Annotated in this window: 103 protein-coding genes (1 of these 103 running past the window's edge); 42 read left to right on the top strand and 61 right to left on the bottom strand. The window is 71.9% G+C overall.

Annotated elements, in window-relative coordinates:
* From SOM35_RS11945 to SOM35_RS11930, 4 genes are all read left to right on the top strand, one after another.
* Nucleotides 1–540 carry the 3' portion of a TetR/AcrR family transcriptional regulator gene (locus SOM35_RS11945; RefSeq protein WP_320515547.1) on the top strand. The gene continues 102 nt to the left of window position 1, outside the view, so 540 of the gene's 642 nt are visible here — the last part of the coding sequence; the start codon falls outside the window, past its left edge; it ends in the stop codon at nt 538–540.
* Nucleotides 537–1247 carry a hypothetical protein gene (locus tag SOM35_RS11940; RefSeq protein ID WP_320515546.1) on the top strand — a complete coding sequence of 237 codons (711 nt, stop codon included), beginning with the start codon at nt 537–539 and terminating at the stop codon, nt 1245–1247. The genes SOM35_RS11945 and SOM35_RS11940 overlap by 4 nt, the downstream gene beginning before the upstream one ends.
* On the top strand, nt 1244–3325 hold the full coding sequence (locus tag SOM35_RS11935) for a YhgE/Pip domain-containing protein (RefSeq protein ID WP_320515545.1): 2082 nt from the start codon (nt 1244–1246) through the stop codon (nt 3323–3325). The genes SOM35_RS11940 and SOM35_RS11935 overlap by 4 nt, the downstream gene beginning before the upstream one ends.
* Nucleotides 3326–3555: 230 nt before the next feature.
* Nucleotides 3556–4572: a LacI family DNA-binding transcriptional regulator gene (locus tag SOM35_RS11930; protein ID WP_320515544.1), complete on the top strand. Its 1017-nt coding sequence runs from the start codon at nt 3556–3558 to the stop codon at nt 4570–4572.
* Nucleotides 4573–4803: 231 nt separating this feature from the next.
* Here the strand turns inward: SOM35_RS11930 and SOM35_RS11925 are convergent, their stop codons facing one another.
* Together SOM35_RS11925 and SOM35_RS11920 are read right to left on the bottom strand one after the other, a co-directional pair.
* Nucleotides 4804–5478: a TrmH family RNA methyltransferase gene (locus SOM35_RS11925; RefSeq protein WP_414648570.1), complete on the bottom strand. Its 675-nt coding sequence runs from the start codon at nt 5476–5478 to the stop codon at nt 4804–4806.
* Between the two features lie 117 nt (nt 5479–5595).
* Complete coding sequence (locus SOM35_RS11920) at nt 5596–6267, bottom strand: TetR/AcrR family transcriptional regulator (RefSeq protein WP_320515543.1); 672 nt, start codon at nt 6265–6267, stop codon at nt 5596–5598.
* A gap of 98 nt (nt 6268–6365) precedes the next feature.
* Between SOM35_RS11920 and SOM35_RS11915 the strand changes: the two genes are divergently transcribed.
* Nucleotides 6366–7163 carry an HAD-IIA family hydrolase gene (locus tag SOM35_RS11915; RefSeq protein WP_111076463.1) on the top strand — a complete coding sequence of 266 codons (798 nt, stop codon included), beginning with the start codon at nt 6366–6368 and terminating at the stop codon, nt 7161–7163.
* A 6-nt stretch (nt 7164–7169) separates the two neighbouring features.
* On the opposite strand, the gene SOM35_RS11910 is transcribed toward SOM35_RS11915, so the two are convergent.
* On the bottom strand, nt 7170–8366 hold the full coding sequence (locus SOM35_RS11910) for a glycosyltransferase (protein WP_320515542.1): 1197 nt from the start codon (nt 8364–8366) through the stop codon (nt 7170–7172).
* Between the two features lie 63 nt (nt 8367–8429).
* Between SOM35_RS11910 and SOM35_RS11905 the strand changes: the two genes are divergently transcribed.
* The 5 genes from SOM35_RS11905 to SOM35_RS11885 all read left to right on the top strand — a co-directional run bounded on the left by SOM35_RS11905 (nt 8430) and on the right by SOM35_RS11885 (nt 15614).
* Nucleotides 8430–9326, top strand: a complete 897-nt coding sequence (locus tag SOM35_RS11905) for a UbiA family prenyltransferase (protein WP_320515541.1) — start codon at nt 8430–8432, stop codon at nt 9324–9326.
* The gene (locus SOM35_RS11900; RefSeq protein WP_320515540.1) at nt 9323–10756 is read left to right on the top strand and encodes a phytoene desaturase family protein; all 1434 of its coding nucleotides are present in this window, start codon (nt 9323–9325) and stop codon (nt 10754–10756) included. The genes SOM35_RS11905 and SOM35_RS11900 overlap by 4 nt, the downstream gene beginning before the upstream one ends.
* A 181-nt stretch (nt 10757–10937) precedes the next feature.
* Nucleotides 10938–12131, top strand: coding sequence for an EfeM/EfeO family lipoprotein (locus tag SOM35_RS11895; protein ID WP_320515539.1), 1194 nt, complete (start codon nt 10938–10940; stop codon nt 12129–12131).
* Nucleotides 12128–13573, top strand: a complete 1446-nt coding sequence (efeB, locus tag SOM35_RS11890) for an iron uptake transporter deferrochelatase/peroxidase subunit (RefSeq protein WP_320515538.1) — start codon at nt 12128–12130, stop codon at nt 13571–13573. Before SOM35_RS11895 ends, efeB begins: the two co-directional genes overlap by 4 nt.
* Before the next feature lie 61 nt (nt 13574–13634).
* Nucleotides 13635–15614, top strand: a complete 1980-nt coding sequence (locus tag SOM35_RS11885; RefSeq protein WP_320515537.1) for a phospholipase C — start codon at nt 13635–13637, stop codon at nt 15612–15614.
* Between the two features lie 161 nt (nt 15615–15775).
* Here SOM35_RS11885 and SOM35_RS11880 read toward each other — a convergent pair whose 3' ends face one another.
* A complete protein-coding gene (locus SOM35_RS11880) occupies nt 15776–16675 on the bottom strand; it encodes a CPBP family intramembrane glutamic endopeptidase (RefSeq protein WP_320515536.1) in 900 nt (299 codons plus the stop codon).
* Nucleotides 16676–16752: 77 nt separating this feature from the next.
* Here SOM35_RS11880 and SOM35_RS11875 point away from each other — a divergent pair, with 77 nt between their 5' ends.
* Entirely contained in the window at nt 16753–17448 is a 696-nt protein-coding gene (locus tag SOM35_RS11875) for a metal-dependent transcriptional regulator (protein WP_221850075.1), read from the top strand.
* Between the two features lie 13 nt (nt 17449–17461).
* Here SOM35_RS11875 and SOM35_RS11870 read toward each other — a convergent pair whose 3' ends face one another.
* Nucleotides 17462–18106, bottom strand: coding sequence for a HEAT repeat domain-containing protein (locus tag SOM35_RS11870; protein WP_320515535.1), 645 nt, complete (start codon nt 18104–18106; stop codon nt 17462–17464).
* Nucleotides 18107–18196: 90 nt separating this feature from the next.
* Here SOM35_RS11870 and SOM35_RS11865 point away from each other — a divergent pair, with 90 nt between their 5' ends.
* The gene (locus tag SOM35_RS11865) at nt 18197–19150 is read left to right on the top strand and encodes an aldo/keto reductase (RefSeq protein ID WP_290156341.1); all 954 of its coding nucleotides are present in this window, start codon (nt 18197–18199) and stop codon (nt 19148–19150) included.
* Between the two features lie 98 nt (nt 19151–19248).
* On the opposite strand, the gene SOM35_RS11860 is transcribed toward SOM35_RS11865, so the two are convergent.
* Both SOM35_RS11860 and pyrE read right to left on the bottom strand, forming a co-directional pair.
* Nucleotides 19249–21255 carry a hypothetical protein gene (locus tag SOM35_RS11860; protein ID WP_320515534.1) on the bottom strand — a complete coding sequence of 669 codons (2007 nt, stop codon included), beginning with the start codon at nt 21253–21255 and terminating at the stop codon, nt 19249–19251.
* Nucleotides 21252–21803: an orotate phosphoribosyltransferase gene (gene pyrE, locus SOM35_RS11855; RefSeq protein ID WP_320515533.1), complete on the bottom strand. Its 552-nt coding sequence runs from the start codon at nt 21801–21803 to the stop codon at nt 21252–21254. Before pyrE ends, SOM35_RS11860 begins: the two co-directional genes overlap by 4 nt.
* 111 nt (nt 21804–21914) lie before the next feature.
* Here pyrE and SOM35_RS11850 point away from each other — a divergent pair, with 111 nt between their 5' ends.
* Complete coding sequence (locus SOM35_RS11850; protein ID WP_320515532.1) at nt 21915–23600, top strand: hypothetical protein; 1686 nt, start codon at nt 21915–21917, stop codon at nt 23598–23600.
* A 126-nt stretch (nt 23601–23726) separates the two neighbouring features.
* Nucleotides 23727–25094, top strand: coding sequence for a peptidoglycan DD-metalloendopeptidase family protein (locus SOM35_RS11845; protein WP_320515531.1), 1368 nt, complete (start codon nt 23727–23729; stop codon nt 25092–25094).
* A gap of 112 nt (nt 25095–25206) precedes the next feature.
* On the opposite strand, the gene SOM35_RS11840 is transcribed toward SOM35_RS11845, so the two are convergent.
* From SOM35_RS11840 to SOM35_RS11815, 6 genes are read right to left on the bottom strand one after another with little or no spacing between them, the layout of a single operon-like run.
* Entirely contained in the window at nt 25207–25971 is a 765-nt protein-coding gene (locus SOM35_RS11840) for an aminoglycoside 3'-phosphotransferase (RefSeq protein ID WP_320515530.1), read from the bottom strand.
* A 54-nt stretch (nt 25972–26025) separates the two neighbouring features.
* Nucleotides 26026–26607 (bottom strand): hypothetical protein, encoded by a 582-nt coding sequence (locus tag SOM35_RS11835; protein WP_320515529.1) that lies wholly within the window; start codon nt 26605–26607, stop codon nt 26026–26028.
* Nucleotides 26604–27287: a hypothetical protein gene (locus SOM35_RS11830; RefSeq protein ID WP_320515528.1), complete on the bottom strand. Its 684-nt coding sequence runs from the start codon at nt 27285–27287 to the stop codon at nt 26604–26606. Before SOM35_RS11830 ends, SOM35_RS11835 begins: the two co-directional genes overlap by 4 nt.
* The gene (locus SOM35_RS11825; RefSeq protein WP_320515527.1) at nt 27284–27625 is read right to left on the bottom strand and encodes a hypothetical protein; all 342 of its coding nucleotides are present in this window, start codon (nt 27623–27625) and stop codon (nt 27284–27286) included. Before SOM35_RS11825 ends, SOM35_RS11830 begins: the two co-directional genes overlap by 4 nt.
* Nucleotides 27622–27813 carry a DUF2273 domain-containing protein gene (locus SOM35_RS11820; RefSeq protein WP_111075900.1) on the bottom strand — a complete coding sequence of 64 codons (192 nt, stop codon included), beginning with the start codon at nt 27811–27813 and terminating at the stop codon, nt 27622–27624. The genes SOM35_RS11825 and SOM35_RS11820 overlap by 4 nt, the downstream gene beginning before the upstream one ends.
* Nucleotides 27810–28259, bottom strand: coding sequence for an Asp23/Gls24 family envelope stress response protein (locus SOM35_RS11815; protein ID WP_320515526.1), 450 nt, complete (start codon nt 28257–28259; stop codon nt 27810–27812). The genes SOM35_RS11820 and SOM35_RS11815 overlap by 4 nt, the downstream gene beginning before the upstream one ends.
* A 146-nt stretch (nt 28260–28405) precedes the next feature.
* Here SOM35_RS11815 and SOM35_RS11810 point away from each other — a divergent pair, with 146 nt between their 5' ends.
* The 3 genes from SOM35_RS11810 to SOM35_RS11800 all read left to right on the top strand — a co-directional run bounded on the left by SOM35_RS11810 (nt 28406) and on the right by SOM35_RS11800 (nt 32982).
* Nucleotides 28406–29242, top strand: a complete 837-nt coding sequence (locus tag SOM35_RS11810) for an exodeoxyribonuclease III (protein WP_320515525.1) — start codon at nt 28406–28408, stop codon at nt 29240–29242.
* Nucleotides 29243–29339: 97 nt separating this feature from the next.
* Entirely contained in the window at nt 29340–31181 is a 1842-nt protein-coding gene (locus SOM35_RS11805; RefSeq protein ID WP_320515524.1) for a hypothetical protein, read from the top strand.
* Between the two features lie 40 nt (nt 31182–31221).
* On the top strand, nt 31222–32982 hold the full coding sequence (locus SOM35_RS11800) for a hypothetical protein (protein WP_320515523.1): 1761 nt from the start codon (nt 31222–31224) through the stop codon (nt 32980–32982).
* A 287-nt stretch (nt 32983–33269) separates the two neighbouring features.
* On the opposite strand, the gene SOM35_RS11795 is transcribed toward SOM35_RS11800, so the two are convergent.
* Nucleotides 33270–34193 carry an AEC family transporter gene (locus tag SOM35_RS11795; protein ID WP_320515522.1) on the bottom strand — a complete coding sequence of 308 codons (924 nt, stop codon included), beginning with the start codon at nt 34191–34193 and terminating at the stop codon, nt 33270–33272.
* Nucleotides 34194–34254: 61 nt separating this feature from the next.
* Here SOM35_RS11795 and SOM35_RS11790 point away from each other — a divergent pair, with 61 nt between their 5' ends.
* The gene (locus SOM35_RS11790) at nt 34255–34845 is read left to right on the top strand and encodes a nitroreductase family protein (protein ID WP_111075894.1); all 591 of its coding nucleotides are present in this window, start codon (nt 34255–34257) and stop codon (nt 34843–34845) included.
* A gap of 21 nt (nt 34846–34866) precedes the next feature.
* Nucleotides 34867–35628, top strand: a complete 762-nt coding sequence (locus tag SOM35_RS11785; protein WP_320515521.1) for an HAD-IIB family hydrolase — start codon at nt 34867–34869, stop codon at nt 35626–35628.
* A gap of 73 nt (nt 35629–35701) precedes the next feature.
* Here SOM35_RS11785 and SOM35_RS11780 read toward each other — a convergent pair whose 3' ends face one another.
* Both SOM35_RS11780 and SOM35_RS11775 read right to left on the bottom strand, forming a co-directional pair.
* Nucleotides 35702–36325 (bottom strand): phosphoribosylanthranilate isomerase, encoded by a 624-nt coding sequence (locus SOM35_RS11780; protein WP_320515520.1) that lies wholly within the window; start codon nt 36323–36325, stop codon nt 35702–35704.
* A 91-nt stretch (nt 36326–36416) separates the two neighbouring features.
* The gene (locus tag SOM35_RS11775) at nt 36417–37472 is read right to left on the bottom strand and encodes a serine/threonine-protein kinase (RefSeq protein WP_320515519.1); all 1056 of its coding nucleotides are present in this window, start codon (nt 37470–37472) and stop codon (nt 36417–36419) included.
* A 222-nt stretch (nt 37473–37694) separates the two neighbouring features.
* On the opposite strand from SOM35_RS11775, the gene SOM35_RS11770 reads away from it, so the two are divergent.
* The gene (locus tag SOM35_RS11770; protein WP_221850060.1) at nt 37695–37892 is read left to right on the top strand and encodes a hypervirulence associated TUDOR domain-containing protein; all 198 of its coding nucleotides are present in this window, start codon (nt 37695–37697) and stop codon (nt 37890–37892) included.
* Between the two features lie 27 nt (nt 37893–37919).
* Here the strand turns inward: SOM35_RS11770 and SOM35_RS11765 are convergent, their stop codons facing one another.
* The gene (locus SOM35_RS11765) at nt 37920–38645 is read right to left on the bottom strand and encodes a DedA family protein (RefSeq protein ID WP_320515518.1); all 726 of its coding nucleotides are present in this window, start codon (nt 38643–38645) and stop codon (nt 37920–37922) included.
* Between the two features lie 81 nt (nt 38646–38726).
* Nucleotides 38727–39887, bottom strand: a complete 1161-nt coding sequence (locus SOM35_RS11760) for an ROK family protein (RefSeq protein ID WP_320515517.1) — start codon at nt 39885–39887, stop codon at nt 38727–38729.
* A 62-nt stretch (nt 39888–39949) separates the two neighbouring features.
* Here SOM35_RS11760 and SOM35_RS11755 point away from each other — a divergent pair, with 62 nt between their 5' ends.
* Nucleotides 39950–41635, top strand: a complete 1686-nt coding sequence (locus SOM35_RS11755; RefSeq protein WP_320515516.1) for a beta-N-acetylhexosaminidase — start codon at nt 39950–39952, stop codon at nt 41633–41635.
* 216 nt (nt 41636–41851) lie between these two features.
* Here SOM35_RS11755 and SOM35_RS11750 read toward each other — a convergent pair whose 3' ends face one another.
* The 16 genes from SOM35_RS11750 to SOM35_RS11675 form a co-directional block, all read right to left on the bottom strand.
* Complete coding sequence (locus SOM35_RS11750) at nt 41852–44011, bottom strand: PTS fructose transporter subunit IIABC (protein ID WP_320515515.1); 2160 nt, start codon at nt 44009–44011, stop codon at nt 41852–41854.
* Nucleotides 44012–44125: 114 nt separating this feature from the next.
* Entirely contained in the window at nt 44126–45226 is a 1101-nt protein-coding gene (locus SOM35_RS11745; RefSeq protein WP_320515514.1) for a 1-phosphofructokinase family hexose kinase, read from the bottom strand.
* Complete coding sequence (locus SOM35_RS11740; protein ID WP_111075885.1) at nt 45223–46011, bottom strand: DeoR/GlpR family DNA-binding transcription regulator; 789 nt, start codon at nt 46009–46011, stop codon at nt 45223–45225. Before SOM35_RS11740 ends, SOM35_RS11745 begins: the two co-directional genes overlap by 4 nt.
* 175 nt (nt 46012–46186) lie before the next feature.
* The gene (locus SOM35_RS11735; protein ID WP_320515513.1) at nt 46187–47374 is read right to left on the bottom strand and encodes an ABC transporter permease; all 1188 of its coding nucleotides are present in this window, start codon (nt 47372–47374) and stop codon (nt 46187–46189) included.
* Entirely contained in the window at nt 47371–48096 is a 726-nt protein-coding gene (locus SOM35_RS11730) for an ABC transporter ATP-binding protein (RefSeq protein WP_414648572.1), read from the bottom strand. Before SOM35_RS11730 ends, SOM35_RS11735 begins: the two co-directional genes overlap by 4 nt.
* Nucleotides 48097–48155: 59 nt before the next feature.
* Nucleotides 48156–49241, bottom strand: a complete 1086-nt coding sequence (locus tag SOM35_RS11725) for an efflux RND transporter periplasmic adaptor subunit (RefSeq protein WP_320515511.1) — start codon at nt 49239–49241, stop codon at nt 48156–48158.
* Nucleotides 49238–49744: a hypothetical protein gene (locus SOM35_RS11720; protein ID WP_320515510.1), complete on the bottom strand. Its 507-nt coding sequence runs from the start codon at nt 49742–49744 to the stop codon at nt 49238–49240. The genes SOM35_RS11725 and SOM35_RS11720 overlap by 4 nt, the downstream gene beginning before the upstream one ends.
* Before the next feature lie 41 nt (nt 49745–49785).
* The gene (locus SOM35_RS11715; protein WP_320515509.1) at nt 49786–50316 is read right to left on the bottom strand and encodes a hypothetical protein; all 531 of its coding nucleotides are present in this window, start codon (nt 50314–50316) and stop codon (nt 49786–49788) included.
* Between the two features lie 47 nt (nt 50317–50363).
* On the bottom strand, nt 50364–51509 hold the full coding sequence (locus tag SOM35_RS11710; RefSeq protein WP_320515508.1) for a sensor histidine kinase: 1146 nt from the start codon (nt 51507–51509) through the stop codon (nt 50364–50366).
* Nucleotides 51506–52159, bottom strand: coding sequence for a response regulator transcription factor (locus tag SOM35_RS11705; RefSeq protein WP_320515507.1), 654 nt, complete (start codon nt 52157–52159; stop codon nt 51506–51508). The genes SOM35_RS11710 and SOM35_RS11705 overlap by 4 nt, the downstream gene beginning before the upstream one ends.
* A gap of 56 nt (nt 52160–52215) precedes the next feature.
* The gene (locus SOM35_RS11700) at nt 52216–52770 is read right to left on the bottom strand and encodes a DUF2231 domain-containing protein (RefSeq protein ID WP_320515506.1); all 555 of its coding nucleotides are present in this window, start codon (nt 52768–52770) and stop codon (nt 52216–52218) included.
* Nucleotides 52771–52849: 79 nt separating this feature from the next.
* The gene (locus tag SOM35_RS11695; RefSeq protein WP_320515505.1) at nt 52850–55024 is read right to left on the bottom strand and encodes an ATP-dependent Clp protease ATP-binding subunit; all 2175 of its coding nucleotides are present in this window, start codon (nt 55022–55024) and stop codon (nt 52850–52852) included.
* Nucleotides 55025–55099: 75 nt separating this feature from the next.
* Nucleotides 55100–56533 (bottom strand): MFS transporter, encoded by a 1434-nt coding sequence (locus SOM35_RS11690; RefSeq protein WP_320515504.1) that lies wholly within the window; start codon nt 56531–56533, stop codon nt 55100–55102.
* A gap of 143 nt (nt 56534–56676) precedes the next feature.
* Nucleotides 56677–56973, bottom strand: a complete 297-nt coding sequence (tatA, locus tag SOM35_RS11685; protein ID WP_320515503.1) for a twin-arginine translocase TatA/TatE family subunit — start codon at nt 56971–56973, stop codon at nt 56677–56679.
* 178 nt (nt 56974–57151) lie between these two features.
* Complete coding sequence (locus tag SOM35_RS11680) at nt 57152–58630, bottom strand: sugar transferase (RefSeq protein WP_320515502.1); 1479 nt, start codon at nt 58628–58630, stop codon at nt 57152–57154.
* A 109-nt stretch (nt 58631–58739) separates the two neighbouring features.
* Nucleotides 58740–61382, bottom strand: a complete 2643-nt coding sequence (locus tag SOM35_RS11675; RefSeq protein WP_320515501.1) for a glycoside hydrolase family 2 protein — start codon at nt 61380–61382, stop codon at nt 58740–58742.
* Between the two features lie 296 nt (nt 61383–61678).
* Between SOM35_RS11675 and SOM35_RS11670 the strand changes: the two genes are divergently transcribed.
* The 5 genes from SOM35_RS11670 to SOM35_RS11650 all read left to right on the top strand — a co-directional run bounded on the left by SOM35_RS11670 (nt 61679) and on the right by SOM35_RS11650 (nt 66350).
* Nucleotides 61679–62101, top strand: a complete 423-nt coding sequence (locus SOM35_RS11670) for a pilus assembly protein CpaE (RefSeq protein WP_301223572.1) — start codon at nt 61679–61681, stop codon at nt 62099–62101.
* A gap of 150 nt (nt 62102–62251) precedes the next feature.
* Nucleotides 62252–64117, top strand: a complete 1866-nt coding sequence (gene dnaK, locus SOM35_RS11665; RefSeq protein WP_221849914.1) for a molecular chaperone DnaK — start codon at nt 62252–62254, stop codon at nt 64115–64117.
* A gap of 3 nt (nt 64118–64120) precedes the next feature.
* The gene (locus SOM35_RS11660) at nt 64121–64777 is read left to right on the top strand and encodes a nucleotide exchange factor GrpE (RefSeq protein ID WP_111075872.1); all 657 of its coding nucleotides are present in this window, start codon (nt 64121–64123) and stop codon (nt 64775–64777) included.
* 30 nt (nt 64778–64807) lie between these two features.
* Nucleotides 64808–65812, top strand: coding sequence for a DnaJ C-terminal domain-containing protein (locus tag SOM35_RS11655; RefSeq protein WP_111075871.1), 1005 nt, complete (start codon nt 64808–64810; stop codon nt 65810–65812).
* Between the two features lie 118 nt (nt 65813–65930).
* The gene (locus SOM35_RS11650) at nt 65931–66350 is read left to right on the top strand and encodes a heat shock protein transcriptional repressor HspR (protein ID WP_320515500.1); all 420 of its coding nucleotides are present in this window, start codon (nt 65931–65933) and stop codon (nt 66348–66350) included.
* 28 nt (nt 66351–66378) lie between these two features.
* Here SOM35_RS11650 and SOM35_RS11645 read toward each other — a convergent pair whose 3' ends face one another.
* A complete protein-coding gene (locus tag SOM35_RS11645; RefSeq protein WP_320515499.1) occupies nt 66379–67062 on the bottom strand; it encodes a GntR family transcriptional regulator in 684 nt (227 codons plus the stop codon).
* A 142-nt stretch (nt 67063–67204) separates the two neighbouring features.
* Here SOM35_RS11645 and SOM35_RS11640 point away from each other — a divergent pair, with 142 nt between their 5' ends.
* The gene (locus SOM35_RS11640; RefSeq protein ID WP_320515498.1) at nt 67205–68356 is read left to right on the top strand and encodes a class I SAM-dependent methyltransferase; all 1152 of its coding nucleotides are present in this window, start codon (nt 67205–67207) and stop codon (nt 68354–68356) included.
* Between the two features lie 64 nt (nt 68357–68420).
* Here SOM35_RS11640 and SOM35_RS11635 read toward each other — a convergent pair whose 3' ends face one another.
* Entirely contained in the window at nt 68421–69254 is an 834-nt protein-coding gene (locus SOM35_RS11635) for an aldo/keto reductase (protein WP_290156389.1), read from the bottom strand.
* A gap of 109 nt (nt 69255–69363) precedes the next feature.
* Complete coding sequence (locus SOM35_RS11630; RefSeq protein ID WP_320515497.1) at nt 69364–71298, bottom strand: Ig-like domain-containing protein; 1935 nt, start codon at nt 71296–71298, stop codon at nt 69364–69366.
* 167 nt (nt 71299–71465) lie between these two features.
* On the opposite strand from SOM35_RS11630, the gene SOM35_RS11625 reads away from it, so the two are divergent.
* The 3 genes from SOM35_RS11625 to SOM35_RS11615 all read left to right on the top strand — a co-directional run bounded on the left by SOM35_RS11625 (nt 71466) and on the right by SOM35_RS11615 (nt 76566).
* Nucleotides 71466–74510, top strand: coding sequence for a hypothetical protein (locus SOM35_RS11625; RefSeq protein WP_320515496.1), 3045 nt, complete (start codon nt 71466–71468; stop codon nt 74508–74510).
* A gap of 90 nt (nt 74511–74600) precedes the next feature.
* Complete coding sequence (locus SOM35_RS11620) at nt 74601–75059, top strand: DUF3060 domain-containing protein (RefSeq protein WP_320515495.1); 459 nt, start codon at nt 74601–74603, stop codon at nt 75057–75059.
* Between the two features lie 25 nt (nt 75060–75084).
* Nucleotides 75085–76566 carry an oligosaccharide flippase family protein gene (locus tag SOM35_RS11615; RefSeq protein WP_320515494.1) on the top strand — a complete coding sequence of 494 codons (1482 nt, stop codon included), beginning with the start codon at nt 75085–75087 and terminating at the stop codon, nt 76564–76566.
* Nucleotides 76567–76700: 134 nt separating this feature from the next.
* On the opposite strand, the gene SOM35_RS11610 is transcribed toward SOM35_RS11615, so the two are convergent.
* From SOM35_RS11610 to SOM35_RS11595, 4 genes are read right to left on the bottom strand one after another with little or no spacing between them, the layout of a single operon-like run.
* On the bottom strand, nt 76701–77867 hold the full coding sequence (locus SOM35_RS11610; protein WP_320515493.1) for a glycosyltransferase: 1167 nt from the start codon (nt 77865–77867) through the stop codon (nt 76701–76703).
* Complete coding sequence (locus SOM35_RS11605; protein ID WP_320515492.1) at nt 77864–78952, bottom strand: glycosyltransferase; 1089 nt, start codon at nt 78950–78952, stop codon at nt 77864–77866. Before SOM35_RS11605 ends, SOM35_RS11610 begins: the two co-directional genes overlap by 4 nt.
* A 17-nt stretch (nt 78953–78969) precedes the next feature.
* Nucleotides 78970–79569: an arsenate reductase/protein-tyrosine-phosphatase family protein gene (locus tag SOM35_RS11600; RefSeq protein WP_320515491.1), complete on the bottom strand. Its 600-nt coding sequence runs from the start codon at nt 79567–79569 to the stop codon at nt 78970–78972.
* Nucleotides 79566–80981 (bottom strand): tyrosine-protein kinase domain-containing protein, encoded by a 1416-nt coding sequence (locus SOM35_RS11595; RefSeq protein WP_320515490.1) that lies wholly within the window; start codon nt 80979–80981, stop codon nt 79566–79568. The genes SOM35_RS11600 and SOM35_RS11595 overlap by 4 nt, the downstream gene beginning before the upstream one ends.
* A gap of 65 nt (nt 80982–81046) precedes the next feature.
* Here SOM35_RS11595 and SOM35_RS11590 point away from each other — a divergent pair, with 65 nt between their 5' ends.
* A complete protein-coding gene (locus SOM35_RS11590; RefSeq protein ID WP_320515489.1) occupies nt 81047–82429 on the top strand; it encodes a hypothetical protein in 1383 nt (460 codons plus the stop codon).
* Here SOM35_RS11590 and SOM35_RS11585 read toward each other — a convergent pair.
* The gene (locus SOM35_RS11585; RefSeq protein ID WP_320515488.1) at nt 82417–83439 is read right to left on the bottom strand and encodes a glycosyltransferase family 2 protein; all 1023 of its coding nucleotides are present in this window, start codon (nt 83437–83439) and stop codon (nt 82417–82419) included. The two genes, SOM35_RS11590 and SOM35_RS11585, sit on opposite strands and share 13 nt — an antisense overlap.
* 55 nt (nt 83440–83494) lie before the next feature.
* Here SOM35_RS11585 and SOM35_RS11580 point away from each other — a divergent pair, with 55 nt between their 5' ends.
* Entirely contained in the window at nt 83495–84469 is a 975-nt protein-coding gene (locus SOM35_RS11580; protein WP_320515487.1) for an ankyrin repeat domain-containing protein, read from the top strand.
* Nucleotides 84470–84518: 49 nt separating this feature from the next.
* On the opposite strand, the gene SOM35_RS11575 is transcribed toward SOM35_RS11580, so the two are convergent.
* From SOM35_RS11575 to SOM35_RS11545, 7 genes are all read right to left on the bottom strand, one after another.
* Nucleotides 84519–85688, bottom strand: coding sequence for a glycoside hydrolase family 1 protein (locus SOM35_RS11575; protein ID WP_320515682.1), 1170 nt, complete (start codon nt 85686–85688; stop codon nt 84519–84521).
* 36 nt (nt 85689–85724) lie between these two features.
* The gene (locus SOM35_RS11570) at nt 85725–86597 is read right to left on the bottom strand and encodes an alpha/beta fold hydrolase (RefSeq protein ID WP_320515486.1); all 873 of its coding nucleotides are present in this window, start codon (nt 86595–86597) and stop codon (nt 85725–85727) included.
* Nucleotides 86594–88450, bottom strand: coding sequence for an ABC transporter ATP-binding protein (locus tag SOM35_RS11565; RefSeq protein ID WP_320515485.1), 1857 nt, complete (start codon nt 88448–88450; stop codon nt 86594–86596). Before SOM35_RS11565 ends, SOM35_RS11570 begins: the two co-directional genes overlap by 4 nt.
* Nucleotides 88447–89379 (bottom strand): ABC transporter permease, encoded by a 933-nt coding sequence (locus SOM35_RS11560; protein WP_111075856.1) that lies wholly within the window; start codon nt 89377–89379, stop codon nt 88447–88449. Before SOM35_RS11560 ends, SOM35_RS11565 begins: the two co-directional genes overlap by 4 nt.
* A complete protein-coding gene (locus tag SOM35_RS11555; protein ID WP_320515484.1) occupies nt 89376–90356 on the bottom strand; it encodes an ABC transporter permease in 981 nt (326 codons plus the stop codon). The genes SOM35_RS11560 and SOM35_RS11555 overlap by 4 nt, the downstream gene beginning before the upstream one ends.
* Nucleotides 90353–92101 carry an ABC transporter substrate-binding protein gene (locus SOM35_RS11550; protein WP_320515483.1) on the bottom strand — a complete coding sequence of 583 codons (1749 nt, stop codon included), beginning with the start codon at nt 92099–92101 and terminating at the stop codon, nt 90353–90355. The genes SOM35_RS11555 and SOM35_RS11550 overlap by 4 nt, the downstream gene beginning before the upstream one ends.
* Before the next feature lie 92 nt (nt 92102–92193).
* The gene (locus SOM35_RS11545; RefSeq protein WP_320515482.1) at nt 92194–93294 is read right to left on the bottom strand and encodes a LacI family DNA-binding transcriptional regulator; all 1101 of its coding nucleotides are present in this window, start codon (nt 93292–93294) and stop codon (nt 92194–92196) included.
* Between the two features lie 226 nt (nt 93295–93520).
* Here SOM35_RS11545 and SOM35_RS11540 point away from each other — a divergent pair, with 226 nt between their 5' ends.
* Entirely contained in the window at nt 93521–93679 is a 159-nt protein-coding gene (locus SOM35_RS11540) for a hypothetical protein (RefSeq protein ID WP_181439329.1), read from the top strand.
* Nucleotides 93680–93744: 65 nt separating this feature from the next.
* Here SOM35_RS11540 and SOM35_RS11535 read toward each other — a convergent pair whose 3' ends face one another.
* Nucleotides 93745–94461, bottom strand: coding sequence for a GntR family transcriptional regulator (locus SOM35_RS11535; protein ID WP_258376765.1), 717 nt, complete (start codon nt 94459–94461; stop codon nt 93745–93747).
* A gap of 77 nt (nt 94462–94538) precedes the next feature.
* Between SOM35_RS11535 and SOM35_RS11530 the strand changes: the two genes are divergently transcribed.
* Nucleotides 94539–95753, top strand: coding sequence for an MFS transporter (locus SOM35_RS11530; protein ID WP_320515481.1), 1215 nt, complete (start codon nt 94539–94541; stop codon nt 95751–95753).
* Nucleotides 95754–95770: 17 nt separating this feature from the next.
* Nucleotides 95771–96853, top strand: coding sequence for an acyltransferase family protein (locus SOM35_RS11525; protein ID WP_320515480.1), 1083 nt, complete (start codon nt 95771–95773; stop codon nt 96851–96853).
* 28 nt (nt 96854–96881) lie between these two features.
* Here the strand turns inward: SOM35_RS11525 and SOM35_RS11520 are convergent, their stop codons facing one another.
* Together SOM35_RS11520 and SOM35_RS11515 are read right to left on the bottom strand one after the other, a co-directional pair.
* Nucleotides 96882–98054: a baeRF2 domain-containing protein gene (locus tag SOM35_RS11520; protein WP_320515479.1), complete on the bottom strand. Its 1173-nt coding sequence runs from the start codon at nt 98052–98054 to the stop codon at nt 96882–96884.
* The gene (locus SOM35_RS11515; protein ID WP_320515478.1) at nt 98035–98472 is read right to left on the bottom strand and encodes a hypothetical protein; all 438 of its coding nucleotides are present in this window, start codon (nt 98470–98472) and stop codon (nt 98035–98037) included. The genes SOM35_RS11520 and SOM35_RS11515 overlap by 20 nt, the downstream gene beginning before the upstream one ends.
* 170 nt (nt 98473–98642) lie before the next feature.
* Between SOM35_RS11515 and SOM35_RS11510 the strand changes: the two genes are divergently transcribed.
* Genes SOM35_RS11510 through SOM35_RS11495 form a run of 4 tightly spaced genes read left to right on the top strand, consistent with a single transcriptional unit; the run spans nt 98643 to nt 105083 of the window.
* Entirely contained in the window at nt 98643–100001 is a 1359-nt protein-coding gene (locus tag SOM35_RS11510; RefSeq protein WP_320515477.1) for an extracellular solute-binding protein, read from the top strand.
* Nucleotides 99998–101080, top strand: a complete 1083-nt coding sequence (locus tag SOM35_RS11505) for a carbohydrate ABC transporter permease (protein WP_320515476.1) — start codon at nt 99998–100000, stop codon at nt 101078–101080. Before SOM35_RS11510 ends, SOM35_RS11505 begins: the two co-directional genes overlap by 4 nt.
* Entirely contained in the window at nt 101077–102012 is a 936-nt protein-coding gene (locus SOM35_RS11500; RefSeq protein WP_260497416.1) for a carbohydrate ABC transporter permease, read from the top strand. Before SOM35_RS11505 ends, SOM35_RS11500 begins: the two co-directional genes overlap by 4 nt.
* Nucleotides 102009–105083 carry a glycoside hydrolase family 2 TIM barrel-domain containing protein gene (locus SOM35_RS11495; RefSeq protein WP_320515475.1) on the top strand — a complete coding sequence of 1025 codons (3075 nt, stop codon included), beginning with the start codon at nt 102009–102011 and terminating at the stop codon, nt 105081–105083. The genes SOM35_RS11500 and SOM35_RS11495 overlap by 4 nt, the downstream gene beginning before the upstream one ends.
* 178 nt (nt 105084–105261) lie before the next feature.
* Here SOM35_RS11495 and SOM35_RS11490 read toward each other — a convergent pair whose 3' ends face one another.
* The 4 genes from SOM35_RS11490 to SOM35_RS11475 form a co-directional block, all read right to left on the bottom strand.
* Nucleotides 105262–105684 carry a DUF3151 domain-containing protein gene (locus SOM35_RS11490; protein WP_290156412.1) on the bottom strand — a complete coding sequence of 141 codons (423 nt, stop codon included), beginning with the start codon at nt 105682–105684 and terminating at the stop codon, nt 105262–105264.
* Between the two features lie 27 nt (nt 105685–105711).
* Nucleotides 105712–106044, bottom strand: a complete 333-nt coding sequence (locus SOM35_RS11485; protein ID WP_290156414.1) for a DUF3140 domain-containing protein — start codon at nt 106042–106044, stop codon at nt 105712–105714.
* A gap of 100 nt (nt 106045–106144) precedes the next feature.
* Complete coding sequence (locus SOM35_RS11480; protein ID WP_320515474.1) at nt 106145–107098, bottom strand: GDP-mannose 4,6-dehydratase; 954 nt, start codon at nt 107096–107098, stop codon at nt 106145–106147.
* A complete protein-coding gene (locus SOM35_RS11475; protein WP_320515473.1) occupies nt 107095–108078 on the bottom strand; it encodes a GDP-mannose 4,6-dehydratase in 984 nt (327 codons plus the stop codon). Before SOM35_RS11475 ends, SOM35_RS11480 begins: the two co-directional genes overlap by 4 nt.
* Before the next feature lie 328 nt (nt 108079–108406).
* Between SOM35_RS11475 and SOM35_RS11470 the strand changes: the two genes are divergently transcribed.
* The gene (locus SOM35_RS11470) at nt 108407–110053 is read left to right on the top strand and encodes an ABC-F family ATP-binding cassette domain-containing protein (protein ID WP_320515472.1); all 1647 of its coding nucleotides are present in this window, start codon (nt 108407–108409) and stop codon (nt 110051–110053) included.
* Between the two features lie 90 nt (nt 110054–110143).
* Here the strand turns inward: SOM35_RS11470 and SOM35_RS11465 are convergent, their stop codons facing one another.
* The 5 genes from SOM35_RS11465 to SOM35_RS11445 form a co-directional block, all read right to left on the bottom strand.
* The gene (locus tag SOM35_RS11465; RefSeq protein ID WP_221849943.1) at nt 110144–110863 is read right to left on the bottom strand and encodes an SDR family oxidoreductase; all 720 of its coding nucleotides are present in this window, start codon (nt 110861–110863) and stop codon (nt 110144–110146) included.
* A 75-nt stretch (nt 110864–110938) separates the two neighbouring features.
* On the bottom strand, nt 110939–111982 hold the full coding sequence (locus SOM35_RS11460; RefSeq protein WP_320515471.1) for a YihY/virulence factor BrkB family protein: 1044 nt from the start codon (nt 111980–111982) through the stop codon (nt 110939–110941).
* Nucleotides 111983–111984: 2 nt separating this feature from the next.
* A complete protein-coding gene (locus SOM35_RS11455) occupies nt 111985–112446 on the bottom strand; it encodes a hypothetical protein (protein ID WP_320515470.1) in 462 nt (153 codons plus the stop codon).
* Between the two features lie 215 nt (nt 112447–112661).
* Complete coding sequence (locus tag SOM35_RS11450; RefSeq protein WP_320515469.1) at nt 112662–113426, bottom strand: alpha/beta fold hydrolase; 765 nt, start codon at nt 113424–113426, stop codon at nt 112662–112664.
* 1 nt (nt 113427) lies between these two features.
* Nucleotides 113428–113955, bottom strand: coding sequence for a phenolic acid decarboxylase (locus SOM35_RS11445; protein WP_111075842.1), 528 nt, complete (start codon nt 113953–113955; stop codon nt 113428–113430).
* A gap of 63 nt (nt 113956–114018) precedes the next feature.
* On the opposite strand from SOM35_RS11445, the gene SOM35_RS11440 reads away from it, so the two are divergent.
* The gene (locus tag SOM35_RS11440) at nt 114019–114522 is read left to right on the top strand and encodes a MarR family winged helix-turn-helix transcriptional regulator (RefSeq protein ID WP_301223766.1); all 504 of its coding nucleotides are present in this window, start codon (nt 114019–114021) and stop codon (nt 114520–114522) included.
* A gap of 57 nt (nt 114523–114579) precedes the next feature.
* Nucleotides 114580–115320 carry an MBL fold metallo-hydrolase gene (locus SOM35_RS11435; RefSeq protein WP_320515468.1) on the top strand — a complete coding sequence of 247 codons (741 nt, stop codon included), beginning with the start codon at nt 114580–114582 and terminating at the stop codon, nt 115318–115320.
* The last annotated feature ends 23 nt before the right edge of the window (nt 115321–115343 follow it).

Below are 115343 nucleotides of genomic sequence, written 5' to 3'. Positions count from 1 at the left end.
GACGCCTCGCTCGAGTCGATCGCCGCACACGCCGGGCTGTCCCGACGTGCGATTTACGGACACTTCCCCTCCCGCGACGACCTCATGCGCGAGGTCGTGGCCGGCGGAGCCGAACGCATCCTGGCCGCGATGCCCAGCCGAGCCGCCCTCGCCGGGCTGGCCCCGGCCTCCCGACTGGCCGCGATCGCCGTGACCCTCTGGACCGAGGTGTCGCACGTCCGCTCGATGGCGGTCATCGCCGTCCGCGGCCCGCTCGTCGAGACCGTCGCCACCGTGTTCGCGCCGCTGCGCGAACAGGTCCGCGACGCCTGCGCCCTCGGCATCGCCGACGGCACCATGCGCAACGACGTCGACGCCGCGACGCTCGGCCGCCTGGTCGAGGGTGCCTGCCTGGCCGTCCTCGACGAAGCCACACGCTCCGCCACCCCGGGCGACGCCGGCCGTCGGATGGTCGTCCTGTCCGCCCTCGGCATGGCGGGCGTCGACTGGCGCACCGCCCTGCTCGCTCTCCCCGCCACCCTCCCGAAGGACCCCGCATGACGCTCGAACTCGCCGCCGTCGGCATCGGCACCGAACCCGGCGCCGCGCTCCCCGCCGTCAGCGCCGTCGCGGCCCCCGGCCACCCGGGCATCGTCGCCGTCGAGACCGAACAGGCACCGGTGCTGGCGTCGCTCGTCGCCGGTGGACGCATGAAGCCCGACACCGGGCGGGTCCTGCTCGACGGCCACGACGACCCCGCGGGCATCCGACGGGCCTTCGCGCTCGTCGACACCCCGGGCGTAGCCGAGCCGTTCCCGGTGATGAGCCTGAAGCGCATCGTGCACGAAGAGCTCGCGTTCGCCGGGCGTCGCCCCTCCCGCAGTGACGTCGCGACCGTGCTCGACGAACTCGGCATGACGAGTTGGGCCGACACCCACGTGCAGCGCGTGTCGACCGACGTCCGCGTGCGGCTGCTCGCCGAGCTGGCACTCCTGCGGCCGGACGTCACCGGGCTCGTGATCACCGCTCCCGAGCGGCACGGCGGAGTGGTCGCCGAGTGGTTCGCCGTCGTCCGCGACATCGCCCGCCGCGGGGTGACCGTCGTGCTCGTGACCTCGAAGGCCGCGGCGGAGACGGCCTCGGCACTGCTCGACACCACCATCATCACCACCGAGGGTCCCGAGGACGCGACCCGGACCGGCGGGCCCGACACGGCCCTCCCGACCGACACCACCGACGCAACCGCTCCCCTGGAGACCCGCTCGTGACCATCCCCTCGCTCGTCCGCGCCGAACTCGCGCGCCTGACCGCCACCCCCCTCGCCCGTCTCGCGTTCATCGCGCTGATGTGCGTGCCGCTGCTCTACGGGGGCGCGTACCTCTGGGCCAACCGCGACCCGTACGCCAAGCTCGACCAGATCCCGGCGGCCATCGTCGACCAGGACGCCGGCGCCACCCTCGACGGCGAACACGTCGACTACGGCAAGGACGTCGCGAAGCAGGCCATCGACGGCGGCGCCTTCGACTGGAAGCGCACCACCGCCGCCGACGCCCGCTCCGGTGTCCGCAACGGCACCTACGACTTCGTCGTGACGATCCCGCACGACTTCTCGGAGTCCCTGGCCTCGGCGCAGTCCGACGACCCGAAGCGTGCCGAACTCGTGATGACCACGGCGGACACGAACTCGTACCTCGCCTCGACCATCGCGGAGCAGGCCGGCAAGACCATGCGGACCGCCGTCGCCGAACGCGTCGGCAAGGAAGCCGCGAGCACGCTGCTCGTCGGACTCGCCGACGTCCGCGACAGCCTGGGCGACGCCGTCGACGGGGCGGGCAAGCTCGCCTCCGGAGCGACGACCGCCGCGAACGGGGCAGACTCGCTCGAGGCCGGCACCGCGAAGCTCTCCTCGGGTGCCTCCACCCTGGCGTCGAGCACGGCCGCGCTGCCGTCGCAGACCGCGACGCTGAACTCCGGCGCGCAGCAGGTCGCGACCGGTGCGGCGTCGCTGGCCACGGGCCTCCGGTCCGCGCAGCAGCAGACGGCCGCGCTGCCGGAGCAGACGCAGCAGCTCGCGCAGGGGGCGGCGAAGGTCGCTGCCGGCAACGCCGAACTCGCACGGCGGGTGGACGCGGCGAACACGACGGTGCAGGCGATCCAGCCGCTCGACACGAAGACCGTGATCGCCGACATCACGGCGAACCTGCCGGAGGGCGTCACCCTGACGCCCGAGCAGCAGCAGGCACTCACCGCCACGGTGGACTCGGCCGTGCAGCGGGCGAACAGCTCCGGTGCGGACGCGAAGCAGCAGCTCGGTGCCACCACGGCGAAGATCGACCAGCTGAGCAGCGGCGCGCAGCAGGTGTCGGACGGCGCCACGACGCTCGCGAACGCGGCACCGCAGCTGTCCTCCGGCATCGCGACCGCGGCCTCCGGGGCGTCGACGCTGTCCGACGGCGCCGCGCAGGTCGCCGGTGGGACGCAGAAGCTCGCCGCCGCAGCGCCGCAACTGTCCTCCGGAGCGTCGCAGCTCGCGACCGGTGCGGCCTCGGCCGACCAGGGCGCGACGTCCCTGGCCAAGGGACTGCACTCGCTCGAGTCCGGCTCCTCGGAACTGGCGTCCCAGCTCGACAAGGGGCGGACGAAGATCCCGGCCTCGGACGCGTCACAGCGCGCCCAGCAGGCGAAGGTGATCTCGGACCCGGTGAAGGTCGGGGACGACAACGTCGCCGCGGCGGCGAACTACGGCGCCGGCCTGGCACCGTTCTTCATCTCGCTCGCCGCCTGGATCGGCATGTACGCCCTGTTCCTCATCCTCAAGCCGATCTCCAAGCGGGCGATCACCGCGGTCCGACGCCCGTTGCGCGTCGTGTTCGGCGGTTGGCTGACCCCGGCGCTCCTCGGCGTCGTGCAGATGGCGGCGCTGTTCCTCATCGTCCGGTACGCCCTGGACCTCGACGTGGTGCACGCCGGCGGAACGGTCGGCATCATGATCCTGGCGTCGGCGACCTTCGCGGCGATCATCATGACGCTGAACGTGCTGCTCGGCTCGGTCGGACAGTTCCTCGGCCTGGTGCTGATGCTCATCCAGCTCGTCACCGCGGGCGGCACCTTCCCGTGGCAGACACTGCCGGGGCCGCTCGCCGCGCTGCACTTCGCCCTGCCGATGACGTACTCCGTCGACGCGATCCGGCAGACGATGTACGGCGGCTCGCTCGCCACGGCCTGGAGCGACGCGGGCGTCCTGCTCTGCTGGCTGCTCGGGGCGCTGCTCGTGTCGTACCTCGTCACGGTGCGGCAGACCCGGACGCGGACGCTGCGCGACCTGCGGCCGAGCCTGATCGGCTGAGCCGGGCGGCGGCCCGGCCGGGCGGCCGACGGCTCGGAGTGCTTGCGCTCAACAGGAACCCGTCCGAACCGCCGCATCCCGCGGTTCGGACGGGTTCTCGTTGTGCGCCGCCGAACGACACCGCTCGGCGCTGGGCCCGGGCGCTGCCCCCGGCCCGGGCGTGGAGCGCGACAGCGGTACGATCGTCGGGACGCACCCAGCGGGTGCGCAGCCGGAGGTCGAGGATGACGATGGGGAACACCAAGCCCGCGACGATCTACGACGTCGCCGCTCGCGCGGGGGTGTCGAAGTCGCTCGTGTCCCTCGTGCTGCAGCGATCTCCCCGGGTCAGCGAGCAGCGTCGGGCAGCAGTCCTCGCGGCGATCCAGGAGCTCGACTACCGCCCCTCGACCGCGGCGGTGTCGCTCGCCGGCACCCGCTCCCGGACCATCGGCGTCGTGCTCGACGACTTCCGGAACCAGTGGTTCGTCGACCTGCTCACCGGTCTGCGCGAATCGCTGCAGGACCAGGGGCACCGACTCGTCGTCGCGGACCGCTTCCTCAACACCGGGTTGGACGTCTCCCCCGTCGAGGGGTTCCTGTCCATGCGCGTCGAGGGTCTGGTGATCGCGGGCGAACCCGACCCGGACCTCGTCGTCCCCTCAAGCACCCCGGTCGTCGTCGCCGGCGGTCGGGCAGCGCTGCCGCGCGCCGACACCGTGGCGAACGACGACCTGGCCGGCGGCCGGATGGCAGCCGAGCACCTCATCGAGCTCGGGCACGTGCGGCTCGGGTTCGTCGGCGGACAGTCGGCAGCCAGTGACGCCCGGCTCGAGGGCTGGCGCGCCGGCATCGACGTCGCCGGTGGAGCAGGCACGGACGGCTCGTCGGTCACCGGGGTCGCGGTCGTCCTGCCCGCCGACGTCACCGAGGAGACCGGCGTCACCGGCACCCACCGCCTGCTCGACGAGCACCCCGACGTGACCGCGGTGTTCGCCGCGAACGACGTGACCGCGCTCGGTGCGATGTCCGCGATCGCCGAGCGAGGACTCCGCGTCCCCGAGGACATCTCGGTGATCGGGTACGACGACACCCCGATCGCGGCCTCTCGGTACGTCGGTCTCACGAGCATCGACGACCGGAGCATCGACATCGGCCGCGGCGCGGGCGCCCGGTTGCTCGAGCGGATCGCGGACCCGGCGCTGCCCACGACAGAGGTGCTCGTCGAGCCGAGGCTCGTCGCCCGCCGGACGACCGCTCAGCGCTAGTCCGGCCCGTCCCGGTCCCCCTTCGGTCCGCCCGGTCCGTCGAGGTCGCACGACCTGCCGTCCCCGGTCCGGCAAGGTCGCACGATCGGCCGCCCCGGGGCTCCCCGACCAGCAGAACGTGCGACCTCGGCGGGAGGCCGACGGCGCGTCGTGCGACCTCGGCGCACGCGACCGCCCACCAGCACCGGCCAGCACCGGCCGGCACCAGCCAGCACCGGCCAGCGCCTCCCGTCAGGCGGGGAGCTCCGCGTGCCGGACGACCCAGCTGTGCATCACGATCGCCGCCGCAGCCGAGGCGTTGATGCTCCGCGTCGACCCGAACTGCGTGATCTCCAGGTGCCCGTCCGCGCCCGAGACCGCCTCGTCCGTCAGCCCCGGCCCCTCCTGCCCGAACAGGAACACGCAGCGCTCCGGCACCTCCGCCGTCTCGATCCGCGAGGCCCCGGGCGTGTTGTCGATCGCGATGACCGGCCGCCCCTCGGTACGCATGACCTGGAGGAACGCGGCGACGTCCTCGTGGTGCCGCACGTGCTGGTACCGGTCGGTGACCATCGCCCCGCGACGGTTCCAGCGCCGCCGTCCGATGATGTGCACCGTCCCGGCGAGGAACGCGTTCGCCGTGCGGACGATGGACCCGATGTTCAGGTCGTGCTGCCAGTTCTCGATGGCGACGTCGAAGCCGTGTCGGCGGGTGTCCAGGTCGGCGACGATCGCCGCCATGCTCCAGTACCGGAAGCGGTCGACGACGTTGCGGGTGTCGCCGTGCTCGAGCAGTTCCGGGTCGTACTGCGGGCCCTCGGGCCACGGCCGCGGGTGCGGTCCGACGCCGTGCGTCGTCGCCTCGTGGGTGGGTGGGAGCGCCGGCGTCGGCTCCGGCAGGTCGCCGGACGGGAGGCCCTGGGTCACGTGACCAGCGTACGGTGCGTCCGCCGCGCCTCCCGTCCGGACGCCGCGCAGCCGGCCACGCCGGCCCAGCCCGACCCAGCCCGGCCCGGCCCAGCCCAGCCCAGCCCGCCCGACCACTCAGCGTGCCGCGCGCGCCGCGATCCCGTCGAGGAGCACGTCGAGCCCCATCGTGAAGCGCGCCTCGTACGAGTGCTGGCCGAGGATCTCGCTGACCAGCCGGTGTCGCTCGGGCCGGCCGGCCTCGGAGTCCCCACGCCCGACCTGCACGGCGGTGTGCCCGACGACGAAGTCGTAGACGACGAAGAAGGCGTACATCGCCTCGGTCTCCGACAGGCCCGCGGAGCGCAGCGCCCGGACGACGGTGGCGGCGACGGCGTCCGACTCGGTCGAGGCCAGCGGCGCCCGGCTGCTGTGCGACTCGAGGACCAGCGGGTGCCGGACGAGCAGGTCGCGGAAGGTGGTGGCGAAGACCCGGACGACGTCACGCCAGTCCTCGGGCCAGACGAAGGTGTCGGTGAACTCGTCGACGGTGCGGCGGACGAGTTCGGCGTGCAGGTCGTCGAGGCCGCCGATGGTGCGGTGCACGGTCATCGGGGCGACGCCGAGGGCCTGGCCGAGCGCGCGGAAGCTCAGCCGGTCGAGGCCGTCCTCGTTCGCGATCACCGTGGCCGCGTCGACGATCTGGTCGCGGGTCAGGGCGCGGGGCCGTCCGCGGCGACGTGGCTCGGGCCCGGCAGCAGCGGGCTCGGCGTCAGCAGGCTCGGCGACAGCAGGCTCGGCATCGGGCACGGCGTCCTCCTCGGGTTTCCGGTACGCGTACGGGAACGCGTTCCCAGCAGCCTACGGCACGACCGCTCCCGCGCAGCCAGGAGCACTACGCTGACCGCATGGCATCCCGCGACGAGGTCGAGTGCTGGCTGACGGACATGGACGGCGTGCTCGTCCACGAGAACCAGGCGCTCCCCGGTGCCCCGGAGCTGATCCGGCAGTGGCAGGACCAGGGCACCGAGTTCCTCGTGCTGACGAACAACTCGATCTTCACGCCGCGTGACCTCAGTGCACGGCTGCGCTGGTCGGGTCTCGAGGTGCCCGAGGAGCGCATCTGGACGAGCGCCCTGGCGACGGCGGACTTCTGCAAGTCGCAGATGCCCGGCGGCTCGGCGTTCGTGATCGGCGAGGCCGGCATGACGACCGCCCTGCACGAGGCCGGCTTCATCATGACCGAGACCGCCCCGGACTACGTCGTCGTCGGCGAGACCCGCAACTACTCGTTCGAGGCGATCACGAAGGCGGTCCGGCTGATCCGCGACGGTTCGCGGTTCATCGTCACGAACCCGGACGCGACCGGCCCGAGTGCCGAGGGCGTCCTGCCGGCGACGGGCGCGATCGCCGCGATGATCGAGAAGGCCACCGGCAAGCAGCCCTACGTGGTCGGCAAGCCGAACCCGATGATGTTCCGCTCGGCGATGAACCGGATCGGCGCGCACTCCGAGAACACCGGCATGATCGGCGACCGGATGGACACCGACGTGCAGGCCGGCATCGAGGCGGGGCTGCACACCGTCCTGGTCATGACCGGCATCAGCGACCAGGCCGAGATCGACCGGTACCCGTTCCGTCCGAGCGAGGTCATCGCCGGCGTGCACGAGCTCCTGCACACCGAGCCGTACGAGGTCGAGATCTAGGCCGGCTCAGAGCGACTCGAGCACGTCGAGCGCCCGCCGCACCCCGTGCTCCTGCCGCATGAGCCCGCCCACCTCCGTGGCACGCTCCTGCCGTGACCGGGCGTCCGCCATCGCGGGCACCAGGGCGTCGACCGACAGACGGCGCAGCGGGACCGGGGCGGCAGCCACACCCTGTCGGTGCAGCTGCGCCGCCCAGAACGGCTGGTCGGCGGTGACGGGCACGACGACGGCGGGGACACCGGCCCGGGCGACGGCGTGCGACGTGCCGGCCCCACCGTGGTGCACGGCGAGCGCCGCTCGCGGCAGCACCGCGTCGAACGGCACCGAGCGCACGGCCAGCACGTCCGCGCCACCGCACTCCGCGGGCAGCGCGAGCCCGCCCCACCCGGTGACCAGCAGCACCCGCAGACCGTGGGCACGGGCGGCCGCGACGATCGCGCTCCCCCGGGCCGACGCGTCCCCCGTCGCCATCGAGCCGAACGATGCCACGACGAACGGGCCGGCGCGCAGGAAGTCCGCGACGGCGCGGTCGAGGGATGCCGCCGACGCGTCCTCGTACCAGGCGCCGGTCTGGTGCACCCGCTCCGGCCAGTCGTCGGGTCGGGGCAGCAGCGAGGGGCTCACGGCCATCAGCGTCGCGCGCGACGGCGAGCGCCCGTCGGGACGACGCCCGCTCGGCAGTTCGGCAGCGGCGCGCGCGACGTCGGCGTCGAAGAGGCGTGCGGCGGTGCGCGGCACGGCGTAGGTCGACCGGTTGTACGAGCCCAGGTCGCGGGTGGCCGTGGGACCACCGGCCGCGGGGAAGCGCTCGCTGGGGGTGGCGACCGGCGCGAACTCCGCCAGGACGCGGGGCACGCCGAGGGCGTCTGCGACCATCGGCGCGCTGAGGACCAGCGGGTGGTGCACGACCACGTCGGGGTCGAAGGCGATCGTCTCCCGCACCGCGGCGGCGAACATCCGGCGCATCGCGGGCCGCACCTCGGCGCGGACGTGACGGACGAGCCTCCAGGGTGTGCGGCCGGCCGGGGCGAGCACCCGCCGCACGTCGAGACCGAGGGGCACCGTGTCGACCCCGTCGGGCGCGGGGGCGTCGTCGGGCAGCGCAAGCCGGACGTCGTGACCGCGCGATGCGGCGTGCCGTGCCAGGGCGGCGAAGGGTTCGACGTCGCCACGGGTGCCGGCGGTGAGCAGCATCAGGCGCATGCCCCACAGTCTGGCCTGGAAGCCGCGGCCCGACGTGGAGGTGGGCCGGGTACGCTCGGACCCGTGACTGACGGCAGTGAGCGGATGTCGCGCACCACGCCGTCGGGGATCGGTGTGGCCGTGCGCCGCCTCGTGCACATCTCACGCCCGGTGCTGTGGATCAACACCATCGGTTCCGGCCTCGTCGCCGTCTGGCTCACCGGGGCGCTGTTCGACCTGCGGGCACTGCCGGTCCTCCTGTGGCTCACCCTGCCGTTCAACCTGCTCATCTACGGCGTCAACGACATCTACGACCAGGACACCGACGCGGCGAACCCCCGCAAGGGCTCCATCGAGGGCGCGCGGATCCGGCAGTCCGAAGTCCGGCTCATCGCCTGGGCCGTCGCCATCGTCAACGTCCCGTTCCTGGTCTTCTTCCTCGTCACGCTGCCGCCGCTCGCGAACGCCGCGATCCTGCTCTACGTGGGCGTCTTCGTCTTCTACTCGGCACCGCCGCTGCGCTTCAAGGCGCGGCCGTTCCTCGACTCGCTGAGCAACGCGGCCTACGCCCTGCCGCTCGTCATCGTGCCGCTGGCCCTCGGGGTGACGCCGGTGTGGGCCGCCGCGATCGGGCTGATGGCGTGGAGCGTCGCCAAGCACGCCTTCGACGCGGTCCAGGACATCGTGGAGGACCGTGATGCGGGCATCGAGACCACCGCGGTCCGGCTCGGCGCGCGCGGGACGGCCCTGTGGAGCGGCGCCTGGTGGATCGTCTCGACCGTGCTGTTCGCGGTGGTGAGCCTGCCCGTGGCCGCGGTCAACCTCCTGATCGCCGCCATCCTCGTGGTGAGCCTGCTGCGGCACCCGACGCCGGAGACCGGTCATCGGCTCTACCGGCTGTCGGTCGCGTTCCCGTACATCGCCGGGTCGTTCGCCGGGGTGCTGCTCATGGTCTCGATCGTGCTCGGAGGCGCCTCATGAGCCGCGTCGTCGTGGTCGGCGGCGGGATCGGTGGGCTGACCGCCGCCGCGCTGCTCGCGCACGCCGGACACCGGGTGACCCTGCTCGAGGCATCCACCGAGCTCGGCGGCAAGAGCCGTCGCATCCACCTCGGCGACGACCGCATCGACACCGGCCCGTCGCTGGTGACGTTCCCCGCGGTGTGGGACGAACTGCTGCGGCGACTCGGCGACGGCGGACGCGCGTCCGACCGCACCGACGACGACGGCCACCTCGACCTGGTGCGGATGCCGGAAGTGGGCCGGTACTACCACGACGGCGAGGAGACCGCCCTGCCGGTGGCACCGGACCACCCCTGGTACCCCGCCTGGCGACGCTTCTCCGACCTGCACGCGCCGCTCGCCGACGACGTGACCGAGCTGCTGCTCGCCGATCCCCTCGACCGGGCTGCGCTGCCGGCGCTCCGCCGCCTGCTGGCCGTCTACGGCTCGCGCCTCACCACCCGCGCGTACCTCGACAGCCTGCCGTGGCTGCCGGACGGGCTGCGCGAGATCATCGCGATCCACACGCTGAACGCGGGCGTCTCGCCGTCCCGCACCCCCGCCCTGTACGCGAGCATGCCGGCGATCATGGCGGAGACCGGGGCCTGGGTGCCGCGCGGGGGCGTGTACGAGATCGTGCTCGCGCTGGGCCGGCTGGCCGAGGCGGCCGGGGTCGAGATCCGCACCGGCGAGGCCGTCAGCCGCATCGAGCGCGGGTCGGTCACCACCGACGTCGGGCACCACCCGGCCGACCTCGTCGTCAGTGCCCTGGACGCCGACCGACTCGCTGCCCTGATGGCTCCGTCGCGGGTCCCGGCGCTCCCCCGTCGTCGCCCGCGCACCCTCTCCTGCTCGGCCATCGCCGTGTACGGCGTGCTGCAGCAGGAACTGCCGCCCCGGATCGCGACGCACAGCGTGGTGCTGCCGACGAAGCCGGCCGCACTGCACCGCAGCCTCGAGGCGGGCGACGAGCCGGCGGACACGATGGTGTTCGTCAACCAGTACCGCGCGGGCGAGGTCTACCCGAACGCGCGCAGCACCGTCGGCATCCTGCTCACCGCCCCGGCCGACGGCGGGCACTACACGGTCGAGCACCCCTTCGTGCGGCGCGAGGTCGACCGCGTCTCGGCAGCGATGGGCCTCGACGGGCCGCTCACCGACCTCCTGGACGAGCAGATGGTGCTCGATCCTCAGTACTACGGCGGTGGCGGCGAACCGCACGGGGCGCTCTACGGGGCGGCACGTCCTCCGTGGCTGAGCGGCCCGTTCCACCGGCCCTCCTACAACGACCCCTGGCGCCCCTGGCTGTGGCGTGTCGGCGCGTCCGTGCACCCCGGCGGCGGCATCCCCGCGGTGGTGGGCGGCGCGATGATCGCAGTGACGCGGCTGCTCAAGAACAACCCGTCGTGACACCCCCGCCCTGACGCGACCCCGTCGAGGGCGCTGATGACCATCCGGTGAACAGAACCGGCCTGCGGTGAACGGCAGGCGAACTGGCCCCCGAGCGACTCTATGGTTGCCCGTGATCGAGGCGAACCAGCCTCTGATCAGGGATTTCTGTGAGACTGCTCAGTTGGGACAAGCCGTGTCGATGTCTGTTCGCGCCACGACGGCCGCGGTCGTCGGCGTGCTCGGGGTCGTCGTCGCCGCTGCCCTCGTCGCCACCCACCTGACCCCGGCGAGCGCCCCGACGCCGACCCGGTACACGGTCCGCGTCGGGACCGACACGTGCGGGTTCGGTTGGCCCGGTGACGGCCGCGGGGCCCGGTCCGGCACCCAGACCCTCCGGATCGAGAACACGTCCGTGGCGGGCATCGAGGTCCAGCTCGTCGACCCGGCCGACGGTGCGGTCTTCCTCGACGCCGAGGGTCTCGGCTCCGGCGCAGCCCAGACCTACCGCGTCCGCCTGGCTCGTGGCGACTACCGCTTCCGCTGCCTGCCCGCCGACGGCGAGCCCGAGACCGGCCCGGTGGTCCACGTGCACGGTGCCACGCACGTGGCCGGTGCCGCTCCCGGGATCGTCCCGGTCACCCGTGCCGACCTGATCCCCGCCGCGAAGTCGTACGGCGACTGGATCGAGGGACGCCTGCCGGTCCTGCTCGCCGACGTGCGCGCGCTCGACGCGGACGTGCACGCCGGGGACGTCGCCGCGGCCGAGCGCGACTGGCTCACCGGACACCGCGAGTACGAACAGCTCGGTGCCGCCTACGGCGCGTTCGGCGACGACGACACCGCGATCGACGGCCTGCCGGCCTCCGGACGGACGGCACTCGACGACCCGCACCTGACCGGGTTCCACCGCCTGGAGGCCCTCCTCTGGTCCGGCGCACCGGTCACCCGGGCACTCGCCCCGGCCGACGCGCTGGTCGCGGCGGTCACGCACCTGCAGCGCGTGTTCCCGGACTCCCGCGTCGACCCGCTCGACGTCGGCCTGCGCTCGCACGAGATCCTCGAGAACGCGCTGCAGTTCGAGGTCACCGGGCGGTCGGACGCGGGCAGCCACACCACGCTGGCGACGATCGACGCGAACATCGCCGGGACCGAGCACGCGCTCGACCCCCTGCACGGGATCCTCCGGACGCGGTACCCGGAGCTCGCCGAGACCGAGCGTGCCCTGCAGTCCCTCCGCACCGAGGTCGAGTCGCACCGGCGGTCCGACGGCAGCTGGGCGGCGCTCGACGACCTGGACGGCTCGGCGCGCGAACACCTGGACGCCGCGCTCGACCGTGCCCTCGAGCTGCTCGCCCCCGTCGCCGCCATCTGTCAACCGAGGAGGACCTCGTGACCACCCCCGGACACGGCATGGACGCTGCGACCCACCGCCGGATGGTCGAGGCGCACGCACGAGCCGGACTCAGCGCGGACGGCACCGTCTGCCCGGCCGGCGGCCCGACCGCGCACACCGAACCGGCACCCGCTGACCCGGCACCGGCACCGGCACCGGCACCGGCACCAAGACCGACACAGCGCCGCCCGCTCGGCCGCCGGGCGTTCCTGACGGGCGCGGTGGGCGCCGGAGCGGGAGCCGCTGCGGCGGTGGGCCTGACCGTCGGAGGGGTGCCGGGCCTCCAGACCGAGGCAGCAGCCGCGACCCGCACGGACGACGCGAGCGCCCGGACGTCGTACGCGTTCCACGGTGCCCACCAGGCCGGGATCACCACACCGGCGCAGCGACAGTCGGCGTTCCTGGCGTTCGACACGACCGTCGGCAGCCGCGCGGAACTCGCCGACCTGCTCCGCACGATCACCGAGCGTGCCCGGGCCCTGACCCGTGGTGGGACACCGGCGGACGTCGGGATCACCGCACCGCCAGCCGACTCCGGGGTCCTCGGCCCGGACGTCCCCGCCGACGGCCTGACCGTCACCGCCAGCGTCGGTGCGTCGCTCTTCGACCACCGGTACGGCCTGGCGGGACAGCGGCCGGCCCGACTCCGCACCATGGAGGACTTCCCGAACGACGACCTGGACCGGGCGATCTGCGACGGCGACCTGCTCCTGCAGGTGTGCGCCCACAACACGGACACGGTCCTGCACGCCGTCCGTGACATCGCCCGCACGACCCGCGGCGGCATGCAGGTGCGGTGGCGACAGGACGGCTTCGGCTCCCCGCCCCGGCCGTCCGGCACGCCCCGAAACCTGCTCGGCTTCAAGGACGGCACCGGGAACCCGTCGACCACCGACCGCGACCGGATGGACGAGCTCGTCTGGACCCGCGGCGACCGGGACGGCGAACCCGCCTGGGTGACCGGCGGCAGCTACCACGTCGTGCGCACCATCCGGATGTTCGTCGAGTTCTGGGACCGCGTCTCGATGCAGGAGCAGGAGGAGATGATCGGCCGCCACCGCGACTCCGGGGCTCCCCTGACCCGCAGCGACGAGTTCGACGACCCGCGGTACCAGGACGACCCCACCGGCGACGTCATCCAGATGGACGCGCACATCCGGCTCGCGAACCCGCGCACGGCCGAGGCCCAGAAGCAGCAGATGCTCCGTCGTCCGTACAACTACGACAACGGCACCGACGCGAACGGCAACCTCGACATGGGCCTGCTGTTCGCGTGTTTCCAGGCGGACCTCGACCGGCAGTTCGTGGCCGTGCAGAAGCGCCTGGTCGACGAGCCGCTCGTCGACTACGTCTCGCCGGTCGGCGGCGGCTACTACTTCGCCCTCCCCGGCGTCCGACACGCGGACGACTGGCTGGGGCGCGGGCTCCTCGCCCGGACCTGAGACCCGCTCCACTGGCCCGTCACCCACGACACCGAACGCCCCACCCAGAAAGAGGACCCACGTGTTCCGACCCTCCGAGCGACGTCTCCAACAGGGAGCGCTCGCCGTGATGGCCCTCGCGGCCGTCGCCGCGACGGCCCTCGCCGTCCCGCAGTCGGCGTCCGCCGCCGACAACTCCCTGAACACCACCACGCCGATCAAGCACGTCGTCGTGCTGTACGACGAGAACGTGTCGTTCGACCACTACTTCGGCACCTACCCGAAGGCCGCGAACACGGACGGGACGCCGTTCACCGCCGCCGCCGGGACCCCCGCCGCGAACACGCTCGTGTCCTCCGGGACGCTGACGAAGAACCCGAACGCCTACGCCCCGTCGCGGTTGACGCCCGCGCAGGCCCTCACCTGCGACCAGAACCACAACTACCTGCCCGAGCAGAAGGCCGTCGACGGCGGTGCCATGGACAAGTTCGTCGAGAGCACCTCGGTCGACACCTGCACCGGCCTGTACGGCTCGCCCGGTCTCACGATGGACCACTACGACGGCAACACGACCACCGGGCTCTGGAACTACGCCCAGAACTACGCGATGAGCGACAACGCCTGGGACACCGGCTTCGGACCGTCCACCCCCGGTGCGCTCAACCTGATCAGCGGCAACACCCACGGTGGCACCGGCGTCGACTCGGTCACCGGAGCGCCCGTCGTCACCTCGACCGCGGTCGTCGGGAAGGACGCCGCCGGCCAGGGCACCGTCATCGCCGACCCGGACCCCGCCTTCGACGACTGCTCCGACAAGGACCACACGTCGACGTCGAACCTGGTGAAGATGTCGGGGAAGAACATCGGCGACCTGCTCAACACGGAGGGCGTCACCTGGGGCTGGTTCCAGGGCGGCTTCGCACCGACCACGGCCGCCGCGGGAGCCGGGTCGTTCGCCAAGTGCGACGCCTCTCGGACCAACGTCGGCGGCACCGTCGTCACCGACTACTCGCCGCACCACAACCCCTTCGCCTACTACGCCTCGACGTCGAACCCGCACCACCTCGCGCCGACGAGCGACAGCATGATCGGGTACACCGACCAGGCGAACCACCAGTACGACCTGACCGCGTTCGACACCGCGCTCGCCGAGCACCGGATGCCGGCGGTCTCCTTCCTCAAGGCCCCCGAGGCCCAGGACGGCCACGCCGCGTACTCCGACCCGTTGGACGAGCAGGAGTTCCTGACGTCGAAGATCAACGAGATCGAACAGTCCCCCGAGTGGGCGAGCACCGCGATCGTCATCAACTACGACGACTCGGACGGCTGGTACGACCACGTCGCCCCGACCGTCCTGAACGGGTCGACCGACTCGTCGAACGACACCACGGTCTGCACGACGGCCGCCACGAAGGTCGGCGTCGCCGGTGGCTACCTGGACCGCTGCGGCCCCTCGCAGCGCCTGCCGTACCTGGTCATCTCGCCCTTCGCCAAGCAGAACGCCGTCGACCACACCGCGATCGAGCAGACCTCGACCACGAAGTTCATCGAGGACAACTGGTCGACCGGCCGCATCGGTGACCAGTCGTTCGACGCACGCGCCGGATCGATCCGGGGCATGCTCGACTTCGCCCACCCGCAGCAGCGCGAGGTGCTGCTCGACACCAGGACCGGCGCGGTCAGCCGGATCGTGTCGACGGCAGCGACCCCGACTCCGACGCCCACCCCGACGCGGACGCCGACCGGCACGCCCGGTTCCGGCAGCGGTAGCGGCACCGGCACGGGCAGCGGCACCGGCACCGGCACGGGCACGCCCGGCACGGGCACGCCCGGCACGGGATCCGGGACGGGTACCAGCCCGACCGCGGGCACCGGGGCCGGAACCGGCACCGGGACCGGCGGACGGACGGTCGCCGACCCGCCCCAGACCGGCGCGCACGCGAACCGGCTCGCCTACACGGGCGCGCAGCTCACCGGCGTCTCGATCGCCACGATCGTGTTCCTGATGGCGGGCATCGGCCTGATCGTGCTGCGTCGTCGCCAGCTCCGCCGTCGCGCCTGACGGGTCCGCACCGGCGGTGTCCCGGAGCGTCCTGCGCTCCGGGGCACCGCCTCCCCGTCTCCGTCAGCGCGCGCGTCCCCGCCAGCACGGGTCTCCGCCAGCGCGCGAGCGAGCCCGCGTCCCAGCGGGTCAGCGCGCCAGCGGGTCAGCGCGCGCCGCCGTCAGCGCGCGAGCGGCACCGGTCCCACCCCGGCCGGGAGGCCCGCCCCACCCCCGTCGACACCCGTGCGGTCCATCGCGGGCACGGTCCGCCACCGGCGCCCCAGCCGCCAGGCCCGGTCGTCCCGCCAGGCGACCAGCGCGCCGGCGACGACGCCGAGCAGCAGCACCGCGAACGACGCCAGGCCGAGCAGCCCGACGAGGAAGAAGTCGAGCCCGGCACCCCGCGAGGCACTGACCGCGATCGCACCGAAGTCCCAGAACGCGTGCAGCAGCACCGGGGCGAGCAGGTTGCCGGTCAGCCGCCGCGCCAGGTAGAGCGTCGACCCGAACGAGGCGGCGAACACCACCTGCACCACCGTCTGGGACACCGGCGCCCCGGCCAGGATGTTCACGAAGTGCAGCAGCCCGAACAGCACGCACGACGCGATCCACACCCCGAACTCGGGCAGGCGCCGCCGCAGTCCGACGAGCAGGACACCGCGGGTCAGCAGCTCCTCGAAGACCCCGACGAGCAGCACCCCGACCGTGAGGAGCAGGAAGTAGTCCACCGACTTCCCGGCCCAGTCGACCAGCGGCAGCCGTCCGATGCACACCGCCAGGATCAGGACCGGCGCGAGCACCGTCCACCGTGGGCGCCCGCGGGTCGGGTCGACGGTCGCGATCCGCCACCAGCCGAGCGCGGTGACCAGCACGACCATCACCCCGGCGACGATCGACTCCGGCAGCACCAGGTCGTGCAGGACACTGTCGGTCGTCAGGCCGAGCGAGTCGTAGTCGTCGCTCGGGCGCGAGCGGACGATGCTGTACGTCGCGAAGAGCACCAGCGGAGCGATGCCGACGAGCAACGACGGCGGGACCGGCCACCACCGTCGGCGGCGACGGACGGCGGGAGGCTGCACGGGGGTCACCCTGACGGTTGTACCAGTGTCGACCGTCCCGGTGTCGACCGGAGCGGTGTCGGTCGTACGATTGCCCCATGCGTCTGCCCTCGCTCAGCACCATGGCGGAGGACTACGTCAAGCTCGTCTGGAAGGCCTCCGAGCGCGGTGGCGACGGCGGTCTCGCCACGCGGGACATCGCCGCAGCCCTGCACGTGTCCGCCTCGACCGTGTCCGGCAACCTCCGGAAACTCGACCGCGACGGGCTGATCGAGCACACGCTGTACCGCGGCGTGGTCCTCACCCCGCTCGGGCAGCAGGCCGCCGTCGCCATGGTCCGCCGACACCGCCTGATCGAGACGTTCCTGGTCGAGCGGCTCGGCTACTCGTGGGACGAGGTGCACACCGAGGCCGAGGCGCTCGAGCACGCGGTGTCGGAGACCTTCCTCGACCGGGTCGACGCCGACCTGGGCCACCCGACGCACGACCCGCACGGCGACCCGATCCCGAGCGCGGACGGCGTCGTGCCGGACTCCCCCGGCTCGCTCCTCGGCACGGTCGACCCCGGCGTCTGCGGGACCGTCGAGCGGGTGTCCGACGACGACCCGGCGCTGCTGCGGTACTTCGACGAGCTCGGTGTCGGACTGGGGACGCACCTGCGGGTCGAGCAGGTGCGGGACTACGCGGGGGTGGTGGCGGTCTCGCGGCGTGACGCCGGCGGGGCGGAGGCGCTGGTGGACCTCCCGGCCGCCGCCGCGACCGCCATCTGGCTGACGCCCGACGCCCCGCACTGACCGGCAGGCCGCGTCAGCCCTTCGCCGAGCGCGTCCGGCCGAGGGCGACCTCTCGCCGCGCCCGGGCGAGCGCCAGCGCCGACCCGGCGTCCGGGTCCTCGAGCAACCGCGCCGTCTCGGCCGCGTGCTCGCGGACGGCCGCGCTCCGGTGCGACGCCGCCGCGTCGAGGACCGGCGAGGCGATCTCCGCCCCGAGCCCGGCGAGCGCGCGGCTCAGCGCCAGCCGGGTCTCCTCGTCCCCGTGGCCGAGCTGCACCGCGAGGGTCCGTGCCAGCGCGGGCTTCGCGTCCTCCGGGGCGAGCAGCGCCGCAGCACGCCAGGCCGTCCGTGCGACCCCGGGGTCGATGTCACCGAGCAGCCGCGCCACCTGCGGGTACACCGACCCGTCGCGGATCTTCGACAGCGTGTGCAGCGCCTGACTCCGCGCCTGCGCCTCCGGCCGGTCCAGTTCGTCGAGCAGGCGCGGGACGACCACGTCGGCCGGCAGGCGCACCAACGCCCACGTGAGCATCTCCCGCACCTGCAGGTCCGGCTCCACGGCGCACTGCGCCACGAGGAGGTCCAGCTCGTCCACCGAGGGGGTGGCCCCGGCGGCCATCACCGCCCGCAGACGGACGGCGGGGCGGGGGTCGGTGAGGTACGAGGAGAGCGTCGGCATGGCTCCTCCACCTCACCCCGCGCACCTGAGTGGCAGCCCGGCGAGGGGCATAGCGTGGAGGAGTCCGTACCGACTTGAAAGGACTGCAGCATGCCCCGCATCGGCTCCAGTGACCTCACCGTCTTCCCCCTCGCCCTCGGCGGCAACGTCTTCGGCTGGACCGCGGACGAGGCCACCTCGCACCGGGTCCTCGACGCCTACACGGGTGCCGGCGGCGACTTCATCGACACCGCGGACGTGTACTCGGCGTGGGGTGACGGCAACTCCGGCGGCGAGTCCGAGACCGTGATCGGCTCGTGGTTCGCCGCGTCCGGCAAGCGTGACGACGTGACGATCGCCACGAAGGTGTCGCAGCACCCCGAGTTCCCCGGTCTGTCGGCGGACAACGTCGCGAAGGCCGCACGCGCCAGCCTGCAGCGCCTCGGCACCGACCGGATCGACCTCTACTACGCCCACTTCGACGACCAGGACACCCCGCTGGAGGAGACCGTCCGCGCCTTCGACCAGCTCGTCCGCGAGGGCCTGGTCCGCTACACCGCGATCTCGAACTACTCGGACGAGCGCGCCGCGGAGTGGATCCGCCTGGCGAAGGAGCACGACCTGGCCGTGCCGGTCGCGATCCAGCCGCACTACAACCTCGTCACCCGCGAGCCCTACGAGTCGGACATCGCACCGCTCGCGGCTCGGGAGCACCTGGGCGTCGTGCCGTACTTCGCGCTGGCCGCCGGCTTCCTGACGGGCAAGTACCGGACGAAGCAGGACTTCGCGGGCAAGGACCGCGAGGGCCAGGTCTCCGGCTACTTCTCCGACCAGGGTCTGGCAGTCGTGGACGCCCTGTCCGAGATCGCGTCCGCGCACTCGGCCGAGATCGCCTCGGTCGCGCTCGCCTGGCTGCAGGCACAGCCGGACGTCGTCGCCCCGATCGCCTCGGCGCGCAACACCGAGCAGCTGCCGGCGCTCCTCGCCTCGGCGGAGCTCGACCTCAGCGCGGAGGAGCTGCAGACGCTCACCGACGTGTCGGCGGCGGTCCCCGCGTCCTCCTGACCAGGGCACGGTCGCGGATCGCGACCGACTGACGGACGGGAGGCTCCCCACCAGCTGGTGGGGAGCCTCCCGTCCGTCACATGGTGCGTCGGCGTCCGTCAGCCGCCGCTGCCGGGCGGCTGCACCGAGAGCGCTGCGGCCGGGCTGCTCGACGGGGACGCCGGGTGGTCGTCGATGGTGTTGCCGCGGATCCACGTGGTGATGAGCAGCACGAGGACCAGCAGCACCACGATGATCGCGATCGAGCCGTAGACCAGGAGCTGTTTGCCGCGACGCCCCTCGTTCTGCAGGCGGGCGAAGCCCTCGTTGATGAAGTTGTCGCGATCGGCCGCGTTCGCTCCGGAGCCTGCTGCTGCGGGCTGCTCGGGTCGGGCGACGGCGGGCATCATCCGGGTGCTGGTGTCCTCCCGCGGGCCGGCGTCGCGGAGTTGCTGGATCGCCTCGGTGCCGAACAGGTCCTTGATGACGCCGGTGTCGCTCGTCTCGCGGCCCTGCCACTCGGACTGGTCGATGTCCTCGGGCGCGAGGCCGCGCGGGCTCGGCGTGCCGTCGTCGTCGCCGGCGGGGCCCGCTGCCGTCGGCGTCTGCCAGTCCGGCATCGGCCACGCGGCGGCGTGGTCCTGCGGTGCGGGGCTCTGGCGTGCGGGGTCCTGGCGCGTGAGGTCCTGGCGTGCCGGGTCCTGGCGTGCGGGCTCCTGCCGTGCGGGCTCCACGAGTGGTGGGACGGCCGATCGTCGGTCGGTGCCGTCGTCGTCGGCTTCCCACCACGGCACCGCGGGGGTCGGCAGTGCCGAGGGCGACGGGACTGCGGGCGGCGGGACCGCGGCGGCGGACCGCGGCGAGAACGCAGCCGTCGGGGCGGAACCGCGGTCGTCGGCCAGGTCGTCGTCGGCGTCGGCGGCGGCGTCGGCGTCGGCGGCGCGGGTGTCGGCGTCCGGCGCGTCGACCGTCGTGTCACGAGGGACCATGACGTCCACGTCGCCGGGGAAGACCTCGCCGGTACGGGCCGCGTCGTCGCTGAGGGACCAGCTCGACCCCGAGGGGGTGGTCCGCTCGTCGGCACGGTCGGAGTCCGGCACGGTGCCGCTCGCCGGCACCACCGCCGGGGTGGCGGCGGCCGGCGGAACGGGGGCGGCCGGCGCCGCGGCAGCGGGCACGGCGGGTGCAGCGGGCGCACTCGCCGACTCCTCGACGGGTTCGGCGCCCAGGCCGGTGCCAGTCGCCCAGGACTCCGCCGCGACCAGGTTCGTGTCGAAGGCGTCGCGGGTCAGGGTCGTCGGGACCTCGCCGGTCTGGTCGTCCAGCAGGGACCAGTCGAAGGGACGGTCAGCCTGGGGAGCGGCGTCGACGTCGTCGCCCAGGCGGAGGAGCTCCGTGAAGGTCGGCGGCTCGGACGTCGGCGGCAGCGCGTCCTGCACCCCGAGCGGCTGCGCGTCCGGACCGCCGCGGAACGGCGGGGGCACCGGCGCGGACTGCACGGACTCGGGCGGCAGCGGTGTCGCGGACGGACGGGCCCGGCCGAGCCAGTCGACGTCGTCACGCCCGACGCCGTCCGGGTCGGTGCGGCGGCGCTCGTCCTCGATCGCCCGGGCCTCGGCGGCACGGAGGTCGCGGTCCGAGCGCGCGGTCGGCAGCGTGATGGCACGGGGGTCCGGCGCGTTCGACACCGGCGGCACGGCGGCGGGCGGCGGTACCCGGCCGGCGACGCCACCGGGCAGCGCGAGTTGCTCGGGCATCGAGATCGCCTGGGTCGCCGCAGGGTCGACCTCGGTAGCGGGTTCATCGCGCTCGTCGGCGTGCGGCTCGTGGTCCGCCTGCTCGTGGTCGGCCTGCGGGGCTGACGCGGGCACGGAGGCCGGGGCGGTGAACGGCTCGGGTTCGGGCTGCCCCGCCTGCCGGGCGGCCCGTTCGGCCTCCCGACGCTCGCGGCGGGACGGCCACTCCTCTTCCGTGATCGGCGCACCGAAGATGTCGGCCGCACTGCGGAGACCGTGGAACGGAGCGTCCGGATCGGGACCGCGCCGAGCCTCCTGTCCGTCGCCCCCGTCTTCGGGCGCGACCGACCGGTCGGACTCGTCGCGCCCCTCCGGACGCTCCTCGGTCACGCGGACAGCCCCAGGTCGGCCAGCCCGATCGCCGCGAGGTAGGGGTAGCCGGCTGCCTCGATCTTCTCCTTGGCGCCGGTGTCCCGGTCGACGACGACGGCGACGGCGACGATGACGGCGCCCTCACGCTCGAGTGCTTCGGCGGCCTTGAGGGGCGAGCCGCCGGTGGTCGAGGTGTCCTCGAGCACGATGACGCGCTTGCCGCGGACGTCCGGGCCCTCGACCTGGCGGCCGCGGCCGTGGTCCTTGGGCTCCTTGCGGACGACGAAGGCGTCGTACGAACCACCGCGCGCTGCCGACTGGTGCAGCACGGCGCTCGCGATCGGGTCGGCGCCCATCGTCAGACCACCGACGGCGTCGACGTCCGGGATGCTCGCGATGAGGTCGGTCATCACCTGGCCGATCAGCGGCGCGACGCGGTGGTCGAGGCTCACCTTGCGGAGGTCGATGTAGTACGACGCCTGCTTCCCGCTGGTCAGCGTGAAGTCGCCGTGGAAGACCGCATCGGCCTTGATGTGCTCGATCAACTGCTCGCGCGCGTGGGTCACGAGGGTCAAGGGTAGCGGCGACCGCCGTTCCGCGCCCACCCGGCCGTGCTGTGCACTCCCCCAGGGCGCACTGTCCGGCTGCTCCGATGCCGACGCCGGTACGCTCCGGTCATGCCCCTCGCCCGTCCGCGGGACGGCGTCCGACCGATCGAGGCCGGCGACCGCCGCCCGCGATCCGCCCTCGCCCGGGCGGTCGCGCACGAGGCCGTCGGAGCGGTGCTCGCCCTGGTGCTCGCGGTGGTGGCGCTGCGGCACGTGCTCGCCACGGCGCGGGTCACGCTGCTCTGGTACGACGGCGACTCGGTGCTCCTGCCGCTGGTCGCACGCTCGATCGCACTCGGGCAGCCGTTCGAGTGGGCGATGTCCCCGGCGCTGTTCTTCTTCCCCGAGCTGCCGGTGTACCTGGCGACCGCGGCGGTGACCACGACACCGCAGCAGGCGCTGGCGCTGAACGGGGTGCTCGTGCTGCTCGCCGTGTACGCGCTCGTGCGGGCGGCTGCGAACGAACTCATGCCGTCGGCCGCGCGACCAGCACGCGTCGCCGTGTCGGTGATCGCCGTGGTCCTGCTCACCATGCTCGTGCTGACGGAGTCGTCGGCGACCGCGACCTCGCTCGAGCTGGCCTCGCTCCTCCTCACCACGACCTACTACTACGGCGCGGTGCTCGCGATGCTCGGGACCGCCGTCCTGGTGCTCCGGGCGGTCCGCACCGGGCGAGCCTCGGTCCCCGTCCTCGTGACGCTCGGCCTCGTGGCGGCGCTGAGCACGGCCTCCAACCCGCTCTACGTGCCGTGGTCGGCGGCACCGGTCGTCGTCACGCTGGCGCTGCTCGCACTCGCCCGCCGCGTGCCCTGGCGACCGGCAGTCTGGGTGGCGGCGACGCTGACGCTCGGTGCGGTCGTCGGGTACCTCCTGCGGATCCCGCTGCGGCCCTTCGTCTCGCTCGACCCCTCGACCTACGTCCACCCGGAGCAGGCCGGGGCGACCGCGGCCTTCTTCGCATCGCTCACCGACGACCGGGCGGCCTCGGCGGCCGGGGACGCCGGACTGCTCCTGATGCTGCTCGGGGTGCTGCTCAGCGCGGGCGGCACGGTCTGGGCCTGGCGTGCACGGACCTCCCGGACGGTGCTCGTGGCGACCGCGCTGCCCCTCGTGACGATCGTGGCGGTGTCCGTCGGGGTGGTCGTCGCCGGGTCGGAGACGCCGCGCTACCTCGAGCCGGTCGTCGCGATGCCGCTGCTCGCCGTCGTCGCGGTGTGCGAGCTCACCCGCACCGCGGTCCGCCGGACCCGGGTGCACCGACCGGTGCGCGGCCTGCGGACCGCGCTGGCGGTCGCGGCGGCAGCGGTGCTCGTCCTCGGCGTCGCCGTGACACCGGGCACCGTCCGGACCGTCGCCGTGGCGCGGTACGCCCCGGTGACCTGCCTGGACCGCTGGGTCGACGCGCAGCGGAGCGACGGGCGGGACCCGGTCGGCGTCGGCCAGTTCTGGACCGTGCGTCCGCTCGCCGCCTACGCCGAGCAGGACGTCCGGCTGCTGCAGGTCCGCGACTCGTTCGACACCTACCCGTGGCTCGTCGACCTCGGCGCGTACCGGGACGCGCGACCGGACTACGTCGTGATCGGGTCCGGGGACGTCTGGACCACGCCGGTCGAGGACTCGCTCGGTCGCCCGGCGACGATCACGCACTGCACCGGGTACGACGTCTACGACTACGCGGGCACCCGGGGCGCGGAAGTGCTGCGGCAGCGGGTCGTCGGGTCGGCGGAGCAGATCCTGCGCGACCGGGGGTTCTGAGCCCGGCCGCCCGCGGGCTCTGCAGCGGGGTACTCGTCCTCCACAGGCCGATCTGCGTGCCCGAGTCCTCCACAGCGGAGCGTCGCCGCAGGGTTCCACCTGTGTGGATGTATAGGCTCCGTTCCGATGTCTCGCTCCGTGGTCCCCGCTCCCCGTCCCCGCTCCGCCTCGGCGGGCCGTCGACGCCTGCTCGCCACCGCGCTCGCGATCGCCGGCCTGGTCGGCTCGCTCGTGCTCGACGCGCCGGTCGCCCAGGCGGCCTCGTACCCGTCGTGGGACGACGTGGTCGCGGCCCGCGGCAAGGAGTCCGCGAAGCAGTCGCAGATCGTCGAGATCCGCGGCATCATCGCGGACTTGGCAGCAGAGGCCGACGCCGCCAGGGCCGAGGCCGAACGGCTGGGCGAGGCGTTCCAGGAGGCCCAGCGCGCCGCCCTCCGCGCCGCCGAGAAGGAGCAGGCGCTCCGCGACGACGCCGAGGAGCACGCCGAGGTCGCCGAGGCCAGCGCTGCGCAGGCCGGCCGGTTCGCCGCGCAGATGGCCCGCTCCGGCGGCGCCGACGTCACCACCAGCGTGATCACCGGCGGCGAGGACTCCCGTGACCTGCTCTACGACCTCGGGGCTCTGAGCAAGCTGTCGGAGCAGGCCGAACGCGTCGAGACCGCAGCCACCACCGACGCCTCCGTCGCCCGATCCCTCACCGCCCAGGCCGACCGGGCCGCACTCAAGCTCGCGGACCTGGCCCAGGCCGCGCAGGACCGGATGGGCGAGGCGCAGGCCGCCTCCGACCGGGCGCAGGCCGCCACCGACGAGCAAGAGGGCAACAAGTCCCGGCTCGAAGCGCAGCTCACCTCGCTGACCTCGGGTCGCGCCACGACCGAGGCGCAGTACGAGAAGGGCGAGCGGATCCGCAAGGCGGAGGAAGAGCGCAAGCGCAAGGCGCTCGAGGCCGAGATCGCCCGTCAGCTCCGTGCCCAGCAGGCTGCGGCCGCGGCGGCCGCCGCGAACCAGGGCGGCGGCGGGGGCGCCGGCGGCGGCGGTTCGTCCGCCGGTGGTGGCGGTGGCGCCCCCGTCGGCTCGGGCTCCGGGTCGGGCTGGGTCCGTCCCGCCGGCGGCTGGATCACCAGCGGCTACGGGGTCCGTGTGAACCCCTACACCGGCGCGGTCGCCATGCACGACGGCCTCGACCTGGGCAGCGGTTGCTCCACGCCGATCGTCGCCGCGTCCGCCGGCACGGTCGAGTACGTCGGCCGCTACGGCGGGTACGGCAACTACGTCCGCATCGACCACGGCGGCGGCGTCAAGACCGCGTACGGCCACATCGTCGACGGCGGGTTCCGGGTCTCCCCCGGGCAGCAGGTCGGGGCGGGGGCGCTCGTCGCACTCGTCGGGTCGACCGGCAACTCGACCGGGTGCCACCTGCACTTCGAGACGCACGTCGGCGGCGGCACGGTGAACCCGGTCGGGTTCATGGCCGCGCGCGGGGTCGGCTTCTAGACCGCGTCGGCTGTGCGGCCCGGTCCGTCGTCGCGGCCCGGTCCGTCGTCGCGGCCCGGCCCGTCGTCGCGGCCCGGCGTCGCGGCCCGGCCCGGCCCAGCCCGTCGTCCGGTCAGGGCCGGGAGGCTCCTGCCGCACCTCGCGGGTCGTCCACGTCGTCGACGTCCAGCTCCCACAGCATCCGGTACCAGGCGGTCCGGTCACGGTCCTGCGGCACCCCGTACGCCTCGTGGAACAGGTCGTCCCAGCCGGGTCCGTGGTTCCAGCCGAGACTCATCGACGCCACCGCCAGGTCCGCCCACCGGTCCGCGACCCCGAGGTCGCCCAGGTCCACGTGCCCGACCCACCGGCCGTCGTCGCCGACCAGCGTGTTCGGCGTGCAGGCGTCCCCGTGGCAGACGACCAGCTGGTCGGTCTCCGGCGTCGACCCCATCGCGTCGACGTCCCGCCCCGCTGCCCGTGCACGGTCGACCCGTTCGTCGGTCGACCAGACGAACGGACAGGCGGCCACGGGCAGGGTCTCGTGCAGCGCCCGCAGCCCCTCGCCGACCGCGATGACCGCCGTGCGCGGGTCGTCGTGCCACCGCGGGTCGACCGCGCTCCAGCCGACGACGGGCCGGGTGACCATCCAGGCGCCGGACCCGTCCGCTCCGTGCTCGACGACCTCCGGCACGGTCAGCCAGCGGCCGGCCCACTGCAGGCGCGCGACCTCCGCGGCGACCCACGGCGCGTAGTGCGGCGGGACCCACTTCACGTACAAGTCGGCTCGGTCGGGGGCCGGTCCGATCCGGAAGGTCTTCCCACCCGCGGTGTTCACCCACACCGGCACGAGGGTCCGGCCCTCGGCGAGCTCGGCGACGGCGTCCGGCACGGTCACCGGCGCATCCGGTTGCCCGCCGCGGCCGGCGAGGTCGTCGGTCGGCGCCACGGCTCAGCGCACCCGGTCGGGCCGCGACGATCCGCCGCGGACGATCCGGAGCAGCACCGGTAGTCGCTGCCCGAGCAGTGCGTCGAGGTCGCGGACGACGTCCTCGACCCGGTCGACGACCTCCCGGGGTGGTGCCCCGCGGCGGGTGCGGACAACGATCCGGACGGCGGTGCGGCGGCGGACGCGGCGGACGTCGACCGCCAGGGACGCGACCTGCGGCAGCGGCGTGATCGCCGCCGAGAGGGCGTGCTCGACGGCTGCCGCCTCGATCCGGACCTGCCCGGGCAGCCCGCCGTCGGGCCCGTCGTCCTCGAGCACGGTGCCGGTCCGGCCACCCCCGATCGAGCCGAGGACGAGGAGCGCGAGGATGCCCAGGACGACGGCCCCGCCGAGCGCCCACCACCACGCCGAGGTGTCGGCCGCGCCGGTGCGGAGGCCGCCGAGCGTCCGGTCCGCTGCCGTGCGCCAGACGTCCGCCGCGGCGGGCAGCGTCTGCACCAGCACGGCGGCGGCGCCGAGCGCCAGGAACACCAGCCCGACCAGCACCAGGACGACGCGGCCGAGCGTGCGGTTCGTGCCGTTCATCCGTCGATCCGACCGGTCGAGCGGACGCGCACCCGGGCAGTGAGCGGCGGGACGGCGTCGACGGCAACCAGTTCGCGCTCGACGGCCTCGGTGGCGGCGACCACGGCGACGTCCACGCCGGAGGCCGGCAGCAGGACGACGTCGAGGGTCCGTCGGCCGACCGAGCCGACGGCCGCGTCCGGTGCCAGGCGGGTGGCCGAGCGTGCGGCGCGGGCCGCGGCGGAGGCCAGGACCTCGTCGTCGACGACCACGCCGAGTCGCGCGGAGCGGATCGCGTGCCGGGGTCGACGCGCGGGCAGGACGCCGTGCAGCAGGAACCAGAGGCCGAGCAGGGCGACCACGGCCCCGATGGCGACGACCACCGCGTCGAGCAGACCGTCCGGGACACGGACTGCGGCGTCCACGACGGCACGGGGGTCGACGCCGGCGATGCGCTCGTCCAGCAGCGCCACGACCGCGGCGGTCCCCACGGCCGCGGCGACCACCAGGAGCAGGACCATCGCGACGACGACGGTGGGGGTCCGGGGCGCCGAGGTCTCGCGACGGACGATGCGGCGCAGGAAGCGATCGGCGTCTGCCGGTGGGGCCTTCGTGACCGGCTCCGACCCGGGCGCGGCACTGCTCCCGTCACTCGTGCTCGCCGGAAGTGAGTCCGCCGGACGCGTGACTGCCGGGCTCACCGGACCCTCCGCGGCACGTCCAGCACGGCGGACGAGAACGTCACCGAGACACGCTCGACCTTCCGTCCGGTGATCGTCCGGAACCGCTCGGCGATCGCGGCACGGGCTCGGTGCGCCGTCGCGAGGACGGGCTCGTCGGGGACCGCGTGCGAGCCGAGCGCGGGCAGGGTCAGCGGGCTGGTGACCTCGACCGCCAGTGCACCGCGACCGTCGTCGACGACCCGGGCACGGACCTCCCGGAGGGGTGCCCGGAGCGCCTCGGCGGCGACGGCCTGCGCGGTGTGGACGAGGGCGGGGGCCGCGATCCGGTCGGTGCCGGGCAGCGCGGGTGCGCTCACGAGGAACTCCGACGCCCGCGGAGGACGTCGAGGAGACGGCGGACGTCGACGTCACCGCTGACGATCCGCCCGATCAGCCCACCGAGTGCGATCGCGACCGCCACCACGACGAACGCCCAGAACCCGAGCGTCAGGGCGACGACCGCCAGGACCGCCCCGACGGCCATGCCGACGACGGTGGTGTTCACCGGACGCGCGTCTCGGGCGCGGCGGCGGGAGCGTCGAGTGCGGGGATGTCGACGTCGATGATCGCGATGTTGACCTCGGTCACCTGCAGCCCGACGAGGTCGGTGACGGCGTCGGTCACGGCCTGCCGGACGGCGGAGGCGACCTCCTGCATCGGCATCGGGTAGGCGACGACGAGCGTCAGGTCGACCGCGGCCTGGGTCTCGCCGACCTCGACGCGGACGCCCTGCCCGAGGTCGCTCGAGCCGATGGCGTCGCGGATCGCGCCGAAGGCCCGCGCGGTGTTGCCGCCGAGGGCCACCACGCCGGGGACGTCGCGGGCGGCGATGCCGGCGACCTTGGCGACGACCGCGTCGTCGATGACCGTGCGGCCCTTCGCGGTCACCTGGGTCGTGGTGCTGCCGGTGGTGGTGCCGTCCACGCGGTCGGAGTTCGCCGTCGTTGCCATGAGTGCCTCCTGTGGTGCTGGTCGGATGTGCGTCCAGGGAACACCCTGCCACCGGAGCGCGCCCGCGGACAGGGGGCGGGCCTCCCGGGTGGGTACCCCGCTGCTGTCGGGGCGGGCGGTCGGCCGCTCCCGGTAGGTTCGATCCCATGCGCGTCGCGACCTGGAACGTCAACTCCGTCCGCACCCGAGTCGGCCGGGTCGTCGACTGGTTGGTGCGTGAGGACGTCGACGTCCTCGGCATGCAGGAGATCAAGTGCAAGCCCGAGCAGTTCCCGGTCGAGGCGTTCGAGGCCGCCGGCTACACCGTGGAGGCGCACGGCCTGAACCAGTGGAACGGCGTCGCGTTCGCCAGCCGCCTGCCGATGGCGGACGTCACCCGGGACTTCCCCGGCCAGCCCGGCTTCCTCAAGGGGCAGGAAGGTCCGGACCTGCCGGTCGAGGCCCGAGCCATCGGCGTCACGGTCGAGGGCGTCCGGCTGTGGAGCCTCTACGTCCCGAACGGCCGCGAGCTCGGTGACCCGCACTACACGTACAAGCTCGACTGGCTGGCGCAGTTGGCCGACCGGACGACGGAGTGGTTGCAGGCCGAGCCCGACCTGCCCCTCGCACTGATGGGCGACTGGAACGTGGCTCCCTTCGACGACGACGTCTGGGACGTCCGGGTCTTCGAGGGCTCCACGCACGTCAGCGAGCCCGAGCGCGCGGCGTTCCGGGCGTTCGAGGAGCGCGGGCTGCAGGACGTCGTCCGCTCCCTCGTGCCGACCGGGTACACGTACTGGGACTACAAGCAGCTGCGCTTCCCCCGCAACGAGGGCATGCGCATCGACTTCGTGATGGGTTCGCAGGCGTTCGCAGACGTCACCGTGGGGGCCACGATCCACCGTGACGAGCGCAAGGGCGACGCCCCGAGCGACCACGTGCCGGTGTCGGTCGACCTGGACCTCGAGACGGCGCTCGACGACGACCGCCCGATGATCTTCTGATCGGCGTCGATTCCCTCTCCGTCGATGTATTTTACATTTGACATGAGAGAGTAGTGATCCTGACGACCAGCACCCCAGCTGTTCGGGAAGGACCACAGTGCACAACCGACCCACCCTCGCGGGCGCCACCGCCCTCGTCGCGACCATCGCCTCCGGACTCGTGCTGGCCGGCACCGCCGACGCCGCCCCCGCCGACGCCACCGCGACGAAGGCGACGACGACCACCGCGGCGCACGACTCCCGAGCGCAGCGCGAGATCATCCCCGAGTACCCGGACCTCCCCGGCTCCTCGACCCTGCTCCTCACCGTCAACGGCGAGTGGGAGACCGAGTACGGGCAGGACCTGCCGCTCTGGGTCGTCCCGGACGACGACGACGACATCGACAACGACGTCCCGATCGACCTCTCGCTGCGTTCCAGCCACGACGGCACCCTGACGGTCGTCGAACACGGTGACCCGTACGACCCGACCGACGACGCCGTCGTCCTCGAGACCCCGGTCGAGGCCGGCACGAGCGACGTCTCGTTCGCGGTGCCGGACAGCAACTGGGACTACTCGATGTACGTCGTCACGGCGGACGGGCAGCGCACCCGACCCGAGCAGTTCACGCTCGCCGTCGGGGGTCAGGACGTCCAGGACCTCGCCGGGACGTACTCGGACGTGGCGGGCAGCTCGGACCAGCGGATCACGGTCACCGGCTCGACCTACGCGAACGAGCGCGTCGAGATCGTGACCGACGACGGCGAGCGGTACTCCACGCGCTCGCGGGAGGACGGTCGTTTCGGCATCAGCTACTTCGGGTCGACCGCGCGCACCGAGGTCGTCGTCGAGCACAACCAGCTCACCAACGGCGCCCAGGTCGTCCCGTTCGAACAGGTCGAGCCGGGCGAGGGTGACCCGTCCCTGGTCTGGCCGATCGTGGACCTCGGGGACCTCCGCTCCCTGTTCGGTCTCTTCGTCGGCGGCGAGGAAGGGCGTGAGAGCGCGTACCTCACCACTGCGTCCAGCGCGGGGCTGCAGTGGCGTCTCGGCCCGGAGGACATCGCGGGCAACAACGCCGTGGGGTGGTCGATCCCGAACGTCGACGTGTCCGGACCGATCATCCTCGAAGGCAACACCTGCGTCACCGCCGGAGACGACGGTTCGCTCCGTTCCGCGGCCTGCATCCGTGACGAGGACGGCGACCCGAGCCAGACCTTCACCGCGGTCCTGCGCGACGGCGACACGCTGCTGCGCCTGGCATCGGACGAGTCCCGCTACCTGACCCTCGGCGCCGACGGCATGATCGTCCTCGGTGACGAGGCCGACGCGGCGGTGCTCGCCTACGTCGACCAGTACGAGTCCTCGTGGTCGGTCGACGAGCCCGCACCGTCCGTCGCGGACCGCTCCGTCCGGCTGTCCGGCACCGCGATCCCCGGTGCCGTCGTCACGGTCGACGGCACCCCCGTCGAGAACGGCACCGGCGCCCGGTCGGCGAAGGACGCGCGTGCGATCGCCGCGGGCGGTTCCTGGAGCACGACGCTGCACGACCTGCCGATCGGCCAGGCCCGCACGTTCGAGGTCCAGCAGCTCATCGACGGCGTCGTCGTCGCCCAGAGCGAGCAGACCGTCCGCATCGACGCCGGAGACCTCTCGGGCGTGACCAGCGCGTTCCGCGACGACGTCACCCTCCCGGCCCAGATCACCGGCGACGCCGAACCCGGGGCGACGATCCAGCTGCTCGACGGCGGGGTCCCGGTCGAGGGTGCCACGACGACAGCCGCGGCCGACGGTGACGCCGCCGGGTCCTTCGTGCTCGACGTGCCGGCTCCGAACGCAGCCGGTCCGCACGAGTTCGCAGTCGTGCAGGTCCTCGACGGCGCCGCGGTCGGGACGCCGACCACGGTGACGATCGACTACGGCGCCGGTGTCACCGTCGACGCTCCCACCGCGTCCTGAGCCCACGGCCGACAGCCCCCCTCACCTCGAAAGGCCTTCCGTGAAGTACCGCCCGTTCCTCCTCGGCACCGCCGTGCTGACCGCCGCCCTGTGCGCCGGGACCGCCACGGCGCCGGAGACCGCCACCGCGAACACCACCGGCGCGCAGACCAGCGCCACCATCCCCCAGCTCCCGGTCATCCCGGGCAGCACCACCACCATCACCGCCGTCGACGGTGCAGCGCCCGAGAGCACCTCCGGCGACCGGCCCCGCTTCGACGTCGACCGCAACGACGTGACCGCCACGGTCGAGTCCAGCGCCGCCGGCACCCTCACCGTCGTCGACCGCAACGACCCGTGGAAGGCGGACGACGACGAGGTGGTCGCCACGACCGCCGTCACGGCCGGCACCACGGACGTGGAGTTCACCGTCGAGGACGGGCGGTGGGACATCGACGCCTTCGTGGTGACGGACGACGACCGCCAGACCAGCCCCGCGCACGCCACGGTCCGCAAGGCACTCGCCGAACCGGAGGACCTGAAGATCTGGCAGAAGGGCAGCGCGGGCAACCGCCGCCAGACCGTGATCGGAACCACCTACCCGGGTGCACAGATCCGCGTCGTCGACGTGTACGACAAGGAGTACCGCACGACGGCACGTCCGGACGGCCTCTTCGGGGTCTCGTTCGCCGGCGAGTTCTCCATCGCCACGGTGACCATCGCGGTCGGCAACGACGAGATCGTCGTGACGCCGCAGCAGGCGGGCGCGGCCCCGGTCGGGCCGACCGACCCCACGCTGGCCTGGCCGATCATCGAGGACAAGGACCTCCGCGGTGGCCGCGCCCTGTTCGCGAGCGCCACGGCCGGCGAAGCGGTCGCGCTCGAGCCGGTCCGCTCCGGCGAGGGCCTCCTGCAGGAGATCACGTGGGACTCGAAGCCGACTGACGAGGCCACCGCCAAGACGCTCTCGTGGGCGGTCCCGAAGACCGGCACGACCGCGCAGGTCGTCGTGAACGGCAACCGCTGCGTCCAGCCGGCCAGCAGCGCGGCGTCGGACGGACGGGTCATCCTCTCGACCTGCCGCACCAGCGACCGGGTCCAGCAGTTCACCGCCGTCGAGCGGACCGGCGGAACCGTCCTGCAGTCGCGGTCGAACCGCGACTGGTACCTCGCACTCGGCGACGACGGTCGAGTCGTGGTGGGTTCGTCGGACGACGCGGCCCAGCTCGCCGCCGAGGACGACTACTCCGACTCGTGGTCCGTCGAGGACCCCGTGGCGGACGTCGCCGACCGGAGCATCACCCTGTCCGGCACGAAGATCCCCGGAGCGACCGTGACGATCAACGGCGCACCGATCGAGTCCGTCGCCACCCGTGCCGCGGGTGACGACTCGACGTGGACGACCACGCTGCGCAACCTGCCGGTCGGTGTGGAGCAGACGCTCGTCATCGAACAGCTCGTCGGCAGCTCGATCGTCGGCCAGGAGGAGCGCACCGTCCAGCTCGACGCGACGGACCTCGCCGAGGTGGCCGGCCGCTTCGACGAGGACGTGACCCGGCCCGCGCAGGTCACCGGCACGGCCGTCCCCGGCGCCACCGTCCAGCTCCTCCGTGACGGTGCCCCGGTCGGGACCCCGGTCATCGCGGGCGACGAGGCAGCGGGCGGCGCGTTCACGGTCGACGTGCCGGCCCCGAACGCCGGGGGCGTGCACACCGTGACCGTCGAACAGCTCCTCGACGGCATCGCAGTCGGCCCGGACCGGTCCGTGGACCTCGACTACGGCGCCGCCGTCAGCATCGAGGGTGCCGAGCGCGGCCGCTGACCGCGACGCGACCGCGGTGCGCCGGCCTGCACCGACGAGCGACGGGAGGCGCGCACCAGCCGGGTGCGCGCCTCCCGTCGCGTCGACCGGCCGTCTCGACTCCGCCCGGTCGACTCCGACCGGTCGGCGCCGCTTCCGGCGCCCCGACACCCCGCTCACCTCCGCCGAGCGGTCACGATCTGTCGCTCCGGCCGGCCGGGACCGACACTTCGAGACCACTCGGCGGCGACCCGACGGCGCGTCAGGCGGACGGGAGGCGCGCCCCGGCCCCGCCACGCGCCTCCCGCCTACGGGTGCAGCAGCGCCGCGATCCCGACCAGGACCGGCACCGACCCGACGGTCGTGAGCAGCACCACGTCCCGAGCGACCGGCACCGCGGCGCCGTACCGCTGGGCGTAGTTGAAGACGTTCTGCGCCGCCGGCAGCCCACCCAGGACGGTCAGGACGAACACGTGCTCGGCGTCCAACCCGAACGCGTACCGGGCGAGCAGGAACGCGACGGTCGGCATCACCAGGAGCTTCACCCCGCTCGCCAGCAGCACGTCGACCCGGGTGGCCGCGTCCCGCAGCGGTGCGGCGCCGTGCAGGTTCATCCCGAACGAGAGCAGCACGACGGGGACCGCGGCGCCGCCCACCAGGGCGAAGGGTTCGAGGACCGGGTCGGGCAGCTGCACCCCGGTGACCGAGCAGAGCAGGCCGAGCAGCGACGCGATGATGAGCGGGTTCGACACCGGCCCGAGCACGCGGCGTCGCCACCCGCCACCGGAGGCCGTGGCCACGTCGAGGACGGTCAGGGCGATCGGCGCCATCACGACGAGCTGCAGCATGATCACCGGCACCACCGCGGTCGCCTGCCCGAGCACGTAGACGGCGACGGGCAGTCCGATGTTGTTCGCGTTCGAGTACGAGGCGGCGAGCGCTCCGACGGTCGTGGTGGTGAGCGGACGCCGGAGCACGAGTCCGAACACCAGGGCGGTGCCGGCGGCGACGGACAGTGCGGTGATCGCGGAGACGGCGAGCATCGGGGAGAACAGCGTCCGGACGTCGGCCGTGGCGATCGTGTGGAACAGCAGGCACGGCATGAGGACGAAGAACGCCAGCCGGCTCAGCACGAACTGCGCGTGGGGTCCGAGGAGTCCGGCGCGACCGACGCCGTAGCCCGTGACGATGACGGCGCCGATGATCGCGAAGCCGATCAGGACGCCACTCATCCTGCCCATCTTCGCAGGCCCGGGGGGAAATAGCCGCGCGCAGGCGGTTGTTCCGGCAACCATGACCACGCAGACGACGCTCTCCCGCTCCACGGACTCCAGCCAGCCCCTCGTGCCCCTGCTCGAGGAACGGTGGAGCCCGCGCTCCTACGACGAGACCGCGACGATGACGGACGCGCAGCTCGACGCCGTCCTCGAGGCCGCCCGCTGGGCGCCGTCCGCGATGAACCTGCAGCCCCGCCGCTTCGTCGCCGCCCGCCGTGGCACGGACGCGTTCCGTAAGGTCACCGAGAACCTGCTCGGCTTCAACGCCGCGTGGGCGTTCCGCGCCAGCGCGCTGGTCGTCGGGATCCTCGAGACCACGAACGAGGACGGCGAGCCGCTGCGCTTCGCCGAGTACGACCTGGGCCAGTCGCTCGCTGCGCTGACCGTCCAGGCGCACGCTGAGGGCCTGCACGTGCACCAGATGGCCGGCATCGACGCCGCGGGCCTGTCCGCCGCGTTCGACCTGCCCGAGCGCTTCGTGCCGTTCACCGTCACCGCGGTGGGCACCGTCGCCGACCCGTCGGTCCTCGACGAGAAGGCTGCCGAGCGTGAGGTCGCCCCGCGTACCCGCATCCCCCTCGACGAGGTCGTGCTCGTCAAGGAGTAGCCGCCTGGCATGATCGAGGGCATGCCTGCACCTCGCCTCGTCGCCTTCGATCTCGACGACACGCTCGCCCCCTCGAAGTCCCCGCTCGATCCGCAGATGCTCGAGACCTTCGCGGCCCTGCTCGAGGTCATACCCGTCGCCGTCATCAGCGGCGGGAACTTCCAGCAGTTCGAGCAGCAGCTCGTCACGCCGCTCCGGAAGCGTCCGGGGCTGCGCCTCGACGACCTGCACCTCATGCCGACGTGCGGCACCCGGTACTACGCGTGGGAACTGGACTGGACCCTGCAGTACGCCGAGGACCTCACCGAGGACGAGAAGGCCCGCGCCCTCGCCGCGGTCGAGGCGCAGGCGAAGGCCGCCGGCTACTGGGAGTCCGAGACCTGGGGCGCGATCCTCGAGGACCGCGGTTCGCAGATCACGTTCTCGGCCCTCGGCCAGTCGGCTCCGGTGGACGTCAAGAAGCGCTGGGACCCGACCGGTGCGAAGAAGGACGACCTGCGTCGCCTGGTGCAGGCCGAGCTGCCCGACCTCGAGGTCCGCTCCGGCGGCTCCACGAGCATCGACATCACGCGCAAGGGCATCGACAAGGCGTACGGCATGCAGCGCCTCGCCGAGCTGACCGGCATCGCCCTGTCGGACATGCTGTTCGTCGGCGACCGCCTGGACCCGGAGGGCAACGACTACCCGGTCAAGGCCCTGGGCGTGCCCACGCACGCGGTCGAGGGCTGGGAGGACACCGACGCGTTCCTCCGTGAGCTCATCCCGACGCTCCGCAAGGCCTGACGAGCGCTCCGCACGGCCTGACGAGTACGGACACGGCCAGGAGGCCCGACCCGCGTCTCAGAGACCGCCCGCCTCAGGGGATGCTGCGGACCGCCTCGACGAACGCCCGGATCGCGCGGACGTCCTTGACGCCGCGTTCCGACTCGACGCCGCTCGAGACGTCGACGCCGTCCGGGTCGAGGCGCTGCACGAGCCCGGCGACGTTCTCCGGGGTGAGGCCGCCGGCCAGGATCCAGGCCTCGTCGACGGTGCCGGTCAGGGTCGCCGGGTCGACGAGGTGTCCGCTGCCGGGGACGGCCGCGTCGAGCAGCAGCAGGTCGTGGTCGAACGCGGCGCGCCGGTTCGCGGTCTCGGCCAGGTAGTCGGCGGCGGCCAGGGCGCGGATCGTGAAGAAGCCGGCGTCGCGGGCACGGGCGAAGTCGGCGGCGGACTCGCGGCCGTGCAGCTGGACGGTGGTGAGCCCGACGGCGGAGGCGATGCCCACGACCTCGTCGATCGGCTGGTCCCGGAACACCCCGACGGCGTCGATGCCCTCCGGCAGGCGCTCGACGAGCTCCTTCGCGGTGTCGGCCGTGACGGTGCGGGGGCTGCCGGCGGCGAAGACGAACCCGACGGCGTCTGCACCGGCCTCGACGGCGGCGTCGACCGTCTCCGGGGTGGAGAGGCCGCAGATCTTGATCCATCGCTGGTCGCTCATGCACCCATCCTGCCTGATCGATCGCAGCCGACGAGCCCGACCATGCTCGGTCCGGTCCGGTCCGGTCCGGACCGGTCCGGTCCGGTCTGGGTCAGTGCAGCGCGCCGACGACGTAGCAGCCGACGCATGCCGCGGCGACGGCGAGCGCCGTGGCCGACGCGGCCAGGACGTTCCGTCGGCGCCAACGCCGCACCACGTCGAACGTCCCGCGCCGGGCGTGCCGGTGAGCGGCCCGGTGCATGCGGTGTTCCCTGCGGCGGACCTCCCGTTCGGGCCCCAGCGGCACCGGTCCGGTGACCTGCGTCGATCCGCCACGGAGTGCCCGTGCGACGGCGACGGCCGTGGGCCGGCGTTCCGGGTCGCGGGACGTCATCAGGGTGAGCAGCTCCCGCCACTCGGACGCCACGGAGTCGGGGACCTGCGGGTCGCGGCGGAGCCGGGCGAGGGCCGCCTCGATGACGGTGCCGGAGTACTCCTGGTCGCCGGTCAACGCCTCGAGCAGCACCAGGCCGAGCGAGTAGACGTCGGTGGCGTAGCTGATCGGTTCGCCGGCGACCTGCTCCGGGGACAGGTAGGCGGCGGTGCCGATGATCGTGCCGTCGTTGGTGAGCCGGGAGCCGTCGACGAAGTGCGCGACCCCGAAGTCGGTGAGCTTGACGGTCCGGACGAACCCGGAGGCGCCCTCGTCGCTCAGCAGGATGTTCGCGGGCTTGACGTCGCGGTGCACGATCCCGCGGGAGTGCACGTAGGCCAGGGCGTCGGCGAGCTGTGCGCCGAGGTCGGCGACCTCGTAGTTGTGCAGCGGCCCCTCGGCGAGGCGACGCAGCAGGGTCGCGTCGGCGATGAGCTCCATCACGATGTAGCGGTGCGGGCCGTCCTCGAAGTCGTGCGTGCCGGCGTCGTAGAGCGGGATGAGACCGGGGTGCGAGAGCATGCTGAGCAGGCGGATCTCGCGCTCCTGGCGGACCCGGTCGGCAGTGGTCATCCGCTCGGGGGTCGCGAACATCTTCACGGCGACCGCGCGGTAGGTGTGCTCGTCGCGAGCCTCGTACACGGAGCCCATGCCGCCCGTGCCGATCAGCTTGACGAGGCGGTAGCGTCCTGCCAGGACGGTGTCCGCTCGTGCGCTGCCGATGGCCATGCTCATGGTGTCGTTCGATCCTCTGGGAGTTCGGGGACCGCGTCGGTGATCGCGGTCTGACTCCTCTGCCACGGTACGCGCGGGCCTGCCGATCCGAGGCGGGGTTACGCGAATGTGACCCGTCTTCGCGTCACAACTGCGCATCAGGGATGGTGTCGGCGACTGCTGGGGGCGCCCGGGTACCGTCCGGGCTCCGGACAGCCGGTCCGGACGAGGCAGGAGGCCGAGATGCGCAAGGGCGACGAAGTCCACTGGAACACGTCCCAGGGGAAGACGACGGGCAAGCTCGTCGAGAAGAAGACTGCGGACTTCGAGTTCGACGGGCAGCACTTCACGCCGACCGACGACGACCCGTACTGGATCATCGAGTCGGAGAAGTCCGGCAAGCAGGCGGCCCACAAGGAGTCGGCGCTCACGAAGGCGTAACGCCCAGGAGCCGGTCCGGCCGCGGCGCTACTCCGACGCGGTCGACCGGGCTGCGGCCCGGCCGCGTCGGACCCGGCGGACGACGAACGCCACGACGATGACGACGACCGCCGCGTAGACCGCGCGGTCGATCCACTCCGTGTAGGCCTCGATGCGTTCGTACTGGGTGCCGAGGGCCGCACCGCCGAGCACCAGGACCGAGTTCCACAGCCCGCTGCCGAGCACCGTGAAGAGCGTGAACGTGCCGAGGTGCATCCGGTCGGCGCCGGCGGGCAGCGAGATCAGGCTGCGGACCACGGGCACCAGGCGGCCGAAGAACACCGCGCTCTTACCGTGCCGGTGGAACCAGGACGCGGCCTTCCGGAAGTCGTCCTCGTCGACCAGCGGCAGCTTGCCGAACCAGCGGACGGTCCGGTCGAAGCCGATCACCGCGCCGAGCCAGTAGAGCACCAGCGCCCCGAGGTACGAACCGGCGGTCGCCAGCACCAGCACCAGCGTCAGGTCCATCCGGCCGGCACCTCCGAGGAACCCGGCGAGGGGCAGGATCACCTCGGACGGGATCGGCGGGAACACCGTCTCGATGAAGAGCATCAGGGCGACGCCCCACTCCCCCATCGCGTCGATGACCTGCAGCACCAGGCCGGTCAGCCCACCGATGTCGGGGTCCGGTCCGCCCCCGGAGCCAGAGCCGGAGCCGGAGGATGCGGTCAGGGCGCCGGTGTGGGCGACGGTCGAGGGCACGGCAGTCGTCATCCGCCCACCCTGCCTGAGCGGGCTGACAGACTCCGGTGTGCGAGCGCGCTGCGGGACGCGCCCCACGCCCGCCCGCAACCGTCAGACGACGCCGGTGCGCAGCTCCGCCCCGAGCCCGAGCCGCTCCGCCCGAGCCGTCGCCAGGGACCGCGCCACCGCTCCGCGCGACACCGCGTCCCGCCCCAGGCCCGACGGCACGACCGACACCCCGGCGGCGCCCGGCAGCCCCAGACCCGGCGTCCGCTCGAGTTCACGGGCCAGGGCGGTGCAGAACTCCTCGCCGTCGGGCAGCACCTCGCCGCCGACGACCACGACCTCGGGGTCCACCGCGGCGACGAGTTGCGCGACCCCGGGGGCGACGTCCGCGGCGAGCGCCCGCACGGCGGCACGGCCGTCACCGGCGGCGGACGGGAGGTCCGCGCCGGAGCCGGTCCGGGCCTCCAGGGCGCGTGCCGCAGCCGGCCACCCGGTCGCGGCGATCCCACCGACCTCACCGGCGGCGCCGTGGGCGCCCTGCGCGACCGTGCCGCCGACCACCAGGGCCGCGCCGATCTGTCGCCCCATCACCAGGAGCAGGCCGTCGCGGACGCCGTGCAGGCGCCCCCAGGCGGCCTCGGCGCGGGCGGCCGCCTTCGCGTCGTTCTCGAAGACGGTGACCGCATCGGGGACCAGCGCGGCGATGCGGTCGGTGATGCCGCCGCTCTGCCACTCGGGCGCGGCGACGGAGTGCACGATGCGGCCGGCGCGGTCGATGATCGCGGGGACGCAGACGGTGACGGCGAGCAGTCGTCCGGGCGGCAGGGTGCCGACCAGGCGGTCAACGACCTCGCGGACGGCGTCAACGGCCTGCTCGACCGGGGCCAGGGTGGGGGCGAACTGCTCGGTGCGGGCGACCGGGTCACCGTGCAGGTCGGCGAGGACGCCGACCACGGCGTGCAGGCCGAGGTCGATGCCGAGCACCAGTCCGGATCGCGCGTCGATGCGGAACCGGCGGGCGCGGCGTCCGGCGCGGTTCGGGGTGGCGACGGCCTTGAGTTCCTCGACCCAGCCCTCCGCGACCAGGTCGGTCAGCGCGGCCTCGACCGTGGGGCGCGTCAGCCCGACGGCGGCGACGAGTTCGGTGACCGTCCGGGAGGCCCGCCCCGGGTCCCCGACGTCGGGTCCGGCCCGGAACAGCTCGGCCAGGACCGCGCGGGAGTTCATCCTGCGGAGCAGGGCCGGGGAGCTGCCGATCGTTGACATGCTCGAGTGCGTCGCCATAATCTCCACATTACGAAAGACCGTTGAGGAATGGTGGAACCGACATGCTGATCCCCCGACCGCGATCCCGGAACGACTCGTCCGGCACCTTCACCATCGACGAGCGCACACGCGTCCGCGCCGAGCCCGCCACCGAGTCGACCGCACAGTACCTGCAGCAGGTGCTCCGAGCCTCCACGCGGTTGCCGCTGTTCGGCGCGGACGACGCCGACGCCCCCGTGATCGCGCTGACGATCGCCACGATGCCGGAGGACCTGCCCGCCGGGCCGGGTGACAGCCGCGAGGAGTCCTTCCGCCTGACCGTCACGCCGGACGGGGTCTCCGTCGAGGGCGGCGGCCCGGCCGGGGTGTTCTACGGCGTCCAGGCCCTGCTGCAGCTGCTGCCCGCCGACGTGTACCGCCGCGGGCAGGTGCGCACGGCGGCGTGGACGCTGCCGACGACGGTCGTCGAGGACGCCCCCGCGTTCGCCTGGCGCGGGGTGATGCTCGACGTCGCCCGGCACTTCCGCACCAAGGCCGAGGTCCTGCGGGTCGTCGACCAACTGGCCGCGCACCGGATCAACCGCCTGCACTTCCACCTCACCGAGGACCAGGGCTGGCGCATCGAGATCACGAAGTACCCCCGCCTGACCGAGGTCGGCGCCTGGCGCCGCGAGTCCCAGGTCGGCGCCCACGTCCCCGACGCCGACGGGGTGCTGCAGGTCGCCGGGTACGACGGCCGCCCGCACGGTGGCTTCTACACGCAGGACGACATCCGCGAGATCGTCGCCTACGCCCAGGACCGCTTCGTGACCGTCGTGCCGGAGATCGAGACGCCCGGACACGTCCGCGCCGCCCTCGCCGCCTACCCGGAGCTCGGCGTGCACCCGGAGCGTCGGGTCGAGGTCTGGACGGAGTGGGGTGTGGCGCACGACGTCCTCAACGCCGACGACAGCACGGTGCAGTTCTTCAAGGACGTGCTCGACGAGGTCATCGCGCTGTTCCCCTCGGCGTACATCGGTCTCGGCGGCGACGAGTGCCCGAAGGACCAGTGGGAGGACGACCCGCGCACGCAGGAGCGGATCCGGCAGCTCGGGCTCGAGGACGAGGAGCAGCTGCAGGCCTGGATCGTCGGCCAGCTCGCCGCCCACATCGAGTCGCACGGACGCCGGGCGTTCGGGTGGGACGAGATCCTGGAGGGCGGCACCCTCTCACCGTCCGCGACCGTGGTGTCCTGGCGTGGCATGCGCGGTGCGGTCACCGCGGCCCGTCGGGGACACGACGTCATCTCGACCCCGGACGACCAGGTGTACCTGGACTACCGGCAGAGCGACTTGCCGAACGAGCCGATCCCGGTGTCGATCGTGCTCACCGTCGACGACGTCTACGCGTTCGACCCGGTGCCCGAGTCCCTGACCGAGTCCGAGCGGGCGCACGTGGTCGGCGGGCAGGCGAACATGTGGACCGAGCACGTGGACACCGTCCGACGGCTCGACTACCAGCTGTTCCCGCGCGTGGTCGCCCTGTCCGAGGCGCTCTGGTCGGCGGACGTCGCCGGCCCGCGCGACGTCGCGGACTTCCGGGACCGCCTGACCGAGCACCTGGCGCGCCTCGACGCGCTCGGCATCGAGTACCGCCACGAGTCCGGGCCGCTGCCGTGGGAGGAGCGGCCGGGTGTTCCGGGTCGCCCGAGTTCCCGCGAGGAGCGCGCCGCCTACATCGACGCGGTGACGGCCAACATCGCCGGGTAGTCGCGCCGGGTCCCGCCCCGACCGGTCACGACACCCCGCTCACCTCCGCCGAGGGCACACGAACTGTCGGTCCGGAGCCTCCAGAACGACACTTCGTGACCCCTCGGCGCCAGCCCCCGGGCGTGTCCCGACGCCCGTCCCGCCGCACCCGACCCACGACGGACGGGAGGCCCGGTGCCAGCTGGCACCGGGCCTCCCGTCCGTCACGTGGTGCGGCTACACCGCGACCGGCGCGCGCTGCCCGACCGTCTCGCCGGCCGAGGCCGCCTGCGCGGCGCCCGCGTCCGTCGCGGCCGGAGCCCGACGCACCCACTTCTTCAGCGCCACGAGGACCAGGGCGGAGACGATCGTCCCGACGACGATCGCCAGGATGAACATCCCGATGCCGCCGATCGCGAAGAAGACGAAGATCCCACCGTGCGGTGCCCGCGAGGTGACCCCGGCGGCCATCGAGATCGCTCCCGTCACCGCGGCGCCGACCATCGACGCCGGGATGACCCGCAGCGGGTCGGCGGCGGCGAACGGGATCGCACCCTCCGAGATGAACGAGGCGCCGAGCAGCCACGCGGCCTTGCCGTTCTCGCGCTCGGGCTTCGTGAAGCCGTTGCGGTACAGGACGGTCGAGGCGAGGGCCAGGGCGAGCGGCGGGACCATGCCGGCGGCCATCACCGCGGCCATGATCTCGAACGGCACGACGTTGGTGGCGCTGCCGGCACCCAGGCCGGCGACGGCGAACGCGTACGCCACCTTGTTGACCGGACCACCGAGGTCGAACGCCATCATCAGGCCGAGGATGATGCCGAGCAGGACGGCCGAGGCGCCGGACAGCGAGTTGAGCCAGGCGGTGAGCTCGGTCATGACCCAGGCGATCGGGCCACCGAGGACGAGCAGCATCAGGCCGGAGGCGATGATCGACGCGAACAGCGGGATGATCACGACCGGCATCAGACCGCGCAGCCAGCGCCAGGTCGGGATGCGTCCGATCCAGTAGGCGGCGGCACCGGCGATGAGGCCGCCGACCAGGCCACCGAGGAACCCGGCGTTCATGAACACGGCGATCGACCCGGCGACGAAGCCCGGCGCGATGCCCGGACGGTCGGCGATCGCGTAGGCGATGTACCCGGCGAGGGCGGCGACGAGGAACCCGAGCGACACGGAGCCGATCTGGAACGCGGCGGCGCCCAGGTAGTAGCCGAGTCCCTGCGGCGGCAGGTCGACCAGGGTGTAGTGCTGCAGCGCCCAGACGGCGTTGTTGACGCCGTCGCTGCCGTGCGTGAGCGCGATGCCGTAGCCCGACAGCAGGAAGCCGAGCGCGATGAGCAGCCCGCCGCCCGCGACGAACGGGATCATGTAGGAGACGCCGGTCAGCAGCCAGCGCTTGAGGGACTGCCCGAAGTGCTCGTCCTTGGCGGTGCTGGTGCCGGCCTCGGCGGCGGAGCCGGAGACCCGCGCGGCCTTCGGGTCGTCGGCGGCGCGGAGGGCCTCGGCGATCATCGCGTCGGGCTCGTCCACGCCACGCTTGACGGGTCCGGAGACGAGGGGCTTGCCGGCGAAGCGGCTGCGGTCGCGGACGTCCACGTCGACCGCGAACACGACGGCGTCGGCGCGGGCGATGAGTGCCGGGTCGAGGGGCTCCACCTGGGAGGACCCCTGCGTCTCGACGTGCATCTCGGCACCGGCGCGCTGGGCGGCGGCGACGAGGGCGTCGGCTGCCATGTAGGTGTGCGCGATGCCGGTCGGGCAGGCCGTGACGCCGACGATGACCTTGCGGCGGCCGCCGGCGGCAGAGGTGTCGCTGTCCACGACGTGGGTGTCGGAACCGGCAGCGGCCGTGGTCGACGGGCTGGAGGCTCGTCCCCCGGTCCCGACGCCGGCTGCGGCGACCTCGCCGCTGACCTCGCGGTCGACCAGGTCGACGATCTCCTGCGGGCTCGCCGCGGCGCGGAGGGCTGCGGTGAAGTCGTCGCGGATCAGCGCACGGGCGAGGGTGGAGAGGACGGTGAGGTGGTCCTTGTCGGCCCCGTCCGGCACCGCGATCATGAACACGACGTCGGCGTCGCCGTCCGGGGCGCCGAACGGCACCTTCCGGGCCAGGCGTGTGAACGCGAGCGTCGGCGTGGTGACCGACGTGGACCGTGCGTGCGGGATGGCGATGCCGCCCGGGACGCCGGTGCCGACGCTCGCCTCGCGCTTGATCGCGTCGGCGGCGAGGGTGTCACCGGAGGCGGCTCGTCCGGTCGCGGCGATGCGGTCGGCAAGGACGCGGATGACGTCGGCCGAGGTGGCACCGAGGTCCTCGTCGAGGCCGACGAGGTCGACGCCGATCAGGTCGGCGCCGTTGCCGGCGCTGGTGCCGGTGCTGTGCGCTGCGGACATGGGTTGCTCCTTCGCAATTGGCGCGGGGCGCCGGGGGCTGTGCTGGTGGGGACGGAACGGTCGGACCGGGACGGGTGGCACCGGGACGATCGGGAGGGACGACGGACCGGGTGGTCAGGCGCCGTGCGGGACGGGGACGGTCTCGCCGACCGGCGTCGGTGCGGATGCACCGGGCGGTGTCGGCGGTGGCCCGACCGGGCTGGCCGGTGGACCGAGGCGGTGGACGACGATCGCGTCCGGGTCGGTGGCGTCGAGGGCCGGGACGTCGCTGCCGGGCAGTCCGGCGGCGGCGGCTCCGGTGGCGACGGCCTGGGCCAGTCGGCGCTCGGGGGTGGCGCCGGCGACCTCGGCGAGCAGGTACCCGGCGAGTGAGGAGTCCCCCGCGCCGACGGTCGAGCGGGCCGTGATCCGCGGTGCGGCTGCGGTCCACGACCCGGTACCGTCGACCAGGACGGCCCCGGCGCTGCCCAGGGTCAGGAGGACCGTGTCGACGCCACGCTCCCGCAGCCGTGCGGCTGCGGCGGCGGCGCGCTCCGGGTCCTGCTCGTACTGCTCGGGGTCGCCGCCGACGACCTCGGCGAGCTCCTCGGCGTTCGGCTTGACCAGATCGATCCGTTCGCCGGACTGCAGCAGCGCGGTGAAGGGGACGCCGGACGAGTCGACGGCGATCCGGACGTCGTCGCCGTGGCGCTGTCGGACGGCCCGGACCAGGACCGCCAGGGCGTCGTCCGGCAGACCCGGCGGCAGGGACCCCGCGAGGACGACCCACCGGGCGGCGGGATCGGTCGCGGTCGGCCCGGCGGTCGTGGCGACCAGGTCGGCGAGGTCGTCGAGGCGCCCGGCGAGCGAGGGGCCCGGCTCGTTGAGCTTCGTGGTGGTACCGGTCGGCTCGGTCACGGTGACGTTCGAGCGGAGCGCCGCACCGATCGGCAGCGCGGCGGTCGGGATGCCCCGGGTCGCGAGGCCGACGAGGACGGGGTCGAGCTCGTCGCCGGGCAGGACCGCGACGGTGTCCCCGCCGCTGGCGACGACGACCCGGGAGACGTTGACGCCCTTGCCGCCGGGCTCGGCCGTGGACCGCGTGGCGCGCTGGACCGCGCCGCGCTGCAGCTCGCCGGCGAGCTCGATCGTGCGGTCGAGCGACGGGTTCGGGGTGACGGTGACGATGCGGCCGCCGATCGGGCGCCCGGGCTGCGGGGTGGTCGGGGTGCTCATGCGACGATCACCTCGACGTCGGCGTCGGCGAGTGCTCCGCCGAGGTCGGCCGGCGGCACCTGGTCGGTCACGAGGGTGTCGATCTCGTCGAGGCGGGCGAAGCGCATCAGTGCCTCGACCCCGTGCTTCGCGGCGTCGGCGAGGACCACGCTGCGACGCGCGGCCAGGACGTACGCGGCCTTGACGGCGGCTTCGTACTCGTCCGGGGTGCTCAGCCCGAAGCCGGCGGACAGGCCGTTCGTGCCGATGAAGGCGACGTCGGGGCGGAGGGCGCCGATCTGGTCGACGGTCGCGGTGCCGACGGCGGCGCTCGTGACCCCGCGGACCCGGCCGCCGAGCAGGTGCAGTTCGACGTGCTCGCTGTGCTGCAGGGTGGCCGCGATCGGCACCGAGTTCGTGATGACGGTGATCGTGGCACCCGCGGTGGCCGGCTCCCAGCGGGCGAGCTCGGTGGCGACCGCGCCGCTGGTGGTGCCGGCGTCGATGGCGATCGAGCCGGTGAAGGTCGGCGGCACCAGGCGCATGGCGGCCCGGGCGATCGCGGTCTTCTCGGAGCCGTGCTGGCCCTCGCGCTCGGCGACGGTGAGCTCGACCAGGCTGGAGCGCTCGGCGGGGACCGCTCCGCCGTGCACCCGGCGCAGCAGGCCGGCGGTCTCGAGGGCGCCGAGGTCGCGACGGATGGTCTCGGTCGTGACGTCGAAGTGGTCGGCCAGGTCGGCGACGGAGACGCGCCCGGCGGACTGCAGGGCGGCGGCGATGGCCTCGTGCCGCTCGGTTGCGTACATGCCCGAACTCCTTCGTTCGCGTGGGTTTCGAGAACTGTACGTCCGAACCCAACATGAACGCAACTGTTCCGCACTTGAACCAACACGAGCGCAGGTGCGCGCTGGCGCGCACCGGACGGACGGGAGGCCCGCCACCGGTCCGCCGGACCGGCTGCGGGCCTCCCGTCCGCGGGTCTCACACCGCGGCCAGCGCGCTGGTCGGGGGGATCTTCGCCGCCCGGCTGGCCGGGTAGAGGCCGGAGACCCCACCGATCACGACGGTCGCGCCGAGGCCACCCGCGACCGCCCAGAGCGGAGTCGCCACCGGCCAGCCCTGGCTGAGCGCGAACGCGACGGTCACACCGAGGCCGATCACGACCCCGGCGACCCCACCCAGGAAGGACAGCAGCAGCGACTCGACCAGGAACTGGTTGCGGACGTCAGCCCGGCGCGCGCCGAGCGCCCGTCGGACACCGACCTCGGCCCGGCGTTCCAGCACCGTGATGACCATCGTGTTCGCGACGCCGATGCCGCCGACGAGCAGGGCGACCCCGCCGATCCCGACGAGCAGACCGGTGAACGAGTCGTCCGTGGCGTTCTTGGCGGCCAGGGCGTCCGACGGACGCGTGACGCCGACGTCCTGGGGTGTGCCGGGGCTGATCGCGGCGGCCAGGACCTCGCGGGCGTGTGCCACGTCGTCCGGGTCGACCCGGGTGTAGACGGCGGTCGGGTGCCCGTCGAAGCCGAGCGCTGCCGCGAGCCCACGAGGGACGAACACCTGGTTGTCCAGGTCGGCGGCCAGGCCGAACGGCTCGAGCACCCCGACCACCTGCACCCACCGGTCCCCCGTCCACACCCGGGTGCTCGCGTCGACCCGGTCGATGCCGAGGTTCCGGGCCGCCGCGGACCCGAGCACGACCTGGGCAGGTGCATCGGCAGTCAGGTCGAGCCAGCGGCCGGAGGCGACCGACCCGCCGAGCACCTCGGGCACGTCTCCCCAGGCGGCGAGCATGCCGATGCCCTTCGACTCCGCGGCGGGGATGAACGGGTTGCGGTAGACCCGGCCGTCGGTGACCGCGCCGACCCCGGCCGCGTCGAGCACCGGGTCCTGCCGGAGGACCGAGGCGACCGCCGTCTCCGGCAGGGGTGGGACCTCGGTGAAGCCCTGCGCCTGGGTCGCCGTCAGGACGTTGGTGCCCAGGGTGTCGAGCACGCGGTCCAGGGCGGCCTTGCTCGAGGACGAGATGCCGACGACCGCGATCATCGCAGCGATGCCGATCGCGATGCCGAGGGCCGACAGGACCACACGGGTCGGCCGGGTGCGGAGGCCGAAGACGCCGAGCCGGAGCAGGTCACCCGGGCCGAGGGTGCGCCGGGCGCTCACCGGCCGACTCCGGTCGGTGCGCCGCCGCCGCCGCCGCGGACGCTGGCACGGTCCGCGCTGTCGCTCTCGAGCTGCCCGTCGCGCATCCGGACCCGCCGCGGCAGGGAGGCGGCGAGGTCCAGGTCGTGCGTGATGACGAGCACGGTCGTCCCGGTGGCGTTGAGTTCGCGGAGCAGGGCGACGATCGCCGCACCGGACGCGGTGTCGAGCGCGCCGGTCGGCTCGTCGGCCAGCAGCACGGTCGGCTCACCGACCAGGGCACGGGCGATGGCGACGCGCTGCTTCTCACCGCCGGAGAGCTGCCCGGGGCGGTGGTCGACCCGGTGCCCCAGCCCGACCCGGCTCAGGGCGGTGACGGCTCGGTCGTGCCGTTCCCGACGCGGGGCACCCGAGTAGAGCAGGCCGTCCGCGACGTTCTCCCACGCGGTGGCTCCCGCCTGCAGGTGGAAGTGCTGGAACACGAAACCGATGTGCTCGGCGCGCAGGGCGGAGAGGTCGTCGTCGCGCATCGTGCCGACGTCCCGCCCGGTGATCGCGATCGTGCCGGAACTCGGACGGTCGAGGGTGCCGACGATGTTCAGCATCGTGGACTTCCCCGAGCCGGAGGGCCCGACGACGGCGACGAGTTCTCCGCGACGGACCTCGAGCGAGACCCCGCGGAGCGCCTGGACGTCCCCGTAGCTCCGGGACACGTCGTGGAGGGACAGCACCACGTCGTCCACCGACTGCACCCGGGCGTCCGGGGCGTCCGGGGCGTCCGGGGTGAGGACGGCTGCGACGCTCACGAGGGCACCACGACCTCGTCGCCCGCGTGGACGTCGCCGGTGACCTGGGCGCGGCCGTCGGCGACCAGGCCGACCTCGACGCGCACCCGGTGGGGCTCGCCGGAGGGCCGGAGCACGTCGACCGCGTACTGCGGGGCGGACCCGGTGTCGCCCCCGTCGACCACGAGCGCGGACACCGGCACCGAGAGCACGTCGTGCGCGGTCTCGCTCCGAGCGGTCACCTGGGCCGAGGCCGCGGACGGCAGCTTCCGGTCCCCGGCGTCGAACGCCACCGTGACGGCCACGTCCTGGGCGCCGTCGTCGGACTCGGTCGGCACGGCGTCGACGACCTCGCCCGGCATCGGGCCCCCGGCGCCGTTCACGACGACCTGGACCGCGGTGCCGACGGCGACCTGTTCGGCGTCGCGCTGCGGCACGGTGGCGGTGACGACGCGCTTCGTGCTCGTCGTCTGCAGCACCTCGGTCTCCCCCTCGGCCGGCTGCCCGAGCTGCCCGGTGACCGCGGCCACCCGGACGTCCCCGTCGACGAAGGCGATCTGGTCCGCCGTGATCCGACCGGTGACGGGGAGCCCTCGGTCCCGCTGCCACTGCCGGACGGCGGCCAGCGTCCGGCGCCCGAAGACGCCGTCCTGCGCCACGTCGTAGCCGAGCGCGGCCAGGTTCTCGTTGAGCTGCTGGACGTCGGCGCCCGTCGTCCCCACGGCGAGTGGGCGCCAGAGCGGAGTGCTGCCGTGCATCGCCCGGACCGGTCGCTCGTCGACGGCGTACAGCGGGTCGTCACGGTGGATGACCTGCCCGGGTTTCGGCAACCAGGTGAGGGTGCCGGAGGCCGCGCCGGGCAGGGCGACCGGGGCCCCGTACCCGAGCGTGCCGGCGATGGTCTTCGACGCCACGAGGTCGCCCTTCGTGACCGTACCGGTCGACGTTCCCGCGTCCGTGCTCGTGTCCGTCTCGGCCGCCTGGCTCGAGGTCGGCGGGTCGAGGAGCGCCCAGGTCGCGGCTCCGGCGCCGAGGACGGCGACCAGGCACGCGGCCGTGACCGTGATCCGGGTGGTGCGGCGACGTGCTTCCGGCCCGTTCACCGCGGACCCGCCTTCTGGGGCTCCGACTGGTCGCCGTAGGCCGTCGTGACGCACGTGGTCTCGACCTGGGAGAAGGCGGACTCGTCACGCGGGTGGTAGTCACGCCGCGCCGCTGCGCCGTCCGGGTAGTCGTCGAAGCCGCTGTCCCGGATGCACTTCGCGAACGCCAGGTCCTCGGGCCCCGGCGGCACGTCGCCGACGTCGACACCGCCGGTGTCCGGGTTGCCGCTGCACGTACCGAGGTCCTGGGCGTACTGCTGGGGATCGACACCCTCCGGGGCAGCGAGCGTGAAGTCGCCGCCGGTCAGCGCAGAGTCGTCGAAGTCGTACCCCTTGTCCCGCATGCACGAGCCGACCTCGCCGGCACGCTCGCTGACCGGGGTCGGCGCTGCGCCGGTCGTCGTGGAGTCGTCGGAGCCGGACCCGGACGAGCAAGCGGTCAGCAGCCCCGGCAGGAGCAGCACCGCCGCGGTGACGGCGATCAGGGTGGGTCGTCTGGTCATGATGTGTTCCTCGTGGTCGTGATGGTCGTGGCGGGCGTCGGTCAGCCGACCGGCTGGGACTTCGTGTCGGGCGAGAACTCCGCCAGGCACGCATCGGCGCGCTCCTGGAACCCGTCCTCCAGCGCCCGCGGGTAGTCCTCCGGGTTGAACGACAGACCGCCGGGCTGTTGCTCCGGGTAGTCGGGGTACTCGTCGCGGATGCAGGACGCGACGCGGGCGTACTCCCGTGTCCACCTGTCCTTCTCGGCGGAGTCCACCTGCTCGACGCCGAGGTCGGCGGAGCACGTCGACGCCGCCGTCGCGAAGGCCTCGCGGTCACCGGACTGTGGGGCCAGGGCGGTGCCCGACCGGACCTGGTCGTCGCTGGGGTCCTGCACGTCGAAGCCCGCGGCGCGCATGCAGGAGCCCCACTGCGCGCCGATGCCCGGACCGTCCGCTGCGGTTGCCCCGTCACCCTTCGGCGGCGTCCCGCCCGAGCAGGCGGTCAGTCCGGCCAGGAGCACGGCTCCGGAGACGGTCGCGAGGAGCAGCCGGGTCCTCGCGCTGGTTCGTGTGCGTGTCGTGGTGTGCATGCATCCAGGACACCGGACACCGTGTTTCGCCGGGCGTACCGCCCAGGTCACATCGGCGAAACGTCCACCTCGGCGACGAGTCCGCCGCCCGGTCGAGCCGCCAAGGACACCCGCCAGCCGTGGGCCTGCGCGACGGCCTCGACGATGGACAGGCCGAGCCCGCTGTGCCGCCGTCCACCGGCAGCAGCGCTCGCGCGTCGGAACGGCTCGGTCAGGGTCGGGACGAGCGCGACGTCGAGCTCCGGCCCGGTGTTGCGGATCCGGAGCACCGTGCGGTCGACCTCGACGTCGACGTGACCGCCCGGGACGTTGTACTCGATCGCGTTGTCCACCAGATTGTGGACGAGTTGCCGAGTGAGCACGGGCTCGCACCGGACCGCACCGACACCGAGGACCGTGCAGCACAGCCGGACGCCCGCCTCGCGCGCCGCCGCCTGGGCCTCGTCGACGACCGCACCGGCCAGGACGCCGAGGTCGACGTCCGCCGTCCGTCCGTCGAGCCCGCGCTCCGCCTCGGCCAGGACGAGCAACGACTCGACCAGGTGCTCGGTCCGCCGGTTCTGCTCGAGCAGTTCCGCCCGCGCCCGGGCCACGTCCACCGCGTCGGCGTCGTCGTGCAGCCCGATCTGGATCGCCGCACGCTGGACGGCGATCGGGGTGCGCAGTTCGTGCGACGCCTGCGCCACGAAGCGTCGTTGGCTGGCGAAGGCCGTCTCGAGCCGGTCGAGCAGTCCGTCGATGGTCCGCGACAGCCGACGGAGCTCGTCGTCCGGACCGCGCAGGTCGATCCGTTCGTGCAGTGTCGACGCCGAGATCCGTTCGGCCGTTCCCGCGATCCGGTCGAGCGGTGCGAGCATCCGACGGCTGAGCAGCCACCCGGTGAGCCCGGCGACGACCCCGGCGCCGGCGATGCCCAGTGCCGACCACTGCCACTGCAGTGCGGCGACGCGGGAGACGATCGCGATCCCACCGGGTGCGGCGGCACCGTCGGGTGCTGGCCCGGTCGCCCGACGGGGGCCACCCGAGGCATCCGGTGAGATCGCGACGCCGCCGCTCGCATCCGCCACCACGACCTCCGCGATCGCGTGTTGCGACCCCAGCGTCACGAAGACGATCGCCGCCGCCGTCAACGCCATCGACGTCACCGCGAAGGCCAGGGCCGTCCGGGTCCGGAGGCTCCAGACACGACTCACAGGGCGTACCCCTGCCCGGGCACCGTCCGGATCGGGTCGGGTGCGCCGAGCTTCCGACGGAGCTTGGACATCGTCACCCGGACCGCGGTCGTGAACGGGTCGACGTTCATGTCCCAGACCTTCTCGAGCAGCTCCTCGGCGGAGACCACCCGGCCGTCCGCGCGGAGCAGCACCTCGAGGACCCCGAGTTCCTTCGCGGTCAGGTCGAGCGGCTTGCCGTCCCGGGTCGCCATCCGCCGGTTCGTGTCCACGACCAGACCGTCATGCCCGAGGACCGGAGCGACCGCGGCGACCGCCCGCCGGCCGAGTGCCCGCACCCGGGCGACCAGCTCGGGGTACTCGAAGGGCTTCGTCAGGTAGTCGTCCGCGCCGAGTTCGAGTCCGTTCACCCGGTCGGTCAACGAGGTCGCCGCGGTCAGCAGCAGGATGCGGGTCAGGGACCCCCGGGCCGCGATCCGCCGGGCGACCTCGTCCCCGTGCAGTCCGGGCAGGTCCCGGTCGAGCACCACGACGTCGTAGTCGTTGACGCTCAGCAGTTCGTCGGCCGAGTCGCCCCGGTACGCGACGTCGACGGCCATCTCCTGCCGCTGGAGCCCCCGGACCACGAGGTCGGCGAGGGCGGGTTCATCGTCCACCACGAGTACACGCATGCTCCCATTGCATGTGATGTACCGGTGGATCGGCTGAGAGGGTCAGGCGCGGGCGATCACTTGTCGAACGGCACCTCGCCGGCATCGCTGACCCCGGCGCGCTGCCGGTAGGCCAGGTGCCCGCCGAGGTAGCCGCCGACGCTCACGACGCCGAGTCCGGCGAAGGCCAGGAGCTTCCCCGACGCGTGGTCGCCGCGCTTCCGCTGCAGCCAGGACAGTCCGTACAGGCTGATGCCGACCCAGTTCACGGCCTGGTGCACCCACCCGGTCCGGAGCTGTTCGCGGTCCAGCTCCGACCAGTCGACGTACCCGGCGACGCTCGCACTGCCGGCCGAGGCGACACCGACGCCGATCAGGGTCGTGGCGGCCTTCCGGTTGCCCTTCCCGCCGATCAGGTCCAGGACGGCGGCCGAGATCCAGGCACCGAGCGGCACCTGCACCATCAGCGGGTGGATCGGGTGCCCGAACGGCACCCCGTGCAGGAGCTGCCGCACGGCCCGCGGGCGGGCGAACGCGGTGACGACCTTCCGGTCGAAGTCGACGGCTGCATCGAGCACGCTCGCGTGCTCGATGGCTTCGGTCACGCGGCGCAGGGCCTTGATCTCGGGCATGTCGCCGACGCTAGCCGGGAGGCCCGTGGCCGGCCCCCAGGAACCGGCCACGGGCCTCCCGTCCGACGCCCGACCGCGCCTACTCCTCGACGAGCTCGCCTTCGGCCAGCGCGAACGGCTCGACCGTCAGCGCCTGCCCGTCACCCGCGACGTCGACGCGCACCGTGTCGCCGTCCCGCACGTCCCCGGCCAGGATGGCCCGGGCGAGCTGGTCGTCGATCTGCCGCTGCATGAGCCGGCGGAGCGGCCTGGCCCCGTACGCCGGGTCGTACCCGCGCTCGGCGAGCCAGGCACGGGCGTCGGGCGTGACCGCGAGGTCGAGCCGGCGCCCGGACAGCCGCCGCGCCAGACGGTCGACGTACAGGGACACGATCTGGCCGAGGTCCTCCGGGCTGAGCGCCTGGAACACGACCATGTCGTCGAGTCGGTTGAGGAACTCCGGCCGGAACGCCTGCTGGACGAGCTCGCGGACACCGCTCTCGCGCTGCTCGGGCGTCAGGGCCGGGTCGGTGAGGAACTGGGAGCCGAGGTTCGAGGTGAGGACCAGGATCGTGTTCCGGAAGTCGACCGTCCGACCCTGACCGTCCGTCAGCCGCCCGTCGTCCAGGACCTGCAGCAGGACGTCGAACACCTCCGGGTGGGCCTTCTCGATCTCGTCGAGCAGGATCACCGAGTACGGCCGACGGCGGACGGACTCGGTCAGCTGCCCGCCGGCCTCGTACCCGACGTAGCCCGGCGGGGCGCCGATCAACCGCGCGACGGAGTGCTTCTCGCCGTACTCGCTCATGTCGATGCGGACGAGGGCCTTCTCGTCGTCGAACAGGAACTCGGCGAGCGCCTTCGCCAACTCGGTCTTGCCGACGCCGGTGGGTCCGAGGAACAGGAACGAGCCGGTCGGCCGGTCCGGGTCGGAGATGCCGGCGCGGGTGCGTCGGACGGCTTCCGAGACGGCGGCGACGGCGGTGCGCTGCCCGATGATCCGGCGGCCGAGTTCGCTCTCGAGGTGCAGGAGCTTCTCGGTCTCGCCCTGCAGCAGCCGGCCGACGGGGATGCCGGTCCACTGCGCGATCACGGCGGCGATGTCCTCGTCGGTGACGCTGTCGTTCACCATGCGGTCGGCCGACCCGGCCTGCTCGGCGGCGGCGAGTTCGGCCTCGATGCGGGGCTTCTCGCCGTACTCCAGGCGGGACACGGTCTCGTAGTCGGCTTCACGCTGGGCACGCTGCGAGCGCATGTTGAGCTCGTCCAGCTGCTGCTTGAGCTCACCGATCCGGTTCAGGGACGCGCGCTCGGCCTGCCAGCGGGTCTCGAGTTCGCGGAGCCGCTCCTCGCGGGTCTGCAGTTCGGCGCGGAGGGTCGACAGCCGGGCCTTCGACGCGTCGTCCTTCTCCTGCTTCAGCGCGAACTCCTCGACGCGCAGCCGGTCGACGCTGCGCTTCAGCTCGTCGATCTCGACCGGGCTGGAGTCGATCTCCATGCGCAGGCGGCTGGCGGCCTCGTCGATGAGGTCGATCGCCTTGTCGGGCAGCTGGCGGCCGGAGATGTAGCGGTCGGACAGGGCCGACGCCGCGACCAGGGCGGAGTCGTTGATCGTCACCTTGTGGTGCGCCTCGTAGCGTTCCTTGAGTCCGCGGAGGATCGCGATGGTGTCCTCGACGCTCGGCTCCCCGACGTAGACCTGCTGGAACCGTCGTTCGAGGGCGGCGTCCTTCTCGATGTACTCGCGGTACTCGTCGAGCGTGGTCGCCCCGATCAGCCGGAGTTCACCGCGGGCGAGCATCGGCTTGAGCATGTTCGACGCGGCGACGGACCCTTCGCCACCGCCGGCGCCCATCAGGGTGTGCAGCTCGTCGATGAAGGTGATGACCTGGCCGTCGGAGTCGTCGATCTCCTTGAGGACGGCCTTGAGCCGCTCCTCGAACTCGCCGCGGTACTTCGCACCGGCGATGAGGGCGGACATGTCGAGCGAGACGAGCCGCTTGTCCTTGAGGGAGTCCGCCACGTCGCCGGCGACGATGCGCTGCGCGAGCCCCTCGACGACGGCGGTCTTGCCGACACCGGGCTCGCCGATGAGCACGGGGTTGTTCTTGGTGCGACGGGTGAGCACCTGTGACACCCGTCGGATCTCGGCGTCGCGACCGATCACCGGGTCGAGCTTGCCGCTGCGGGCGACCGCGGTGAGGTCGACGCCGTACTGCTCGAGGGCGGTCTTCTGCTTCTCCTGCGAGTCAGGGGCGCCCTGGAGGTTCGCCATGCGTTGTCCTTTCCGTTGCGTCGGTCGTGTGGTCACGAAGTCGCCGGACTCGCCTTGAGTCCATCTGGCTCAACTTTACAACGGGCTGGTTTCTTCCGCTTCCGGTGATCGTACGTTCACGATGCCGATGGCACTCACCACGGCACCGGCCAGGAGCAGGACCGCCATCACGACCATCGCCCGGTGGATGCCGCCGACACTCACCTCGCCGCCGAGGACGACCCCCGCGAGCGCCACGGTCACCAGGCCGGCGATCCGGGCGACCGCGTTGTTCACGGCGGACCCGACCCCGGCCTCCTGCTGCGGCACCGAGCCGAGCACGGCACTCGTCAGCGGGGAGACCATGAGGGTGATCCCGAGTCCGACGAGCACCAGCCCGGGCAGCACACCCGTCCAGTAGCCGCTCGGGTCCTCGCCGACCGTGAGCATGAGGAGCGCGCCGGCCGCAGCCACCGCGGGGCCCGCCGCCATGAACCACCGCGGACCGAACCGCCCGGCCAGTCCCCCGACGGTCGTCGAGAGCAGCAGGAGCACCACGGTCGGCGGCAGGGTCGCGAGCCCGGCCACCCACGCCGGGAACGCCCAGACCTCCTGCAGGAACAGCGTGACGACGAAGAAGACCATGCCGAGGGCGCCGTAGATCGACAGCGTGGCGAGGTTGCCGACCGCGAAGTTCCGGGCACGGAAGAGCGCGAGCGGCACGAGCGGCGACCCGGCGGTCCGCGTCACCCGGAGCTCCCACGGCACGAAGGCGACCAGGGCCAGCGCGCCGACGACCAGCGCGGCGACCACGACCGGCGCGCCCCACCCCAGGCGTTCCTGTTCGATGAGCCCGAGCACCACCCCGCCGACCCCGACCACCGCGAGGACCGCACCCACCACGTCCACCCGGGGACGGTCCCCCGCGACGACGTCACCCGAGATCCGCCGGACCAGCGGGATCGTCACCGCGATCGGCACCGCCGTGACGACGAAGATCCACCGCCAGCCGATGCCGTCCACGATGACCCCACCCACGACCGGGCCGAGGATCGACGCCGCGCTCGACCAGGCCGTCCACGTCCCGATCGCCTTCGCCTGCACGGCCCCGCGGAACGCCGCGACGATGAGGGCCAGCGCACTCGGGGTGACGAGCGCCCCGCCCACGCCCTGGAACGCCCGGGCGACGATGAGCACCTCGCCGGTCGGGGCGACCGCACACACCACCGAGGCGATGCCGAACACGACGAGCCCGGCCGTGATGATCCGGACGCGGCCGAACAGGTCCGACAGCGAGCCGGCGACGAGGATCAGCGACCCGAGCGTGACGAGGTACGCGTCGACCGTCCACTGCTGCACGACCAGCCCGCCGCCGAGCTCCGTGCGGATCGCGGGCAGGGCGACGTTGACGACGCTCGAGTCCAGGCCGACCACGAACGAAGACAGGATCGCGACCACCAGCACGAGTCGACGGTCGTCGTGGAGGGGTGCCGTGCCTCCCGGCCGGTCGGCGGCGGGGGCAGACGTCATGGTGCCATCATGCGCCGCCCGGCCAGCCCGTGGTAGCGGCGGGCAGGACGACGACAGCCCCCGTGCGGTCTGCGACGAAGCAGGAGCACGGGGGCTGTCGGTCCCGGGGCCGGGATGCCGATGGGATCGGCGGTCTGGAGGCGCTACTGGGCTCGGGAGTCGTTGTTGGGCTGCACCGTGTTCGTCTGCACCGAGGGGCCGGGGTTCACGACCGGCTGCTGGACCGGAGCGGCCTGCTGCGCGGTCGCACCGTAGGACGTCGCGTCGGTGACGTCCGGCGTCGCCGGCTTCTTGCGGTCGTCGGTGTCCATCTCCTTCTTGAAGATGTTGATCGACTGGCCGAGGCCCTTCGCGAGTGCCGGCAGCTTGGTCGCACCGAACAACAGCAGCACGATGCCCAGGATGATCACCAGGTGGAGTCCGGTGAGGCCTTGGAACATGATGTCTCCTTCGGTACTGGGACTGATCGCGTGGTCCGGTCATCGTCGACCGGTGCGGCGGTGTCCCGCGGTCCCCCCATGCTAACCGCCGGGGCCGGAGAATCACAGGCGGGCGGCGCAACGGACACCGTTCGTTCAGGGTGCACCCGCCTGCGCAAGGCTGCCCCCGCGCACTCCCTCAGTAGGCGCCACGCGACCGGAGGACCGACGGCACCGTCCGGGCCAGGATGACGAGGTCGTGCAGGAAGGACCAGTTCTCGACGTAGTGCAGGTCGAGCCGGACCCCCTCGGCCCAGTCCAGGTCCGACCGTCCGCTCACCTGCCAGAGCCCGGTGATCCCCGGGGTCACGAGCAGACGGCGCTCGGCGTGGTCCGCGTAGGCGGCGACCTCGTCCGGGAGCGCCGGTCGCGGGCCCACCAGGCTCATCGACCCGGTCAGGACGTTCCAGAGCTGCGGGAGCTCGTCGAGCGACGTCCGACGGAGGAACGACCCCACGCGCGTCACCCGGGGATCGACCTGCAGCTTGAAGAGCGGCCCGGCGCCCTCGTTGGCCGCGAGCAGCTGCGCCTTCCGGTCCTCGGCGTCGACGGACATGGTCCGGAACTTGAGGATGGAGAACTCCGAGCCACCGCGCCCGACGCGCTGCTGGCGGAAGAACACCGGCCCGCCGTCGTCCAGACGGATCGCGACCGCCACCACGACCGCCACCGGGGCCAGCAGCACCAGCCCGCACAGCGCGCCGACGACGTCGAAGACCCGTTTGCTCGGGCGTCGTGTGTAGTCCGGCGTCTCGACGTGCATCAGCGGGAGACCGTCGACGGCTCGGTGGTGCACCCGCGCGGCCGCGACGTCGACGAGCGGCGAGGACACGACGAGCTCGACGCCGTCGCGCTCCAGTTCCCAGCCCAGCCGCCGCAGACGCTCGTGTCCGCCGGCGACCGCGCCGGCGAAGACGACCGCCCCGACGCCGGACCGCCGCGCGACGTCGAGGACGTCGTCGACACCGCCGAGCACCGGCACCCGGTTCGTCCCGTTGAGGGCCAAGCGCCCGCCCGGACACCCGTCTGCGAGCACACCCCGCACGCGGTACCCGGCCGCGGGCGTCGACTCGATGCGGTCCCCGACGTACTCGACGTCGCCCAGGTCGCCCACGAGCAGGACGTCGACCAGGTGGCGCCCCTCGGCTCGACGGCGGACGAGCGCGGTCCGCCAGGCCTTCCTGCTGACGGCGAGCAGCAGGGACGCGAGCAGGAACGCGACGGCCACGTACCCGCGGCTGATCTGCAGGTCGAGCAGGAACGCGGTCACGGCCAGCGTGCCGCCGGCCGTCAGCGACGCGAAGAGCAGCCGCCGGTACTCGTCCCCGCCGACCCCGACGACACGAGGGTCGCGCGTCCGCATCGTCACGAGCAGGACCGCCCAGAACACGATGGTCGCCAGCCCGGCGAGCCAGTCGACACCGACGGGGGCACGCACCAGCGAGCCATCCGGGAACCGCACGACGTGCGCGGCGGCGAAGGCGACCACGAGTGCCACCAGGTCCGTCAGGGCCATGACCCAGCGGACCGAGACGAGACGCTCCGGTGCGGGCGCTGGTGCGGGTGCGGCGGCGGCGACCGCACGGGACCGCGTCGACCGGGGAAGGGTCTGGGACATCGGGCCTCCTGATCTGGGGCGACCCGTCATCCAGCCGCCGCGAACGACGGACGACCGACGCTCGAGGAGCCAGCATACCTCTTTCAGATATCACATGCCAGAGGCAACGTCAGTCGGCGAGGACCCGGTCGAGCGTCCAGAGCACCGGCGCTGCGGTGAGTGCCGCCGCGTCCGCCTCGGTCACACCGGCGACGCGGTACTCGACCCGTTCACCGGGCAACAGCGTCATGAAGCCACGGTCGACCGTGCCGGTCGGCGAGACCCGGTCCGGCTGCAGGAGCAGGTCGCGCACGAGCGACTCCGCCTCGACGACCATCCGGACGCCGGAGCGGTCCGGCTCGTCCGACACCGTCACGCGGTAGTGCGCCGGCTGCCAGCGCATGTCCTGGTCGGGAGCCGGCGTCCACACCGCACGGCGCCAGTCCATGTCCGCCACGATCAGCTCACCCCGCGGGTCCGCGACGACACCGACGGAGGCCGGCAGCCGGACCACGGCGACCCCGGGGCCGTCGAGCACCACGGGCAGGTACTCCTCGGCCAGGATCTGCCCGGCGAGGTCGATCCGTCGGACCCGGACCACCGAGTCGATGCCGTTCCGGGCCGACCGGACGGCGACCTCGACCGGGGAGGCAGGGGTGTCGAGGTCCGACGACTGCGGGACCGGCAGCTGCGCGGTCGGCGGGTGCGCGCCTCCCGTCGGGTCCTCGCGCTCCGCGCCCGGGGCGAGCGGCGTGACCGTGGTGACCACGGTCGAGACCGGCCGGATCGCCACCAGGACGTCGTCGTACAGGCGACGGAGCTCGTGCGCGAGCGGCTTCCGACGACCGGCCGAGTCGATCGCCGACCACGACGACACCGGCCACAGGTCGTTGAGCTGCCACACGACGACGCCGGTGGTGCGCGGCCAGTGCGTCCGCCAGTGCTCGATCCCGGTCGCGATGGCGCGCGCCTGCTGCAGCTGCGTGAGCCAGTGCCACCGGTCGAGGTCGCCGTCCCAGCCCTCGCCGAACCGGGGCTCGAGACCACGGGCGAGCTTGCCCATGCCGTCGTCGGCCTTCTGGTGGTGCACGACCCCGGGCGAGGTCGGCGTCATCGGGTCGTCCGTGACGGCCTCGCGGAGCGTCCGCCACGCGGGCGGCGCCTGCCAGCCGAACTCGGAGACGAAGCGCGGCACCGAGTCGCGGTAGTGCTCGTCCGACACCCGGTTCCAGACGTCCCACGAGTGGTGCGTCTCGTGGTCCACGTCGTTCGCGGCGAGCGCCTCCGACCCCGACCACGGCGACGCCACGGTGTAGAAGCGGGACGGGTCGACCGCGTCCACGATCGTCGGCAGCAGGTCGAGGTAGTAGTCGAGGCCCCAACCGCGGTCCCCGAGCTCATCGCCCCACCCGTCGGCGTCGTGCAGCCAGATGTTCTCGTTGTTGCCGTTCCAGACCACGAGGGAGGGGTGTCGGGCCAGTCGGCCGACGTTGTCCCGCGCCTCGGCGATGACCTCGCTGCGGATCGGCTCGATCTCCGGGTACGCAGCGCAGGCGAACAGGAAGTCCTGCCACACCAGCAGCCCGAGTTCGTCGCAGCGCTGGTAGAAGTCGTGCGACTCGTAGACGCCGCCGCCCCAAACCCGCACCAGGTTCGTGTTGAGCGCCACGGCCGCGTCGAGCCGCTCGGCGTACCGCTCCTTCGTCACGCGCGAGACGATGACGTCGTCCGGGATCCAGTTCACCCCGCGGACGTCGATCAGGGTGCTGTTCACCCGGATCGCGAACGGCCGACCGACCGAGTCCTCGGCCGTGTCCACGTGCACCGAGCGGAAGCCGGTGCGGAAGGACGTGCGGTCGAGGACGTCGCCGTCGACCGTCTGCAGGTGCACCTCGACGTCGTACAGCGGCTGCGGGCCGTACCCGCGCGGCCACCACAGTTCGGCCTCGGGGATCCGGACCGTCACGACGGCCTCGTCCTCCTTCGGCGTCACGTTCACCCGGGAACGCTGCTTCGTACCGTGACCCGAGACCGTGACGACGAGCACCAGGTCGTCGTCCTCGCCGTCCTGGTCCAGGTCGTTCATGCCGGAGCGCTCGAACGCGATGTGGGCGTCGAGCACACCCTCCCCCGCCTCGACGTCGACCAACGGCCGGACGTCCCGCAGCCGAGCCGTCGACCACCGCTCGATCGCGACCGGACGCCACGGCCCGCTCGTGACCGCCGTCAGGCCCCAGTCCCAGCCGAAGTTCGAGGCCTGCTTCCGCACGTACGGGAACGGCTCGTCGTACGGGCCGGGCATCGTGCCGGCGCGGGCGGCGACCCGTTCGGCCTCGCGGTACGGCGACTCGAACAGGACCTCGAGCTCGCGGTCGGTGTTCGCGTTCGTCCCGTCGGTCATGTCGAGCAGGTCGAAGCGGTAGCGACGGTGCATGTTCTTGGTGGTCCCGACCTGCACGCCGTCGAGCGTCAGGGTGGCGACGGTGTCGAGGCCGTCGCAGACCAGGTCGACGCGTTCGAACCCGCGTGGGTCGACGTCGACGGTCCGTCGGTAGACCCAGTCGGTCTGTCCGACCCACGCGGTCGACGGCTCGTTGCGGTCGAACGTCGGGTCCGGCAGCAGCCCCTCGCGCTCGAGGTCGGTGTGTACCTGACCGGGCACGGTCGCCGGGAGGACCCGGCCACGCACCGCCTGCGGCAGGTCGTCACGCGCGCTCTCCTCGGCCGCCGAAACGGTCCAGTCGTCGCGGAGTTCCTCGCGTTCGAGGGTCATGCGGGTCCTTCTCTGCTGGCGGATCGGTCCGCGTCGAGCGCGGTCCGGGACGTCGTCCGACTCGCCGCCGCCTCGTCGGCCACGGCCGGGAGGCACGGCACCGGTCGCCCGGGCGTCGTCACGTCGCGCACGCGGACCGGCGGGCGGCCGCACGTGGGGATGCTCGGTGATGCTAGTACGGCTGCCCGGCATCCCGGTCCGAGGTGCGGACGCGCGGTCCACGGGACGCGAGGTGTGCGCGGACGTGCCACGGGCCTCCCGGCCGGGACGGACCCGCGAGTGCCAGGCTGGAGCGCATGATCAGCGTTGAACTCGCCCGCTCCCTGCGTGACGCCGGCCTCCGCTGGCACCCGGACACCGGCGACCGCTTCGTGATCGACAAGCCGGGCATCGACGAGGACGTCTACACGGTGTCCGAGATGACCGTCGAACGCCACGACCACCCGACCGGCACGATCCTGGGCTTCAACGGGACGACCGAGTGGGCGCTCGACTCGGTGACGGCGGAGGAGTCGCTCTGGCTGCCGCGCGAGGACCAGCTCCGCGAACTGCTGGGGCCCGCGTTCGTCGGACTGACCCGGACGACCTCGCCAGCGGGAGGGGTCCTGCACACGGTCACCGCCCGGATCGACGGCGCCGAGCGGTCCTTCGCCGCGGCGGACCCGGCGATCGCGTACGGCGAGGCGCTGTCGGCGTACATCACGGCGGCACTCGACTGATCCGGGGTCGATCGACCACCGAGCAGGACTTGAGTCGACTCGGCGCAACTTCCCAGCCGTCCACCTTGACGCCCAGCCAGTCCGGAGTAGAGTTGAGTCCATCGGACGCAAGTCCGAGCAGACTTTGCTCCACTACCGAAAGGGAGTCCCATGGGACGCGCAGTAGGAATCGATCTCGGAACCACCAACTCGGTCGTCAGCGTGCTCGAGGGCGGTGAGCCCACCGTCATCGCGAACGCCGAGGGCCTCCGCACCACGCCGTCGATCGTCGCCTTCACGAAGGACGGCGAGGTCCTGGTCGGCGAGACCGCCAAGCGCCAGGCCGTCACGAACGTCGACCGCACCATCGCCTCGGTCAAGCGCCACATCGGCACCGACTGGACGACCGACATCGACGGCAAGAAGTACACGCCGCAGGAGATCTCGGCTCGCACCCTCGGCAAGCTCAAGCGCGACGCCGAGCAGTACCTCGGTGAAGACGTCACCGACGCGGTCATCACCGTCCCGGCGTACTTCAACGACGCCGAGCGCCAGGCCACGAAGGACGCCGGTGAGATCGCCGGCCTCAACGTCCTCCGCATCATCAACGAGCCGACCGCGGCCGCGCTGGCCTACGGCCTCGACAAGGGCAAGGAAGACGAGCTCATCCTGGTCTTCGACCTCGGTGGCGGCACGTTCGACGTCTCCCTGCTCGAGGTGGGCAAGGACGACGACTTCTCGACCATCCAGGTCCGTGCCACCTCCGGCGACAACCGCCTCGGCGGCGACGACTGGGACCAGCGCATCGTCGACCACCTGGTCAAGAAGTTCAAGGCCGACCACGGCGTCGACCTCTCCACGGACAAGATCGCGAAGCAGCGCCTCAAGGAAGCCGCCGAGCAGGCGAAGAAGGAGCTGTCGAGCCAGCTCAGCGCCAACATCCAGCTGCCTTACCTCACGCTCACCAGCGAGGGCCCGCTGAACCTCGACGAGACCATCTCGCGCGCACAGTTCGAGCAGATGACCTCCGACCTGCTCGACCGCACCAAGAAGCCCTTCAACGACGTCATCAAGGAAGCGGGCGTGTCGGTCAACGACATCGCGCACGTCGTCCTCGTCGGTGGCTCGACCCGTATGCCCGCCGTGGCCGAGGTCGTCAAGTCGCTGACCGGTGGCAAGTCGCCGAACCAGGGCGTCAACCCGGACGAGGTCGTCGCCGTCGGTGCCGCGCTGCAGGCCGGTGTCCTCAAGGGCGAGCGCAAGGACGTCCTGCTCATCGACGTCACCCCGCTCTCGCTCGGCATCGAGACCAAGGGCGGCCTGATGACGAAGCTCATCGACCGCAACACCGCGATCCCGACCAAGCGCAGCGAGACCTTCACCACCGCCGACTCGAACCAGCCGTCGGTCGCGATCCAGGTCTTCCAGGGCGAGCGCGAGTTCACCCGCGACAACAAGCCGCTCGGCACCTTCGAGCTCACCGGCATCGCCCCGGCGCCCGCGGGCATCCCGCAGATCGAGGTCACGTTCGACATCGACGCCAACGGCATCGTGCACGTGTCCGCGAAGGACAAGGGCACCGGCAAGGAGCAGTCGATGGTCATCTCCGGCGGCTCGTCGCTGCCGAAGGAGGACATCGAGCGCATGGTCCGCGAAGCCGAGGAGCACGCGGCCGAGGACAAGGCCCGTCGCGAAGCCAGCGAGCGTCGCAACCAGGCCGAGCAGCTCGCCTACTCGATCGAGAAGCTCATCAAGGAGAACGACGAGAAGCTCCCCGCGGACGTCAAGTCCGAGGTGCAGGCCGACGTCGACGCGCTGAAGTCGGCCCTCGCGGGTGACGACGACGACGCGGTGAAGACCGCCTTCGACAAGCTCAACGAGTCCCAGGGCAAGATCGGCCAGGCCATCTACGCGCAGGACCAGTCGGCCGCTGCCGCCGGTCCGGAAGCGGGTGCCGAAGGCCAGGCCGCCGGTGACGACGAGGACATCGTCGACGCCGAGGTCGTGGACGACGAGGACGACAAGGACAAGAAGTAACCGATGGCTGACCCGAACAACGACAACGGCAACGTCGACGACGCCCAGGACCCGCAGGTCGAGGGCGACGCCACCAACGCGACCGAGCCCGAGGACCTCATCGAGGCCGAGGGTCCCGACGTCGAGGTCCCGGTCGACGGCCCCGCGGCCGGTGGCCCGGCCGACGACCTCAGCCCAGAGGACGAGGCACTCCTCGCCGATGCCGCCTCCGGCATCGCCGAGGACCGGCTCTCGCCGTCCGACCGCGACCTGGTCGCCGAGATGCGGACGGACATGCTCCGTGCGCAGGCCGAGCTCGTGAACTTCCGGAAGCGCGTCGAGCGTGACCGGGACGCCAACCGCGAGGTCGTCATCGCCGAGGTCGTGCGGGCACTGCTCCCCGCCCTCGACGACCTGAACCGTGCCGAGGCGCACGGTGACCTGACCGACGGCCCGATGCACGTCATCGCGCAGAAGATCCGCGGCGGGTTCGACCGGTTCAAGCTCGTGCAGATCGGCGAGAAGGGCGAGTCCTTCGACCCGAACGTGCACGAGGCCATCGTCCAGCTGCCCACGCCGGGCGCCACCAGCCAGACCGTGGCGGACGTCGTGGAGCCGGGCTACAAGCTCGGCGACCGCGTCATCCGTGCCGCCAAGGTCGCGGTGGCGGTCCCGGCCTGAGTGCCGGCGACGGAAGAAGGGAGGTGAGCCGTGGCCAGTCAGGACTGGTTCGACAAGGACTTCTACGCCGTGCTCGGCGTGTCGAAGGACGCATCCGAAGCTGAGCTCAAGAAGACGTACCGGAAGCTCGCGCGGCAGTACCACCCGGACTCCAACCCGGGTGACGCAGCCGCCGAGGCGAAGTTCAAGGAACTGAGCGAGGCGTACTCGGTGCTCTCCGACAAGGAGCAGCGCGCAGAGTACGACCAGGTCCGCGCCATGGGCTCCGGCGCCCGCTTCACCGCGGGTGGTCCGGGCGGTCAGGGCGGCTTCGAGGACGTGTTCGGCGGCATGTTCGGCGGCGGCCAGGGCGGTGGCGGACAGCGCGTCCGCTTCGGTCAGGGCGGCGGCGGTGCCGGCGGCTTCGAGGACATCCTCGGCGGCATGTTCGGCGGCGGTGGCTTCGGCCAGAACACCGGCGGCTTCCGCGGCTTCGGCGGCCCGACGAAGGGGCGCGACGTCACCGCGACGACGACCCTGGACTTCGCCACCGCGATCGCCGGCGACACCGTCAAGCTCGCGCAGGGGAACGGCCGGCAGGTGAACGTCCGCATCCCCGCGGGGGTGGCCGACGGCCAGAAGATCCGGCTGCGCGGGCGTGGCGAACCGAGCCCCGACGGCGGTGAAGCCGGTGACCTCGTGGTCGCCGTCACCGTCCGGAAGCACCCGGTGTTCGAGCGCGACGGCCTGAACCTGCGGATCGACGTCCCCGTGACGTTCGTCGAGGCCGCGCTCGGCGCCACGATCGAGGTCCCGACGCTCGGCGGTCCGACCGTCAAGCTACGGGTCGCCCCGGGCACGCCGTCCGGGCGCGTCCTGCGCGTCAAGGGGCGCGGGGTCACGACCAAGAACGGCACCGGCGACCTGCTCGCCACCGTCCAGGTCGCGGTCCCGTCCCACCTGTCGGACAAGGCACGCGAGGCGCTCGACGCTCTCGCGGCCGCCCTGCCCGACGAGGACCCCCGCGAGGACCTCCTCGCCAAGGCACGCGGCTAGCGTCGCGTCCGACCCGGCCGGGAGGCACGGTGCGGCTCCGTCAGGAACCGGCACCGAGCCTCCCGGCCGGCCCCACATCGACACCGACACATGCGACACCCGACGGAAGGAGCGCCCGATGGCCGACCTGGACGAACACTCCCCCGTCTTCGCGATCGCGGTCGCGGCGGAGCTCGCGGAGATGCACCCGCAGACCCTCCGGCAGTACGACCGGCTCGGGCTCGTCATCCCCGGTCGGACCCGCGGCGGCTCTCGGCGGTACTCGATGCGCGACATCACCCAGCTGCGGGAGATCGCGCGACTGGGCTCGGAGGGGGTGTCCCTCGAGGGGATCCGCCGGGTGCTCGAGCTCGAGAACGAGAACACCCTGTTGCGGGCTCGCGTCCGCGACCTCGAGCGCGCCCTCGCCGACCAGCTCATCAGCCGGCCGGGTGCCCGTGTGTTCGCGGCGACCGCGACCGGCGCCGCCGTCTCCCTCCGCGCCGGTGCCCGCCCGCAGCGCAACAACGCGGTCGTGCTCTACCGTCCGCAGCGCTGAGCACCCGCCGGTCACGCGCAGACACGTCTCACACACGATCGCACCCGACGTCGTCCCGGTCCGGATCCGGACCGGCGGGGTCCGGCAGCAGGTGCGCTGACCAGGTCGCACGCTCAGCGAGTCGACCGTCGCGGACGTCGATCGCCACGCGCAGGGCGATGAGGCTGTTCCGGATGTCCGGCCAGGGCAGAGCCGATCGCAGGTCGCGGTGCCGGAGCCGGAACACCAGCCCGTCGAGGGAGCCGCGGAGCGCCGCCGTCACCATCGGGTTCCGGCACTCGTCGATGAACGTGCGGTAGATCGGCGTCGCCGCGTCCGCAGCCGGCTGCCACGACGGCGCCTCGAGGCAGTCGAGCAGCACGCCGAGTCGCCGGAAGACCGCACTGCGACTCCGGTCACCCAGTCGCGGCACCGTGACCCGGACCACACCGCCGAAGAGCAGCCCGAGGGCCTGGAGTGCCGGGACGACGTCCTCCTGCGCGGGGACCGCCACCCTGGTGTAGCGGTTCGGCCGGAGCTCGACGAGCCCGAGGTGTGCCAGGTCGGCCAAGGCCTCGCGCACCGGCGTCCGCGAACACCCGAGGCGCGCGGCGAGCTCCTGGTCGTCGAGCCGCTGCCCGGGGACGACCGCCCCGCTCATGATCTCGGCGCGGAGGCGCTCACGGGCGAGGTCGCGCAGCAGCGGCCTGGTGTCGTGTCGCGGTGGGAACATCGGCACTCTCGCTGCTCGACCAGGCCCGGACGGTCCGGGAACTCACGAGCGTAGGGTCCAGAACGGTCTGTGTCGCGTGTGACATACCACTGCTTCCCGTTGTGTGGTCCGGATGCCAGTCCGGCCCGGTTACCCTCGGACCGTGCCGTCATTCGACTTCGCGGACCACTTCCGCCGTTCCCCCGCCGATCGTGGGCCGGACCTGATGACCATCGACGGCACGGACCGGTTCCTGCTCGACGAGGCGCCGCACGTGCACGGCGACGCACTCCGGCAACCCGGCGAGGTCGCGGTCGTCGACGACCGGTACGGCGTCCTGACGCTCGGGCTGCTGTCCCTGCACGGAGCCGACGGCATCCGTGTCGTGCAGGACTCCCTGACGAGCGAGCGGGCTCTCGGCGCCGCCGCCGGCACGTTCGGACGCCGTGGTTTCACCCATCCCCGGAGCCTCGAGGACGCCTTCCGGAACGTCCGACTCGTGCTGCTCCGCCTGCCGAAGTCGAACGACCGGCTGGACGAGGTCGCCCGGGCCGTCGCGCGGTGGGCCGCCCCCGACGTGGTGCTGCTCTGCGGCGGCGTCAACAAGCACATGACCCTGTCGCAGAACGACGTCCTCAGTCGGTACTTCGGCGACGTCACGGCCTCGCGCGGTCGGGGCAAGAGCCGACTGCTCGTCGCGCAGGACCCCCTCGCCGCCGCTGCTGCCCGCGCTGCCGTCACCGCTCCGTGGCCCCGGCGCGTGCACCTCGACGAACTCGGCATGACGATCGCTGCGCACGGTGGGGTGTTCGCCGGGGCATCACTCGACCTCGGGACGCGGGTGCTGCTCGAGGCGATGGACGACGCGGTGCCCACGGCCCGGACCGCAGTGGACCTCGGCAGCGGCAACGGCGTCATCGCGGTCGAGCTCGCACGTCGCCGGCCGGCCGTCCGGGTCATCGCGACGGACGTCACCTCGACCGCGGTCGCCTCGACCACCGCGACCGCCGAGGCGAACGGCGTCGCCGACCGGGTCCGGGTCCTCCGCAGCGACGCCGGGGACGAGATCGACGCCGGCAGCGCCCAGCTCGTGCTGTGCAACCCACCATTCCACGAGGGCACCACGGTGAGCACCGACGCAGCCGAGGCGATGTTCCGGAACGCGGCCACGATCCTCCAGGCCGGCGGCGAACTGTGGTGCGTCTGGAACTCGCACCTGCGGTACCGCCCGGTCCTCGAACGCCTGGTCGGCCCGACCCGACAGGTCGTGCGCACCGCGAAGTTCACGGTGACCGCCTCGGTCGCCACCGGCTGACCCCGCTCGACACGACGAAGCCCCCGCACCGATCGGTGCAGGGGCTTCGTCGTGTCGGATCGGACTACGCCGGGACGTAGTCGAACGTGTCGGGGTCCGGGCCGGTGCGGTGACCCTTGTCGAGCACCGTGATGTCCGTCATGTCCTCATCGGAGAGCTCGAAGTCGAAGATCGCGAAGTTCTCCTCGACGCGCGAACGGGTGACCGACTTCGGGAAGACGATGTCGCCGCGCTGGATGTGCCAGCGGAGGACGACCTGCGCCGGGGTCTTGCCCGTGGCGCCCGCGATGCGGACGATGGTCTCGTCGTCGAGGACGAGACCCTGTGCGATCGGGGACCAGGCCTCGGTGGCGATGCCGTGCTCGCGGCCGTAGGCGCGGAGCTCCTCCTGCGCGAGGTACGGGTGCACCTCGATCTGGTTGACGGCCGGGGTGACGGTCGTCTCCGCGGCGAGGCGGTTGAGGTGGTGGGCCTGGAAGTTGCTCACACCGATGCTGCGGCTGGTGCCGGCGTGGTAGAGCTCCTCGAGGGCCTTCCACGTCGGGACGAAGTCCGAGACGGTCGGCAGAGGCCAGTGGATGAGGAACAGGTCGGTGTAGCCGCCGAGCAGGTCGGCCGACTTCTTGCCGTTCTCGGCAGCGAGTTCGGGGGCGTGGAAGCCGTTGTTGAGCTTCGACGTGACGAAGATCTCGGAACGGTCGATGCCGGACTCCGCGATCGCCTCGCCGACCTCCTTCTCGTTGCCGTACATCTCGGCGGTGTCGATGTGGCGGTACCCGACCTCGAGCGCGGCCAGGGTCGCGGCCTTCGTCTCGGCGGGATCGATCTGGTAGACGCCGAAGCCGAGCTGGGGGATCGTGCGTCCGTCGTTGAGCGTGATGTTCGGAACGGTGGTCATGCCGTCCATCCAACTCCTCGCCCCTCAGCGAGCGCTCCGAGAACTCCCAGCAGGGTGCGCCGACCGGTCCCGCGGGAGCCGGTCGGCGCACCCTGGTGACGGCCTCCGGTCAGGGAGTACCGACGATGGAGAGCGTCGTCGTCGTGGTGTTCGCGCCACGGGAACGAGCCGTAGCCACCAGCAGGTGGTCCTGGTCGTCGAGGGCGGGCGTCCTGACCGCCCACGTGCCGTCATCACGGGCCACCGCCCGACCGAGGACGACGCCCGGCGCGTTCCGGTCGGTCAGGGTGACGATCGCCCCGTCGGCTGCGCGACCGGTCACCAGGACCTCCGGGAAGACCGGCGAGACCATGAAGCCGTCCCCGGGCGAGGTGATCCGTACGGCGGCGCCGTAGTCGATCGACACGTCGGCCCGGTCGGTCACCTGGCCGCCCTGGCGCTGTTCGGCGCGGAGCGTCCGCACACCACCGCGGTCCGGAGCGGGGAGCGAGACCTCCCAGCGTCCGTCACGCACCGGGACGACGGCGACGCTGGTCTGCCCGTCGGACAACTCGACGGTCGACCCGGTGGCACCGGAGCCGCCGACCACGACCGGGACGTCCACGTCGTCATCGAACCGGGCGGTGGCGCTGAAGTCCGGACGCGGGACCTCCACCTGCACGTCCGTCGAGCCGATCGACGTGGTGTTGGCGAACGCCTCGACCCGGACCGTGTTCGCGCCGTACTCGAGCCCGTCGAGCGCGGCCGTCCAGGCTCCCGGGCTCGTCGGCTGGATGCGCCGGGTGGTCTGCTGACCGTTGCGTGTCCAGGTGATCTCGAGGTCGGTCGTCCGGGCCGGCGTGGTGCCCTCGAGCGTGGCACTGCGCGCGGACTGGTCGACGTCCGTCACCCGCGCGGTGAGGGCCTTGTCGTTCACCGTCGTCCGGACCGTCGCCGTGGTGTCGAACGACCCGGCGGCGATCGACCCGACCAGGCGAGCCGTCATCGAGCTCGAGGTCTGGGTGATGCCCAGTGGTGTCTCGACACCCATGGTGAAGCGGAACCGCTGGCCGTTCGCGACACCCCAGTCACGGTTCGCCAGGGAGTACCGGTAGGTCCGACCGTCCGCGGACCGGACACCGCTCACCAGGGTGTCCCCGCTGAAGTCCGACCACGAGCCGCCCGACAACCGCTGCCCGCGCTGTCGGTCCTGGCCCGTCGCGAAGGTGGTGCCCGCCGGGGCGTGGAACTCGATCGACCCGGACGGCGTCGAGAAGGCCGAGCGTGGGGTGAAGGACGCCGACACCGGGGTCGTCGCAGCCCGCTCGAGGGTGGCGCTGCCGCTGTCCCCCACGATGCGTTCCGGCTGGGTCGGCGCAGCGATCTGGACCGAGACGAGCGCCTGGCCCTTGTAGGTGCCGCGGACGTACTGCTCGAACACGAGGGTGTTCCAGCCGACCGAGAGCCCGGAGACCGTCGCGCTCCAGACCCCCGGGTCGGCCGACGTCGCCGTCGCGATCCGGTTGTCGTTCCGGCGGACCTCGGCGCCGCCGGTCGCGTTGCCGCTGACCGTCACGGTCCGCTGCGCGTCGTCCTGCCGCACGACGCTCGCCGTGAGCTTCTGGTCCGGGAACGGACGGACGACCGGGTTGCCCCGGACGTGCGCGGAGTCCTTGCAGCCGAACAGCGTGCAGCCGTAGGTCCAGAACTCCGGGGTCTTCGCTTCGCCGTAGCGCCAGTTGGCGAACACCGCGGTCGAGGTCCCGCCGTCCCAGTGGTAGTCGCCGCCGACGTTGCCGACGTGGATCTGGCACGGCGACTCGAACAGGCCGCAGTGCGGCGTGCCGGTGACGCGGTACGTCCGGGAGTCGATCGCGGTGAGGCTGACGCCGGTGGGCTGGTTGGCGACGGTGCGGCTCTGGGGGGCGGGTGCCTGTGTTGCGGGCGCGGCCGGAGCCGTCGGGTCTGTCGGCGCTGCTGTCGCTGCCGCCGGTGTCAGCAGCGCAGCGATCGTCAGGCCGACCGCGGCGAGCGCCGCGGTGCGGATCAGGGGTGGACGGTGCATCGATGTCCTCTTCCTCAGGGAACGTGGTCAGGAGGACCCTAGTGCTATTCCGTATTCAGATGTGATATATTCGTTCTCTGCCGCGGAGTCGCGGCCTGATCCGCTCCCGACACTCCGCAGCCGTGGGGTCCGGGATGTCCCGTCACGAACAGAGAGACACCACACAGATGGCCAAGAAGAAGACCGTCGGGAAGCTGGGCGCTGGCGTCCTGGCCGCGACGACCGTCATCAGCGGACTCGGGTTCGGCATCATGCCGGCCGGCGCCGCGACCGAGACCAAGGCGTCGTCGACGCACGAGAACGGATTCGGCGAAGAGGGCGCCACCTTCCAGCTGATCGCCGAGCAGACGGAAGGCTACGCATACCTGTCGGACCGCAGTCCGGCCGAGGTCCGCCTCGCCACGACGATCGAAGAAGCGAAGCGCAACGCTGTTCCGATCAAGGCCACGTTCTCGCGCGAGGTCGACGGCGTGGACTACTGGCAACTCCGAGTCGGGACGCAGTGCTTGACGAGCTCGCAGACCTCGGACACGACCCAGAGGCGCTGGCTGGTCGACACCAAGGCGTGCACGACGTTCAGCTGGAAACCCCAGGAATGGACCGTGGACAGCGGCACGCTCAAGTCGGCAGGTAACACGTCGTACTACGCCCCCCTGGGGGAGACGTGGCTTCCGGGCAACCTGACCAGAACCTTCGGCAACCCATCGAGCTTGCGCTTCAACGTCAGCTCGGTCCCGACTCCCGTGGTCAACCCGTTCGTCGATCTGCCCGCTACTCTCGTCGGCCTGAGTGCCGACGTGCAGGACGTCGATCTCGAGGCCGGGACGGCTCTGCTCGACGGCGTGGCGCCGGACGAGGCAACCGACGTCGAGGTCTCCTACCTCGACAAGGACAGCAAGAAGAAGACCTACAACGCCGCCGCGAAGGACGGCAAGTGGTCGCAGGCCCTCAGCGCCCTCGCGCTGGGCAACACGTCGGTGCACCTCAAGGCCTACAACGGCGCTGAGCTCATCGCCGAGAGCGACGTCGACGTGGACCTGCCGGTCACGCCGCTGTCGGTCCAGCCGGAGCTCTCCGACGCGAACGTCGAAGCGGTCGCCAAGCTCACCGGGTCGGCCAGCAAGAACACCACCATCAAGGTCAAGAGCGGCACCAAGCAGGTCGCGACGACCATGACCGGTGAGGACGGCTCCTTCGAGGTCCCCGTCAACGCCCCGAACGCCGCGGGTGACTACGAACTCACCGCGACGCAGGAGATCCGCGACGAGGACGCGACCCCGCAGGACGTCACGATCCCCTACGGCGCCGGTGTCGCCGTCTCGAGCCCGGAGAACGGCGCGGAGCTCGACGCCGGGCAGCCGCTCGTCGTCTCGGGCACTGCCCAGACGAACTCGCTCATCCGCGTCTACGAGAAGGGCAACCCCCGGGTCGTCCTCGGCCAGGCGACCGCGACCAACGGCTACCGCATCGTGCTGAACGACCTCGAGGACCGCGAGTACCAGCTCGTCGTCGCTGGCGTCTCGAAGGGCAACAACGTCACCACCGCCGAGGTGACCGTCAACCCGGGCAAGTCGCAGCTCGATGCCCCGACCGCTGAGGGGTACTTCCCGGAGGCCGTCTCGGAATGGGCCGGGATCGCAGGCATCGGGGCGATGGGGTCGACCGTGATCGCCCACAACACCGACGGTGACGAGGTCGGCCGCACCACGATCACGGAGCCGTCCGGGCTCTACAACATCGGCATCGATCCGTCGAAGGTCGGCTACGGCGACCAGGAGTTCCTCGTCACCCAGAGCACGGGCAGCTCGGTGTCCCCTGCCGCGACGGTGCACCTGGACTACGGCCAGAACGCCCCGGCCTTCACCACCCCGTCCGAAGGCAGTTCCATCCCGAACTCGCCGCTGCGCTTCACCGGCACCGGCAACGAGGGTGGTGTCGTCCAGGTCCGCGGTGTCGACCTCACCGAGGTCGGCACGGCCTCGGTCGAGGACGGCACCTGGGAGATCACGAACTCCGACATCACCCTGCCCAACGGCGGGTACCAGCTCTGGGTCAACCAGCGCACCAAGGGCGGCAAGATCGAGTACGCCCAGCTCAACGTCACGGTGACGTCCCCGACCGCCGCCGCGCCGACTGCCGAGGGCTACTTCCCGAGCAACGTCTCGGAGTGGGCGGGCATCGCGGGCATCGGAACCCCCGGTGCGACGGTGATCGCCCGCGACGCGAACGATGACGAGATCGGCCGCACCACGATCACGGAGCCGTCCGGGCTCTACAACATCGGCATCGATCCGACGAAGGTCGGCTACGGCGACCAGGAGTTCTCCATCACCCAGCAGACGGGTGAGCAGGTCTCCGCCGCGACCACGGTCCGTCTGGACTACGGCCAGAACGCCCCGGCCTTCACCACCCCGTCCGAGGGCACTTCCATCCCGGGCTCGCCGCTGCGCTTCACCGGCACCGGCAACCAGGGTGGTGTCGTCCAGGTCCGCGGTGTCGACTTCACCGAGGTCGGCACGGCCTCGGTCGAGGACGGCACCTGGGAGATCACGAACTCCGACATCACCCTCCCCGACGGTGGGTACCAGTTCTGGGTCAACCAGCGCACCAAGGGCGGCAAGATCGAGTACGCCCCCGTGAACGTCCACGTCGCTCCGCCCGTGACGGCGAAGCCGACCGCGGAGGGGTACTTCCCCGAGGACGATGCGCAGTGGGCCGGGATCGCCGGGATCGGGACGCCCGGTGCGACCGTGATCGCCCATGACACCGACGGTGACGAGATCGGCCGGACCACGATCACGGAGCCGTCCGGGCTCTACAACATCGGCATCGATCCGACGCGGGTCGGCTACGGCGACCAGGAGTTCAGCATCACCCAGCAGCTCGGTGAACAGGTCTCCGAGCCGACCACCGTGAACCTCGACTACGGCCAGGAAGGTGATCTCGCCTTCACCAGCCCCACCGGGGGCACGATCACCGGTACCGGCCCGATCACCTTCCGCGGCACGGCACTGGCCGACTCCCTGGTCACGGTCACCGGTACGGACTTCACCTCTGACAGCGTCTTCGGCAGCACGACCGCAACCGACGGCAACTGGGAGCTCACCACTGCACTCGACCTGCCGGCCGGCCCGTACCAGTTCTGGGCGCGCCAGCTGACCAAGGGTGGCAAGTACAGCTACACCAACATCGGCATCACCATCACCGGGTAAGCGAAGCCCGGAGGAGACGAAAGGGCACCCTCTTCGGGTGCCCTTTTGTATTTCACATGCTATGCTGAAGTATCCAGGAAGGGAACCACCATGCGTGCCAGTCACATCACCACCGTCTTCATCCTCGCTCTAGCAACCGCAACAGTCTCCGGCTGCTCCGCGGACTCTGCCCCCGACGGCGACAAGACGTCGCCGACCGCTTCGGCGTCACCACGTCCGACGGACATCCGTACCGCCAACCCGACAGCGAAGCCCACGCTTCCGGCTCTCGAGAAGACCGAGGTCCGCTGTGAGGACGGCTCGGCGATCGTCGAAGACGTGAACAACAAGGACGTCACTGTCCCGGACTGCGCCCGGGTCACGATCAACACGAGCAACGCGGTGATCCACCTCGGTGTGACCGAGGAACTGACCGTGAACGGTGCCATCAACGGCATCGACGCTCCGTCGATCGGCAGCGTCACGATCACCGGAGACGGGAACCGAGTCACCACGAAGTCGAAGCCAGAGGTCGACGACCAGGGCTCCTCGAACGCCGTCCAGCACTGACGCCCACCGTGGAGAAGACGCGCTCATGACGTCGCCCCGGCGCACTACTGGTGTGGACTGGGCGGACGCGCACCCCAGCGGGCCGACGGCCGCTGCGGGTGGTCTCCGTTCTGCGGCGACGTCATGGGCGCGTTTCGCCGTCCAACTGACGGCGATGATCGTGGTCGCCCGGCTGATCGGTCCCGATGAGTACGGGGCAGCGGCTGCGCTGCTGGTCGCGGTGACCGCCGCCGAAGTGCTTCGATCTGGCGGTATCACCTGGCTCATCGCCCATGACTCGGCCCTGACTCCGTCTGCTGCGAGCATGCTGCACCGCATCGCTGTCGTTGTGGGTCTCTCACTGGGCGCAGCCTGGGTGATCGTCGGGGCGTCACCCGCAGCTCTCACGCTTGCAGGAGGCAGGTGGGGTCCGTTCGCCATGGCCGCCGTCTACGTGATGGCCGGGTACAGCGCCGTTCCCACTGCGGTCCTCGTCCGAAACCTCCGACTCGGCGCTGTCGGCCTCGCAGAGATCAGTGCAGCGCTCGTCTCCGCGACCCTGGCGATCGCCGTCGCGGCAACGGGCGGAGGTGCTTCGGCGCTCCTCGTCCAGGCAGCCGGGTACGCCGCGGTCCTCTGCCTGTCCATCAGACTGCTCTCGCCGTGGCGGCCCGGACCGCGTGAGCCGCTCCGACAGATGCGCAAGCAGCTCGTCTTCGCCGCGAACGCTTCACTCACGCAGGTGCTCGAATGGGCTGTCCGGAGTCTCGATCGTGTGTTCGTGGCAGTCTTGTTCGGTCAGGCAGCCGCAGGGTTCTACGTACAGGCTGCCCAGCTCGTGACGCTACCGCTCGAACAGGTCAACGGTCCGCTCCGGCGGATCGCCGTTCCGGTACTCGGTCGGCTCCAGGACCAGCCTGAGCGCTTCCGTACAGCCTTCGTCGCTGTCCTCAACCTCGCGAGCGCGACGCTCTGGCCGGCCTTCGCCACGTGCGTCGCGCTCGCAGCGCCGATCGTCGAGTTCGCGTTCGGGCCTCAGTGGTCCGGCACGGTCCCGCTGTTCCTGGCGATGCTCCCTGCTGCGTTCGGGCTGGTGATCGCGGGGGGAACCTCCGTCCTCGCGCTCGCGTCGGGCGTGGCCGCACGGCAGACCAGATGGGACGTCCTGGTCAACCGCCCGTTGCTCGTCCTCTGCTTCGCACTCGGTCCCGTCGTCGGCCTGCAGACCATGGTGTTGGCGACGTCGATCGTGACCGTCGCGACGGCTGTGCCCGGCTTTCTCTGGGTCGCCCATCGGACGCCGATCCGTGTGACAGATCTCGTGGGTGCCGTGGGGGCTCCTGCGCTGACCGCGCTCCTCACTGGAGCAACAGCAGCGGCGATCGCGAACTACACCGCTCCGAGCGGATGGGCCCTTGGCTGGGCCGCCGCATCAGCGCTCGTGACCGCCGGCGTCGGGTCGTGCTGCTCTCCCCGCCTACGTCGCAACGCGCGTCTGCTGTCGCGCCGTCGCGGATCCGAGCGTTGAGCGTCGACGTCCCACCGACAGCCGCAGCAGTCCCTTCGACAACCCGACGGCTGCGGGCACGACGAAGGCTCGGGTCCAGCGCATCTGCGGTGGACCCGAGCCATCCTTGACGCTCGGAAGGGCAGCGAACTGGCTCAGGCGGTCCATCGCAGGAGCGTTCGCTCCAGCTGAGGAACGATCACCGCTGTCGAGAAGCGCTGAGCAGAAGCCCGCGCAGCAGCTCCCAGCTCTGCTCGACGAGCAGGGTCGACGAGCAGGAAGCGCAGCGCCCCGGCGAGTGCCTCGACGTCGGCTGGTGGCACGAGGAGGCCGTCCACGCCGTGACGGATCACCTCGGATGGGCCGCCAGCAGCGGTGGCGATGACGGCACGACCTGCAGCCATCGCTTCGACGACGACCTGCCCGAAGCCTTCAGGCGCCCGGCTTCCGTGCACGACCACCGACGATCGCGCGAGCTCTCCGGCCACGTCCTGACTGTGCCCGATGAAGTCGATCCGATCCGCGACACCGAGTTCGGCCGCGAGGAGAGGGAGCGTGCGAGCGAAATCTGCGTCCCGCTCGAAGAGCGCGTCGCCGACGATGCGTAAGCGCACCCCCGTCGGTAGCCCTCGGTGGGCAGCCGTGGCGAAGGCGCGGATGACGATGTCCTGTCCCTTGAAGGGCGACAAGCGTCCGATCACTGAGACGACGGGAACAGGAGACTCATCACGGGCAGCCCCCAGCGATCCGACGGGACAACCGATCACCGTGAGCGGCTTACGGTTGCGACCGATCGAGGCAGCCGTGTGCCGCGAATTGGCGATGATCGCCGTCGCGAGGAGACGAGCAGTCAGTCTGAGCACAGCTGCGTTGGCGCGCGCCCCAGAACCGGCACCGATGACACCGTGGAGGTGCATCACGCTCGGGACACTGGCCAGACACGCCGCCAGAGCGCCGTAGACGTGTGCCTTGGCGGAGTGGGTGGTCACGAGTTCGACACCTCGAGAACGACAGAGTCTCGCGATGCGCACGGCGACAGAACCGACTGCGCTGACCTTCGCCAGGGTCGCGAGGGTCACCGCCTGATGTGTGTCACGGTGCGTTCGCGCGACCTTCGCGAGCGGCACCACGTGACACTCGACGCCAGCAGACGCGAGTTCGACTTCGAGTGGTCCGTGCTCGGCGAGGATGACCACCGGGCGGATCGAGGCCATCGCACTCGTGACGCGCAGCAGGAACAACTCGCTCCCCGAGAGCGCCGCGGAATGGGTCAGGAACGCGACGACCGTACGGTTCGACGGTTGACGATCGGCCGGCTTCACAGCTGCATCCAGTTCGTCATCTCGCTCCGGAACCGAGGACTCGCGAAGTGGTCGGCGTTCCGTCGGCAGTCGTCGGGCGAGAGCCGCGCAGCCGCTTCGACCGCATCTCGGAGCGTGGACGACGAGTGATCGGTCAGGCGGACGCCGCTCTGATCGGACACGGTCTCTCGGGTACCACCCTCGTCGGCGACGACGACCGGGGTGCCGACAGCGAGCGCCTCGACCGGGACGATGCCGAAGTCCTCGACCGCGGGGAACACGAACACCGCGGCCCGCGCGAGGATGCAGGCGAACAGGCGGTCGGACGGTGCGATGACGAAGCGGACATCAGCACCAGAGAGCTCCGCCGCTGTCCGTAACCGCGACTCTTCCGGTCCGCACCCGGCGATGACGACAGGCCGACCGCTTGCGGCTCCTGCTCGGATCGCCAGGTCCAGTCGCTTGTAGGGGACGAAGCGGGACGCACCGAGCACGTAGTCACCAGGCAGGTCGGCCAGGATCCTCTGCTCCTCGGGTTCGAGGAGGTCGGGCCGTGCCACTGCAGACCGCACCCTGTCGAGGTCGACAGGCGGGTGGATGACCTCTGCGTCGATGCCCCAGGTCCGTGCGACTCGGTCCCGGACGAAGGCGCTGGGGACCGCCAGGCGCTGATGGCGACTCCCGACACGACGGTCGAGACGACGGAGGGCGGTCGCCGCAGCACGCATCGGGAGCGCACTGCCCCGCGAGTCGAGGTCCGGCTCCCAGAGGTACCGTGCCGGCGTGTACGCGTAGACGAAGTGACGGTCCGGATCGACTCCCGGCACCCGGACGTGGTGCGCGAACAGGTGTGAGCTGACGAGTGCCCAGTCGTGCGCTCCGAGCTGCCGGCCGCTGGTCCGCCACACCGCGGGCATCAAGGGCAGGCTCACCACCTTCCGCCCGGCGTGCGGGAGCCGAGCGAGAACGGTCTCGTGCACCCGGCCGCTTCGGTACCGGTCCGGGTGGTCGTTCCACAGCGTCAGGATCTCAGCGGCGGGGAAGAGCCCCGCGAACTCGTCGAGCACGCGCTCAGCACCCCCGACACGTTCGATCCACTCATGCACGATCAATCCTCGACTGGTCATCTTCCATCCTCTTCGTCGTCGTCGGTACCGCACACAGCCGCGATGAACGGCACGACGCTGCCGAGCAGGTCCTCGGCGTGCCGACCCATCTCCTGGAAGTCGTCCTCGGACCCGTTCACCGGGTCTGCGATGTCGTCGGCCTCGCGGTGTCGTTCGCGGGGACGTCGACGGATCGCCAGCGCCTCATGCGGGGCGCGCGATCGGTCTGTCGGGGAGGCTGGAGCGTCTCGGATCAGCTGGGCAGCCTCGACGAGCGTGAACACCCGATGGAGGGCAGCGGGGACGAGATCGAGGATCTCGGTTCGATGTCGCTGCTCCATGACGAGGATCAGGTCCTGGTCCGTGACGACTGCCCGGTCAGCCCGGCGCGCGCGATGCCGCTCCAGATCCCGGTGCCCGCGGACGTCCGTGACGAGGTCGAACAGGAGCGGGTGGGCGCGCTGACCGCGAACGGCACGGGTCCCAGCGCTCGAGACGACCAAGGGCCGACGAGTGGGCGACTCCTCCCAGAGCCGACGGAAGACGATCTCCGCCCAGGGCGAGCGACAGACGTTCCCTTCACACACCAGCAGGACACGGAGCGCGTCGCTCGTCATGTCTCTGCTCCCAGGGAGCCCCCGACACCCCGACGGTTCCGCTTCCGCAGACGGCGCGGACTCTCACTCACCGGCGCGTATCCGTAGTAGACGCGAGACCCTCGCTGCGGTCGGACACGGTTGGCGACCAGTCCCACGACCCTGGCGCCGACCCCATCGAGCCGGGCAAGTGCGCTCTGTACGTTGTGGACAGTCACACGCCCGTCCACCGCGGCGACGAAGAGCACATCTGACACGCGGGCGGCGAGGACGGCTGGATCGGTGACCGGGAGGACGGGAGGGGCGTCGATGATGACGTAGTCGTAGCGAGACCGCAGGTCCGCCACCAGGACCTCCATCGTCCGAGACTCGAGGAGTTCGCTCGGGTTCGGTGGGACACGGCCGGATGCCAGGACGTTGAGCTCGGTCGCGCCGTAGACCTGCACGGCGTCGGACAACTCGACCTGGTGCGTCAGCACGGTCGAAAGACCGACAGCGCTCTCGAGACCGAGGTAGACCCCGGTGGAAGGCCGCCGGAGGTCCGCATCGACGAGGATCACACGGTGGCCACTCTCCGCGAGCATGAGCGACAGGTTCACAGCCGTCGTCGACTTGCCCTCCCCGGGCAATGAGCTCGTGACGACGATCGCCTGGCTCCCTCCGTCGATGTTCGTGAACGTGAGGTGGGTTCGGAGCTGACGGAACGCCTCCGCCTTCTCCGAGTAACGGTTGTCGACGTCGATGAGCGGCTGCTCGTCGGCGTCCGGGTCCACGGGGATCTCCGCGAGCACGCTGCGCCCGGCGGTACGTCGGAGGGCCTCCAAGGAACGCAGTCTCGTGTCGGTCATCTCGATGACGAGCGCCACACTCACGCCGATGGCGAGTCCGGCGATGATGCCGAGAGCGAGGTTGACGAAGAAGCGGGGCGAGACGGGTTCGGTCGGCACATCAGCATGCTGGAAGACACTGAGTTCGACCAGTGGCTGACCTCGGTCGTCAGGGCGCTCGAGGTCGGCGACGGCGTCGACCAACTCGTCGGCGACGGCGTCGGCGAGAGCCGCCGCCGTCCGAGCCGATGGGTCGGTCGCAGCGATGGAGACGATCACGGTGTCGCTCACTGCGACGACCGAGACCTGCCGCCGGAGTTGATCGGCGTCGCCTGCTGCATGCGCGCGGCGCCCGGCGGACTCGATCACGTCGGACGAGAGCGCGAGTTGTACGTACGAAGCGACTCGGGCTTCAGAGAACGCGCCGCCTTGGTTGAGGTCGGACACGGTACCGCCACCGACCGAGACGAACACCGACGACTCGGCCTGGTACTGCGGCGTCTGGAACGCGGTCACCGCGCTGCCCGCCACCGATCCGATCAGGAGCAACGCAATGATCCACCATCGTCGGCGGCGCACCACGGCGAAGAACTGCGTGACGGTCATGGGGTCTCCATCTGGTGTTCCGGATTGTTGTGTACAGTGTATAGCATATCAACTGGAAGGTGATCATGACGTCACTCGGTCTCCTCGCGCTGATGTGCAGCGCCGCCGCGATCGCCTTGCGACGCCCTCGCTTCCATGCCGCGGCGCTGGGCTTCGCCGCCGGCGTCCCCGCATCCGCCGGGTTCACGGTCGGCGCGGTGTCCGTCCCGCTGTTCACGACGGTGGCGCTCGTCACCGCTGCCAGCTTCGCGATCAGTCGCGGTGCGGCGCTTCCGCCCCTGCGTGACGTCGGTTGCTCGTTGCTCGTCGCGTTCGTCTGTTGGAGCCTCGTCCTCACGGTCGTCGGGCCGTGGGCCTTCTCCGGGCTGCCCGTACTCGAGCCTCGGAAGGGCGTCGACGAGCAAACACACGCTCCATCAGCGCTGCACTTCACGGTCAGCCACGCGGCACAGGCGGTGTACCTGGTCTCCGCCGTGCTCGCGGGACGGTTCCTCTGGCGCTCCGGAACCGCCTCACTGGCACTTTCGACGGCCGCGTGGACCGGCACCGTCCTGAGCGCGGCGCGGGGCGTCCTGCGGTCCCGCGGGCTCGACCGCACCGCGCCGATCTTCGACACCCTCGCTGTGGACTACAGCTCAGACCGCGACACACGCCTCCGCGGAGTGTTCGCCGAACCGAGTGAACTCGCGACGTTCTCCCTCGCCGTCCTGACGTTCGCAGCGGTGTCCACCCTGCAGGCCCCGACTCGTCGGAAACGCGTCTCGAGTGCGGTGCTCACACTCCTCGCCATGGTGAACCTCCTGGCGTCGGGTTCGGGAACCGCTGTTGCCGGAGGCGTGGTCGTCACCGTCGGGATGTCTGCCCTCATCGCCAGACGATTCGTCGCCTCCCACGGACGACACACTCCCGCCGTCGTCCTGATGGTTCTGGCGATCAGCTTCGTCACGGTGTGGTTCGGTCCGGATCTGGTCGAACCCGTGGGCCGGCTCGTGACCGACAAGCTGGGAAGCCAGTCGTTCAACGCCCGCTCAGCGGCCGACGGGATCGGCCTCGACGTCGTCGCGCGGACACGAGGTCTCGGTGCGGGGCTCGGCAGCAACCGATCGTCCTCGTTCCTCGTCACACTGTCGTCCACGACCGGCGTCCTCGGGTTGGCCCTCTTCGCTGCCTCGATCGTCGCCGTGGTCCGTGCTGCGTCGGTTCGCCGAGCTGCCGTCCCGGCTGCAGCCGGGGTCCTCGGCATGCTCGTCGCGAAGGCCGTGGCGACGCCTGACCTGTCGACTCCTCTGCTCTGGATCCTGATCGCGACCTGTTTCGACCTGGCGGGCCGTCGAGTCGAGGACGAGGACACGTCGGGATCGAGACACCTGGTGCACGGGCGACACCGAGGCAGCACGATCGGGGACCGCCGCGCTCTCCCACGTCTGGGTGGAGGTCACGCATTGTGAGACGGACCATCGAAGTCGTCCGCCACCAACGCCGCAGCACGCTGCCGAACGCCCCACCGACGGACCGCTCGGAGACGCGCAAGCCGCGCCGATCGTCGTGATCGATCGCGCTCGAGGACGACTCCGAGGACGGTGACCACGGTGAGCTCGGCTCGTTGCACGAGGCTGACACACCGAGCACGGTGCACTGCCGCCAGTCGGATGGCCGCGTCCGCGCGGGCGAACTCGACCATGGCGCCGAACCGGCTCGCACTGGCGCTCTTGTCGTGCTGGACCCGGGCTTCCGGGAGCCTCCGGAGCGGATGACCGGCGCGTCGTGCGCGTCGGGAGAGATCGGCGTCCTCGCCGTAGAGGAAGAACTGCTCGTCGAACGGACCGAGCTCGCGCAGGACGTTCGTCGCGGCGTACAACGCGGCACCGGTCAGTTTCTCGGACTCGACGCCGGCGGCGGTCCCGGCGGTCCCGGCGACACTGGCGGACCTCCGGCACCGGAACCGCCAGCGTTTCACGACGCGACCCACGCTGAAGTCCCAGTCGATCGTCGCATCCTGATCGACGTGCCCCGACGTCATCAGAGTCCCGGTGAGGATCGAATCCGCTGCTGCGTGCAGCCCTGCGCGGAAGGCCAAGAGCGCGTCGTCGCCGAGGGCCGCGTCAGGGTTCAGGAGCAGGACCTCAGACGTCTGGACGTTCCGCAGCGCACCGTTGACCGCACGGCCGAATCCGATGTTCTCGCCCTCGCCGAGAAGCGTCATCGGCAGGTTCCGAGACCCGAGATCCGGTAGCCCACCGCCGTTGTCGACGAACACGAGATGCGCCTGGACGCCGGCTCGTCGAGCAGCCACTTCGATCGACTGCACGCAGCGCCGCAACAGCGATGGATCGCTGTGGAACAGCACGATCAACACACTGACGTCACCGGGACGACCGTTCTCGAGGAGCATTCGCCGAAGGTAAAGACGGAGCGCGAGATGTCGTGCAATTTCCAAATGCATGGCGAGTGAGATCACACGCGAGCGGGCAGACTCCGAACTCGGGCGTCGTGCCGCCCGGTATCGTCAGCTCATGCGCTGGAGTCACGTGAACTGGCCGAGCGTCGGGTACGTGTCCCTCGAGGACGTCGACGGCCACCGCGAACACCTCGGTCGACTCGTCCTCGACGCCCCACCGACGGTCGCGGCACTCGCCTCCGTGCAGTGGGACGAGGCCCGCTTCGAGTCGTGGGAGGCGGACGACCAGACCCTCAGCGTCGTGGTCGTCGTCCGGAACGACGAGGTGCTCGACACCCCGGAGGGGCTCTGGCGGCGGTGGAACCACGCCCGCGTCACGCTGCGCTTCCGTGGCGTGACACTCGACCCGTCGGACGCCGGGCCGCTCGATCTGCTCGCCGGTGACGTGCACGTCCTCCGCGGCGAACTCGCGCACGTCGGGCCGGATGGCTGGGAACTCCGCCTGCTGGTCTCCCCCACCGGCGAGCTCGCGATCGTCTTCCAGGACGTCGCCGTCGAGGTCCACAGTGTCGACGAGACCACCTGGACCGACCTGGAGGAGCGGTCCGCTCACGGCTGGCACGGCCCGCTGGCGGACGGCTGGGCCGAGTGGGCCTCCGCCGCGGTGCGGGCCGCCGCACACGGGGACGTCGGCGGCCTGGCGATGGCACTCGACGGCTTCGTCGGCGAGCCGGCCGGACTGGACGAGGTCGACACCCGCTGGGGCTTCGCACCGCTGCACGCCGCCGCGTGGTTCGACCGGCCGGCGACCGCCGAGTTGCTCCTGACCCGCGGTGCCCGGGTGGACCTGCCGGACTCCGAGGGCCGGACGGCGCTGGACCTCGCTCGCGAGCGCGGGTCCGCCCGTGTCGCGACCCTCCTGACCGAGCACGCGGACCCGGACGCGCCGCGGCAGCGACGAGGACCGGTCCAGGACGAGGCACGAGGTACCGACGAGGCACGGGATCCCGACGAGGCACGGGATCCCGACGAGTCACCGGAACACGACGAGTCACCGGAACACGACACCCCGGCCACGTCGACGACGTGACCGGGGTGTCGGTGGTGGGGCGTGCCTCCCGGCCGGCCCCCGCCGCGACTCAGAGCGCGTTCGCCCGCGCGACCTGCCCGTACCAGTGTGCCGACGGCTTCGGTGTGCGCTCGAACGTCTCGCGGTCCCAGGCGACGAGCCCGAACGTCGGCCGGAAGCCGGAGGCCCACTCGTAGTTGTCGAGGAGTGACCAGTGCTGGTAGCCGAGGACGTCGATGCCGTCCTCGATGCAGCGGTGGATGCCCTCGAGCGCGCCCTGCGTGTAGGCGATCCGGCGGGTGTCGTCGGCGGTGGCGATGCCGTTCTCGGTGACCATGACCGGCACGCGGCCGGACAGCTCCCACGCGCTGCGGATGCCGTCGGCGGCGGCCTCCGGGTAGAACTCCCAGCCGGTCAGCGTCGTCTCGACGTCGTCCGCGACGGGCAGCGGGCCGTCGGTGCCGATGAACGTGCGCGTGTAGGCCTGGACACCGACGAAGTCGTCGCCGGCGGACTGCTCCAGGTACCAGTCGTCGCGCGGGTACCCGTACTCGCGGAGCATCTCGGCGGACTCGGGCTGGTCGGTCGGCTTGAACGCCTGGGTCGCGATGGTCCACCCGGTCTGGAGGCCCGACACCTGTCCCAGGACCTCGCGCGACCGCTTGTGGCTGGCCAGCAGCGCGTCGGCGACGCCGAGGTCCGGGTTCGGCAGCCCGTAGGCGACGAGGTTCGCGGCGTCCTCACCACCGGCGAGCATCGCCGCGATGTTCGGCTCGTTGATCGTGCACACGTACCGGACGCCGTCCTGGACGACGGGGAGCGCGGCCTCGGTGTAGCGGGCGAACAGGTCGGCGGCGTCGGGTGCCCGCCAGAAGCCGTCGCGTTCGAACCAGCGCGGCACGGTGAAGTGCATGAGGGTGACGATCGGTTCGATGCCGAACTCGTGGCAGGCCTCGACCATGCGGCGGTAGTGGTCGACCTCCGCGCGGCTGACGGCTCCGCGCTCGGGCTCGATGCGGGACCACTCGATGCTGAACCGGTAGGAGTTCAGCCCGAGGTCGGCCGCGATGCGGATGTCCTCGCGGTAGCGGTGGTAGCTGTCGGCCGCGTCACCGGAGGGTTCGACGATCGTGGTGTCCGGCTCGTGCTCGTGCACCCACCAGTTGCTGTTGACGTTGTTGCCCTCGATCTGGTGGGCGGCCGTGGCGGCGCCCCAGAGGAAGCCGTCGGGGAAGTGCAGCGAAGTGATGATGGTGCCTTTCAGTGGGCGGACGAGTCAGTGCTTGCTCAGGAACGTGTCGAAGACCTCGACGGTTCCGGTGGGGTTCTCGACCTGGGGGCCGTGCCAGCTCTCCGGGATGACGACGTACTCGGCGCCGGTGTCCTCGGCCATGGTCCGTTGCCACGGGATCGGCCAGGCGGTGTCCCACTCCCCGTGCGTGACGAGGACGGGGAGCCTGGTGTCGCGGAGTTCGGCGGAGCTGTCGGTGTGGTCCTCGAGGATGTGCCCGCCGGCGACGACGCTCAGGGGGCTCGTGGCGTCGAAGCGGTCGCGGACCATCCGGACGTCGTCGGGCAGCTCCTCGTCCGGACGGTAGGCCCAGAGCGGGTTCGTCGAGTCGAAGAGCTGGCGGAGGTTGCCGCCGGTGTCGTGCAGGATCGTCAGCTCGGCGACCTTGCGGTAGGGCCAGCCGTACGGCCCGGAGCAGAACTGCACGACGTCGCGGAAGGCGCTCGGGTCCTGGATCGCGGCGGCGCGGACGATCACGCCGCCGAGCGAGTGCCCGATGAGGTGGACGGGCGCGCCGTCGTCGAGCAGTCGGGCGACCCGGACCACGTCGGCGGCTTCCTCGTCGAGCGTGAAGTCCGACGGCGAGGTCGGCGCTGCCGAGTCGGCCTGACCGCGGCGGCTGATCGCCACCGCGGTCCAGCCGGCGTCGCGGAGGAGCGGCATGAACGTGCGCCAGTCCTCCTTCGAGCCGGTGTACCCGGGGACGACGAGGACCGTGCCCTTCGACTCCCCCGTCGGGACCACGCGGTAGGCGGTGAGTCGGCCGACGGGCAGGTCGATGCCGACGACGTCGACGCCCTCGGGTGTGGGCAGGTGGCCGAACGGCGGGACGGTGGGGAACGCGTGCAGGTTCGTCATACTGCATCATCCACCGAGCTCGCAGGCTCGCTCGGCGCTGGGGTCGCACGCCGCTTCGCGACGCCCTCGAGCTCCACCGCGCGGGGGTTCGGCACGGCGTCCAGCAGCGCGACCGTGTAGTCGTCCCGGGGGTTCTGCAGCACCTCGGCCGTGCGACCGCGCTCGACCACCGCGCCGTCGTGGAGCACCATGATGTCGTCGGTGATGAGCCGGGCGCTCAACAGGTCGTGCGTGATGTATAGGAGCGAGACGCCCCACTGCTCGCGCAGGTCCTCGAGGAGCGCGAGCACCCCGGCACGGAGCGTCACGTCGAGCATCGAGACCGGCTCGTCGGCGATGATCACCTGCGGGTCGCTCGCGAGCGCCCGGGCGATCACGACGCGCTGCCGCTGCCCACCGGAGAGCTGGTGCGGGAGCTTCTGCGCGAACTGCTCGACGGGCGTCAGGCCCACGGTCTCGAGGAGCTCGAGCACACGGCGTCGGGCATCGCGACCGCGGAGCCCGGTGTAGTTCACGACCGGACGGGTGAGCGTGTACTCCACCGTGTGCAGCGGGTTGAGCGCCGAGTACGGGTCCTGGAAGACCATCTGCACCTCGGAGCGCAGGTCGCGCATGCCCCGCCGCCCGAGCTTCGCGACGTCGAGGTCACCGAACCGGACGGTGCCGCCCGTCGGCTTCTCGACGCCGGTGAGCAGCTTCGCGATGGTCGACTTGCCCGAGCCCGACTGACCGACGAGCGCGAGGGACTGCCCCGGCTCGAGGGTGAACGACACGTCGCGCACGGCCTGCACCGGCTGCTCGCCACGACGGGGCGCCGGGTACGTCTTGACGAGGTGGTCGACGACGATCGGGTTCCGGGCGGCACTGCGCTCCCGCGACCCGACCGTGGCGTGGGACGTGGTCGCCTCCTGCCGCTTCTCGCCGGCCTCGGCTCGGAGCGAGCGGTCCGGGAAGCCCGGCAGGCTCACGACCGCAGCGCGCGGGTCGGCGTAGTGCGAGAGCAGCATCTGCGTGTACTCGTCCTGCGGGTCGCGCAGGATCTCGCGCGATCCGCCGTCCTCGACGATCCGGCCCTCGTGCATCACGAGGACGCGCTCGGTGGCCTCGAGCACGATGCCGAGGTCGTGGCTGATGAGCACGGCCGTGAAGCCCTCGGCACGCTGCAGCTCGATGATCGTGTCCATCACCGCGTGCTGCACCAGGACGTCGAGCGCCGTGGTCGGCTCGTCGAACACCATGAGCTGCGGTTCGAGGGACAGTGCGAGGGCGATCGACACGCGCTGCCGCATGCCGCCGGACAGTTCGCCGGGGAACCGCGCCAGCATCGAGTCGGGCAGCTTCACCTTGCCGACGAGCTCCTTCATCCGGCTGTCCCAGCGCTCGCGCGGCACGTGGCCGTGCGCCTTGAAGACGTCGATGAAGTGGTTGCGGATCGTCCGCACCGGGTTCAGCGCGTTCATGCCGGACTGCAGCACCATCGCGAAGCCGCCCTGGCGCTGCTGCCGGAGCTCCTCGTCGCCGAGGTCGCGGATGTCGTGGCCGTTGAAGACGATGCTGCCGCCGTTGGTCCGCGCCGGCGGCTTCTGCAGCCGGGTCAGCGCGTAGCCGAGCGTCGACTTGCCGGACCCGGACTCGCCGACCAGGCCGACGAACTCGCCCTTCCGCAGCGAGAACGACACGTGGTCGACCGCCTGGACGGCGGTCTGGCCGGACGACTCGTAGACGACCGACAGGTCGCGGACGTCGAGCAGGACGTCGGTGGCGGATCCGGTGGGACCGTCGGACGGGAGGACCGTGGCGGCGCCGGTACGCGCCTCCAGTCCGTCCTGGGGTGCGGAACGTGAGCCGCTCATGCGGTCGCCTCCTTGCGCTTCGGGCGCGCGCCCTCGCGCAGCCGCGGGTTGGACACGGCGTCGACGCCGAAGTTGATGAGGGTCAGGCTCATCGCCAGGAGGGCGATGCAGAGACCCGGTGCGAACAGCAGGATCCACTGGCCGGTGAGCAGCGCGTTGGAGTTCTGCGCCCAGTAGAGGATCGTGCCCCAGCTGACGATCGAGGAGTCGCCGAGGCCGAGGAACTCGAGGCCGGCCTCCGCCAGGATCGCGCTCGTCGCGGCACCGAAGAAGCTGCCGACGATCAGGCTCGTCATGTTCGGCAGGATCTCGCGGAACACGATGCGGGTCGCGCCCTCGCCGGAGAACTGGGCGGCGGTGACGAAGTCACGACCGCGGAGGGACTGCGTCTGACTGCGCAGGACGCGCGCGCCCCAGGCCCAGCCGGTGACGACGATCACCGCGATGATGACCGCGATCCCGCCGTTCTGCAGGTAGGCCGCGATGACGATCATGAGCGGCAGGCCCGGGATCACCAGGAACAGGTTCACGACGAAGCCGATGACCTCGGCGATCCAGCCGCGGACGTAGCCCCAGCTGAGGCCGATCGCGACGGCGACGAGCGTGGACAGGATGCCCGCGACCGCGCCGACCATCACCGAGATGCGGGCGCCGTAGATGAGCTGGGACAGGACGTCCTCGCCGGCGGCGGTGGTGCCCATCCAGTGGTCGGGCGTCGCGTCGGCGGACCGGGCGAAACCGTTCTGGCTGGCGCCGTACGGGGCGAGGAGCGGTGCCAGGATCGCCACGAGGACGAACACGGCCAGGATGACGATGCCGATCCGGGCCTTGGTGTTGGACCAGACGACGCCGAACTGGCGGGCGGCGGACCGGAGCTTGGACGGGGCCTGCTGTTCGGGTTCTTGCGTGCGTACTGCGATCGTGGTCATCGGCGCGTCCTCGGGTCCAGGACGCCGTACAGCACGTCCACGATGAAGTTGGCGATGAGCACCGACACGGTGATCATCAGGAAGAGCGCCTGCATGAGCGGGTAGTCCTGCCCGATGACGGCGTTGAACAGCAGGTAGCCGATGCCCGGGTACCCGAACACCTGCTCGACGAGCACCGAGCCACCGACCACACCGCCGAGGGCCAGGCCGAAGCCGGTCAGGTTCGGCAGGATCGCGTTGCGGGCGGCGTAGCGGATGGCCACGGTGCGACCGCGCAGGCCGTTCGCCTCGGCGAAGGTGACGTAGTCGTCGCCGAGCGTGTTGATCATCGCGTTGCGCATGCCGATGATCCAGCCGCCGAGGCTCGTCACCAGGATCGTGACCGCCGGCAGGACCGCGTGTTGCAGGGCATCACCCACGAAGGCTCCGGAGAAGCCCGGGGTGGTCGTCGCCGAGTACGCGCCGGTGGTCGGGAACCAGTGCAGGACGTAGCCGAGGAAGAACAGCAGGAGCAGCGCCGTCCAGAAGTACGGGAACGTCGACATGAACGAGCCGGACAGGGTGGGGAGCGAGTCGAGCCAGGTGCCGCGCTTCCAGGCGGCGCCGACACCGATCAGGGTGCCGAGGACGAACGCCAGGATCGTCACGACGCCGACCAGGATCAGCGTGTACGGCAGGGCCTTGCCGACGAGGTCGCCGACCGGCTGCGGGTAGAACGTGTAGCTCGTCCCGAAGTCGAGCGTGATGACCTGGTGCAGGTAGCTGACGTACTGGTCCCACAGGTTGCCGGTCGGGACGCCGAGCTGCGCCTCGATGGCCTTCTTCGTGGCGTCGGTCACCGGACCGTTCTGGCTGAGCTTCGCCAGGGCCGCGTCGCTCGGGCTGCCCGGCATGAGGCGCGGGAGCACGAAGTTCAGCGTGACCGCGGCCCAGAGGGTCAGGACGAAGAGGACGAGTTTCTGCAGGATGTACTTCACTTGGCGTCGTCCTGTTCCTTCAGGATCTCCCGGCCGGCGGCGCTGTCACGCAGTCGCAGCTTCGTGAAGATCAGCAGCGGCGCCGAGTCGTAGTTCTGCGGGGCCATGTAGGGGTCCTTCGCGCTCGGCCACCCGACGAACTTGCCGGTGTTGAACAGGCCCCAGAGTCCGCCGTGGTACATGCCGATCACCGGCAGCTGGTCGTACACGATGGTCTGCAGCTGGTCGAGGATCTGCTGCTGGCGGGCGGTGTCGGTCGTCGCCTTGTACTCGTCGAGCAGGCGCTGGGTGGCCGGGTCCCGGTACCGCTCGTAGTTGTTCACCGTGGGCTTGCCGACGGGCTGGTAGAACTCGGTCGACATCAGCGAGTTGAACGCCTGGTACACGTCGCCGTTGCCCATGCCGCCCATCGCCATGTCGAAGTCGCCGTTGTTGATCGCCTGCTGGTACCCGGCGGGCTGCGGCGCCTTGATGGTGACGGAGACGCCGATGGCGGTGAGGTCGCGGCGGACCTCCTGCGCGGCTCGGAGCCAGTCCGCGTACCCGTTCGCCGTGGTGATCGTGATGGCGAGCTGCTTGCCGTCCTTGACGATCTTGCCGCCCTGCTCGACCCACCCGGACTTCGCGAACGACGCCTTCGCGGCGGCGACGTCCTGCGTGACCATGCCCTTGTCGGGGATGTCCGGGTTGGCGTACCGCTCCTGGTTCGGCAGGATCAGGCCGGTCTGGGCCGCGGCGCTGAGGTTGCCCTCGGTGGCGGTCTCGGCGATGTCGTCGCGGTCGAGGGCGAGCGAGATGCCCCGGCGGACGTTGACGTCGTCGTACGGCGCCTTCGTCAGGTTCGGGATGAGACCGATCACGCCCCCCGGCGGGAACCACCACGTGTTGGTGCGGGACGCGGCGCCCCAGGTGCCCTTGACGTCGGAGATGAACGAGTACGACCAGTCGTAGCCGCGCGTGACGGTGTCGAGCTGCGTGTTCGTCGCCGGCAGGATGAGGTGCTTGATCGCGATCTTGCCCGCCTGCCAGTACCGACGGTTCTTGTCCATCGAGTACTGCTGGTCGGTGTAGTTGCCGAGGACGAACGGGCCGGTACCCACCGGGTTCGGGTCCCGCCACGTCGTCGGGTCCTTGACCTTCCCCCAGTGCTGCTCGCCGAGGATGTAGGTCTGGCCGATGATCGTCAGGCTCGGGACGTCGTCGGACTTCAGGTGGAAGACGACGTGGTCGCCCTGCTGCTCGATGGTGTCGATGTGCTGCCAGGCACCCTTGACGTCCATCGCGGGGAACTTCTTCAGCAGGTCGAACGTGAAGACGACGTCCTTCGCCGTGAACGGGTCACCGTTCGACCACTCGACGCCGCTGCGGATCGTCATGTCGATCGTCTTGGCGTCCGGCTGCTCCCACGAGCTGGCGAGCCACGGGTTCCGCTTGCCGTCGAGGGGGTTCACCTCGATGAGGGGCTCGTACATCCACTTCGAGGCCGTGCGGGCGTTCGTGATGTACGGGTTGAAGTTGCGGTCGAACAGCGGGTTGCCGTGGTCCGCGTTGATGAGCATCGTGTCCTTGCCGATGCTCGGGTCCGGTTGGGACCGGACCTGGATGCTGCAGCCGGACGCCGCGAGGGCCACGACCGCGATGCCGGCGAGGGCAACGGCGAGGCGCGTGCGCCGGGCGTGCCGCGGGGTGCGCCGCGGAGTGCGCCGCGGAGTGCGCCGCGGGGTGCGCTGTGGGGGAAGCGTCATTGCTCGGTCGACCTCCGTGTCGAGTGGGTACGAGGAGCAATGTATGCGCTTACATCGCTGGGCGCAAGTCATCGGTTCCGGCGCGTGGTGCGTCAGATCGACGGCGGGCAGCTCTCGCGCAGGAGCACCTCGACGGGCAGCCGGACGGCCCGCGGCGGACCGTCACGGCGGTCCAGTCGGTCGACGATCGCCCGGACGGCTGCGCGGCCGAGGTCCCCCATCGGCTGGTGCACCGTCGTCAGCCGCGGCACCGAGTACCGCCCGGCGTCGATGCCGTCGAACCCCGTCACCACGACGTCGTCCGGCACCCGGAGCCCGCGCGCCAGGACCGCGTCGAGCACGCCGAGCGCCGACTGGTCGTTCGAGCAGACGATCGCCCGCGGCACCCGCTCGTCCAACAGGGTGCGGGCGAGCTCGCGGGCCCGGATCCGACCGAAGTCGCCGTGCACGGTCCGGACCGCGGCCGACGCCAGGCCGTGGTCCTCGAGCGCACGCTTGAACCCGGCGGTGCGCTCCTGGTCGTCCGGGGAGTCGACGGGCCCGGCGACGTAGGCGATCGACCGGATGCCGAGCCGACCGATGACGTGGGCGGCGAGGGTCCGCATGCCCGCGGCGTTGTCGACGCTGATCGAGTCGAAGCCGCGCGAGCGCCGGTCGTCGGCGAGCACCACCACCGGGATCCGGCGGGCGACGTGTTCGAGCAGCTCGTCCGGCACGGTCTGCGCCAGGACCGCCAACCCGTCGACCCGGCCGGCGACGTCGTTCACGATGACGTCCCGCGACGGACCACGACCGGCCGCGACCATGAGCGCCAGGCCGCGCTGCCAGGCCTCGGTCTCGGCGCCCCGCAGGACCTCGTCGAAGTACAGGTTCGAGGACGTCGGCTGGGTCACGTGCCGACGGTCGTCGACGATGCGGACGCCCCCGTCGGTGACGACGTCCGGCCGTTCGTCCGGCACGACGTCGAACCCCGGCAGCAGCAGCCCCACCACGCCGGTCCGTCGTCCGGCCAGGGCGCGGGCGTTGCCGGACGGGACGTAGCCGAGGGAGCGGATCGCGGCCTGCACGCGGTCTCGTGTGCCCTCGCGGACGGCGTCAGGGGTGCGGAGGACGCGCGAGACGGTCGCGATCGAGACGCCCGCGGCCGAGGCGACGTCGTAGACCGTGGGAGGTGCGGTGCCCTGCGTGGTCACGCCGTGCCTCCCATCGCGGTCCGAGCCGCGGGCGGCCTGCCCGGCGACGCCGACCATCCTAGGCAGCGTCGGTTCTGCACAGGTCCACGGCGGGGTCTTGCGCGCCGGGGCGCGCAGGACGACACTGGCCCGACCAACCGGGACTGGCCGGGCGATCGGTCAGCCGGATCAGCAGGGCCTGCCCTGTCGGCAGGTCCTGCACACCAGCAGTGGGAAGGACGATCAGATGTCACAGTCGACTCCGTCCGGACGCAGGGACGCGTACCGGCTCTCCACCGACGAGGCCGAGGTGCGCGACGCACTCCTCGACCACGACCACGACTCGCACCTGTCGTGGGTGACCGCCCAGCTCGACGGGACGGAGGAGCGTCCGCTCGTCGAGTAGCGAGCGCACGCCAGCAGCCGGTCAGGCGCCGGCGGCCAGCCCGTCAGGCGCCGGCGGCCAGCCCGTCAGGCGCCGGCGGCCAGCCGCTCCGGCGCGCCGACGATCGCCATGCCCGCGCCGCGGAGCCGACGCCGCTCCTGGGCGATGAAGCCCAGCAGCCGGTCGTTGGTGCCCGCGACGTGGGCGGCGACCAGTTCCGCCGCGCGGTCGGCGTCGCCCTGCTGGACAGCGTCGAGGATGTCGCTGTGCTCCTGCCACGCGGCGTCGCGGGCCTCGGGCGTGCGGACCTCGATCCACCGCGTGCGCTCGAGTCGGGTCAGGGCGTCGGCCACCGCGTCGGTGACGAACCGGTTGCCGCCGAGGGCTGCCAGATCCAGGTGGAACGTCGACCCCATCGTGATGCCGGCCTGCTGGTCCGGCGTCGGACGGAGGGCATCGAGGTGCCCACGGACCTCGGCGAGCGCCTCCGGCTGCGCACGGGCCACGGCGAGCCGGGCGGCGGCGGGTTCGAGGACGCCGCGGAGTTCGGCGAGCGAGGCGATCTCGTCGAGGTCGATCGGGGTGACCGTCCACGAACGCCCCTCGTGCAGGATGAGCCCCTCGCGTTCCAAGCGCGACAGGGCCGCACGGACGGGGGTGCGCGAGGCGTGGAAACGCGCTTCGAGCCCGCGCTCCGAGATGCGTTCCCCGGGCGCGATGTCGAGCGTCAGGATCGCGGCGCGGAGGTTGTCGTAGAGCTGGGCCGTCTGCGACACGGGTGCTGCGTCGGTCGGTTCGGTCACGGGCATCCAGCGTAGTGCCGTCCGACGCGTGTTGGTATACCGTTCCGGTACACCAGCCGAGTCGAGACGGGGAGCGCGTGGTCCGGACACCTGCACGCGCCTGGGTGGTGCTCGCGCTGGGTGTCCTGGCGCAGACCGCCGGGACCCTCGTCGTGACGGCGCCGGCCCTGCTCATCCCGTACCTGCACGCGAACGGCCTGTCGCTCGCGCAGGCCGGACTGCTCGCCTCGGCCCCGACGGCGGGCATGGTCCTGACGCTCATCGCCTGGGGCGCCGTGACGGACCGGATCGGCGAGCGGGTCGTGATCGCGGGCGGACTGGTGCTCACCACCCTCGCGGTCGCCGGCGCGTGGCTGGCCGGCGACGACACCGTGCTGCTCGGGGTCGCGTTCCTGGCGGCGGGCATGACCAGCGCCTCGACGAACGCGGCGAGCGGCCGGGTGGTCGTCGGCTGGTTCCCCAAGGAGCGGCGCGGCCTGGCGATGGGGATCCGTCAGATGTCGCAGCCGCTCGGGGTGACCCTGGCGGCCGTCACGGTCCCGCAGCTCGCCGAGGCGTCGGGCATCCGCAGCGCGCTGGTGCTGCCGGTGCTGCTGTGTGCGGTGCTCGCGGTGGCGTGTGCGTTCGGGATCGCCGACCCGCCGCGACCGACGCGGAAGCGCTCCCCCACCGCCGGCACGTCGAACCCGACCAACGTGACCAGCACGACCGGCGGGACCCCGAACCCCTACCGCGCGTCCGGCTTCCTCTGGCGGATCCACGCGGTCTCGATCCTGCTCGTGGTGCCGCAGTTCACCCTGTCGACGTACGGACTGGTCTGGCTCGTCACCCTCGGCTGGTCGACGTCCGCCGCCGGGCTGCTGGTCGGGGCCGCCCAGTTCGTCGGCGCGATCGGCCGGATCCTGGTGGGCTCGTGGAGCGACCACGTCGGCTCCCGGGTCGGGCCGCTGCGGGTGGTCGCCGTGTCGGCCACCGTGGTGATGGCGGTGCTGGCCCTGGTCGACGTCGCGCACCTGCCCGCGGCCGCGGTGGTGCTCGTCGTGGCGACGAGCGTCACGGTCGCCGACAACGGTCTGGCGTACACGTCGGTCGCCGAGGCCGCCGGTCCCTCGTGGTCCGGCCGGGCCCTGGGCGCGCAGAACACCGGGCAGTTCATCGCGGCGAGCGCCGTCGGCCCGGGCATCGGAGCACTGGTCGGGCTGGTCGGGTTCGCCGGGTCGTTCCTGCTCGTCGCGGCACTGCCGGTGCTGGCGCTGCCGCTCGTCCCCCGGGCAGACCGCTCCCACGACTGACATGCTAGATTCAAAGTATGAGTCTGCCTCGGTACCAAACGATCCAGGGTCTCCGCTTCGTCGCCGCACTCGGAGTGGTGGTCGGGCATTCAGCCTTCTACGCGCGCGAGCGTCTCGGGTCCCCCGCTCCGACGTTGGACTTCCTGGGCGCGATGGGTGTCGGTCTGTTCTTCGCCATCAGCGGCTTCATCATGACGAGGATCCACGACGAGGACCCAGACCAGGACTGGCGACGTTTCATCCGGCGCCGTGTCGCACGGGTGATCCCGATGTACTGGATCATGACGACCTTCAAGCTCGCGACCATCCTCGTGGCTGCTGACGTCGTCATCACAGCGGCTGTCGATCCGGTGGCCGTCGTCCGTTCGTACCTGCTCCTCCCGAGCTTCAACGAGCTCGGACACATCGAGCCGCTGTGGACCGTCGGCTGGACACTCATGTTCGAGATGATGTTCTACCTCCTCGTCGCGGTTGCCATGGCGGCCCGCGTCGACCCGGTGGTCCTCGCCGCGCCGGTCCTCACCGCCCTCGCCATCGCATCGGTCGCGCGTGCTGAGAACGGGTCCGCGTCGCCGTCCGGCTCGCTACCGGACAGCGCATCGGAATGGTGGTTCTACGCCGACCCCGTGGTCCTGTACTTCCTGGCCGGCATGGCCATCGCCCGTGCCGCCCGACGTCGTTCTCGCGCCTCGATGGTCATCGCGGTGGCGGCGGTCTTCGCCCTGGCAGTCCTCTCCGGACTGCTGGCCCGCGCAGAACCGGTGATGCACGGACTCGTGTTCGCCGCGCTCGTCGGCATCCTCGGCATCGCCGTCGGGTCGGAAGGGGTGTTGGGCGCGCGCGTCCCGCGTTGGATCGTCGTCTCGGGTACAGCCTCGTACTCTCTGTACCTCACCCATCCGATCGTCGCGCAGATCGTTCCGGAGACGCTCGCACGGCTCGGGGCGGTGGATCTCCCATGGGCGGTGGTCGTGGCCGGATCGACGGTCGTGGCTGCGCTGGCGGCTCCGCTGGTCCACCGCTGCGCCGAGGCTCCGCTCACCCGCCTCGTACAGCATCCGCGTGCTGGCCGCCGCGTGAGTCGGCATCGGGCAGGGTGACGCGGAGCATGCTCTGACGCGCGCACGTTCAGGTGCCGGGGACCGCCGGTCCGGTCCGCCAGCGGAGCAGCGCCGCGGCCGGAGCGCCACCGGGCAGGGCGGCGGTGTTGGCGTACACGACCTCCGCGTCGGTGAGGAGCGCGGCCCGCACCAGACCGACCGCCGCCGGGACGGCGCCGAGCACCGTCGCGCCGAGCGCCTGCTCCGGGGCGGTCGCGATCCAGGGTGCCGCGTCGAGCGCCAGGACGGTGCGGTCGGCGAACCCGGCGGGATCGAGGACCACGACCGCGGGCTGCGCCTGCTGCAGGGCCTCGACCACGGGGCCGAGGCCGGCCGCGACCTCGCCGTCCCCGCGGCCCTCGTGGGTGCGGAGCAGGTCCTCGACATCGTGCCGGCGCTGGGCGACGACGCGAGCCAGGGCGATGTCGACGTGCTCGCGGACGCCGTCCTCCGAGGCGTCCGCGGCGCGCGGGTCGATCGGCACCTCGGACAGGAGCGGTGCGGTGGCCTTCGTCTTCGACAGCTCGGCGATGAGCAGCTGACGGGCGCGGATGTCCCCGGCGACGATGACGAGCCGGGGCGACAGGCGGTCGACGGCGTCCTGCACGGCCGCGGCGACCTCGGACTCGTTCTGCCGCCAGAGCTCCTCGGTGTGGTGCTGCCAGCGCAGGTGCGCCCAGCCGCCACCCTGGAACTTGTGGAGGGTGTCGGTCCGGCCCTGCACCTGCTGCTCTTCGCGCTGGTCCGGGTGGTCGGCGTGCCCGAGCCGGTAGGCCCGGTACCCGCCACCGCCGCGCCCGACCTCGACGACCAGGAACGGGACGTCGAGCGGCCGGTGTGCCAGCAGCGGCACGAGGTCCGGGACGGCACCGTGGCCGACGGACTCCGGCCCGTGCATGTGGCCCGGGAGCACCTCGCTCATGACGAGCTCGCCGTCGTGGACGAGCACGTACCGGTTGACCGGCGCGGGGACGCCCGGGGTCTCCTCGAGTTCGGCCGTCACGGTGTCGATGACGGCAGCGTCGGCGCCGGCGGCCCGGAGGGTGTCCTCGGCCTTCCGGCGCTGCAGGGCCGCGAGGTGCTGCGGGTCCTCGCGGTCCCCGGAGGCGTCGACGTAGGCCCAGGTCCACGTCCCGCCGCCGGCGAGCCGGGCCCCGAGTGCGCGGCCGTCCTCGGTGGTCTCATGCTTCGTGGTCGGCATCGTCGCCTCCCGTCGTCGTGGTGGTGCTGAGGTCCGGCGTCTCCGGGGTGGCGTCGGGAGCGGCGGCGTTCGACGCGGTGACGTCGTCCGCCCCGTCGTCGGCACCGGCGGTGGTGGTCGAGTACACGGTGGCGTCGGCACCGTCGCCGCTGCCGTCCGGCGTCTCGGCAGCCACGCCGGCCGGGTCGTCCGCCGCGTCGACGTCGGTCGTGTCGTCGACGAGCGCACCCTCGAGGTCGCCGGCGTACCCGGAGGCCCGCACGGTCTCGGCGTCGTCGGTGTCGTCGGGCACGGGCTCGGACTGCCGGAACTCCTCGACGTGGGCGTTGCTGCCGTGTCCCTGGACGATGCTCTGCGCCTCGTGCGCGAGCTGGTCGTCGAGCTCCGGGTTGTGGGTGGTGTTCCCGCGTTCGATCATCGTTGCTCCTCTCGTGGGCATCCCACGGTCCGCGAGGGTCCCTGACCCCGTTCGCAGGTGCCGCGCCCTCCGGCCGGGTCACGAATCCGGCACGAATCCCCACCGTCGTTCGGTTCTGTGGTTGGGTGTCGTGCAACCCCGATCCGACGACGAACCGGAGGTGCACGGCAATGACGCCATCACCAACACCACTGTCCAGACGATCCCTGCTGGGATTCGGCATCGGCACGGCGGCAGCAGGTCTGCTCGCCGGGTGCGCGGTGCCGGGCTCGACCAACGTGAACCGGTCGGCGCTGGTGCCGGCCGCCGCACGTGGGGAAACGGTCCAGATCACCTACTGGGCCTGGCTCAAGGACCTGCAGAAGGTGTGCGACGTGTGGAACGCCTCGCACCCGCACATCCAGGTCACCGCGAACTGGATCCCCGGCGGCACCGCCGGCGGGTACCAGAAGATGTACTCCGCGCTCGCGGCCGGCGGCGGCCCCGACATCGGCCAGGTCGAGCTCCGGCAGATCCCCGAGTTCATGCTCGCGAACGGCCTGGTCGACCTGGCCCGGTACGGCGCGAAGGACTTCCAGTCGGAGTACGACGAGGCCGCCTGGGCCCAGGTCGAGTTCGTCGACGGCGTCTACGGCATCCCGCAGGACACCGGCCCGATGGGCTTCTACTACCAGACCGCGATCCTGGAGCAGGCCGGCGGCGAACCCCCGACCACGTGGGACGAGTGGAAGGTGCTGGCCGACAAGGTCCGGAAGACCGGCAAGCGGAACTTCCTCGAGGTGTTCCCGGTCGCCGACGCCTCGCCCTTCGCCGCCTACGCCCAGCAGGCCGGCGCCCGCTGGTTCCAGGTCGACGGGGACGAGTGGGTCGTCGACATGACCGACGACGCCACGATGCGGGTCGCCGACTTCTTCGACGGCTGCATCGACGACGACCTGGTCGACACCAGCGCCGGTGCGTACTCCCCCGGCTGGTACGCGGCCTGCGCCAGCGGTCGGATCGCCGCGGTGACGAGTGCCAGCTGGGGTGACGCGCTGATCGAGTCGATCCAGGGCGGCAAGGGCAAGTGGAAGGTCGCACCGATGCAGAAGTGGGACGCGTCCGGGTTCGGTTCGAGTGCGATCGGCGGGTCCAGCGCCGCGGTCCTGGCGAACGCGAAGCACCCCGCGGAAGCGCTCGAGTTCATCACCTGGATGACCACCTCGAAGGAAGGGGTGGACGCGATGATCAAGTACTGCGGCATCGGCTGGTCCCCCGCGAAGGACTACATCGGCGCCCAGCGCGAGCAGCCGTCGGAGTGGTTCTCCGGCCAGAACTACAACGAAGAGGTCTTCGCCCCCGCCGCGAAGGAGCAGAACATCGACTGGTCGTGGTCGCCGGTGACGCAGTCGGCCTTCACGTCGCTGCAGGACCAGTTCCGCCGCAAGATCACCGGCAAGCTGAAACTCTCCGACGCCGTCGAACTCGCCCAGACCGAGATCGTGCAGTCGTTCCGGGAAAAGGGCCTCAGCGTCAGGACGGCACGATGACCACGCAGCAGACACCCCCCGCCTTCCGCACGAGCACCAAGGCCACCCGCGCGCAGAAGCGTGCCCCGTGGATGCTGCTCGCACCGTTCCTGGCGCTCTTCGCGCTGACGTTCGTCATCCCGATCATCAGCGCGCTGTTCCAGAGCTTCACCACCGTCGACCGGAAGGGCCTGTTCGGCGAGGACGGCGTCACCGGCCGGTTCGCCGGCTTCGACAACTACGTCACGGCGCTGAACGACAACGGCTTCGTCGCCTCGATCGGCCGGATGCTGCTGTTCGGCATCGTCCAGGTGCCTGTGATGATCATCGCCTGCACGATCCTGGCGCTGCTGCTCGAGTCGGCGAGCGCCCGCTGGCCGGGCTTCTTCCGGGCCATCTACTTCATGCCGTACGGCGTCCCCGGCGTCATCGCGACGATCCTCTGGTCGTTCCTGTACGTCCCCGGGCTGTCCCCGATCGTGTCACTGCTGCAGTCGATGGGGCTGCAGCCGGACTTCCTCGGCGCGAACAGCGTGCTCTGGTCGATCGCGAACATCGTCACGTGGACCTACACCGGCTACAACATGCTGATCATCGTCGCGCAGCTGAAGTCGATCCCCGGCGAGGTCTACGAGGCCGCGAAGATGGACGGCGCCGGCCCGTTCCAGGTCGCGTGGCGGATCCAGATCCCGCTCATCGCGCCGGCCCTGGTGCTGACGACGGTGTTCTCGATCATCGGCACACTGCAGCTCTTCGCCGAGCCGCAGATCCTGTCGACGGTCGCCCCCGCCATCGACACCGAGTACACGCCGAACTACGCCGCGTACACGAACGCGTTCGCCTTCAACGAGTACGGCGTCGCGAGCGCGCAGGCCGTGATCATCGCGTTGGCCGCGTTCATCCTGTCGTTCACGTTCCTGGCGCTGACGAACCGGCGGCCGAAGGACGAGCGCGACCAGCGCAAGCGGGCCCGCAAGGGCGGCCTGGAGGCTCGGCGCGCGCTCGAGACGCGTGTCCCCGCCCGCCAGGCGATCACCAACCAAGCCGACCCGGGCCTCCCGTCCGGTCGTGTCGCGACCACGGAAGGGACTGAACGATGAGCGGCGAGACGATCCAGGCACCCGTGACCCGTCAGGCGGGCGAGCCCGTCGACACCACGTCCATCTCCGCCCACCAACGGAGGAAACTCGACCGCTCGCCGCGGTCCCAGATCGTGGTGACCGGGATCCTGGTCGTCGTCGCGCTGTACTTCCTGGTGCCGCTGTACTGGGTCGTGATCGCCGCGACGAAGACGACCGGCGCCCTGTTCGCCACGAACGGGTTCTGGTTCGGCGGTGACTTCGCCCTGTTCAGCAACATCCAGGCGGTGTTCACCTACGACGGCGGCATCTTCGTCCGCTGGATCGCGAACAGCGTCCTGTACTCCGGCGTCGGCGCGGTCCTGGCGACCTACTTCGCCGCGGCCGGCGGGTACGCCCTGGCGAAGTACGAGTTCCGCGGCCGGCAGCTCGTGTTCGGCACGATCCTCGGCGGCGTCCTCGTCCCCGGCACGGCGACCGCACTGCCGCTGTTCCTGCTGTTCTCGACGATGGGCCTGACCGACACGTACTGGAGCGTGCTCATCCCGAGCCTGGTCTCGCCGTTCGGGCTGTTCCTGTGCCGGGTCTACGCCTCGGCGTCGATCGACACGGCGCTGATGGAGTCCGCACGGCTCGACGGGGCGAGTGAACTGCGGATCTTCCACACCATCGCGCTGCGCCAGCTGACACCCGCGCTCGTCACCGTGTTCCTGTTCCAGCTCGTCGGGATCTGGAACAACTTCTTCCTGCCGCTCATCATGCTGGCAGACCAGAAGCTGTACCCGATCACACTGGGACTGAACAACTGGCGAGCCCAGGTGGACCGGTTGCCCGAGTTCTACCAGCTCACCACGGGTGGGGTGCTCGTCTCGGTCATCCCGCTCGTCATCGCCATCATCGTCCTGCAGCGCTTCTGGCGCGGGGGCCTCACGGAAGGATCGGTCAAGGGTTGACCTCTGCCGCACTCGACGACCTGCACTCGACCACACCGGGATCGGCATCGCGCCGGGCACCACGTGCCTGGTTGCACACCGACGCTCCGTCACTGTCGCTCAACGGCGACTGGGACTTCCGGTGGTCCCCGGTGGCGGACGCCCCCGGGTTCGAGGACCCGGACGGGTGGGGGTCGCTCCCGGTGCCGTCGCACTGGGTCCTGCACGGTCACGGTGCGCCGAGCTACACCAACGTGCAGTACCCCTTCCCGGTCGACCCGCCGCACCCGCCGGACGAGAACCCGACCGGCGACCACCGTCGGACCTTCACGCTGCCGGACTCGTTCGACGGGGCCGCACGGGTGCTGCTCCGCTTCGACGGGGTGGAGTCCCACTACCGGGTGTGGGTGAACGGGGAGCTCGTCGGGTGGTCGACCGGGTCCCGGCTCGCCACCGAGTTCGACGTGACGTCGCTGCTCCGGCCGGGGTCGAACGAGCTGCGGGTCCGCGTGCACCAGTGGTCGGCGGCCTCGTACCTGGAGGACCAGGACCAGTGGTGGCTGCCCGGGATCTTCCGGGACGTCACCCTGCTCGCCCGCCCGGCCGCCCCGATCGACGACGTGTTCGTCCGCGCCGGGTGGACCGCGACGCTCGGCGACGCGGCCTCCGCCGGCACCGCTGCGTCGGGCCGGCCGTCGACCGGGACGGGCACGATCTCGGTGCCGACGCTCGACGCGGTGTTCCCGGTGCGCTTCGCGGTCCCGGAGCTCGGCGTGTCCGTGGTCTGGGACTCCGCGGAGGACGTCGCCCCGATCGCGGTCGAGGGCGTCGAGCCGTGGAGCGCGGAGCTGCCGCGGCTGTACGACGCGACGCTGACGTCGGGCAGCGGCGCTGCCGGCGGCGGTGCTGCCGGGGAGACGGTGTCGCTCCGCCTGGGGTTCCGGACCGTGCAGATCGTCGGCGACCGGTTCCTGGTCAACGGCGAGCGCGTCGTGTTCCACGGCGTCAACCGGCACGAGACGCACCCCGTGCGCGGCCGGGTGTTCGACGAGGCCCACGCCCGCGCCGACATGGCGCTCATGAAGCGGTCGAACGTCAACGCGATCCGCACCTCGCACTACCCGCCGCACCCGCGCGTGCTCGACCTGGCCGACGAACTCGGCTTCTGGGTGATCCTGGAGTGCGACCTCGAGACGCACGGCTTCGAGTTCCAGGGCTGGCAGGGCAACCCCTCCGACGACCCCGCATGGGAGGACGCGTACCTCGACCGCATCGCCCGCACCGTCGAGCGCGACAAGAACCACCCGTCGATCGTGATGTGGTCGCTCGGCAACGAGTCCGGCACCGGCCGGAACCTCGCGGCGATGTCCCAGTGGGTGCACGCCCGCGACCCTGAGCGCCCGGTGCACTACGAGGGCGACTACACGGGCGAGTACACCGACGTGTACTCGCGGATGTACCCGACGCTGCAGGAGACCGAGTCGATCGGCGGCGGTCCGGCCACTCCCCTGCTCGGCTGCGGTCCCGCCGAGGCAGCACGGCAGCGGTCGAAGCCGTTCCTGCACTGCGAGTACGTGCACGCGATGGGCAACGGCCCCGGGCAGATCGCCGAGTACGAGGCCCTGGTCGACCGGTACCCGCGGCTGCACGGCGGCTTCGTGTGGGAGTGGCGCGACCACGGACTCCTGGCCCACACGCCCGACGGCACCCCGTACCACGCGTACGGCGGCGACTTCCACGAGGTCGTCCACGACGGCAACTTCGTGATGGACGGCCTGGTGCTGCCGGACGACACCCCGACGCCCGGGCTCGCCGAGTTCGCCGCCGTCGTCGCCCCGGTGCGTCTGTCCGTCTCGCCGCTCGGCGGGTCGAGCATCGCCGGCGGCGGGACCGTCCTGGTCGAGAACCGGTACCACTCGGCCTCGACCGCGGGACTGCGGTTCTGCTGGACCCTCAGCCGGAACGGCGTCGTCGAGGCGTCCGGACGGTTCGCGCCCGGGATCGTCGCCGCGCGGCAGTCCGCCACGGTGCCGGTGCCCGACGAGGTGCTCGCGGCAGCGCGGGCGGATGCGGACGCCCTGGCGCCGGGCGACGAGCTGTGGCTCGACGTCGTCGCGGAGCTCGCCGGGCCCACCGCCTGGGCGGACACCGGGCACGTGGTCGCACGCACCCAGACGCTCGTGGCGAGCCGGGCGGCGGAGGTGGTGCGGGCCTCCCGAGTGGGGTGGCAGGGCGACCATCTCGGTGACGCGACGTTCACGGCACGCGGTGACCTGGCGACGCTCAAGGGCCACGCGGTGGCCGGGCCCCGTCTCGAGCTGTGGCGGGCGCCGACGGACAACGACCGTGGCGCCTCGCAGGGCGGGTACGAGACCGCCGATCCGGAGCTGACACTCGGTGTCGGCGACCCGACGGCGGCCTCGTCGGCGTCGAAGTGGGAGGCCCGTGGTCTCGACCGGCTGACCCACCGGCTGGTGTCCGTGGACCGGACCGACGACGGACTCGTGCAGCGGGTCCGGGTCGGGGCGGCGAACAGCGGGGCCGGGGTCGAGGTCACCCACCGGTGGACCCTGACCGACGCCGGACTGCTGCTGCGGACCGACGCCGTGCCGTTCTGCGGCTGGGACGTCACCTGGCCGCGGGTCGGCGTCCGGATCGACCTGCCCGCCGCGCTGCTGTCCGAGACGGCCTCGTGGTTCGGGACCGGGCCGGACGAGTCGTACGCGGACTCGTCGCACGCGGCCCGCGTCGGACGGTTCGAGGCTCCGGTCTCGGCGATGACCACGCGCTACTCGATGCCGCAGGAGACCGGGCACCGTCCCTCGCTGCGGTCGCTGACGGTGGGGCCCTTCACGGTCACGACCGTGCCGGCGCCGGGCTCGGGGCACCGCGCCGGGTTCACCCTGACGCCGTGGACCGCGCAGCAGGTCGGGCGTGCCGGGCACCCGCACGAGCTGCCCGAGCCGGACGCGCTGTACCTGTACCTCGACGACGCGCAGCACGGGCTCGGCAGCCGGGCGTGCGGGCTCGACGTCCTGCCGGAGCACCAGCTGTGGCCCAGTGCGCGGAGCTGGAGCGTGCTGCTGGCGTAGCGGCGTGCGCGGGCGGCCGGGCCGGCCGGCCGCCGCCGCCGCTGGCGCCGGCTGCCGCCGCACAACCGAAGCCCGTCCGAACCGGGGGATCCCCCGGTTCGGACGGGCTTCCGTTGTGCGCTTGCGAATCGCGCCGGGCGAGGGCCGCGCCGCGGTGGCGCCGCAGCGGCGCCGCGCGTCAGCCGCGCGCGATGGCCTCGGCGGCCGACGGGTCCGCGCCGTCGAGGAACTGCGTCAGCCGCTCGGCCTCGCCCGGCTCCTCGATCGCCTCGGCCGCCCGACGCAGGGCGAACAGGGAGCGCAGCACGCCCCGGTTCGGCTCGTGCGACCACGGCACCGGCCCGACACCGCGCCACCCGGCCTTGCGCAGGGCATCGAGGCCGCGGTGGTACCCGACGCGGGCGTACGCGTAGGACTCGACGGTCGCACCGCGCCCCCACGCCTCGTCGGCAAGCAGCGCCCACGCCAGGCTCGACGCCGGATACGACACCACCACGGAGGCGACGGGTGCGTCCGCCGCCAGGGCCGCGTCCACCTCGGGCTCTGCGGCCAGCAGCGTCTCGGGGTTGGTCGAGGGGTTCGGGAGCAGGTTGTCCGGCATGCCCGCCACGCTACTTGAGCAGACTGCTCACTTCAGCGGGTCGTGTCCCCAGTTCATCAGCGAGTACCGCCACCGGGTGTCCTCGACGTCGCCGGAGGGTCGCTGCGACGAGTGCCGCGCCACGTACCCGACGACCTTCCGCATGTGCGAGTAGTCGTCGTCGGTGTACTCGCCCTGCTTCTTCCGCAGGATCCGCACGATGTGCCGCCCGGACTCGTGCCCGGTCGACTCGGACGCGCCGGACGACTTCTGGCCGACCTCCTTCGACTCGTCGGAGTCCAGCCAGTCCTCCAGCTGCGAGGCGGTCATGTTCACCGCGTCGCCGAAGTCGTCCCGGGTCTGCTTCTCGTCGTCAGCCATGTCGGACATCTTGCCCGGCACGCCTGCACGGAGGTCCGGCGCGGTGTACCCGACTGCCACCTCCGGAGTCCCGGGCCGTGCGACCGCTCGGCGAGCGCCCTCAGCCGAGGAGCCGTTGATCGTGCCGCACCATGTCGACCACCATCTCGTCGAAGCGCACCGTGGGCTCCCACTGCAACACCCGGCGGATCTTGCCCGGGTCACCGACCATCCGGTGCGTCTCGTTCGGACGACGGAACTCGGCGTCGGACCGGACGTACCGCTGCCAGTCGGAGATGCCGACCGCGGCGAAGGCGACCTCGACGAACTCTCGGACGCTGTGGGTCTCCCCCGTCGCGACGACGTAGTCGTCCCCCTCGTCAGCCTGCAGCATCAGAGCGATCGCCGCGGCGTAGTCCCGGGCACACCCCCAGTCCCGTTGGACGTCGAGGTCTCCGAGCACGAGTTCGTCCTGCACCCCGGCTGCGATCCTCGCTGCTGAGCTGGTGATCTTCCGGCTGACGAAGTGGTCGGGTCGGCGCTCGGACTCGTGGTTGTAGAGGATCGCGTTCGAAGCGTGCATGCCGGTCAGGCGGTACGCCTGGGTGAGCAGGTGTGCACTCGCCTTCGCGACGCCGTAGGGGTTGACCGGGGCGAGGGGTGACCTCTCGGTCTGCGGCGTGTCGACAGAACGGCCGAACACTTCGGCGGAGGACGCCTGAACGAAGCGGATGGCGGGGTCCACCCGGCGGAGTTCCTGCACGACGTCGAGGAGGTTCGCGACGGCGACACTGTTGACCTGCTGCGTGCGGACCGGTTCCTTCCACGACCGTGCGACCGAACTCAGTGCCGCGAGGTTGACCACGGCGTCGGGCTGTACCTGGCGGAGGACGGTCGCGATGCCGCCATGGCAGCGGAGATCGACGTGGTGGACCGTGACACCGGCGGGCGCGGCCCCCGAACCAGCGGGCTGGATGCCGTGCACCCGCCATCCGCTGGCCTGCAGGACCTCCGCGAGGAAGCTCCCGGTCTGCCCCGCGACCCCGGTGACCAGTGCCGTCCGTGCCGCGGTCATGCGGCCGTTCGCTGCTGCTCGAGGTCGCTGTCGACCATCATCCGGACGAGGTCGGCGAACTGGACCTCGGGCTGCCATCCGAGGACGTCCCGGGCCTTGCTCGAGTCACCGATGAGGAGGTCGACCTCTGCGGGGCGGAAGAACTCCGGGTCCTGCCGGACGTGCTGCTCCCAGTCCGTGATGCCGATGTGCGCGAAGGCCACCTGCAGGAACTCGCGGACCGAGTGCGTCTCGTTCGTGGAGACGACGTAGTCGTCGGGAGTGTCCTGCTGGAGCATCCGCCACATGGCGTCCACGGAGTCGCCGGCGAACCCCCAGTCGCGCTTCGCGTCGAGGTTGCCGAGCGTGAGGCCGTCCTGCAGGCCGAGCGCGATCCGGGCGACACTGGTCGAGATCTTCCGGGTGACGAACTCCGGGCCGCGGAGGGGCGACTCGTGGTTGAAGAGGATCCCGCTCGACGCGTGCATGCCGTACGACTCGCGGTAGTTGACCGTCATGTGGTGCCCGAACGCCTTCGCGACGCCGTACGGCGAGCGCGGCCAGAGGAGTGTGTCTTCGCGCTGTGGGACCTCCTGCACCCGGCCGAACATCTCGGAGCTGGACGCCTGGTAGAAGCGCACCCGCGACGGGTCGGCTCCCGCATGGAGGCGGATCGCTTCGAGCAGGTTCAGCACGCCCATACCGGTGACCTGGCTGGTGAGGTGTGCGTTCTCCCACGAGTAGGCCACGAACGAGATCGCGCCGAGGTTGTAGACCTCGTCCGGCTGCGACCGGTCGAGTGCTCGGAGCAGGGAGGACTGGTCCTGGAGGTCGCCGGTGATGAGGGTGGCTTCCGGCACCCACGCTCGGACGAACGGGACCTTCGGGTTGTTCTGTCCGCGGACGAGACCGAACACCTCGTAGCCCTTGGACACGAGCAGACGAGCGAGGTACATGCCGTCCTGTCCGGTGATCCCCGTGATCAGTGCACGCTGTGACATCGTGGTTCTCCTATGTGAAATGTGATCTTCACCATAGCAGTTGATCGGTCATCGTGGTCCTTGCGCGGCACGACTGCGCGGTCGTACGGTGGGTCGTACCCCGTCGTCACCGCGGGGCCCCGGTGCGGGACGACCGACCGGCGGCACGGGTGGCGGCCACGGGGCCTCCCGACGGGAACGGATCCGGCATTGCGCGAGACCACCGGCACTGCGCCACAGCAGCCGCTGTCCCTGCGCTGACACCGTGACCTCGCCCGCCGCCCGGTGGGACCGCCGCCCTCGCGGCTGACGGTGTCGTGCGCCCGCACGACCACCGGAAGGCATCCGCATGCCCGTCACCCCCACCGTCGTCCTGCACGACGTCTCCTTCGCCTGGCCCGACGGCACCGTCGCGCTCGACCACCTCAGCACCGCGTTCGGCCGCGGCCGGACCGCGCTCGTCGGCCGGAACGGCGCCGGCAAGTCGACCCTCGTCCGCCTCGTCACCGGCGGACTCGCGCCGACGAGCGGCACCGTCACGACGACGGGACCGGTGGACCACCTGCCGCAGCGGGTCCAGGCGGCCGTGCCGCGCCTCCCGTCCGTCGCGTCCCCACCTGCCGGCCGGGAGGCACGCCCCACCACCCCGGACACGGTCGCGGACCTGCTCGGGGTCGGCTCCCAGGTCCGGGCGCTCCGCGCGGTCCTCGCCGGGGACGCGACCCCCGCGCAGTTCGAGGCCGTCGGCGACGCCTGGGACGTGGAGGAGCGGGCCGGGGCGGCGCTGGCGTCGCTCGACCTCGGGCCCGGGGCCGAACTCGGCACCGAGGACCTCGACCGGCCGGTGCAGACCCTCTCCGGAGGTCAGGCGGTGCTCGTCGCCGTCGCGGGCATCCGGCTCCGCGGCCGGCCGATCGCGTTCCTCGACGAGCCGACCAACAACCTCGACCGTCGCGCCCGGGCAGCACTGCTCGACCTCGTGGACTCCTGGCGCGGCACCCTCGTCGTGGTGAGCCACGACCGCGAACTGGTCGAGCACGTCGACGAGGTCGTCGAGCTCCGCGACGGCGACGCGACCGTGTTCGGTGGGACCTACTCGGCGTTCGAGGAGCACCTCGCCGTGCAGCAGGCCGCCGTCGCCCGCGAGGTCCGGGTCGCCGAGCAGCGGCACCGCGCCGAGCAGCGGCAGCGGATCGACGCCGAGACGACCATCGCGCGCCGGGCGAAGGCCGGGGCGGCCTCAGCGTCGTCCGTGCCGAAGATCCTGGCGAACGAGCGGCGGAAGCGAGCCGAGGCCACGGCCGGACGGCTGCGCTCCGGTTCGGCGTCGGCCGAGGCGGCTGCGCTGACGAGGGCGCAGCAGGCCGGCCGCCGGCTGCGGTCCGACGACGAGATCAGCGTGGACCTGCCGGACCCGGGCGTTCCGGCCGCCCGGCGCATCGCGACGATCACGGTCGGCGGCCGGGCGACCGTCGTCCAGGGGCCGGAGCGGGTCGCCGTCGCCGGGGACAACGGGGTCGGGAAGTCGACGCTCCTCGACCAGCTCGTCGGGCTGCCGGATGCGCGCCAGCACCCGCTGCCCGGGACGTCCGCCGAGGCGCACACCGATCGGGTCGGCTACCTGCCGCAGCGGAAGGACACCCTCGACGACGATGCCTCGGTGCTCGAGAACGTCCGGCGTGCCGCGCCCGACGTGGCACCGGCAGCGCTGCGGAACCGACTCGCCCGGTTCCTGGTCCGCGGGGACGTGGTCGACCGGGCCGTCGGGACGTTGTCCGGCGGGGAGCGGTTCCGCGTGGCGTTGGCGGGGCTGGTGCTCGCGGACCCGCCGCCGCAGCTGCTGGTGCTCGACGAGCCGACGAACGACCTCGACCTGACGAGCGTCGACCAGCTCGTGGCAGCGCTCCGGGCGTACCGGGGTGCCCTCGTGGTGGTCAGTCACGACGAGGGGTTCCTGGACCGGATCGGCCTCGACGTCCGGATCGAGCTCACCTGAGGCTCGGCTGGGCGGACACGGCTCGGCTCCGCGACGGCGCAGGACGTCCGCGGGGCCGAGCCTCGGCACCGCGCCTCCGCGCGCCCGCCGTCAGCGCCGGCGGGACGGACGGATCGAGAGCATCTCGACCGTGCCACGCTCCGGCAGGTCGACGACGGTACGGACCGCGTCGGCGACGTCGGACGGCGCGAGGTAGTAGTCGGTGTCGTAGTCCTCGCCGAGCTTCTCGGTGAGGGCCCGCTGCATGTCCGAGTCGGTCCGGCCCGGGTGCACGCTCGAGACCCGGACGCCGTTCGCCCGCTCCTCTTCGCGCAGCGCGTCGGTGAACGCCCGGAGCGCGAACTTCGACGCCGCGTACACGCCGCCCCCGGCTCCGGCGGTGAACCCGGACCCGCTGTTGATCGTCACGACGATCCCCCGCGCGGCACGGAGCCCCGGCAGCGCGACCCGGGTGAGTTCCGCGACGGCGAACACGTTGGTGGCGAAGACGGCCTCCCACGTGTCGCGCGGGGTGTCCGCGACGCGGGTGCCCTGCTCGACGCCCGCGGAGTGCACGAGGACGTCGACCCAGCTCGGCACGGCGGGCATGTCGCCGGCGCCGAGGTCGCCGACGAACGGCTCCGCACTCGGCAGCGCGGCGACGACCGTGGCGACCGCCTCGGCATCGCGTCCGCCGACCAGCACGTGGTGCGTCCGGCCCAGGTCCTCGGCGATCGCCCGGCCGATCCCCCGGGTCGCGCCGGTGACGAGGGCGACCGGGCGGTCGTTGTCGGGGGTGGGGACGGAGACGGGAGGCGCGGTGTCGGTCACGCAGGCCAGCCTACGGAACCGGTACCGCGCCTCCCGTCCGGGTGGAGCGTGCGCGCGTCGCGCGGCCGCCGTCGATCAGTCGTCGTCCTTGGTGCGGCCGGCGCTCTCGCGGATGCGGATGCCCTGCAGGACGTCCTCGGCGCGCTTCTCGTCCTGCTTCTCGATCTGGCGGGTGTCGCGCTCGGGGAGCTGGATGTCCTCTTCGGCGTGGATGCCGGCCTGCAGTTCGCGGCCGCGCTCGAGCTCGGCGTCGAACTCGGCGCCGAACAGCAGCGCGTTGTTCGTGATCCAGATCCACAGCAGGAAGATGATCACGCCACCGAGCGAGCCGTACGTGGCGTTGTAGTTCGAGAAGTTGCCGACGTAGAAGCCGAAGCCGACACTGGCGAGGATCCAGATGACGATCGCGACGATCGCGCCGCCGCTGACCCACTTGAACTTCGACTGCCGGACGTTCGGCGACCAGTAGTAGAGCACCGCGACGATGACGATCATGATGACGAGCAGGATCGGCCACTGCACGATCGACAGCACGAGAGCGGCCGCGTCGCCGAGGCCGATGAGGTCACCGAAGCTGCGAGCCAGGGGGCCGGAGACCAGGGCGAGCAGGCCGACGACGAGCAGGACCACCGTGGTCACGGTGACGCCGAGCATCGTCGGGCGGAGCTTCCAGATCGGGCGCCCCTCGCGGACGTTGTAGATGCGGTTCATCGCCCGGCCGAAGGCGCCGACGTAGCCGGACGCCGACCACAGCGCACCGAGCAGACCGACGATGAACGTCACCGGGGCGGCGGGCGAGCGGACCAGGCCGTTGATCGGCTCCTGCAGCAGCTTCGCGACGTCGCCACCGCCGGCGTTCCGGATGACCTGGAGCAGCGTGTTGATCGTGTCGCTCGGGTTCGAGACGAGTCCGAGGATCGACACGATCGCCAGCAGTCCGGGGAAGAGCGCGAGGACCGTGTAGTACGTCAGGCTCGCAGCCAGGTCGGTACACTGGTCGCTCGTGAACTCCCGCAGGGTCTTCTTGAGCGTGTACGTGAACGACGGCTTCGTGAGGTCCGTCGGGCTGTCCGGCTTCCGGGGGTCGTCCGGGGACGGCTTCTGCGATGCCTTCGCCATGGTCAGCCCTTCATCGCCTTCGTCATCTGCTTGATCGACTTCTTCGCCCGCGCGGCGTCCTTCTTGCGACGCTTCGCGGCGGCCTGGCGCTCCTGGAACACCGGGTTGCCGGTCGGGTCCTTCCGCGCGAACACGGGGACGCCGGTCGACTTGCCGTCCTTGCCGACCTTCACCGGCTTGAACACCGGGACGGGTGCCGGCTCGCGGAGGGCATCCAACCGACCGGCGGGGTGGTTGCGGATCCGGGTGCCGACGACGATCGCGGCGAGTCCCGCGGCGGCGGTCATCGCGACGGCCACGAGGGGCGTGGGGTCGCGGTGCCAGCGCTGACGGGTCTTCGCGAGGGCGAGCCGGGTGCGGGCGGGCACGTCGGACTTCTGCCGGATGCGCGCGACCGTGTCGACGATGCGCTCCCGGGTCCGCACGTTCCGGAGCTCGAGCTCGGGCATGGAGTCGTTGGGCATGGTCCCTGAGTACACGCTCGGCGGTGTGTGCCGCCGCGGGCGCGCGGGTGCGGGGCCCGGCTGTCCCGCGGACGCACGGGTGCGGGGCCCGACCGTCCCGCGTGCGCGCCGGTGCGGGGCCCGACTGTCCCGCGGACGCAACCGGCGTGCCGGGCAGTTGCGGGACAGCCGGCGCCGGGTGCCGGGCATCGGGCCCCGGTGTCAGACCCCCGGCGTCAGGCCAGCCCGACGGTCCGGAGCAGGCGGTCGACGAGTCCGGTGCGCCACGGCACCGAGGACCAGCCGTGGTCGGCGCCGTCGACCTCGACGTACGTCGCCCCCGGCAGCAGTCCGGCGTACCGGCGGCCGTACTCGACCGGGACGATCGTGTCGCCGGTGCCGTGCACGACGACGGCGGGGCCCGGGTAGTCCGAGGCGGGGCCCCAGACGTCGAGGCCGGCGCGGACCTCGTCGAGGAACGCCGTGCCGAGGGCCATGCCCCCGAAGTCGAACCAGCCGCGCTCGCGGGCCGGGGCGAGCGGCTGCCCCTGGATCTCGTCCTTGCCGACGATGTCGTCCACCACGACGAGCGTCAACGAGGCCACGAGGTCCGGCGCCCGGGCCGCGGCGAGGACGGACTCGACCCCGCCCAGGCTGTGGGCGACCACGTGCACCGGACGCGATCCGCCGTCGGTCGACAGGGCTCGGACCATCGCGACGACCTGGTCGACCTCGTCGCCGATCGTGATGTCGGCGAAGTCCCCGTCGCTGAACCCGTGGCCGAGCCGGTCGTACGAGCGGACTCCCGCGCCGCGGGCGGCGAGCGCCCGGGCGGCCTGCACGAACAGCTGCTGCGAGCCGGTCGCGTTGCTGCCGAAGCCGTGCACGAACAGCACGAGGGGCGCGTCCGTCCCGCCGTCGACCGCGTTCCACTGCCACCCGCGCAGGGAGGCACCGTGGTGGTCGAGGGCGATCGGCGCGGGGCCCGTCGTGGTCGTCACGTCAGTTGGTCCGGTCGGCGAACCCGGCCGGGAGGTCCGCGGGAGCCGTGTCGACGATCGTCTCGTCGTCCTCGCCCACGTGTTCGAACAGCGTGATGTGGGCGAACTCCGGTACGACGTAGATCGGGTACGTGGGGCCGGCGTCGCGGTGCTCGCGCATCAGGTCGAGGTGGTCGTTCTGGAACAGCACGGTCTTGCTGCCGTCGAGCTCCACCCAGTGCGGGAAGAAGATCGTGCCGTGCAGCACCCGCTCACCGGGGACGACGTTCACGACGACGCTGGTGCCGGTCGGCTCGTTCCAGGACACCTTGTAGACGCCGGCGGTCAGGACGACCAGGTCGACCGTCTGGTCCTTGACCCAGCGGCCGCCCACCATGCCGGTGTGGATGCGGTAGTCGATCGTCGTGGCGTTCTTGACGTACATCTCGTACTGCCAGCCGTTGGCGTACGTGTAGATGAACCGGTGTCCGACGATGCCGGAGAGGTCCTGCTGGGGTTCGGGGTGTTCGACGCTCGTGGTGATGTCCATGTGTCGATCCTGCTCCACAACTACGTTTGTTGCAATCGCTTCTGCTGCGACTACCCTGAGGGTGTGCGCACCCCGGCAAGTGACCCTGCGGACAGGTCCGCAGACCGCGGACTCCGCGACGCCGCCCGACGGCTCAGCGCCCTGGTCGGGCCGTTCCGCCGGACGCTCCTCAACGCCTCCCGGTCAGAGGGCGACCTGCCCGCCGTCCCCGACGCGCAGATCGAGGTCCTCCGCCGACTCGACGAGGACGGCTGGGCCAGCCCGACCGCCCTCGGCCGCGCACTCGGCCTCGCCCGCTCCACGGTGAGCAACCTCGTCGCCGCGATGCAGCGGGACGGCCTGGTCGAACGCCGGCTCGCCCGTGGTGACGGTCGCAGCACCGAGGTCGGGCTGACCGACCTGGCCCGCGAGCGCCTCCGCGTGTACGACGCGGCGGCCGAGCGGCTGCTGCTCAGCGCCCTGGCCGGGCTGCCGGAGGCCGACCGTGCGGTGCTGGTGGCGGCGGTGCCGGTGTTGACGCGCCTCCAGGCCGCGATCGCGGACGCCGCCGGACAGCCGCGTCCCTGACGCACCGAGCCAGCACCCCGGATGCCCGTCCAGCGGGCCCGGCCTAGCGTCCGACGCATGCTGTTCCGGGACGTCGCCGAGGGCATCCACCGCCTCGAGCTCGCACACACCAACACCTACCTGGTCGAGACCGGGGACCGACTGCTCGTCGTCGACGCCGGGCTGCCGGCCGTCTGGCCGCACCTGCTGCTCGCCGTCCACGACCTCGGCTACTCCCCCGACCGGGTCGAGGCGCTGCTCCTCACGCACGGGCACTTCGACCACGTCGGCACCGCTGCGCGCATGCACCGCGAGTGGGGCACGCCCGTGTTCGTGCACCCGGGCGACCGGGAGCTGGCGGCGCACCCGTACTCGTACCGGCCGCAGCAGAACCGGTTCGGGTTCGTCCTGGCGCACCCCGGCGGTCTGCGGACCCTCGGGCGGATGCTGCTGGCGGGTGCGGTGACCGTCGACGGCATCGAAGAGGTCGAGCCCCTGGAGTCCCGCGCCGCCGTCCCCGGCAACCCGTGGATCATCGAGACGCCCGGGCACACCGACGGGCACGTGGCGCTGCACTTCGCCGACCGCGACGCCGTGATCGCCGGCGACGCGCTGGTCACCTTCGACCCGTACACCGGCGGGATCGGGCCGCGGGTCGTGGCACCCGCGGCGACGGCCGACATGGCGACCGCGGTGGCGTCGCTCGACCTGCTCGTCGACACCGAGGCGCGGCACGTCCTGCCGGGGCACGGGCCGGCCTGGTCGGGCGGGGTGCGGGCCGCGGTGGCGCAGGCGCGGCGGGCGGCCGGCGCGGCCTGACGCGGGCGCAGGGCGCCCGGGGG

Source organism: Curtobacterium sp. CFBP9011, assembly GCF_034045095.1.
Taxonomy (GTDB): domain Bacteria; phylum Actinomycetota; class Actinomycetes; order Actinomycetales; family Microbacteriaceae; genus Curtobacterium.
The sequence above is the reverse complement of the archived record's forward strand: the minus strand, read 5'-3'. Positions and strand labels throughout refer to the sequence as shown.

Bases quoted from the DNA above. Each gene is read 5' to 3' on its own strand.
- SOM35_RS11940 (WP_320515546.1), top strand. From the start codon at position 537: ATGACGCTCGAACTCGCCGCCGTCGGCATCGGCACCGAACCCGGCGCC.
- SOM35_RS11930 (WP_320515544.1), top strand. From the start codon at position 3,556: ATGGGGAACACCAAGCCCGCGACGATCTACGACGTCGCCGCTCGCGCG.
- SOM35_RS11915 (WP_111076463.1), top strand. From the start codon at position 6,366: ATGGCATCCCGCGACGAGGTCGAGTGCTGGCTGACGGACATGGACGGC.
- SOM35_RS11910 (WP_320515542.1), bottom strand. From the start codon at position 8,366: ATGCGCCTGATGCTGCTCACCGCCGGCACCCGTGGCGACGTCGAACCC.
- SOM35_RS11900 (WP_320515540.1), top strand. From the start codon at position 9,323: ATGAGCCGCGTCGTCGTGGTCGGCGGCGGGATCGGTGGGCTGACCGCC.
- SOM35_RS11895 (WP_320515539.1), top strand. From the start codon at position 10,938: ATGTCTGTTCGCGCCACGACGGCCGCGGTCGTCGGCGTGCTCGGGGTC.
- SOM35_RS11875 (WP_221850075.1), top strand. From the start codon at position 16,753: ATGCGTCTGCCCTCGCTCAGCACCATGGCGGAGGACTACGTCAAGCTC.
- SOM35_RS11870 (WP_320515535.1), bottom strand. From the start codon at position 18,106: ATGCCGACGCTCTCCTCGTACCTCACCGACCCCCGCCCCGCCGTCCGT.
- SOM35_RS11865 (WP_290156341.1), top strand. From the start codon at position 18,197: ATGCCCCGCATCGGCTCCAGTGACCTCACCGTCTTCCCCCTCGCCCTC.
- SOM35_RS11850 (WP_320515532.1), top strand. From the start codon at position 21,915: ATGCCCCTCGCCCGTCCGCGGGACGGCGTCCGACCGATCGAGGCCGGC.
- SOM35_RS11845 (WP_320515531.1), top strand. From the start codon at position 23,727: ATGTCTCGCTCCGTGGTCCCCGCTCCCCGTCCCCGCTCCGCCTCGGCG.
- SOM35_RS11835 (WP_320515529.1), bottom strand. From the start codon at position 26,607: ATGAACGGCACGAACCGCACGCTCGGCCGCGTCGTCCTGGTGCTGGTC.
- SOM35_RS11815 (WP_320515526.1), bottom strand. From the start codon at position 28,259: ATGGCAACGACGGCGAACTCCGACCGCGTGGACGGCACCACCACCGGC.
- SOM35_RS11810 (WP_320515525.1), top strand. From the start codon at position 28,406: ATGCGCGTCGCGACCTGGAACGTCAACTCCGTCCGCACCCGAGTCGGC.
- SOM35_RS11795 (WP_320515522.1), bottom strand. From the start codon at position 34,193: ATGAGTGGCGTCCTGATCGGCTTCGCGATCATCGGCGCCGTCATCGTC.
- SOM35_RS11790 (WP_111075894.1), top strand. From the start codon at position 34,255: ATGACCACGCAGACGACGCTCTCCCGCTCCACGGACTCCAGCCAGCCC.
- SOM35_RS11785 (WP_320515521.1), top strand. From the start codon at position 34,867: ATGCCTGCACCTCGCCTCGTCGCCTTCGATCTCGACGACACGCTCGCC.
- SOM35_RS11780 (WP_320515520.1), bottom strand. From the start codon at position 36,325: ATGAGCGACCAGCGATGGATCAAGATCTGCGGCCTCTCCACCCCGGAG.
- SOM35_RS11775 (WP_320515519.1), bottom strand. From the start codon at position 37,472: ATGAGCATGGCCATCGGCAGCGCACGAGCGGACACCGTCCTGGCAGGA.
- SOM35_RS11770 (WP_221850060.1), top strand. From the start codon at position 37,695: ATGCGCAAGGGCGACGAAGTCCACTGGAACACGTCCCAGGGGAAGACG.
- SOM35_RS11765 (WP_320515518.1), bottom strand. From the start codon at position 38,645: ATGACGACTGCCGTGCCCTCGACCGTCGCCCACACCGGCGCCCTGACC.
- SOM35_RS11760 (WP_320515517.1), bottom strand. From the start codon at position 39,887: ATGTCAACGATCGGCAGCTCCCCGGCCCTGCTCCGCAGGATGAACTCC.
- SOM35_RS11755 (WP_320515516.1), top strand. From the start codon at position 39,950: ATGCTGATCCCCCGACCGCGATCCCGGAACGACTCGTCCGGCACCTTC.
- SOM35_RS11750 (WP_320515515.1), bottom strand. From the start codon at position 44,011: ATGTCCGCAGCGCACAGCACCGGCACCAGCGCCGGCAACGGCGCCGAC.
- SOM35_RS11745 (WP_320515514.1), bottom strand. From the start codon at position 45,226: ATGAGCACCCCGACCACCCCGCAGCCCGGGCGCCCGATCGGCGGCCGC.
- SOM35_RS11740 (WP_111075885.1), bottom strand. From the start codon at position 46,011: ATGTACGCAACCGAGCGGCACGAGGCCATCGCCGCCGCCCTGCAGTCC.
- SOM35_RS11720 (WP_320515510.1), bottom strand. From the start codon at position 49,744: ATGACCAGACGACCCACCCTGATCGCCGTCACCGCGGCGGTGCTGCTC.
- SOM35_RS11715 (WP_320515509.1), bottom strand. From the start codon at position 50,316: ATGCACACCACGACACGCACACGAACCAGCGCGAGGACCCGGCTGCTC.
- SOM35_RS11705 (WP_320515507.1), bottom strand. From the start codon at position 52,159: ATGCGTGTACTCGTGGTGGACGATGAACCCGCCCTCGCCGACCTCGTG.
- SOM35_RS11700 (WP_320515506.1), bottom strand. From the start codon at position 52,770: ATGCCCGAGATCAAGGCCCTGCGCCGCGTGACCGAAGCCATCGAGCAC.
- SOM35_RS11695 (WP_320515505.1), bottom strand. From the start codon at position 55,024: ATGGCGAACCTCCAGGGCGCCCCTGACTCGCAGGAGAAGCAGAAGACC.
- SOM35_RS11690 (WP_320515504.1), bottom strand. From the start codon at position 56,533: ATGACGTCTGCCCCCGCCGCCGACCGGCCGGGAGGCACGGCACCCCTC.
- tatA (WP_320515503.1), bottom strand. From the start codon at position 56,973: ATGTTCCAAGGCCTCACCGGACTCCACCTGGTGATCATCCTGGGCATC.
- SOM35_RS11680 (WP_320515502.1), bottom strand. From the start codon at position 58,630: ATGTCCCAGACCCTTCCCCGGTCGACGCGGTCCCGTGCGGTCGCCGCC.
- SOM35_RS11675 (WP_320515501.1), bottom strand. From the start codon at position 61,382: ATGACCCTCGAACGCGAGGAACTCCGCGACGACTGGACCGTTTCGGCG.
- SOM35_RS11670 (WP_301223572.1), top strand. From the start codon at position 61,679: ATGATCAGCGTTGAACTCGCCCGCTCCCTGCGTGACGCCGGCCTCCGC.
- dnaK (WP_221849914.1), top strand. From the start codon at position 62,252: ATGGGACGCGCAGTAGGAATCGATCTCGGAACCACCAACTCGGTCGTC.
- SOM35_RS11660 (WP_111075872.1), top strand. From the start codon at position 64,121: ATGGCTGACCCGAACAACGACAACGGCAACGTCGACGACGCCCAGGAC.
- SOM35_RS11650 (WP_320515500.1), top strand. From the start codon at position 65,931: ATGGCCGACCTGGACGAACACTCCCCCGTCTTCGCGATCGCGGTCGCG.
- SOM35_RS11645 (WP_320515499.1), bottom strand. From the start codon at position 67,062: ATGTTCCCACCGCGACACGACACCAGGCCGCTGCTGCGCGACCTCGCC.
- SOM35_RS11635 (WP_290156389.1), bottom strand. From the start codon at position 69,254: ATGACCACCGTTCCGAACATCACGCTCAACGACGGACGCACGATCCCC.
- SOM35_RS11630 (WP_320515497.1), bottom strand. From the start codon at position 71,298: ATGCACCGTCCACCCCTGATCCGCACCGCGGCGCTCGCCGCGGTCGGC.
- SOM35_RS11625 (WP_320515496.1), top strand. From the start codon at position 71,466: ATGGCCAAGAAGAAGACCGTCGGGAAGCTGGGCGCTGGCGTCCTGGCC.
- SOM35_RS11620 (WP_320515495.1), top strand. From the start codon at position 74,601: ATGCGTGCCAGTCACATCACCACCGTCTTCATCCTCGCTCTAGCAACC.
- SOM35_RS11615 (WP_320515494.1), top strand. From the start codon at position 75,085: ATGACGTCGCCCCGGCGCACTACTGGTGTGGACTGGGCGGACGCGCAC.
- SOM35_RS11600 (WP_320515491.1), bottom strand. From the start codon at position 79,569: ATGACGAGCGACGCGCTCCGTGTCCTGCTGGTGTGTGAAGGGAACGTC.
- SOM35_RS11595 (WP_320515490.1), bottom strand. From the start codon at position 80,981: ATGACCGTCACGCAGTTCTTCGCCGTGGTGCGCCGCCGACGATGGTGG.
- SOM35_RS11590 (WP_320515489.1), top strand. From the start codon at position 81,047: ATGACGTCACTCGGTCTCCTCGCGCTGATGTGCAGCGCCGCCGCGATC.
- SOM35_RS11580 (WP_320515487.1), top strand. From the start codon at position 83,495: ATGCGCTGGAGTCACGTGAACTGGCCGAGCGTCGGGTACGTGTCCCTC.
- SOM35_RS11570 (WP_320515486.1), bottom strand. From the start codon at position 86,597: ATGACGAACCTGCACGCGTTCCCCACCGTCCCGCCGTTCGGCCACCTG.
- SOM35_RS11565 (WP_320515485.1), bottom strand. From the start codon at position 88,450: ATGAGCGGCTCACGTTCCGCACCCCAGGACGGACTGGAGGCGCGTACC.
- SOM35_RS11560 (WP_111075856.1), bottom strand. From the start codon at position 89,379: ATGACCACGATCGCAGTACGCACGCAAGAACCCGAACAGCAGGCCCCG.
- SOM35_RS11550 (WP_320515483.1), bottom strand. From the start codon at position 92,101: ATGACGCTTCCCCCACAGCGCACCCCGCGGCGCACTCCGCGGCGCACT.
- SOM35_RS11540 (WP_181439329.1), top strand. From the start codon at position 93,521: ATGTCACAGTCGACTCCGTCCGGACGCAGGGACGCGTACCGGCTCTCC.
- SOM35_RS11525 (WP_320515480.1), top strand. From the start codon at position 95,771: ATGAGTCTGCCTCGGTACCAAACGATCCAGGGTCTCCGCTTCGTCGCC.
- SOM35_RS11520 (WP_320515479.1), bottom strand. From the start codon at position 98,054: ATGCCGACCACGAAGCATGAGACCACCGAGGACGGCCGCGCACTCGGG.
- SOM35_RS11515 (WP_320515478.1), bottom strand. From the start codon at position 98,472: ATGATCGAACGCGGGAACACCACCCACAACCCGGAGCTCGACGACCAG.
- SOM35_RS11510 (WP_320515477.1), top strand. From the start codon at position 98,643: ATGACGCCATCACCAACACCACTGTCCAGACGATCCCTGCTGGGATTC.
- SOM35_RS11505 (WP_320515476.1), top strand. From the start codon at position 99,998: ATGACCACGCAGCAGACACCCCCCGCCTTCCGCACGAGCACCAAGGCC.
- SOM35_RS11500 (WP_260497416.1), top strand. From the start codon at position 101,077: ATGAGCGGCGAGACGATCCAGGCACCCGTGACCCGTCAGGCGGGCGAG.
- SOM35_RS11490 (WP_290156412.1), bottom strand. From the start codon at position 105,684: ATGCCGGACAACCTGCTCCCGAACCCCTCGACCAACCCCGAGACGCTG.
- SOM35_RS11485 (WP_290156414.1), bottom strand. From the start codon at position 106,044: ATGGCTGACGACGAGAAGCAGACCCGGGACGACTTCGGCGACGCGGTG.
- SOM35_RS11480 (WP_320515474.1), bottom strand. From the start codon at position 107,098: ATGACCGCGGCACGGACGGCACTGGTCACCGGGGTCGCGGGGCAGACC.
- SOM35_RS11475 (WP_320515473.1), bottom strand. From the start codon at position 108,078: ATGTCACAGCGTGCACTGATCACGGGGATCACCGGACAGGACGGCATG.
- SOM35_RS11470 (WP_320515472.1), top strand. From the start codon at position 108,407: ATGCCCGTCACCCCCACCGTCGTCCTGCACGACGTCTCCTTCGCCTGG.
- SOM35_RS11460 (WP_320515471.1), bottom strand. From the start codon at position 111,982: ATGGCGAAGGCATCGCAGAAGCCGTCCCCGGACGACCCCCGGAAGCCG.
- SOM35_RS11455 (WP_320515470.1), bottom strand. From the start codon at position 112,446: ATGCCCAACGACTCCATGCCCGAGCTCGAGCTCCGGAACGTGCGGACC.
- SOM35_RS11445 (WP_111075842.1), bottom strand. From the start codon at position 113,955: ATGGACATCACCACGAGCGTCGAACACCCCGAACCCCAGCAGGACCTC.
- SOM35_RS11435 (WP_320515468.1), top strand. From the start codon at position 114,580: ATGCTGTTCCGGGACGTCGCCGAGGGCATCCACCGCCTCGAGCTCGCA.